Consider the following 115,343-nt stretch of genomic DNA (forward strand, 5'->3'; position numbering starts at 1 on the left):
CGATACTTTACAGGAACTCGAAGATGAACTGCTCAAATATCTTGTTTACTATAATTGGGAAAGACCACATCAGGGCATTAATGGCAAAAAACCTATCGATATGGTCTCCATAAACAACAAATAAAAACACCTAATTCCATTACCAAATTAATAAACCCTTACAGCAATGACGTCTTTTATAGTTACGATAGTAACAACAAAAATAAAATATAAAAAAACTAAACGACCTCTCCCCACTGCAAACCAATTACTACAAACTATCCTACTATCTTTCGCCCCAAATAATTAATTTCGCCGTACTAAAAACGAGAGGGGACAGCATTGGATTATTTAGAGGGATTAAACAAAGAGCAACGTGCGGCAGTTGAACAAATGACCGGACCGGTGATGATTATAGCCGGTGCAGGATCAGGCAAAACACGGGTGATAACGTACCGGGTAGCCCACCTTATACGCCATGGCGTTGATGCGTTTAACATACTTGTTTTAACCTTTACCAATAAAGCGGCCCGCGAGATGCGCGAGCGGATAAACCACCTGGTTGGCCCCGATGCAAAGAATATCTGGATGGGTACATTCCACTCCGTGTTTGCAAAGTTGTTGCGGGTTGAAGCTGACAAGATAGGTTACCCCAATAACTTTACCATTTACGATACCGACGACAGCAAAAGCGTAATCCGTGCCATACTTAAAGAAATGAGCCTGGATGATAAGTTGTACAATGCCAACTTTGTGTACAACCGCATATCAGCAGCTAAAAACAACCTGGTGTCATGGCAGGAATACCAGCAAAACCCACAGATCCAGGCTGATGACTTTAGCAGTGGCCGCGGCCATTTAGGCAAGGTGTATGAGAATTACGTAAACCGTTGTTTCCGTGCCGGAGCCATGGACTTTGACGATTTGTTGTTTAAAACCAACGAGTTGTTAAAAAACAATCCGGACGTATTAAATAAATATCAACACAAGTTTAAATACTTGATGGTTGACGAGTATCAGGACACCAACTTTTCGCAGTACCTGATAGTAAAAAAACTTGCAGCCGTTAACGAAAACATTTGCGTAGTGGGCGACGATGCGCAAAGCATTTATGCTTTCCGCGGGGCCAACATCCAAAACATATTAAATTTTGAAAAGGATTATCCTGAACTTAAAGTATTTAAGCTCGAGCAAAATTACCGCTCTACGCAAAACATCGTCAATGTTGCTAACAGTATTATAGCAAATAATAAGGAACAACTTAAAAAGCACGTGTTCTCTGAAAAAGAAAGCGGCGACAAAATTAAGGTGGTGCGCGCCTTCAGTGATAATGAAGAGGGTAAAATGGTCTCTGAATCTATTATGCAGGAACGCAGCAGCAAAGGCTTGAAGTGGAATGATTTTGCGATACTTTACCGCACCAATGCGCAGTCGCGCTCAATGGAGGAAGGCTTGCGCAAACTGAATATACCCTATAAGATATACGGCGGACTTTCTTTCTATCAGCGCAAAGAGATTAAGGATTTAATAGCTTATTTCCGTCTCACTTTTAATCCGAATGATGAAGAGGCATTAAAACGTGTGATAAACTATCCGAAACGCGGTATTGGCGATACTACGGTTGACCGGATCATACTGGCAGCTGATAAGCATAACCTAACGCCATTTGAAGTGATATTAAATGCCGGGCAATATTTAGAAAAGGCACCCGCGTCTTTACATTCCTTCTCTACCATGATTCAAAGTTTCCAGGTGATTACTAAAAATCAGTCTGCCTATGATGCAGCGCTGCACATTGCCCAACACTCCGGCTTGCTGAAAGACCTGTACGAAGATAAATCAGTTGAAGGGTTAAACCGTTACGAGAATATACAGGAATTGCTGAACGGTATAAAAGAGTTTTCAGAACGCGAAGACATTGAGGAGAAAGGCCTTGACGTGTTTATGCAGGACGTGGCCCTGCTTACTAATGACGACAACGATAAGAATAAGGACGCCGATACGGTATCGTTAATGACTATTCACTCAAGCAAAGGACTTGAATTTCCGCAGGTATACGTTGTCGGGTTGGAGGAAAACCTTTTTCCGTCGCAGATGTCACTTAATTCCCGCAGCGATCTGGAAGAAGAACGCCGGCTTTTTTACGTGGCCATAACGCGTGCCGAATATAAGCTTACGATAAGTTATGCAACCTCAAGGTTTAAATTTGGCACCCTCATAAGCTGCGAGCCCAGCCGGTTTTTGGATGAGATTGACGCAAAATATCTTGAACTCGATTTTACCGCCCGGCCCGCTCCGTCAGGGGGATCATCGTTTAACGATGAACGGAACGCATGGAGCCGGCCGTCCACGGGTGGCGGCGATTCATTTTCGCGCCCTAAACCAGCATCTCCCGTTAAAACCACCTCGGTACTTGCAAAAGCTCATGTGCCCTCGCCTGATTTTAAACCATCAGATACTTCGAATTTGCAGGTGGGTATGGAAGTTGAGCACGAGCGCTTTGGATTTGGCAAGGTCATCAGCCTTGAAGGTAATAAACCAGATATAAAAGCCACTATATTTTTTAAAGAGATAGGACAAAAACAATTGCTTTTAAAATTTGCTAAATTGTACATCTTACACTAAGTGCCCAACTTATTTACCCCTATTGTAGATTTTTTTCCACAACGCATTAAACACTTGTCTATACAAATGCAGTTATTTATGTTTGTAGCCATACAATGCACTATGGCACAAGCTTTGGATAAGCTCATGCATACCCTTTCCCCGTTAAACTGTTGAGTAATAAAATTAAGGACATGAGTGAGAAAAAAAGAACAAATAAATCTATTGGGAAAAACATTAGGATTTTACGCCACCAACGCGGCTGGAGCCAGGAAGACGTAGCTACCCGTTTAGGAATATCTATACCTGCTTTTTCGAAGATAGAAACCGGTGTTACCGATATCAACCTTTCGAGGCTTGAGCAAATTGCCAATATTTTTGAAGTTGCTGTTGTTTACCTGTTGGCATATGATATTGAAGAAGCTGAACCTGAGCCTTCGCATCTGAGCGTGGCACAAAAGAAACTACTTGAAAGGGAGGCCGAAATAGCTAACCTGCAGCGTAAGGTGATTGTGCTGTATGAAGAATTGCGCAACAAAAATTAATAAACTGTTCACTTCAAGCTACACAAATTTGAATTAAATCAGCTGGATTTTTCAGAATATTTATATATAGGTTAATCATTTTTAACTAAAATATAAAAAAAACCAGCTTTTATTGTAATTCATTAGCTATCACTAATTCATGTATGGTTTTGGAGTAACTATTGCAGTACATGGTTAAATAACAAAACCATGTCAAATTACCTGATATCTATTTCAAATAACGAGGCGGTAAAGGATGGTGTAATACATGATCCTAACACCAAGTTAAAGGTGAAGGCTTTTGATTTTTTGAAATCAAAGTTTAAACCAAGCAAGGGGGAAGTCAGATTTTTTGTTACCGCTAACGATGAGGTACTTGCGTTTGAAACTAAAGGATATAAAAAACACCGTGAACTGCTTATATTACAAATGATATCATGGTACTGCAGTTACCTGGGCTTGATGGAGGCAAGGATTTATCCTAACTGGCCTTAGCTATCAGTCCGGGCCGGATTGTGTAACATGTCGCTCATTTCTATAATTTTAGAGTCGATGTCAGTTACGCATTTATCCATCATATTTATGCACTCGTTTTGGTCTACCAATCCCTCCTTTTCAAGGTTCATTAGCCCCTTTAGGGTAGCAATAGGGCCGCGTATCTGGTGTGATAAATATGACGAGTATTCTGACAGCTTTCTGTTCTTAACCTGCAGATCCTTGGTACGTTCGTCTATAATTTCTTCAAGATGATGGTTAATGCGGTCGAGGTTGTCCTTTTGCCGCGAAACCTCAGCATTAAGTTCTGTAAGCTGCGAGTTTGTTTTAGCCTTTCGTTTTACGTTGCCTACCAGCAACACAATAACAACCATTAACAGCCCGGCAACCGTTGTTACGCCAAAAAATTTAACACGGTCAGTTTCCTGCTTAGCTTTCAAAAAAGCGCTGTTACGCTCAAGGGCTGCCTGCTCAAAATTTTTGGCCATTAAGTTAATTTTGGTAGACTCTGTAGTTTTATGGATAATACTATCCTGTCTGTATATCTCCTGCAGCACTTGCAGGGCCTGTTCATAATTTTTACGCTTGTACTCCATCTGGTACGTGGTGTACTGATAATCATATATCAGCTTTTTATCCTTTATAAGACCCGCGTAAGTTTGGCCCTCGGCCACTACGTTCTCCGCTTCTGTAAATTTATTTTGGGCTATATATAACGAAGCCAGCGTCAAGTTAACACTGGCTACGGTTTGATTAAGATCATTGGCTTTAGCAGCCCGGTTAGCCTGCAACAAAAGCTCCTGTGCCTTATCAAACTGTTTTAGGTTAAAATAAATAACGCCCTTGTTTTGCACGCAGGTAATCAGGTTGATAGAATCACCCAAACCGGTAAATATAACATCGCTTTTATTGTAGTAGTCGAGCGCCTCGTTAAAACGCTTCTGCCTGTAGCTTATATTTCCCATATTAAGATACAGCGAGGCTATCAACTGCTTATCATCTAATCTTTGGGCTATTACTAAAGACTTTTTCAGATTTTTTAAGGATTCCTGGTAGTCATTGTCGCGATAGAGGTTGCCAATGTTGTTATAAACTTTAGCAATACTGCGCAAGTCATTTATCTGCTCAAAAAAAGTGAGCGCTGTTAAATAGTTATCAATGGATTTCTCGGGTTCATTGGTATAGTAATAACCTAGCCCCAAAACGCGGTGGGATTCGCCTATGCCTTTTTTATACCCTAACTTGCGGGCGATGGAGAGCGCACGTTCGGCATTGCCAATGGTTTGCTCTGGATCAGTTAAACGGCTGTCATACCCCTGCTTATTTAACTTATTCACCTCGTTTGTGTCCTGAGACACAACCCCATAAGCGTTTTTTGCGTATGAGGATATGCTAAGGCAAATTAAGGCAAGAAAAAGCAGCCATCTTATCATCAAGTACCTATTACGAACAATTGGGGTGAAAGTTATAAAATTTAAATTATTATATAAATATTTACATTTTGTGGGCGTGAAAGTTTTTCACAGAATTGCTTTTAAATTAAAAAAACATAATTATATTTGCTTTGTTAAACAATTGATTTAGAATAAGTTATAAGAGAAATAATATTAAAAAATAATATGGCAAACGATGATCTGATTTAACAAGGTTAAAGAAGGTCCAAGCTAAAGGTTTTGTTCCCTGTTTTTAAAACGCAGAAATCAGGATCCAATAAGTTTGCACATGGTATTAATTAATAATTAAAACATAATTGATATGAAAAATTTAATCTATTTATTGGTAATTATTTTAACCATTGGTACATTTTCAATTAATGCGACGTCCAGTAAAAAAATGATTATTGTCCAGCCACACGTTGAGTTAAAAAAATTCACTGGCTTTAAAAACGACATAAGTTCAGCCGACTAATTATAATATATCATACAAAATAATATATCCATTACAATGAAAAAGTTACTTATAGCAGCAACGTTAATCATCAGCACAGGCCTATTGGCGTCGTGTCAGCAAAAAGCTGAAAGCCGCCCTACTGCACCGCTTAAAATATTTGTGGGCTTTAAGAAAGATATTAGCACCGCTGATGTTAAGTAACTATATATCAATTAAATAATCAATATAAAAATCGCAGATGTAATGAAACGGATACTATTGGCAGCAATTATTGTAAGCACAAGCATATTAACCTCTTGCAAAAAAGAGGACAATGTGAAGCCTGCCGTTCCTTTTCAAACACTCATTGGATTTAAAAAGGATATCAGTACAGCAGATTAAATATTAAATATCCATAACATACTAACAATACAGTAAAATATTAACCAACAATACAATAGTAAAATGAAAAAATTAATAATCGCTACAGCCTTAGTATTCTCAACAATCGCAACATCAATAAGTGCAACAGCAGCTTCTCAAGGCGATAAAAAAGACGTTGGCTCAGCAGATTTCCGCGGCGACAAAAAAGATGTGGGTTCAGCAGACTACAAAGGCGACAAGAAAGACGTGGGTTCGGCAGACGCTAAAGGCGATAAAAAAGACGTAGGCTCAGCAGACTAATTATTACAAAGACATCAATTCCAATCAACATAAATACATAACAACTCCAGATAACAACAACATGAAAAAGTTAATCATAGCATCAGCAATCATATTCTCAACTATAGTTTCAGCTTCTGCAGCAGATTTCAAAGGCGATAAAAAAGATGTCCAATCAACATAAATACATAACAACTCCAGATAACAACAACATGAAAAAGTTAATCATAGCATCAGCAATCATATTCTCAACTATAGTTTCAGCTTCTGCAGCAGATTTCAAAGGCGATAAAAAAGATGTAGGCTCAGCAGATTTCCGCGGCGACAAAAAAGATGTGGGTTCAGCAGACTACAAAGGCGACAAGAAAGACGTGGGTTCGGCAGACGCTAAAGGCGATAAAAAAGACGTAGGCTCAGCAGACTAATTATTACAAAGACATCAATTCCAATCAACATAAATACATAACAACTCCAGATAACAACAACATGAAAAAGTTAATCATAGCATCAGCAATCATATTCTCAACTATAGTTTCAGCTTCTGCAGCAGATTTCAAAGGCGATAAAAAAGACGTTGGCTCAGCAGATTTCCGCGGCGACAAAAAAGATGTGGGTTCAGCAGACTACAAAGGCGACAAGAAAGACGTGGGTTCGGCAGATGCTAAAGGCGATAAAAAAGACGTAGGCTCAGCAGACTAATTACTACAAAGACATCAATTCCAATCAACATAATACATAACAACTCCAGATAACAACAACATGAAAAAGTTAATCATAGCATCAGCAATCATATTCTCAACTATAGTTTCAGCTTCTGCAGCAGATTTCAAAGGCGATAAAAAAGACGTTGGCTCAGCAGATTTCCGCGGCGACAAAAAAGATGTGGGTTCAGCAGACTACAAAGGCGACAAGAAAGACGTGGGTTCGGCAGATGCTAAAGGCGATAAAAAAGACGTAGGCTCAGCAGACTAATTATTACAAAGACATCAATTCCAATCAACATAATACATAACAACTCCAGATAACAACAACATGAAAAAGTTAATCATAGCATCAGCAATCATATTCTCAACTATAGTTTCAGCTTCTGCAGCAGATTTCAAAGGCGATAAAAAAGACGTTGGCTCAGCAGACTTCCGCGGCGACAAAAAAGATGTGGGTTCAGCAGACTATAAAGGCGACAAGAAAGACGTGGGTTCGGCAGATGCTAAAGGCGACAAAAAGGATGTAGGCTCAGCAGACTAATTATTTAAAAGACAATCAACATAAATACATAACAACTACAGATAACATACAACATGAAAAAGTTAATCATAGCATCAGCAATCATATTCTCAACTATAGTTTCAGCTTCAGCAGCAGATTTTAAAGGCGATAAAAAAGACGTAGGCTCGGCAGATTTCCGCGGCGACAAAAAAGATGTGGGTTCAGCAGACTACAAAGGCGACAAGAAAGACGTGGGTTCGGTAGATGCTAAAGGCGACAAAAAGGATGTAGGCTCAGCAGACTAATTACTACTGGATGCTTTCCGGCGATTAATTAATACAACTACACTGTTCATAAAAATACAAATGAAAAAAACCATCGTAGCAGCCGTATTGGTAGTAACGACCGTAATCACAGCCTTATCTGTGAACAAACATGATAATACCAGCACTAAAGAAAACAGCATAAAGCTTGAAAAAGCAAAACTTAACAATACTTATAAAAATTTGCCTAAAACAGACATTTCAAGCATTGACTAATGCCACCTTGCTTGTTAAAAAATTCATGTAATGTGACCAAAGCATGCCGGTTACATTACAGGCTGGTCCGGGTATAGTTGCTCATTTGGTTACAATTAATAAATACGCTGACTTACCCCTTTTATTTTACTATAATACTCTCCTCTCAGTCATAATTCATATTCGAAAGGCTGATTCCACCCTACATTGCTTTATATTTGCTGCAAAATGTTTGAGCCATGCAACAAATAAAAAGCTATATCGAACAAAACAAGCAGCGCATGCTTGACGAACTGTTTGAGTTACTACGCTTTCCGTCGGTAAGTGCCGACCCAAAATATAAATCTGACGTTTTAAAAACTGCTGACTATGTTGCCCAAAAATTACGTGACGCCGGCGCTGATAATGTCGAGGTTTGCGAAACAGCAGGGTACCCCGTAGTGTATGGCGAAAAAATAATTAACCCGGCTAAACCCACAGTTTTGGTTTACGGCCATTACGATGTGCAGCCTGCCGACCCCCTGGAACTTTGGGAAACACCGCCTTTTGAACCCACTATACGCGACAATAGAATATATGCCCGCGGGGCCTGTGACGACAAGGGACAGTTTTATATGCATGTAAAAGCTTTTGAATTAATGATGCAAACCGGCACCCTCGCCTGTAACATTAAGTTTATGATAGAAGGCGAAGAGGAAGTAGGATCAGATAACCTGGGGCCCTTTGTTCAGGTCAATAAAGATAGACTGAAAGCTGACGTTATACTTATTTCAGATACCGCTATGATCAGCATGAAGCATCCGTCGCTGGAGACCGGATTACGCGGCCTTTCCTATCTTGAAGTTGAGGTAACCGGCCCTAACCGCGATCTGCACTCGGGTGTTTATGGCGGCGCGGTGGCCAACCCGGCTACCATACTGGCTAAGATGATAGCCTCATTGCATGATGATAATAACCATATAACCATACCCGGCTTTTATAATGATGTTGCAGAATTAAGTGAAGCTGAACGTATGGCACTGAATAACGCCCCATACAGCGAAGAAGAATATAAAGCCGACCTGGGCATTAACGAACTTTGGGGCGAAAAAGGCTATAGTACATTTGAACGTACCGGCACCCGCCCTACCCTTGAAGTAAACGGTATTTGGGGCGGGTATATCGGCGAAGGCGCAAAAACAGTATTACCGTCAAAGGCTCACGCCAAAATTTCTATGCGGCTGGTGCCTAACCAAATTTCGGCAACCATCACCAAATTCTTTACCGATCATTTTTTAAGGATAGCCCCACCCTACGTTAAGGTGAAAGTAACCCCGCACCACGGCGGCGAACCGGTTGTTACCCCTACCGACAGTGTGGCTTATCGCGCAGCACAAAAAGCCATTGCTGAATCGTTTGGCAAAGAGCCCATACCCACCCGTGGCGGAGGCAGCATCCCTATTGTAGCCTTATTTGAGGCGGAACTGGGTATAAAAACGGTTTTGATGGGTTTTGGACTGGATAGTGATAACCTGCATTCGCCTAACGAGAAGTATGATGTATATAATTATTACAAGGGTATTGAAACCATACCATTGTTTTATAAGTATTTTGATGAATTAAGTGCTTAGGGGTAAATAAAATTACAACTAGAGTTTACCCGGAAAACGCTTAGGTTAAGTTTAAGGTTTCGAGCCATTCGTGTGCCTCCGGTGCGCCTGTAGATGTATGAAATTATTTAACAATCCACTGCTCACAGCCTGCTAGAAACTTTTCATCAGCGTCGGCTCCTATACCAACCGAGTCATCAATATCTAAAAGATACCCTATGTATTTTACACCGCCTATGCATGGATCTGCCAAATGCCCCAGCATACAGGTATCCAGATCATAAAACTTAATGTTAGGGCTGGCGTAGGCAAAATGCAGTTTGGCGCTTAATGCAATGCGGCTTTCCAGCATGCCTCCCATCATGCAGGCAATACCCTTTTCGGCAGCTATATCGTGTATCTGCTTAGCCTCGTGTATCCCGCCCGACTTTGAGAATTTAATATTGATATAATGGCACGAGCCGCTGTTTATTTGCTTGCGCGCATCGTGGTGATTATACACACTTTCGTCGGCCATAATTTTCACCGTCGATAGCTCTATTAGTTCGGGCATGCGGTCGTCGTACCAGGTGCGCATGGGCTGCTCGCAAAACTGTATATTAAAGGGTGCTATATTTTGCAGGGCAAATACGGCGTCGTCATAACTCCAGCCCTGGTTGGCATCTACACGTATCTGCATTCCATCGCCAACAGCTGCCCTGATTAGCTTTATACGCTCCACATCAGTTTCCGGATCCTTACCCAGTTTTACCTTTAATATGGTAGCGCCTGAATTTTTAAAAGCCAAAGCCTTTTCGGCCATCACTTCAGGCGAAGCGATACCTATGGTAATATCCGTTTCAACAATGCGCTTTCGGCCACCTAAATATTTATACAACGGAAGGCCGGCATTTTTAGCGGCTATGTCATACAAGGCCATATCAAAGGCGCTTTTAATGGTGGTGTTACCGGCAGTAAAACTGTGCAGCTGCTGCAGACGGGCGGGTATATCCAGCGCGTTTTGCCCTACCCATAACGCGGCAAACTCCCGTGCCATAGCCAGGCAGGTATCCTGCGTCTCGCCTACTATCATCGGGAAGGCTGAACATTCGCCTACGCCGCAAAGGTCGGCATCGGTATGCACCCGGATGAATACGTTTTGCGCATAATCCATCGTACCCGTAGCGATGCTAAACGGCTGCATAGGTATGCTGAATCGGTAGATGTTGATTTGAGTTATTTTCATTTCCTTGCCTGACCACGACCGTCTCCAAAGAGAGAGAGTTCAACAATGTTTAGTCTTCTCTTAAAGAGGTTTAGTGAAGCCGAACAAAAGAGAGGACTTTTTCCTATAAATCTGAAATAAATGTAAAAAAAGACCCGCTACTTTTGAAATGGGCTGACTGAGGTAAAACTATTTGCACTTTAACACATTTAACTTATATTTGCGTTAGTACTTTCGTACTGATTCATTTCGGCTCTCCGGTTTCTGACTTCTGTTTTGAGGAACTGTCCATGCGCCGGAAATATTCAAAGACAATTTATTAAATTTAAAAACATACATGGCTTTACAAAACACGCCTGCTCCGTTTGATTATAATTCAACGAGGAATAAACTCATATTATCTGAATATGGCCGCAATGTACAAAATATGGTTAAGTACATTGTAGCGCTGCCAAGCAAGGAAGAGCGCAACCGCTATGCACAGGTTGTTATCGACCTGATGGGCTTTTTAAACCCGCACCTGCGCGACGTAGCCGATTTTAAGCATAAGCTTTGGGACCACCTTCACATTATATCTGACTATAAAATAGATGTTGATTCACCGTACCCGCCGCCATCACCAGAATCTATTCATCTTAAACCGAAGCCGCTTACTTACCCGCACCAACGCATCAGGTACAAGCATTACGGCAAAACCATAGAGCTGATGATAGCCAAGGCAAAAAACATTGAAGAACCCGAGCGCAAACGCCACATGGTACAGGCGATAGCCAACTTCATGAAAATGGCGTATGTGCAGTGGAACAAAGACTCGGTAGCCGATGAAATGATATTGGCTGACCTTACTGCGATGTCGGGCGGCGAATTACGGTTAGATGAAAACATTAACCTAAATAAAGTTGAGTACCGCACTGTAGCGCCTTCGCAAAATACCAACCGGGGCCGCAATAACAACCAAAACAACCGCGGCGGCGGCGGGCGCACTAATAATAATCAGCGCAATAACAACAACCAAAACAACCGCAACCGTAACAATGGCGGGGCACGCAAGTACTAACAGCCAATTTTAACGTTTTTATTATTAAGCTGACTTAAAAACAAATCGGAGCAGAAAACTATTACCTTACATTTACTACAATTACCACAATAATTATGAAGAACGCATTTGAGATACAGGGTGGCAAAAAGCTAAAAGGCGAAATTATCCCCCAGGGCGCAAAAAATGAGTCGCTGCAGGTTATCTCGGCTGTATTATTAACCAAAGAAAAAGTAACAATTAGCAACGTTCCTGATATAGTTGACGTTAATAAACTGATAGAGTTATTAGGAGATATGGGGGTGATTGTTGAACGTCTGTCGACTGATACTTATACCTTTGAAGCGAAAGATATCGACCTCGACTTTTTTCAATCAGATGCCTTTAAACAAAAAGGTGGCAGCCTGCGTGGCTCTATCATGATAGTTGGGCCACTACTTGCGCGCTTCGGTCGTGGTTCGATACCTAAACCGGGGGGTGATAAAATTGGCCGCCGCCGTTTGGATACGCATTTCTTGGGGTTTGAAAAATTGGGCGCCAAATTTAATTATAACGCGACAGATGAGTTTTATAATGTAGACGCCTCAAACCTGCAAGGCACTTATATATTGCTCGATGAAGCATCAGTAACAGGCACAGCCAATATTGTTATGGCTGCAGTGCTGGCTAAAGGCACCACCACCCTTTACAACGCCGCCTGCGAACCTTATTTGCAGCAGCTTTGTAAGATGCTGAACCGCATGGGCGCCAATATTAGCGGTATAGGCTCAAACCTTTTAACCATTGAAGGGGTTACCGAGTTGCATGGCACCGAGCACAAGATGCTGCCCGATATGATAGAAATAGGCTCTTTCATCGGTTTGGCCGCGATGACCGGCTCGGAGATAACTATAAAAGATGTACAATACAAAGAGCTGGGCATTATACCGGAAGTATTTAAACGTATGGGCATAAAGCTCGAACTACGTGGTGATGATATTTTTATACCGGCACAGGAATATTATGAGATAGAGACATTTATTGACGGCTCTCTGATGACTATATCTGACGCGCCCTGGCCGGGCTTTACCCCCGACCTGCTGAGTATCTGCCTGGTGGTAGCTGTACAAGCTAAAGGTTCGGTACTGATACATCAAAAAATGTTTGAAAGCCGGCTTTTCTTTGTGGATAAGCTACTTGAAATGGGCGCGAACATCATTCTTTGTGACCCCCACCGCGCCACGGTTATCGGACTTGATAAGCAAGTACAATTACGCGGCATTTCCATGACCTCGCCTGATATACGTGCCGGTGTGTCATTACTTATCGCTGCCTTATCAGCAAAAGGCAAATCCACTATTTATAACATTGAGCAAATTGAACGAGGATACCAACACATTGACAAGCGTTTGCAAGCATTAGGTGCTGATATTGTGCGGGTGTAACTCACCATTTATTACTTGACACAGTGAGTAGTTGTAAGTTCAGCTACTCACTGTTCACTCCGGTACTTTATCCATCCAAACCAAAAAAAAACTATCTTAGCGGCAAACCTATAACTGCAATGATCTACCGGAACAGGCGCGCTGCATATAGTAATTTTATACTCGTTTTTGTGGCCATTAAGATAGCATTGAACCTGCTATCTATTTCAAACTTTGGCTTCCACCGCGACGAATTATTACACCTTACGCTCGGCGACCATTTAGATTGGGGTTACAAAGAAGTACCGCCTTTCATAGCGTTTCTCGCCCGCATGTCTCTTTCAATATTTGGCGATTCGGTTTTTGCATCACGCATTTTAACTACCGTAGCCAGCGGCCTTATTATTTGGCTTACCGGTATGATTACAAGAGAATTGGGAGGTAAAAAGTTCGCCATCGCCTTAGCATGCTTATCACTGATACTTGCTCCCGCTTTTGCCGCCAGCGGGTACCTGTTTCAACCGGTAGTTTTTGATCAGCTTTGGTGGGTATTAACTGTATGGCTGCTTATTAAATATAGTAATACCACCAACATATCTTATTTGTATGCGGTAGGCATTACAGTGGGCGTGGGCATGCTCACCAAATACACTATGGCGTTTTTTGCAATCGCGCTCGTTATTGGCATACTTATCAGCAAGCAAAGAAAGCTGCTTTTTAATAAACATGCTTTAGGAGCGGCTTTACTCTCTTTACTAATATTTGCACCAAACCTGGTATGGCAGTGGCGCAACAACTTTCCGGTTGCCGGCCACATGAATGAATTACGCAGCACGCAGTTAGAGCATATCACCGCGGGCGACTTTATTATTCAGCAATTACTTGTTAATGGCGCGGCCCTCCCGGTTTGGATTACCGGTTTCCTGTTTCTTTTATTTTCTTTTAAACTTAGAAAATTTCAATTTTTAGCGATGGGTTACGTGCTCATATTCCTTTTTTTGCTACAGATGAACGGCAAAAACTATTACCTTTTCGGCGCGTACCCTATGTTGTTTGCTGCCGGAGGTTACGCGTTTGACCGCATACTCAAAACATCGCGGAAGCCACTTAAGGCCGCCGTTATTATTTTATTTACAGTGCCTAACTTGTTGTTGTTACCTTTAGTAATGCCGGTTTTACCTATTAGGCAAACGCTGGCTTTTTTTGAATTTAACAATAAAAACCTGCCGTTTTTAAGTTTTATTACTAAGTGGGAAGATCAACAGCAGCACGCTACCACACAGGATTATGCTGACATGTTTGGATGGCAGGAAATGACTGCACTGGTTGCAAAAGCTTATAACGGCCTGGGTGCGGAGCATAAACCGCATACCGCCATAATTGCTGATAATTACGGACAGGCGGGTGCCATACATATATTAGGAGCACGCTATAACCTGCCACCGGTAATATGCCTTAACAGTAGCTTTGCATTGTGGGCACCTGAACAAATTGCAGCACGATATATTATATACGTAGCTGAGGAATTTGACGATATGAAACACCTGTTGCCCATGGTGGAAAGTTACCACTCTATAGGCGAAGTTCAACATCCGTTCGCACGCGAAAAGGGGACGGGGGTATATCTGTTAGTTAATCCTAAACCCGCTCTTAATGAGCTTTATAAGAAAGACCTCGAAGCAACACGAAAAAAATGAATTTACGCGGTTTGCAAACCATTGTTTTGCTAATTATCTCAAACACCTTTATGACGTTTGCCTGGTACGGGCATTTGAAATTTAAAGAATATTCATGGGGGAAAAGCTTAGGATTGGTCTCCATCATTCTCATCAGTTGGGGCTTGGCTTTTTTTGAATATATATTTATGGTACCGGCTAACCGTGCCGGCTTTAAGGGCGACGGTGGCCCCTTCAACCTTGTGCAGTTAAAAACTATCCAAGAGACGATTACGCTAATCATTTTTATGTTATTCACCACCGTTTTCTTTAAAACAGAAAAGCTGGCTTGGAATCATTTAGTTGGATTTATGCTCATTGTACTGGCAGTGTTTGTGATCTTTAAGAAATGGTGATTTTTAAGCAGCGCGCTTACAACTGGTGGCGGCTATTACAGCCCGCAGTAAGCACTTGCAAATCCTTTTAAACATTGCATAAGGATTGCTTTGCAATATTATCTTCGCCTCCATTATTAACATTATCACAGTATATGAAAAAAATCTTTACTACAATTTTTATTGTATCGTGCATCAGCACACTAGCCTTTTCGCAAGCAAAGGAAAAAGGAACAAACGAATTTGGCGTTAATATTGGTTACAATGCCGCCACGGTTACCAGCGGTGGCAACACTAACAGCGATTACCGTCAGGGATTTAACCTGGGCGTTTCCATTGACCACTATTTTTCGCCTACCTGGAGTATTAAAAGGCAGGTTAATTTATGATCAAAAGGGCTGGGACCAGGGCTTCCTTGAGCTTATGGACGATAACGGCGTAATAACGCACATGGCCACGAATTATAAGCTGGATTATTTGACTATACCCGTGATGGCTAACTGGCATTTTGGACGTACAAAAAATTGGTATTTACATTTCGGCCCTTATGTAGCTTTCTTGTTGAACGTGAAAACATCTATTGCCAACACGGATATTAATCAGTTATGAGCAGTACAGATATAGGCTTTGATATTGGTATAGGTGTAAGGTTCCCTGTGGCTGAAAAAACACGGCTATTTATAGAACTTAACGGCCAGAGTGGCGATAGTGATGTATTGAAGGATAATACAGGCTCTCCTTTACGTAACAGTGTTTCGAGCGTAAATATTGGATTAGCGTTTTAAAAAAACCTGATAAACCAAGCTTTAGGGTTCTAAGGCTTGGTTTTATCAATTTTAAGTGATAACCAACTGTTATAATTGCCTGCCCGATTCCTAAAGTGCTACAGCCGGATTAAACTTTACCGCTTCGATATACAATGCACGCCCCTTTACTATAGCGGTCTCGGCTACTTTAGCGTAAGCTGCCGCTTTAAGAGCAGCTTCGCCTTCCATTTCCTCCCAACTTCCTTCATTACTTAATGAATAAGGTGTTGACTTACCATCAGTGCCCTTTAAAAGACCGGTAAACTGATAGCCATCAACAGCGCCTATAATGCCGGTAAAAACCGTGCCGTCTGTACGGTAATATACAAGGGGACCAATTTCTTTATCTTCCTTGTAAATACGTTCCATTACCCTGCCGCCTTCTTCTATGCGGCTATAGCCTTCACGCAGGCTGCCGGCATTCCACATACCATATTCAACTTTATTGGGTTTAGTATATTTACCCGCCTTAATATCGTTTCCATTGGGTTGAAACTCTCCTTCGAAAATGTCACCATTTCGTACACTTTTTCCGCGATATCTACGTAGGTTACGATACTCGCCTTCGAAGGTATTACCCTTTGTGTCAACATAATAACCTTTAGAAAAATTCCCCTCTTTATCAAAAATACCTTCAAAGGTAGCTTTATTTTCAAATGTCATTTTACCGCGATATGGCGCCGTTGTTGATATAGGCTCGCCTTCATACTCGGTACCATTGGTATATATTTTACGATAAATGCTTTTGTCATCAAAATCGACAGTTTTTACCCGGCCATCGGCAAACTTATAGGTATGTACCCCGGTTTCCTTGCCAGCAGTCCAGCTACCGGTATGTGTAAAAAGTTTACGCTTTTGCGTTACTGTACCGCTATAAATCTTATTGTCTTTAAAAACACCTTCATCCCCCTCGCCATCCGCGTACACTAATTTCCCCTGCCCATTGAGCATATTGTGTTTGTATCCGCCTTCGTAAAAGTCACCGTTCGCCATGGTAATTTTAACATTACCGCTTAAAACCCCCATGTCAAAGTTTCCTTCGTGTTTGTCGCCGTTTTTAAGGCTTAACAACCCTTTTCCGTGCGGCAACCCTTGTTTAGTATTCCCTACGTAAGTACCGGCCCCATCTGCAAGAGTTAGCGTTTCGGTGCAGTCGCCCTCACAAATGGACTTTGTGCTGCCCTGGTAAAAGGCTGTTGTTATACCTTTTTCCCTGCGCCTGTTAGCGTCATACCCCTCAGGGCTGCCCCCGAGTATCCTACTCGCACCATAATAGTCAAAGCCGGCAGCCAGTGCAAATTCTATAAAAGTGTTATAATTCTCGCCTGTGCGCTCAAGTCCGCTATCGTTGATTAATTTCTCAAGTTTATTTTCTTTTTCTTCATAAGCTGCTAAACGGGCAGCATTTTTTGTATCTATCGCAGCATTTCGTTTCATTACGCGATCATCAGCGTATACGTTGGTTTTTGCCGATGGCGTGTAAATGGCTCCCGTGGAAGATCGTTGAGATGATGATGAGGACGCTGTGGCCGTTTGGGTGGCAGGTTTATAACCGTTGGTAGAACCTGATGGTGCCGGTACAGCGAACGCTCTTTCAGTAGCACGCTGCAATTTCTTGTATTCGTTATATTGTGCCTGCGCAGTGGGTTGTGCATAAGCAATGTTCACTGATAAATAAAGTGCCGCCGCTGCGATACCGATTTTTTTTAAACTTGTCATGGTTGGTATTTGACACGCAAGTTGCAAAAAGAGGTATCAGAAACATATACCCTCATAACGGTATATTGTTACGATTGTAGAGTAACTATGTAAGCCGCTTACCATAAGCTGTTATAAAAAAAAGGCTGGCCCGATATCTCAAGCCAGCCTTTTAATAGCGCTACTAAAAAGCTATTTAACGCCTATGGACTCAGAAAATGCAGCAGCATTAGGTTCTCGTCCTAAAAATGCTTTCACCATATCAATCTCGGGCTTGGTCGCCGCCTTCTCCAGTATTTCCTTACGATATTTTAAACCGCTGGCCTTATCCATAACCCCTTTCTTTTTAAATACTGAAAACATGTCTTCAGCATACACCTTACTCCACATATAACCGTAATAGTTGGCCCCATATCCGTTAAGATGTCCGAACGAGCAAATAAAATGTGTATCCGGATGCGAGGGCAACAATGTCATCCGGCTCATGTTCAACGCCACATCATTAAGGCTGGTGTTCCTTATGCTATCATACTTGTCTTCATAAGTAAAATCAAGCATGCCATAATACACCTGCCTGATGTACATGCTGGCTATGCCTACTTTTTCTGCTGCTTTCATTTTATCAAACAGCTGTTTAGGTAAAGCTTTTCCGGTTTTGTAATGCCTGGCAAACATGCTCAATGGTTCATACTCGTAGCACCAGTTCTCTAAAAACTGTGATGGCGCTTCAACAAAATCACCCTTGGTGGCAAACGGCATTTGTGATGCTATAACAGACCGGCCAAGTAATGAGTGAACCAAGTGACCGAACTCATGGAAAAGCGTCACCACATCATGATGCGCAACAAGTGACGGTATTTCGGCGGTGCCTTCACTAAAGTTACATACCAGTGCCGCAACCGGTAATACTTCCTGTCCGTTTGCTTTGCGGTATATATTAATAGGAAAACATGCAAAGTGATTATACTTATTCGGACGCGGATACAGATCAAGATAAAATGATCCTACCTTTTTGCCATCCATAAACATATCGTAACTTTTTACCTTGCTGTCCCAAACCGGTAAACCGGCTACGGGTACTATCTTTAGGTTAAACAACTGCTCATATATGGTAAACATCCCTTTCAGCGTGTTTTCCATTTCAAAATATTCCTTTACCTCGTTAGGGTCAAGCTGATATTTTTTGTTAAGCAGTTTCTTTTTGTAATACTGAAAATCCCAGGGATTTAACGCACCCGATGTTTTTTGGGCGCTAAACTCTGCCAGTTCATTTTTAACAACGGGCGTAAGCTTGGCAACCAGATCATTTTCAAAAGCCCAAACATTAACCGGACGGGCCGCCATTTTATCCGCCAGCGTATATTCGGCATAAGTTTTAAAGCCGAGTTTGCTGGCATACATATTACGGTAATATAATAAACTATCCAGTTGTTGTATGTTTGCCGGATAGGCTATATTCATGTAGCGCATGTATACGCTTTTGCGGGTTTCTTCTTCATCGGCGTTTTCATAAAGTGCTACGGCGTTTGCATTGTTTATCTTAACCACATACCGGTCATTGCCCCGTTTCCATTTTGCCAGGAACTCTGGTGGTACACCTTTCAATTGAGCAGCATTAAACACAAGGCTGTCTTTCCACTCAGCAATATTTTTATCAAACGCCAAACCTATTTTTACAAGTTTCTCATTAAGTGCAAACAGCTCTTTGCGTGCATCTGTACTTAGCTTCATGCCATTCTTCTCAAAAGAAAAGATCGTTTCATTTAAAAATTTTTGCTGATCCGGTCGCAGGTTAACTGCAGTTGAAGCATAGGATTTAATCGCTTTATACAAAGGTTCATTAAGATATAAATTTCCTGCGTAAGTGCCGAGCTTGCCTGCTTCGACAGTGGCTGTGTCCCTTATAGCATCTTCACTATAGGTAGACGCGATCAAGCCGAGCTTTGACTGCAGATCAGTTACATTGTAATTGATCTTATCTACCACCATCATTGTGTTTTCGAAGCTTTTTTTGCCGGACGGCACCGTCGTGAGCTTTTTAATAAGCCCGTCTGACTCAGCAATAATCCTGGCGACTCCATCTTTAATATTGGCAGGGGTGACGTTTTTGAACTGTATAGGGGCATTGCTGTGCACCAACAGTGGGTTAACACTGGCGGGCGACTGTGCCATTACCAGCGACGTACCTGACAGCAGTAAGCTCACCGCTGCCAGCATTGGGTATTTTTTAAACATATAAATGAGGCCGTTACAACACCGGTTTATCCGGGGTCACTGTAAATATAAACAGAAAAAAATATTTGCAATTTAACGCTCACTAATATTCCTGCAAAATGGCTGTGGCCATTGATATTTAAAAGTTAGGATAATTACAAAAAGCGTCCCGCTTTTTAGTAAAACAGGACGCTAACTCTTTTAAGAATACCCTGGATTTATTTGCTAACTATTCGTGATTCAATATCGCGCCAGTCATAATAATGAAAAGTTTTGCCATTTGTCATAGCTACAAATAAGCCTTTAGGAAATCGTTTGTTTAAATTGACATTTGTTACTTCTGAGCCATCACTCTCCAGCGTTGAAAATGGAATGCTGGCTATCACTGTATGCTCATTGTGGTTTTCTGCACTACCTTCACGTTTATATACGTTAAACTTGTTTGCCTGTTGGTCAGAAACAAGGATATACCCCGTACCGGCACCCGTTTTGTAAATTGATATACCTTCAACATCTTCTGCAAAATCCCTGGTGCCGAAAAAGGCGAGTTCATGATTACCCTTAGCGGGATCGGCGTAGTACTTGTGTACACCGGCACCTTCATCAGCGTAATATATATAACCGAGTTCGTTGTCTGCCGCTATCGATTCGATTTCCTTTTTCCCGCTGTACTTACCAAATTTACGTTTAAGTGTGGCTTTTACCTTGCCGCTGCCGTCATCAGTTAATAAATACTGCCAAAGGTATGTGCCATCCGTTGGACCGGTTTTACGTCCTACTATCGCGTATATTTCTTTAGCGGGACTGGTGTAAAGCGCTATACCCATCAGGTCGCGATAGTCAGCTGTCGTCTCACCTTCAAATACGGGTATGCCGCCGTTGTCTACCGCTTTCATGTCCGGCAGGGAAAATATCCTTAACTTGTGTGTTTTTCGTTCTGTAACCACGGCGATGTCTACTGGCTTACCGCCAAGTAAAAGTCCGTAGGCTATGTCTACATTATTGGGACGTTTAAGATTGGCTACCTTGTTTACAACCTTCCCCTCCAAATCAAACACATACAATGCGCCGTTTACATCTTTATCAGTTCCAACAATCAACGATTTTGACGCATCCGCCGGGTTTATCCAAATAGCCGGATCGTCGGTGTCATGTGTTACAGTATCAGTTATAACAACCGGCACCAACTTGCCTACAGAATCAGTGGCCACCGGCTTTTGTGCCGTGGCAGATTGCTGTTTATACCCGCAGCCTGCCAGTGCGCTAAGCAGGGTTAACTGTGCAATATATTTTTTCATTTGTAATTGATTAAGCCGGGTGTAATAACCCGGCTGTAAGAAATTCAGTTCGATTACATATCGAATTTAATACCCACGTTAAAGCGCGGACGGTAAAACTCAATCTGCATGGTTTGATTCTTAGTCCCCTGGTAAAATCTTAACGGCTGATTAGTTAGGTTATTAGCTTCGGCGAATATGCGCCATTTCGGCAATATGCGGTATGATGCGTTTGCATCTAGGAAAAATTGCTTGTCGTAATAACTATCTTCAAAAGCTTCACCGCCTAGCTCGTACACATAAGAGTCGGCGAAGTTAGCAGACAGCCGTGAGGTAAACTTTTTGGTTTCATAAGATAACGAGAAATTGAACAGGTTAGGCGCCGTTCCGGGAAATTTAACATCATTGCGCAGTTCACCATCTGCATTATAAATACCACTGGCCTTTGAGCGGGTGAAGGTATAATTGGCGTATACGCCAAAGTGCTTTAAAAAGCCTGGTAAAAACTCCAGCTGACGTTGAAAAGCAACCTCAAAGCCATATACATTTACCTTATCCCCATTTCGCGGCTGAATAAATGTCCATTGATCGTTGCCCTCAATAGGGTTATCAAGGTCCGGGAAATCGTTACTAAAATCAGCAGCTTTATATGATGCATTACGGTACCTGTAGATAAAATTGTTTATGTTTTTGTAAAATACTCCTGCCGAAAGTAAACCTACCGAGCTAAAATACTTCTCCACCATAAAGTCAAGATTATAGGCATATGCAGCTTTTAAATTCTCGTTGCCTAAAAATAATTCCTGGTCACCTATTCGGTTGTCAAAAAATGGTACCAGGTCATAATAATTCGGGCGCGCAATTGATGTTGTGGCAGCCAAACGGAATACCAGATCCTCATCGGCATTATACTTAAACATTAACGATGGTAGCACGTTAAGGTAACTGTTGCTATTTGTGCGCTGACCGGTAATCTCCTCTTCGTCCTCCACTATGTTACCGGTATAATTAATACTGGTATTTTCAAAACGCACACCCGCTATCATTGATAACTTTTCGCTAAAATCCTGGTCCCAACGCAGGTAGCCCGCGGTAATAGTTTCTTTAGCATTATAGTTAATGGAGGCAAATTCGCTGGGCACACTTTCCGCTTCAAACAGCGAAGTATTAGCCAGATCAAGATTTCCTAAAAATGTTGCCGGAACTAAACTACCCAATTGGTACTGTGCGCCCGGTTGAAAGTTTTTTAAATTAATTGCATGCGTAGGTAGAGTTGTTAAATTTTCAAACAATGATTCATTACTGCCTACGGGGGCATACTCAAAAAAGTTATTATTACGGTTCTTTTTCTTCAACCGCAACCGGCCACCCACACGCAAACGACCCTTTTGTCCGTCCACAACACTGAAAGGAAAGCGCAGGTTAATTCTTGCACCGGTTTCGCTTTCCTTAGTGTAGTTACGATTTTCGGTAATTTCCTTTAAACCATAATCAGCTAAAGGCGTAGTAGCTGACGCTAACGGACGCTGAATATTGCTTAGATTTAAGCTAACCGGCTGCTCCTCAGCCTCAAAACTTATATAACGCTCATTAGGGCGCAATTCGCGCGCATCGCTGTATGATAGACCCCAGTCCAGGTTAATTGCTGATCCAAGCAAATGGTCTCCACGTAATGAAAAGTTTTTTACACGCTGGTCTTCTAAACGGCGGCTTTTGTTGCGGCCATTGTTGATACCGCCCTTGGTTTCACGTTGTATACTACCTACAAACCCGCCCTCGCCGTCGGGCTCGATATCTGTATAACGCAGGCGATAACGATTCTCGCGATCGTCGCGCCAGTTGTATATACTGGTAAACGATAAACTGTTGCGCGCATCAATTTTAAAATCAGATGCCAGCGAAACACTGCGGCGGATGCGTTGAACGTCATATTTGCGTACTTCCTGCTCTTCTACATATACGTTACCATCGTCATCTTTTTTCCAAACAGCCTCCACATCGTCTGATCCGTAATCATTGTTGTTGTATGATGCACTTAACACCACTCCCAACCTATTATCAAAAAAACGGTTACCGGCGATAAGCGAGCCTGTATAAAGGGCTTTTTCTCTTATTGGATTATAACCCGACGATAGTGTGCCCGACAAACGCAGGCCGTTAGGGGCAGCACGAGTAATCAGGTTTACTGATCCGCCAATCGCATCGGCATCCATGTCAGGCGTAAGGGTTTTGTTTACTTCTATGGTTTGTATCATGTCTGATGGTATCAGGTCCATCTGTACACGGCGGTTGTCGCCTTCGGCGCTTGGTATACGATCGCCATTCAACGATACCGAGTTTAGCTCAGGCGCTATACCGCGTATAATGATGTCGCGCGCTTCCCCCTGGTCGTTTTGCATGGTAATACCGGGAATACGTTTCATCGCGTCGCCTATGTTTTGGTCCGGGAACCGGCCTATCTGATCGGACGATACGACGTTGGTGATGTTGGGGTTGGTTTTCTGTTGATTAAGCGCCCTGGCCTGCCCACGTAAACGGTCGCCCATAATAACAACTTCGTTTCCTGCCAGGCCGCCTTCTTCCATCAAAACGATAAGTTCGGCAACTTTGCCCGGAACAACTGTAACCTGGGCCGAATAAAGCTTAAAGCCAATGTAAGTAACCGTAACCGTATAATTGCCTGCGGGAACATTTAAAAACTCATAATTGCCCTGGCTGCCTGATACCGTATAACGGTTACCGGCACTCAATTTTAAGGTAGCGCCGGGTAAAGATAGTTTGGTATTTCCATCTATAACCTTACCGGCAATAAAACCGCTTTGCGCAAAGGCAAAATTGGCAAAAAGGATGCAGCTTAATACCACCGCAAAAAACTTAGATAAAGATTGAAGCATATAGATAATTTTAAGCTGCAATGTTATCCGGCGTGGATTAATAATAGATAAAGTGCTAATTATAGTATTATGTACTATATATGATTTTACCGTTAAGTATTAACGCGGATGTGCGCCTGATTTAAATTTTTGATAGCTACATTTTAACATAAAGTAAACACAACCTTGTTAGCAGTGTTTAATCAATAAAAAGCATGGATTTCAGTATAGAGTTAAGGGATATCATTAGTATTATAACCTCCGTACTATGCGGGGGTGCAATAGGCTTTGAACGCGAGTATAAAAACAAATCAACCGGTTTTCGTACTATAATGCTTATCACTTTAGGGTCAACCATCTTCACCATAGTATCACGTTACGGCGCCGGTACCGACGACCGTATATCGGCAAATATTATTACAGGCATAGGCTTTATTGGTGCCGGCGTAATTTTTAAAGATAAGATGTCTGTTTTAGGCCTTACAACTGCTGCTGTTATTTGGACGGCCGCAGCAATAGGTATGACAGCCGGAATCGGATACCATTCGTTGGCAGTTGTATTTACAGCTATTACGCTTATCATACTGATTTTGGTAAATAAGATTGAGCTCTTGATAGGCAGCCTCAAAAAGAATAAAATACTTAATATAAGCTTTAATAATTATGACCTTAGCCAACTACAGCTGTTGGAACAAAAGATTAAAGAACACCATTTGAAAAGCAAACGCCTTGAAGTCTACAAAACTGACCGCACCCTTAGCGCCGTGCTGGAAATAACAGGCACCAAGAAAAATGCGGATAAGCTTAGCCTGGAAATGGTGGAGATGAAGGAAATAAGAGAATTTCACTAAACACGAATATGAATTTTGACGATGATTTTGAATTAGACAGCGAAGGCCCACCTCAGGAACCTTTCCATATTGAAGTTGACCTTTATGACACCGGCGACTACAGCAACGTACTGGTTGTACCATGCAATGAAACCTATGTAATTGTGGCGAATAACCAGCATCTTTGCACCCTGGTAAAAACTTGTGATGAACCGGAGTGCTGGGAACAACAGGATGGAACGCTGGATGAAGAAATAGTGGAAAAAATAGGTTCGACTATTAGTGGATATACCGGTGGGTTTTAAACCAATTTTGTTTGCAACTATAGTATTGATGAAACAGAGTGTTCGAAAGTATTTATTTTTCCGACACCATTTTGTAGTGTTGTATGCCGGCTTCATCAAATTGCGGCCCGGTTTGTTTAAAGCCGAATTTAGCGTATAGTCGAATTGCCGGTATCTGGGCATTTAGGTAGATATAATCTGCGTCAGCAGGCAAGTCGTTTAGTACAGCCTGCACGAGTGCCTGGGCAACTCCTTTACCCCTGTAACGTTTTAGTACAGCAAAACGCTCCAGCTTATACCCGTTGGCAGTTTTTCGCCAGCGTGCGGCTCCGGCGGGTTCACCTTCTGCCATGGCTAAAAAATGGGTAGATTCATCTTCAAACCCCCACTCCAGCTCAGGCGGGCAATTTTGCTCATCTACAAACACTGTACGCCGTATGCTGAACACGGCTTGTAAATCTTTATCGCTACTTGCTTTGTTTACCTGAATTTTGGGAGCTGCGTGCATTTTTATAGTGCGGCTTTTGTTTGTATTTGTTAACCTTTTGCGCGTGATTATCTACCGCGGCATCAATGGAGTGTGTGCATAAAATATCATCTTCCTCTTCGGCCAGTTCTGATAATTCCTCATAAAATTTATGGAGCTTGTCCAGTTCTACTTCGCTCAAATCCTCTAAATCAACCATCCTGTTGCTTGCACCTTCGTGCGAAGCAATCAATTCGTTCAGCTTAAGATGTATCGCTTTTGAATCCTTATTTTGAGTTTTTTGTATCAAAAAAACCATCAAAAAAGTAATGATAGTGGTGCCAGTATTTATAATAAGTTGCCAGGTATCGCTGTAACCAAATACGGGTCCGGTTATCGCCCATACTACAATTACCGATATTGCTATTATAAAAGCAGCCGAACTGCCGGTAACATTTGTTGCCCAGTTAGCAAAACGTTCAAACATGTTTTGCTTCTTCTTCCGTTTCTTTGCAACCATAATATATAAGTATCCTAAAATATATAGTATGATACAAAAAAAGAGCGCCAATGTTTACCGGCGCTCTTGATGATATCGTTAGTTGCTGTTGTTACAGCTTACTGTTTGCATCTAAACAATTCAAGTCGGCAAATGCGTCGGTTAAGCGTTTAACAAACTGCTCCTCACCCTTACGCAACCAAACACGCGGATCATAGTATTTCTTGTTAGGGGAATCTGCACCTTCAGGGTTTCCAATCTGCTCCTGCAGGTAAGCTTCTTTAGATTGATAGTAATCTTTGATGCCCTCCCAAAACGCCCATTGCATATCGGTATCAATATTCATTTTGATAGCGCCGTATGAAATAGCTTCACGTATTTCTTCCTGGCTTGAGCCTGAACCACCGTGGAATACAAAGTTAATTGGCTTCTCCGCAGTAAGTCCGTGCTTCTTTTTAAGATACTCTTGTGAGTTATGCAGGATAATAGGTTGCAGTTTTACATTACCGGGTTTGTACACACCATGTACGTTACCAAAAGCGGCAGCCACGGTAAAGCGGTGACTCACTTTTGAAAGATGCTCATAAGAATAAGCTACGTCCTCCGGCTGGGTATACAATTTAGAGCTGTCAACGTCGCTGTTGTCCACACCATCTTCCTCACCGCCTGTTACGCCCAACTCAATTTCAACAGTCATACCCATTTTAGCCATACGCTCAAGATATTTAGCTGATATTTCAATATTCTCTTCAATAGGCTCCTCTGATAGATCAAGCATGTGTGAAGAAAACAATGGTTTGCCGGTTTCAGCAAAGAATTTTTCGCCATGTTCCAACAAGCCATCTATCCAGGGTAACAACTTTTTTGCCGCGTGGTCAGTATGCAAAATAACCGCAACACCATAATGTTCAGCCAATAGGTGTACGTGCTTTGCAGCAGAAACAGCACCCAGTATGCAAGCCTGCAGTTTAGAATTATCTAATGATTTGCCTGCGTAAAATTGTGCGCCGCCGTTTGATAGCTGGATAATAACAGGTGAATTAACTGCTTTGGCTGTTTCCATTACGGCGTTAACAGTGTTAGTACCTATAACATTTACTGCCGGTAAAGCAAACTGATGCTTTTTAGCTGCTTCAAATAGTTCCTGCACCTGATCGCCGTGCAAAACACCCTTGTAATCTTTTAAACTCATTAATCAATAACGTTTGGTTTGGATTGCAAAGGTAAGAAAATTTTGGTGCTTTACGCTGTAAACTACCTTTTTGATAGAGAATTTTTATTAACATAGTGTATTTTTTACACCATTAATTGTACACACAGGCCGCGCTGATGGCTGGTAAGATTTTAACCTTACAACATAATTAACCGCAAACAAAAAATAATTTCGTTTCTTTGCATCATATTGCAAGACTTCGATAAAAATATGGCGTGGTTTAAACGGGAAATCAAAGGGATAATTACGACTACTCAGGAAAAGAAAGAAACCCCTGATGGCATATGGAATAAATGCCCGGAATGTAAAAAGCCTCTACACTACTCTGAACAAGTTGAAAATCAATATGTTTGCCACTATTGCGGGTATCACCTTCGTATAGGATCCAAAGAATATTTTTCGATCTTGTTTGACAATAATGAATATACCGAACTGTTTACGGATCTTGTATCAGGCGACCCTTTGCACTTTGAAGACACCCGTAAATATACCGACAGGTTAAAAGAAACTCAAACCAAAACCGGGCTTAAGGACGCTATACGTGCCGGCCACGGGAAAATTGATGGTTTAGACATTGTGATTGCCTGCATGGATTTTAACTTTATAGGTGGTTCAATGGGTTCGGTAGTAGGCGAAAAGATTGCCCGTTCTATCGATCATAGCATAAAAAACAAAATTCCTTTCCTGATGATATCCAAATCGGGCGGCGCACGTATGATGGAAGCAGCGTTCTCGCTGATGCAGATGGCAAAAACATCAGCCAAGTTAGCGTTGTTATCGCAGGCTAAGGTGCCGTATATATCATTGCTTACCGACCCTACTACCGGCGGTGTAACCGCATCATACGCTATGCTGGGCGATATCAATATAGCTGAGCCGGGAGCGCTGATAGGCTTTGCAGGCCCGCGCGTAATTAAAGAGACAATCAAGAAAGATCTTCCCAAAGGTTTCCAGACCGCTGAATTTGTACAGGAACATGGGTTTTTAGACTTTATAGTCGACCGCCGTGAAATGAAAGAAAAACTGGCTTCGTTTATCAGGATGGTAATGCCGGCTGGGGATGTAAAGGAAGAAATTTAGAGCGCGTTGGCTACCGCTTGGCCGTTGCAAAAACAAATAAGATAAATACACATCAAAAATAAGCCGCTTGTATAGTACAAGCGGCTTATTTGCTTTCCATTATCTGTTAGAGTTTACACTGCTCCTTCCGTACCGGGTTCATGCCCTACCATTCGTCCGGTAGTACGTCCATGGCCCTCTGATGAGCGGTAAGCTTCAGCCGGGCTTCCTCCCGGAACTTCCGGCTGGCGAGGCGGTGTAACGTCTGTTTGTTCGCTGTATGAGGTATCATTGCCTTCCTGCGGCTGGCTATACTCACGGCGTGGCTCATAACCTGAACCTTCCTGTTCCGACTCCTGCTTTTCAGGTATTTCATTTGGATCCGGATCTACTGATTCAGGAGCCAGATGAGCTTCAAAATCCTTGTCTTCGTCAAACCCATTACCTTCGCTTTCATCGTAATTGCGATCAAAAGCTATGTCGTCTCCCAGCAGGTTATCATATTCGGGATCAAGGTTTTCGTCATTTAAAAACTCATCGGTTTCGTCATTTTCGTCCTTCTCGAAGTCATCATCCGGATCGCCCGCACGTGTCTCCTCAAATTTGTTCTTATATTCCGGCTGATCGTCCTGATCATTCCATGGAAATTCGTTGTTTGCTGCCATAGGTTTTATTAATTAATCTATTTAATAAACTACCGGGCATTACGTATTGTTTTTATTAAATAAAAACCGGCACAATGGTTTGCGTTGCCGCTATATGCTTATTTAATGAGCAGAACTATGATTACAAGCCGGGCGCGCAAAGCTCACGCATTTTAGCAACAGTATAATCAATCTCTTGCTTAGTATTATATTTTGAAAATGAAAAGCGCACTGATGGCCGCGCCGAGTTGGCACCTATAGCCCCAAGTACATGCGATCCGATATCGGTGCCAGAACTGCAGGCACTGCCCCCTGATGCTGATATACCTGAAATATCAAGATTAAATAACAGCATGTCGGCCATATCCATTTCCGGGAAGGATACATTTAAAACCGTGTACAAACTTTTTTCGGGCTCAATTTCTCCATTAAAGCTCACTCCGGGCACTTCATTTTTAAGCTGCTCTATCATATACAGTTTTAAGCCCTGTATATACTGTTGATGCTCATGCATATCTTTATATGCGAGTTCAAGCGCTTTGGCCAGTCCGGCTATGCCGTATATATTCTCAGTGCCGCCACGCATATTGCGTTCCTGGGACCCGCCGTAAATCATGGGCTTTATTTTTATACGATGGTTTACGTGCAAAAAACCCACACCCTTTGGACCATGAAGTTTATGCGCCGCACATACCAAAAAATGCACTTTAAGCTTGCTTAAATCGTGCGGGTAATGCCCCATCGTTTGCACCGTGTCGCTATGAAAAATTGCGTTATACTGCTCGCAAATATTACCTACCCGCTCAATATCTGTAATAGTACCTATTTCGTTATTGGCATGCATCAGCGATACAAACGTACGCTCATTATCCTGCAACAACCTTTCTAAATGGTTATAATCTACGTTGCCTTTTTCGTCTGTATCAACAAAGCTTAACTTAATAATGCCGGATTTTTCTAATGCCTCCAATGTATGAATAACGGCATGATGCTCGGTACGACTGGTGATAGCGTGTGTTAAATGATGATCAATAATACCGCACCTGATGGCTGTATTGTCGGCCTCGGTGCCACCGCTTGTAAAAAAAATCTCAGCAGGTGATGTGTGAAGTAAGCCCGCGATCGTTTTGCGCGAGCGTTCAACCAGCGTGCGTGCCTCGCGGCCATGCGCGTGTATTGATGATGGATTGCCGTAGTGGCTTTCCATTACCTTATACATTTCTTTTAACACCTCCGGGTCCATCGGTGTAGTGGCTGCATTATCTAAGTAAACTCTCATGTTAGTGATTAGATATCCGTGATTACCGATTAGTTCCCGCGCTCATCATCCATTTGAATATTTCCGGACCTAAATTCCCAATATACCTTTTATATCTGCAATTATTTTTTCTGCCAGTTGATTAGCAGTCTGCTCAGACCTGCTCTCTGAGTAAATACGGATAATAGGCTCGGTGTTTGACTTACGCAGATGAACCCATTCCTTGTCAAATTCAATTTTAAGCCCGTCAATAGTAGAGTATGGTTGATGCTTATATTTTTCTTCTACCTTTAACAGTAAGCCATCTATATCCATGCCCGGCTGTAATTCAATTTTGTTTTTGGATATAAAATAGTCGGGGTACGAGCTTTTAAGCACAGATATCGGCTTTCCGGATTTTGCAAGGTGTGTTAAAAACAACGCTATGCCTGCAAGGGCATCGCGTCCGTAATGCAGTTCAGGGTATATCACACCACCATTGCCTTCTCCACCAATAACAGCTCCGGTTTCTTTCATTCTATTTACCACATTAACCTCTCCTACGGCAGCTGCAGCATAAGTGCCGCCGGCAGCTTCGGTTACATCGCGAAGTGCGCGGGTTGACGACAGGTTTGATACCGTATTGCCTTTGGTATGCTGCAACACATAATCGGCAACGGCTACAAGAGTATATTCTTCACCAAACATACTCCCATCTTCATTAACAAAGCACAGGCGGTCTACATCAGGGTCAACCACGATACCCAAATCGGCTTGTTTAGCCACCACCTCGGCCGATATGGCTGTAAGGTTTTCAGGAAGCGGTTCCGGGTTATGCGGAAAATGCCCGTTAGGTTCGCAATACAGCTCATGTATAGTTTGTACGCCCAAAGCCTTTAACAACTCCGGCACATATATCCCGCCGGTTGAATTTACGCAGTCAATAACTACTTTAAAGTTGGCGTTGGCTATCGCAGCTGTATCAACCAATGGTAAGGCAAGTATCAGGTCTATATGTTTTTGCAGGTAACTTTCGTTCTGCACCACGTTACCCAGGCTATCCACGTCAGCAAAAACTACTTCGCTATTCTCAGCAATAGTTAATACTTCCTTTCCGTCAGCATCGCTGATAAATTCGCCGTTGCCGTTCAGCAATTTCAGCGCGTTCCATTGCTTTGGATTATGGCTTGCCGTTATTATAATACCGCCGGCAGCCTTTTCGAGCGGCACAGCCACCTCCACAGTCGGCGTAGTAGATAATCCCAGGTCAATCACATCTATACCCAGCCCCTGCAAGGTGCCAATTACCAGGTTATTTACCATGGTTCCGGAGATGCGCGCATCGCGGCCCACTACCATTTTTTTTACACCTGCTTTTTTAACTGCCCAACTGCCAAAGGCCGAAGTAAATTTTACTATATCAAGTGGAGTTAAGCCTTCGCCGGCTGCGCCGCCTATAGTACCCCGGATGCCTGAAATTGATTTTATTAAAGTCACAATACAATATTAAGGCGCAAAAGTAAAGATATTTACATGACGCAAGGTAATATTAGTGTTGTTTTAAGCCTCAATTTTATGGCTATATTTGTAACCGCGAAAACGCAGCATGCAATTAACACCACACAATGCCTGACCAACTATTACAATTAGACCGGCATTTATTTTATTTCATCAACAACGAGCTTTCGAACCCGTTTTTCGACTGGCTGATGCCGCTTTTACGCAACGCCAGGTTTTGGATCCCGCTGTATGTTTTTACTGTTGTTTTTTGTATTTACAAATTCAAAAAAACCGGCATTGTCATTATCGCTACGCTTGCCATTACTGCCGGTATAGCTGATTTTACCAGCGCAAGCGTTATAAAGCCTGCTATAAAACGGGTTAGGCCATGCCGGGACGCGGTTACCTCCAGTACCGATATTGAACGCGTTCCCTGTGGTACGGGTTACAGTTTCCCATCTACGCACGCTACAGACCATTTTGCCATAGCATCTTTTTTAAGCCTTGTGTTTACCACCCGCTGGCGCAAAATATGGTGGGTAGCCATGTTATGGGCCGCCAGTATTTGCTTTGCGCAGGTGTACGTGAGTGTACATTATCCTATTGACGTTATTGGCGGGGCTTTATATGGCATGCTTATAGGTTTTGCCATGGCCCTGTTATTTAAAAAATTACAACCCAACTTTTATAAATGAGCACCTGGCAACTCCTTTTACTTTTTTTAAGCGCCTTTTTAGGCGGCTTATCCGTATTTCTGTTTAAGGGTCACAGCCATAAAATGCTGAAGCTTGTTTTGTCCTTCAGCGGCGCTTATTTATTTGGAATAACCATACTGCACTTAATTCCTGATGCCTACCATGGTAACGACGACCTGGTGGGCGTGTTTATTTTGGTTGGCTTTATATTTCAAATTGTATTAGAGCAGTTCTCTGACGGTATTGAGCATGGGCATATACACCGGCATAACCAGGAACATTCTTCCTTCCCGGTGGGTATTATGATAAGTTTATGCCTGCACGCATTTTTAGAAGGCATGCCTATTGCTGAGGGCCACCAGCACGAACTGGTGTTTGGTATAGCGCTGCATCATATACCCGCAGCATTTGCGCTGGGCAGCGTATTACTAGCCCACGGCCAAAGCCGCAACCGCACCGTTGTTTTTATCCTGTTGTTCGCGGTAATGGCTCCTGCAGGCTACTTTTTCAGCACCCAATTAAGTAATGGCGGGATAGGCAACCTGCAGCAGTATTTTAACCGCATTATGGGCGTAGTTATAGGCATATTCCTGCATATATCAACCACTATATTATTTGAGTCGAGCGCTGACCATAAATTTAACCTGCGGAAAATGATAGCCGTATTATGCGGGATAGGCATTGCGCTGGCCGGATTTTTATTATAATCTTAAGGCAAATTAGCGTCAGCGGTGAAGCGAGAATAACTGTAGCGAGTGGGAAGGTGAAATAGCGAATCGAAGTTACCGTTACCCTCTCAACTTATCCAGCAAATCACTTAGTTGTCCTGCTTCTTCTTCTGTAAGATGATTTTTAAGCACCTCTTTGGTCTTGAATTCATCATCCATCCTTGATAATATCTTGAGTCCTTCATCACTGATCACGATATCTACAGCGCGGCGGTCGCGGCTGTTAGTGCAACGGGTAACCAGCCCTTTTTGAACCAGCCGGTCAACTATACGCGACGCATCAGACATTTTGTCTATCATGCGCTCTTTTAACAAGTTTATGGTAGCCGGTTTTGGGTATTGGCCGCGCAGTATACGCAATATGTTAAACTGCTGTGTGGTTAAATTATTTTTTTCAAAATGAGACCTGAAGAAATTACTTATCCAGCCATAAGTGTAGTTTATATTGATAACTACTTTTTGATAGTTATCTTCAAATTTACTGCTCTTAATTTCGTCTTCTATTCGCATAGTGTATTATAACTAACTGGCTTGCAAATATGTTTATTATTTTTTTATTTGTTTAGGTTCCTTTGATTTTCCGTATTGCCACGGGCAATGCAAACACCTGTTTTTGCAGCAGTGCCCGCGTTTAAGATGGTAAGCTTCTGTAAAAACGAAATTCCCGTCAGAATTTATATAATAATCGATATTTTCCTGTAACATCACCCAAGTATCTTAACAAAAATATTGCCCGCAAAATGATCTTTCAGATGCTTACCATCACCGTGCAACGTCCAAATTTGGGTTGGTTGTACGCGCTTTACCGCTTCGAGTATATCGTGCCAATCCGGATGGTCTGATATAAAAAGTGTATCCTGCATGTTCACCTGCAGATTTTTCCAGCCCGAAGCAAATAGCCGTTTAACGCCGGTTGCCCTGTAATAACTATCAAATGTAAACGGGGGCACAATGTATACGTATTCTAACTGATTTTTCATCAGTTTGCGGTTATAGGGCTGATAATTTCCGGGGCTGTAACCCAACTTCTCGTACACCGCGTTAAGCGGTGTAATGCGATGATGCACCAAAACCGTTTTTTGCGGAGCATGTTCGCTTATCAGACGCGAAAGTCGCTGGCTTTTTCCAAGTCCGTAAGCTCCCAGCATTATATTTAACTTAATATCATTTAGTTTCCTGATCTCCGCAACCGGGTCCGGATGCGTAACTGCAGGATCGGCAAAAGTACTTTCGGTTATTAATACGTCGGCATTTACCCATTCTATCGGTTCGCATGTGGCATCAGCCTGCAATTTGTAATCACCTGTATATAAGTAGCTGCTGTTATTATACTGCATTAAAATTTGTGCCGATCCCAGCATATGTCCCGCTGGTATAAATGTCAGCAATACTCCATTCAGGGTAACGCTATCGCTGTAAGGCATTATATTAAAAACACGTCCCGCATTTTTTGCGTAACGCAGTTGCATAAAAGCGGCGGTGGCCGCTGTACAATAAACAACAGCGTTTCCGGCAACAGCATGATCGGCATGGGCATGGGATATTACTGCATTTTGCACCGGCTGCACTGGATCCAGGTAGAAGTTACCGTACTTGCAATACAGCCCACGCTCATCAAAAACCACGAAATCATCAAGTATCATTAGCTGCCCGGGGGTTATAAAAATTGTTGATGCAAGGCCAGTACTTGCGGTATCACCAATTGGTGGCCATCATTTGTTATTGTGTAACTGGCCAGCTTCGCTTTCTCATTTTCGGGATATTGCCTTGCTTCGCGCCTGGCGGCTTCCTCGTACGTTATGCCGTCGCGTTTCATCACCCGGCCCAAGCGCATATCCAGCGGTGCAGAAACCATTATGCTATAGTCGCACATTTTATATGAACCGCTTTCAAATAAAATGGCTGCCTCTTTTACAACGTATGGCACCTTTTTAATTTTGGATGCCCACACGTCAAACGCCCTGAAAACGGCCGGATGTACAAGTGCATTAAGTTTGGTCAATTCATTTTCGTCAGCAAAAACTATATCAGCCAGATATTTTCTATTCAGTTGATTACCGTTCGAATAAGCACTGTTTCCAAACGTTCGCTTAACTTCTTCTATAAGTTCCGCATCGGTAACCATAATTTGTTTGGCCGCATCATCAGCGTAAAACACAGGAATGCCCAGTACTTCAAATACTTTAGCTACGGTAGTTTTACCGCTTCCTATGTTGCCTGTGAGCCCTATCTTAAGCATTATTTCTTTATTATAAAATCGATATTGGCGGGTTCAATCTTCACTATTTTGCAGTAAGGCGGCAGTCTTCTTAATTTCACCGGTAACGTGCGGTAACCATGCAGTTGCCAAAGGTCCAGATCGGCGGTGGCTTCAAAAAAAGCCTCGTCCATATCTGGGTAGTCTGTTAGCGAGGTTACAAAGGTTATCTTCACTTTTTGCGGATATACCTTAACGTTGTAGTAATGGCGGTTATTTATAATTTTAACAGGTATAGCTAGTGTTTTTTCAGTAAACTCATCAACAGGAATATTTACCTGGACCGTTTTGGGATACACACTCATGTTGCCCTCTTTTACCGGCTGAAGTTTTACCTGTGTATTTATAGTTTCGTTAACATTTTCAGCGCGCAGCGTATCGGTTTTCCACGATGTAATTGTATTCAGCATCTCGGCCGGGCCACTCAGGGTTACATAATCCGGCTTAACCGCGATATCTGCCGACTGGGCAAACTGCTGTTTATATTTCAATGATTTAACCAGTTTTACCGGCACCCTTTTTACGCGCCGGTTTGAAAAATCGAAATACAGGGTATCCGGATCAAAGGCTATTATCTGTCGATTTGACTCCTGCTTTAGATTTATGTTGCGCAATTGATTACTGAGCACAACGTAGTTATGCTTATCAAGGCTGCTGAGATTTACACCTATAGTATTGTTTTGATCATTAAGCCGCGCAAATAGCATTTGCCAGCCGCTCCCTTTTACTGTGGCTTTTACCGTATCAGATTGCAGCGGATGAAAGGCACGCTTTTGCGGCGCATTTTTATAAACAATTATTTTGGCTACCGTAAAATTATGCGGATTTGAAAGTACGGCAAACACCCATGCTATTGCAGCAAGTACCAAACAACTTAAAAAAGCTGAAGCCCTTCTTTTTTCGGCCGGGGATAATTTTACTATTGCCATGCTGTAAAATTAAAATGCCGTTCAATTACTTAAATTGAACGGCACTATAAAATTAGCAACTTATTTTAAGATTTAGCAGGCGCTGGTGTATTCAATGCCTTTGAAGCTTCTAACGAGATAGCCGCTTTGTCAAAACGTATTTTAACACCGTTGTCAACTTCTACCAGAATGGTCGTATCCGCTACATCAGCGATTTTACCGTGTATACCTGCTGTGGTAACTACCTTGTCACCTTTTTTCAGCTCGTCCACATATTTCTTTTGATCCTTTTGTTTTTTCATCTGCGGACGTATCATAAAAAAGTAAAATACTACTACGATAAGTATTAGCATGATGAATTGCGGATTGATTCCACCCATGGCTATATAAATTTAAGTAAAAAAATATTATTAATGTTTGTGATCGCCGTGATCTGTTCCGGGTGCCGGGGCTCCGGGCGCTGCGGGGGCGCTTGCATCGCCTGTAACCTCACCTACCAGGTGTACTACAGTTTGCGCCGGGATTGTATTGCCTGTAATGGTTATGAGTTTATCCTGCATACCCGATTTATTTGCGCTATCAAAAGATACTTTTATTTTACCTCCTTCGCCTGGCAAAATTGGCTTTTTAGGCCATGCCGGCACCGTGCAGCCACAGCTTGCCGTAGCGTTTTGTATCACCAGCGGCGATTTACCTGTATTAGTAAATTCGTATTCATACTCTACCTTCTTACCAGCGTCAACCTTACCAAAATTGTATGATTCAACGGCAAATTTAAGCACAGGAGCGTTGGCAGAGTCAACCGGGTTTTCAAGTACTTTGGCTGCTGCTATGCTATCTTCTTTAGCGGTAGCTGCACTATCAGCAGACGAACCACCAGAATTTGACTGACAAGCTGCCAATAATGTGCTGGCGGCTATGAAGGTTAAGAATAATTTTTTCATTTGTTATAGTGTATTTTATAATGGTTTGCGCTAAAGTATAGGTTACCGGTTACTCTATCAATCCCCTGCCGGTTTTTTTAATTTTTCTTTGGGATTTTAGCTCGGTAAGTATTTTATCCAATATGCCGTTTATAAATGAGTTACTTTTAGGCGTACTGAATTCTTTTGATATCTCCAGGTATTCGTTTATCGTAACTTTAACCGGTACCGAGGGGAAATTAATAAATTCTGTAAGCGCCATTTTCATTAGCAGCGTGTCCATCATGGCAATGCGCTCAGGCTCCCAATTTTGTGTTTTAGCAGCGATCATTTCCTGGTAATCGGCATCGTACTTAACACTCTGCACAAATAAATCAACTATAAACTCCCTATCCTCTTCCCAGTTCCCGGTAATCTCAGCCAGTTTATTCAACTGCGGGTCGTCGTTTGAGAAGTTTTTAAACGTCTTAGCTATTAAAGCTTGCAGCACGTCTTTATCTACGGGCCAAACTATAAATTTGTCTTCAAAAACCTGTTCAGCTAATGACGACTTTAGGATTACTTTTTTAAAGATAAATTTAATAATGTCTTTATCGCTGTGTAGTGTATCGTCGGTTTTAGACAGATATTCTTTGTACTCAGGCGAAGCTTTTAAAACATTAAAAAGGGTTTTCGCCAGTTCAGGCTCAAAACTCCAGCTGATTTTATATTTTTTTATTGCTGCAAGATATTCTTTATTCTGGCTGAGGGAGGTAATAAATCTGTTGCCCAATATTTTCAGGTCGGGCTTAAGATCGTCAGCCGTTGGCAAATGCTTGTGAGCACGTTCTTCGGCATCATTAGCAGCAAAATTCACCACTTCTGATATCAAAGACAGCATCCAGATATACATTTCAAAAACCGAATCAATACTTTTTAAAAGATTTTTTTGGTGCAGGGTTATATCACGATTGCTTGACTGATGATAAGCGTATAATGACTGTAGTACTTTAACTCTAAGATGTCTTCTGTTTAACATTGCGTAAGAACGATGTGTGCGTTGGGTTGTTTAAAAAAATAAGTAAATGTAGTACGCAGCAAAAGTATAGGTTTTTTTTATAGTAGCAAAGTGATTTATGGTATAGTTAATGGTTGGCGGTTGAATAGTTCATAGCTAATTTTACTAAGGGGTATGTTGGTGCAAAAAACAATCATGTCTTACGCTAAATTTACGTTATTAACCATCAACCATGAACTATCAACAAATTATTACCTTTGAAAGGAATGAAACATCTGGCCTACCTCAATAAATTCTTTTATAAATACCGCAAAAGGTTTATCCCGGGCATCCTGTTTGTTATCGCATCAAACATTTTTGGCGTTTTGCCTGCACCGGTTATCCGTATAGCCTTTGATTTGGTAGCCGAAAACATTGCCATGTACCGCTTATATGATGGGTTTAATAAACAACAACTCATCTACGATATTTTTGGCTCCTGCCTGCTTTTGTTTGGCGCGTTAGTACTCGCACTGTCGCTTATAAGGGGCATGTTCCTTTTTTTTATGCGGCAAACCATTATACTCATATCGCGCCACATTGAGTATGATCTGAAAAACGAAATATACAATCATTACCAGGTGCTGTCTATGGCGTTTTACAGGCGGCATAACACAGGCGATTTAATGAACCGTGTTACAGAGGATGTAAGCCGGGTGCGCATGTACCTGGGCCCGGGCATTATGTACACCATTAACACGATAGTGTTGTTTATTATGGTAATATACTTTATGCTAACGGTTAATGTGCGGTTGGCATTATACTCGGTATTACCCATGCCTTTACTTGCCGGGTTGATTTATTATGTAAACAACGTGATCAACCACCGCAGCGAACAGATACAGCAGCGCTTGTCATCGCTGTCGGGATTTGTGCAAGAAACGTTTTCAGGTATCAGGGTAATCAAATCATACGTACGCGAAGTGTTTATCCGCCAAAGTTTTGCTACTGAAAGCGAAGATTACAAGCATCATTCAATGGGTTTGGCCAGGGTACAAGCCATGTTTTTCCCGCTGATGCTGTTATTGGTAGGGCTGAGTAACGTTATTGTAATATATGTAGGTGGCACTGAGGTAATGAAAGGCAACATCACGCCGGGCAATATTGCCGAGTTTATTATCTACTTAAGCCAGCTTACGTTTCCGGTTATGGCATTGGGCTGGGTAACATCGCTTATACAACGTGCTGCGGCATCGCAAAAACGGATTAATGAATTTTTGCATGAGCAGCCCGAAATCGTATCAGTAAATGGTATAGTGAAAACAATTGAAGGCCACATAACTTTCGATAATGTATCTTTTGTATACCCTGATACAGGCATTAAGGCGCTTAACAATATATCGTTTACTGTCGAGCCAGGGCACATGCTGGCAATAATTGGCCGCACAGGATCAGGCAAATCAACCATAGCTAACCTACTGATGCGCATGTATGACAGTACCGGCGGCGAAATACGTATTGACAATACGCCGATAAAACAGCTTGACCTGGACAGTTATCGTTCGCAAACTGGTTTTGTGCCGCAGGATGTATTTTTGTTTTCAGACACTATTGCCAGAAACATAGCTTTTAGTGCCGATGTGCTAAACATGCCCGAGGTTGAACAGGCTGCCAAAGACGCTGCCGTTTATAAAAACATCAAGGAACTTGAGAACGGTTTTGATACCCTCATAGGTGAACGCGGCATTACTTTATCCGGCGGGCAAAAACAGCGGGTGTCTATTGCGAGGGCTATTATGCGGCATCCTCAATTACTTATTTTTGACGACTGTCTGTCGGCGGTCGATACCCGCACGGAAGAGGAAATATTAAATAACCTTGGCCGGGTTATGCAAGGCAAAACAAGTATCATTATATCCCACCGCATATCTACCATAAAGAACGCCGAAACTATATTGGTGATAGATAACGGAAGTATTGTAGAACAGGGCAATCACCAAAGCCTGATGGCGCTTAAAGGCAGCTACTTTGACTTGCACGAAAAACAATTGCTTGAAGAGGAAACCGCCTGATTGTAATTTCGGCACAATTAACTAAAGAAAAAGTTTATTAAATTTTGATAATATTATTACTAAAATACTTGCACTATCAAAAATTATTTATATTTATGCCAACTAAAACTCAATTACACATTATTTAACATGGGAGATTTTGATAACAGAGAGCGTGAAGAGGTTTATTCAAAGAAGGTAAGGGCAGGGAAAAGGACTTATTTTTTTGATGTAAAAGCAACCCGGTCAAACGATTATTACGTAACGATAACCGAGAGCAAGAAGCGCCTGGAAGACGGTGTTTTTATCAAACACAAAATATTTTTGTATAAAGAAGATTTTGAAAAATTTGCCGAAGGCTTAAAGGACTCAATCGACTATATTAAGGCTAACCAGGAGGTTGTTGAAAAACGCTATGAATTTAGTGAGGGCGCCCCTGAAACAGCTAAAGCCGACGAAGATTTCTCTTTCTGAGCTTTAATAAACCGAACAACCTGTTAATATATAATTAATAAGAACCTTGCTTATGCGGGGTTTTTGTGTTTATGCCCATAAGTAATTAAGGATGCATTAATCGGAAGCGTTGATGTGCGATAAATTAATAACTACAATATTACGCCCTTCAACAGTATTACCGCTATTGAAAAATAGATCAGCAACCCGGTAACATCAACCAGCGTTGCCACAAAAGGGGCTGATGAAGTGGCAGGGTCAAGCCCCAGTTTTTTTAACAAGATGGGCAGCATGGAACCCGTAAGCGAACCCCACAATACAATACCCGCCAGCGTAATGCCTACCACCAAACCTACAAGTACCGCGTGTGCGCCGTACACGTCAGAGAAAAGCGACCATACATAAATTCGCAGAAAACCTATTGTACCTAACGTAAGCCCCAGCAGCGCACCCGCTACCAGTTCGCGCCGCATTACGCGCCACCAGTCGGCAATTGTAACCTCACCCAGTGCCATAGCCTGAACGATTAACGTTGATGCCTGCGAACCGCTATTGCCCCCGCTGCTCATAATCAGCGGCACAAACAGGGCCAATACTACGGCCCGTTTTATTTCATCCTCAAAATAACCCATGGCGGTAGCGGTAAGCATCTCGCCAAACAATAGTATAACCAGCCATCCTACGCGCTTTTTAAACAGGGTAAACAACGACACATCCAGGTAAGGTTCATTCAGGGCCTCGTTACCGCCGAGTTTTTGAATATCCTCGGTATATTCTTCATTCGCTATCCATAAAATATCGTCGACGGTTACTATGCCCAGCAAAAAATTATCCGCGTCAACTACGGGCAAAGCCGTACGGTTGTTCATCCTGAAGGTGTTAATGGCTTCTTCCTGCGGATCGCTGGCATTCAGCGCTATCAGGCGCCCATCCATCAGGTCTTTTACCTTAGTTTCTGGTGTAACCAATAATATCTCGCGTATACGGATGTCGTCAAGCAAAACGCCTTTTTCGTCGACAACATAAATCACATCAATGGTTTCGGAGTTTTTACCATACCTGCGTATATGCGACAATACGCGGGTAACATCCCATGTTTTTTTTACGGCAATGTAATCCGGCGTCATCAAGCGGCCAACGCTATCCTCCTCATATCCAAGTAACGAGAGAGCTTCCTTACGGTCGGCAGGCGGCAAATGAAGTATAAGGTTAGCTACCGCATCACCGTGCAGTTCGCTAAAAAGTGCAGTACGGTCGTCCGGAGGCAACTCGTTAATCAGCTCGGCAATCTTCTTTCCCGATAACTTTTTTATAATACGTTCCTGGGTAGGGAAATCAAGAATGCGGAATACGTTTACCGCGCGATTAAGTGACAGTATCTCGATAAATTTAGGACCGTGCTCCGGAAACTCATCAATAAGCTCTTCTACGTCTGAAATGTTGAGGCTATTCAAATACTCCTGCAATTGAGATTCATCCTCCTGTTGCAGTAATAATTCTACCTGCTCAACCATTTCTTCCATAAGCGCTTTTTTACATCTTTTATACCTGAGTTACTTGCCGCAAAAGTCGCTTATTTTTTCAAATTACAGGAATTTTTTTATGTTATCTTTGCGGCTTTAGTCCATAGCCCATATACTATAGCCGATGGTCGCTCACACTTATTGGCTATGGACCATGGACTATCGGCTATGAACAATATAATCAACAATAAATGGGTTTACAATGTGGTATAGTGGGTTTGCCTAACGTAGGTAAATCAACACTTTTTAATTGCTTATCAAACGCTAAGGCACAGGCTGCCAACTTTCCGTTTTGTACTATAGAGCCCAACGTGGGCGTAATAACAGTGCCGGATGAGCGGCTTACTAAACTTACTGAATTGGTACAGCCTAAAAATGTGGTACCTAATGTTATTGAAATAGTTGACATTGCCGGCCTGGTAAAAGGCGCCAGTAAAGGCGAAGGACTGGGTAACCAGTTTTTAGCTAACATACGTGCTACCAACGCCATTATACATGTACTGCGCTGCTTTGATAACGATAATGTGATACATGTTGACGGCAGCGTTGACCCGATACGTGATAAAGAAATCATAGATACCGAACTTCAACTAAAAGACCTTGACTCGGTAGAAAAGAAGATACAAAAAATTGAAAAAGCGGCCAAAGTGGGTAATGATAAAGACGCAAAAAAAGCTTTTGAAGTATTAACCATTTATAAAAACCACCTGCTTTCAGGTAAATCAGCCCGTACAGCGCCGGTAGCCGAGGAGGACCAGGAACATATAGCTGACATATGGTTACTTACCGCTAAGCCCGTACTATACGTTTGCAATGTAAGCGAAAACGACGTGAATACCGGTAATGCCTATGTTGAAAAGGTGCGCGAAGCCGTTAAGGAAGAGAACGCAGAGGTATTGATTATATCTGCTAAAATAGAATCGGAAATTGCTGAATTGGAAAGCTACGATGAGCGCCAGATGTTTTTGGAAGACCTTGGTTTGGCCGAATCCGGCGTAAACAAATTGATAAAAGCGGCTTATAAACTGCTCAACCTGGCCACTTATTTTACCGCCGGGGTGCAAGAAGTACGGGCCTGGACCATTACGCAAGGCTTTACCGCGCCGCAGGCAGCAGGCGTTATCCACACTGATTTTGAAAAAGGTTTTATTCGTGCGGAGGTGATAAAATATAAAGATTTTGTGCACTACGGATCAGAAGCCGCGTGTAAAGAAGCCGGCAAACTGGCTGTTGAAGGTAAAACTTATATTGTTGAAGATGGCGACATTATGCATTTTAGGTTTAACGTGTAAATAGACGAGACAGGATTTTATACGCTCAAGTAATTATCAGCTTCGATAACCGTAAAACGTTGTCGAAGCTTTTTTTATTGGAGATGCCGGTACCTGAGAATCGGAAATCTGCTGTATATTAGCGATTGACTTCATATTTGTTTATCATGATTAAAGCATCATCTCTTACGGGGGCGACACTTTTATGTGCGCTCTTGATAGCGCCCTTTGCAGCAAAGCCGCAATCAACTCCCCATAACAAGGACTGGGTAAGTGTATCTGACAAGTATACCGAAATGCTTATCGAACTGGACAAGAAATATTCTCCGGAATATGGCTCGTCCCAGGGCCTGGCCCAGTATGATACCCTGGTATCAAAGCCAACCTTGGCTAACGAACTTGCGCAACGACGCGAAGAGAACGCTCTTGTAGATATCTATAAAGCGGCACTACGCACGGAACCCAACCCACATGTAAAACAAGACCTTGAAATTCTTATAAATAGCCTTCAATTTGGCTTTCGTCAGCAGGATTTTTCGAGGAAACGCAAGGTGCCATTTTACAATATAGCCAGTATTGTTTACGATGGGTTAGAGATATTACTTGATGACCAAACCCCGGCCGAACGTCGTGTGGCAGCTATTACCCGCCTTAAAAAATACACCGGTATCAATAAAGCTCACACGCCCCTTACTACAATACTTAAACAACGCATAACCGAACAAATCGGCGCCGGGCCCAACATGATATATCCATCAAAAGATTATATGGAAAAGGAACTGGGCCGTAACGAAAGTATTATCGCAGGTATAGAGAAACTATTTCAGAAGCACAAATTAACGGGCTGGGAAAACGCATACGCCGCGTTGAAGAAACAGGTTGCTGAATTTAACGAGTGGACCCGCACCAATGTTGTAGCGAAAGGCCGTACGGACTTCAGACTGCAGCCCGAAGATTATGCATTATCCCTTGAAGGATACGGGGTAGATATACCCCCGGCCGAATTGGTCGCTTTGGCACACGCTGCCTTTGCGGACATACAAAATCAAATGAAAGACATTGCTGCACAGATAGCGAAAAAGCGCCAACTGCCCTCAGCTGACTACCGGGATGTTATTCGGGACCTTAAAAAAGCGCAAATAACGGGCGATTCAATAATGCCCTTATACGCACGTACATTAAAAAGCATTGAAGATATTATAGCCCGGGAACAATTACTAACCTTACCATCACGCCCTGCAATTATCCGGCTTGCCACAGCTGCGGAAACCGCACGGTCGCCGGCGCCGCACATGGTGCCTCCCCCCTTTCTGAATAATACCGGCCAGCGCGGTGTTTTTGTACTCCCGTTAAATATGCCGCCTGCCCCGGGCGAAAAAGAAGACCGCTATGACGATTTCACCTTTGAAGCCGCATCATGGACGCTTACCGCACACGAAGCGCGCCCCGGCCATGAGTTGCAGTTTGACAAAATGGTAGAAGAGGGCGTTTCTAAAGCACGTTCACTTTACGCATTCAATTCAACAAATGTTGAGGGATGGGGCTTATATGCAGAGTACATTATTAAACCCCACATGCCGCTTGAAGGGCAACTGGTATCGCTTGATTACAGGTTACTCCGTGCCGCCAGGGCTTTTTTAGATCCTGAACTACAAGCCGGAAAAATTACGCCACAGCAAGCTATGGACATATTAATGAAATACGTGGTACAATCTCATGCTATGGCTGCGCAGGAAGTGGAGCGCTATACCAATCGTTCACCGGGACAAGCAAACAGTTATTTTTACGGCTATACAAAAATGATATCGTTACGCGCCGACGCCGAAAAGGCATTAGGAAAAAAATTCAATGCGCTGCGCTTTCATGACTTTATCCTGGCGCAGGGATTGCTGCCGCCCGCACTAATCAGGAATGCCGTTATGCAGGAATTTATACCATCAGAGCTTAAAAAATAATATCGTATATAAACTTATTATCAAAGTATGGCCCGTAGTACGGGCCATACTTTTTCTGCTATTATACGGTATCCTGCGGCCGATGGGTGGAGGCCGTCTCTTAGGTTTAAATGCCGCTGGCCCGCTACCCCCTCCAAAAAGAAAGGCACAAAGGCCATGTTGTTTGCATCCGCAACCTGTTTAAATATCGAGCGAAACGCAGCGACGTGCTGCCCCGGTATAAATGCCGGCAGCTCCATTCCCATCATCGCCATCTTCGCGTTTGGGTATTTATCTTTAACACGATTGATAATTGCCTGAAGATTTTTTTGAGTTGTGGCAGGAGCAATCCCGCGTAAGGCGTCATTTATACCTAATTCAAGCACAAAAACGTCTACAGGATTATTTAGCCAATAACTTAGCCGCGCCAGGCCACCGCCTGATGTATCACCGCTTAAGCCGGCATTAATCACTTCATATTGCAGTTTTTCGGCAAATATTCTTTGCTGTATAAGCGCAGGAAACGCCTCATTAACATCACTTAAACCATAGCCGGCGGTAAGGCTATCACCAAAAAACAGCACGCGTTTCATACGTTATAAACCCGGTGCATTATTTTTTGTTCGCCGGTTAAATGATATCGGTCAAATCTATATCTTTGCGGCACTGCTCCTGTAGTTCAACGGATAGAATTATGGTTTCCGGTACCATCGATATGAGTTCGAATCTCGTCGGGAGCACAAAGCCTTTCTAAATTAACTTAGAGAGGCTTTTTTTTAGCTTGACGATTTTTTATGACAGACGTTATCAACTACCCTTCTCCTGAGGCTGAACAAGCCACCGTTATTTATGCCATTGGCGACATTCACGGTCAACTGGAACTGTTATTGAAAATGGAAGAACAGGTTAAATCCGACATAGAAGTCACTAAGCCCGCCCACCCGGTTGTTTGTTATTTAGGCGATTATATCGACCGCGGGCCGCATTCGGCCGGAGTGATTGAATACTTGCAAACTGCAACGCACAAAGATGGCATAACGAGAGTTTTTTTGAAAGGCAATCATGAAGACAGGTTGATAGATTTTATGGCTGACCCCGAACCCTACGGCGCATCGATGTTAAAATACGGCGGGCTTGAGCTAATACAAAGCTACGGATTATTTGTTACAGAAGAACGAGATTATAACTGGCACCAGCTTAAAGATGAGTTTGAAAAAGCTATACCGGCAAGCCACCATGCGTTTTTACGCAACCTGCGGCCGGTTTTTAAATGGCGAAATTATTTATTTGTACATGCAGGACTTAACCCCGAAAATCCGCCTGAAGCGCAGCAAACACGGGACCTTATGTGGATACGCGACCCTTTCCTGGAATCAAATAAAAACTGGGGTTTCCGCGTAGTGCATGGTCACGTAATAGTGCCCGAGCCGGAGTTTAAGCCTAACAGGATTGATATAGATACCGGTGCCTTTAAAAATGGCGTGTTAAGTTGCCTAGTGGTAAGCGAAAACGGGCTGCGGGTGTTACAGTCGCGCATGTAAACAGTTACACGTTAGCTGCAGGATCCTGGGCGAATATCAGGCTTAACTGTTTATATAATTCGGGGTGTTTATCCTCAAACCTTTCCGGCTGTTCAAAAAAATATTCGGAAGCTACCGCTAAAAACTCCGCTTCGTTAGTAACGGCGTATGGATTAATGTCTGAGCGCCCGTCTTTAATCCGGTGCATTTCGCGGTGCATCATCTGCAGCCACGGTATTACGTATTGATGTGCTACCAGGTACTCGGGTACACCATCAGTGGCCCCATCTGACTTATCAAGAAGGTGCACGAATTCATGTATGCCAGTGTTCTCTGTACTGCTGTTCTTTGAAAATCCCCGAAGCAACGCCGACCTGCTTAGCAGCATTTGGCCGTTCATGGAGCCGGAACCCACCATGCCCATTATCTCCCTGTCGCTCCCTTCATATTGGTATTCGTGATCGAACGTATCAGGATATAAAACAACGTTGGTAAGATTTTTATACTCCCATCCCGGAAAACCAAAAACAGGTATAACAGCGCTTGCAGCCACCAGTACTTTGTCTAACCGATTAATGATAAACCCTACGCCCTCGATATGTACGTTTTGCAAAAAACCGTCAACGAGTTTTACAAAACGCTTTTTGCCCGCATCGTCAAGTTCTTGGTAAAAATCAACATTCTTGTTTAATAAATCTGCATACCCGGCTAGCTCATTAGTAGTTGCTGGTGCATTTTTATTGCGTTTTGATACCATCCATAAGTAACTTATCAGCGCAAGCAACAGGCAAAGAACGGTTATAGTCATGCTATCAGGTGTGAAGTTCAAATATAGCTGTTGTGCGCACATAAATTGTGTTATCTTCATTCCATGTCATTAAATAATATAACAAAGTGGACGGTACTTCAAGAGGAGGATGCCTCGCCCAGTACCTGGTTCCCCATAGTACGCCAAACCGTACAGTTAGCGCCCGACCATGTTGTTGACGATTACTACCTGGCACCGCTTGGTGATGTAGTGCAGGTATTGGCACTTACCGCCGCGAACGAGGTGGTGCTAACCCGGCAGTACAAGCACGGCTTAGGCGAAATACTTTTGGAATTGCCTGGCGGCATGCAGCAAAAAAACACATCAGTAATACAATCGGCACTTAATGAACTTGAGGAAGAGACAGGTATTAAAGCCAACGCTAACCAACTTAAATCATTGGGTAAAATTGCCATTAATCCAACCAAATTGCGCCAGGTTACCTACGGCTTTATTATGTTTAATGCAGAGTTTAACTCAACGCAAAAAACTGACGCTACCGAACATATACAGGTGGTAACCCTGCCTGCGCCGCAAGTATTACATAAGGTTATGAACGGCGAGATATGGGTTACCGATTCAATGAATTTTATATTAAAAGCAGCCAGGCTATACCCTGAAATTTTCGAGAAAGAGTAATAATTATTTGTCGCGTTTGGGCAATGTATCAACCACAAACTGGTCTGCCCGGGTGGCTGTAACCTGTGGCCTACCTTTGTAATTTACAAATGGGCCTATTATGCAAACGCGTTTACCTTTTATATTGGTGAAATCCATATTCACTTTATCGCCCTTGGCCGCTATATTATATTTTTGATGGGGCGGTTTACCCCCCATGGCCAAAATAGTAAGCGTATCGCTCACTATATTAACTGAAAATACCTTATCACATAGGGTATCAATTTTACCCAGCTTTTCTTTAAATTCGGTAAGAGAAAAGTTATGCTGCGCGTTTGCATTGCCAAGGGCAATTATTAAAAAGGTGAATGTTATTAGCAGCTTTTTCATACGCCCGTTCTGTCAAAAAAAGCCTCTATATATAACACCAACTGTTTAAGTATTGCCGGCGGCAATGCCGCGCCTGAAATCTGCTGCCATGTGCTTCCTTTCTGGATAACGCCTACAGTGTTACCAGCATACTGTATTTCAAACTGCCCCTGGCTTGCAATAATTTCATAATGATACTCTACATTGCCGTCCCGTACTGTCGCTTTCATATAATACTATACAAGTGTAAAGTATATTTGTTTAACCCGGTTAAGCGCGCTCAAAATCAACCACTAACAAAAAATATTTTTATGTTAAAAAATAAATATTTATCAAATATGATATAAATTGCACAGGATTAAACAACCCAAAACTAACCTAATTGATTTTAACCTATGTTATTTGTTCAAAGCACAAAAAAGTGCATGAAATGCAATAACGGCACACTTGATACACGTGTTAAACGAAGCTTCATTGTTAAGCATGTACTTTTCTTTATACCATTAAAACGCTTTAAATGCGGCAGTTGCCAGCATAAAGCTTACGTACTCATTACGGAGAAGCAGGAATACAAAAGACAACCACAAGCCTGATATAGGTGCAGGCTGTGATATAATTTGGTATTGATATCTATTTTTCTTTACTAAGATCTTTAAATAAAGCAGGTATAGTGCCATACGTGGGTAGTTGGCCGTTCCACTTTTCAATAAGGCGCATTTGTACCAGCAATGGGGTAAGGCTCTGCTGGCGTAGCCTGTTAGCTTCAGCTTCGGCACGTGCGCGCACCAACATGGCTGTAGCTTCACCATCAGCCTTGGCTTTCATTACCTCGGCTTCAGCGCGCGCTTGTTTGGCTTCGTTCTCGGCTTTAAGCCGGGCTTGTATCGAAGCGTTTTTTTCATCAATCATCTGGCGTAATGAGGCTGGCGGCGTAATAGCTGAGGTAAGCTGATCATACACAAAGCCGTCCTTGGCCAGGTTTTTTGCCAGCATGGTTTGTATGCGGTTCTCAAACTGCTCGCGATTGCTCATCACGCTGTCAGACGAAAAGCTGTTTGCAACTATTCGGTAAGCATCATAAATGGTGTTACGCATAAACTGCTGCTCAATTTCGCTTAATGGCTTACGATATTGCCTGTAAATTTGCGGCACCATAGCCGGGTTTACATGGTAATTCAATTTAGGATCTACATTAAATTCGGCGGCATCCCGCGTAGTTATAACAAATGGGTCGTAATCTACACTTTGGGTGTAGGTAGGAAACTCCACTATTTTTGTAGTCCAGGTATTGTACCAAACGCGCCCCGTTACTATAGTAATATTATCTACCCCCCTGTCGGTTCCGTACAAGTTAATTTTTATACCTACGTTACCGGCATCAATGTTCTCGTACGTTATAGGTTGTAACCATACAACCACCAAAGTAATAATGGCTATAGCGCCTATCTTTATTAACCGCCTGAAATTAAATGTAGTTGATTGGTATTCTTCTCTCATATGTAATTGTTTAGTTTAAGTTTCTGATTATATATCTTATTATAACAAGCATGGTGATCAGTCCCAATATTATTTCGGCTACTCCAATAAACACAGAGGCATTACTGGGTTGCGAAACACTATCAGCGCCGTAGGTAAGCAGCAATATCCCCAATATCAAGCCAGCTACAATATAAATTATCCTTGTTATCATTAACCGTATATATATAGGCAATTTTACGTAATATATATTTATTTTACATAGACTGTAACCATCATCAAATGTTACAGACCAACATAAGTCATTGCTATAACAAGGCGAACTTATTTATCAGACAGACCGGGGGAATTTTACCAAACACAATTGGCGACTACAAACGTGTGTAACATTAAAAATACAGCTATAAATCTTCCCTTCAGGCACTAATTGTTTACTTTGTATGCTCATACCAACAATTATGCAACTAACAACCAGGCCATTTGCTTTAGCCATCTCTGCCCTCTTAACTCTTTCAATGCTGGCTTTTACCGCGAAAGAGACATTTACCACAACAGACGCCCCTGGTGCAGACAGCTCCTTACTGAAGTTTACCGTTGTAGAGGCACCCGAGTGGAGCGCTTTATTTAACCGAAGTTCGGGGTGGTTTGGCGGAGACGGCATATTTGCAATGCCGCTTAACGGCAAAGACAATGTAAAAGCCAATAACGCTACCGAAACCATGTTTATATTCAGCGACAGCATTGTTGGCGAAATAAAGGATGGGAAGTTGCAATCACCCACACGAGGTTTTGTAATGGTACACAACTCAGTTGCTTATGTAAAAGGCGGCGAAGCCAGCAAGGATAACATCCGCTTTGAATTTGCTAAGGATAAGGATGGCAAACCCGCTCATATGTTTGTACCCGCTACCAAAGGTGATGTACAGCCCGACGATTATTACTGGCTGGGAGATGGTTTTGTAAATACCGAAATGAATAACACCATGTATATTTTTGCATGGCATATGCGCAACAGCGATAAAAATGATGATTGGTCTTTTGGTGATTTGAGTACCAACCTTATAGCTATACCCGCCGGAAGCCGCCCTCCTTTTAAAAATCACAGGCAGATAGTTACCCCGTTGCGTTTAAATAAGGGCGAGGTATTTGGTGCAGGTATTTTTGTGAACACCAAGGCATCAGGCGCACCCAATCCTGATGGTTATGTATACGTATACGGCGTAAGCAAAGCAAGGCTGATGGTATCACGTGTTTTGCCTAAAGATTTTGAAAAGTTTAGCGAATGGCGCTTTTGGGATGGCAGTAGCTGGAATACTGATATAAACAAAGTAGCTTTTATAGCCGACCGCGTATCAAACGAATTAAGCGTTACCGCTTTAGCCGATGGCAGGTATTTACTTGTATACCAACATGACAGCATGGGTAAAAAAATTGCCCTACGAGTAGGGAAAACTCCGTACGGCAACTTCGGGCCCATGCAGGAAGTTTATGAGTGTAAGGAGTCGGAACAAAAAAACATATTTACTTACAATGCAAAAGTGCACCCGAGTTTTTCAACACCGAACGAATTGCTGATAAGCTATAACGTAAATGCTTTTGATTTCAAGAATGAGATACAGGCAAATCCAAACTTATACAGGCCGCGTTTTATCAAATTAAAAATACAACAATAAATATGGATAAGGGCAACCAAGCGCCTAAGTGGTTCTTTTTTAGCTGGCATAATGTATAATGCCTTATCAGTCTCCGTCTTCCAACACAAATAATTCTACGGGCGACATATTAAACACCTTTGCTATTTTAACAGCCAATATATAGGATGGCATAAATTTACCCGACTCGATAGAGTGAATGGTTTGCCGCGATACGTTCACCTTTTCCGCAAGGTCCTGCTGCGAGAGATTGATGCGGGAGCGCTCCATTTTTACAGTATTGGTCATACTAAGTTCTCCAGCAGAAATAAATGGTTTGTACAAATACCATTACACCTATATTTATTAGTGTTACTACCCAAAAAACTTCAGGATTACTAAGCACTTTTGATAATATCATGGCAGTCATCATCGCTGCAAAAAAGTGTATATTAAGATAAATCCTAAATCGCTTTGTTGACCTATCTATATGGTGCCTCCAGGCGTCTTCAGACTTATATACTATTTTTGAATCCCGGTATAGGCATAACCTGAAAAGCAATATATAATATCCCTGTATAATTATGGCGTACACCAGCATATTTAGCTTTGTTGGTAAAAAGAACCCGATAGAAATAGCCCCCATCACCGCCAGCCTGAAGGCATACTTAAATGCATAATTACGCATTCGTTCCACGCGCTCATCTTCTATTTGTAATGGCAATATATTGATGTTGAATAAACTGATATTTGTAATAAGTAAAAGCAACTTGCCAACCGTTATTCCAGGGAATACCTCATGAAGGCACATAAAACCATTAAATATGCAAAAAGGTGGCTGCGGCAAATCATGCCTAAAAAATAAGAGCAGTATCGATAAAGTTATGCCTACATAACATAACCACAGTCGCTTTTTAAATTTGTAAACCGGTTGTTCCATTGTGTAAAGTTTGATTGTCAAATGTAAACAAAACTTTACAACACGCAACGTCTTGAATAATCGCTAAACGTCAGGTCTATGCAAAAAAAGCGAGCAACCTAAGGCTGCCCGCTTTTTAATTAATCACACCAATTTATTTTTTCTCTTTCACCTTCTCCAACAGCATCATCGCCTCGTGATACTGGTGCGGGTTGCTTGACTTGTTTATACGGTCGCTGATTGACTGGATCGTAGCTTTTGATTCAGGTGTATCCATTGCTGCAATACGTTTAATGGTATACGGCAAAAGTCGTGGTATCTGCGTTTTAAACGCCAGGTCGATAACAGCGTTTTCATTAGATGGCACTAAAGGTTCAATGGAGTACCATAGCATCAAAGGCATATTATGGTCGTCTTTATCCTCGGCACGCTGGTATAGGGCGTTAAGCACATCCCAGCGTTTTGTTACATCAGTACGCATCATAGCCGATGCCAGGTACATCCTTACTAAGGGCGAAGCATCAGACTTAGCCATATCCCAAAACTTTTTTAACACCGGGTTCGACGGATTTTCACCTTCGGCCAGTAACTGTATGGCCCAGGCACGCATGTATTCGCTCTCATTATTTAACACCTCAAGCAGGTCTTGCTCTGACAAGCCTTTTGTAACATGCAGCGTCCATAGTGCGCGCAACTTGCGTGTTACGTCAGGGTTTTCATACAATATTTTCTTAAGTGCTTTATGCACCTTTTTGTTCGGTCCGCGCTGTTGTAAAATGGTACGGGCCCACCTTACATACCATTCGTTTGCATTCAGCTGGTAGTTCACCAGTTCCATGTCCGACTTTTTGGAAAGATCAATCTGTACCCATTTATCGGTCTCGTAGCTAATTTTAAATATACGCCCCATGGTTTTGTTATGTACGTCAGGATTAGGGCTGTGGCACTGGTTTTTATCATACCAGTCTATAGCGAAAACAGAGCCGCTGGCATCGTACCGCAAGTTAAGCCACTGCGACCAGGTGTCATTAGCCAGCAAAAAGTCGGGACCGTGCGACGCTGTGTAACCAGACCCATTACGGGTAAGTATATCCATATTGGTACGCGCACCGTGAATATTATTCATAAATATTTTATCATGATACACTTTTGGCCAGCTGTCGCCGCCAAGGTATATCATAGCGCCGGCGTGAGCGTGTCCGCCGCCTTTTGAGGCCGACCGGAAGTTACCTGCATGCGGCCCCCTGTCGCCTACGTAGTGTACGTGGTCGCCGATGGGTTGTATAATATCGTAGGTATACGGGTTAAACGACTCGTGATATTGACGCAGGTAACGGGCACCCTGCACAGCCTGAAACATATGCGGGATAACGCATACCGTCAGGAACGACTGGCCGTAGTCATTAAAATCTACGCCCCACGGGTTACTTGTACCTTCAGAGAATAACTCGAATTTTTGGGTAGTTGGATGGAAACGCCATAATCCGGCATTTATGCGAACACGCTGCTCCTTGGGCGTGCCGGGTTTACCCACGTTTGAATGTGTGAATACCCCGTGGCAGCCGTACAACCAGCCATCAGGCCCCCAACGGAAGTTGTTAAGGGTTTCATGGGTATCTTCCAGGCCAAAGCCGTCAAGCAATATCTGCGTAGGGCCGGCCGGCCTGTCGTTTTTATCATCAATGGGTATGTACATGAGGTATGGCGCGGCGCCAACATACAAACCGCCCATGCCTACCTCGATGCCGCTAACCAGGTTAAGGTTCTCAATAAAAACCGTTCTTTTATCAAGGGTTCCGTCGCCATTAGTGTCTTCAAATATCAAAATACGATCCTTGCCTTCGCCTTCAGGCGCGCGTTTGGGGTAGGTGTGCGCTTCGGCTACCCACAAACGGCCACGCCAATCAATAGTAAATGCTATCGGGCGCACTATCTGCGGCTCAGATGCGGCAAGCGTTACCTTGAAACCTTGTGGCACAGTCATGGCTTTAGCAGCGTCTATGCCAGACAAGCCTGAGTTAATAACAGGATCAAGCGGCGGAAGAATGATGATGTCTTTCGCTTTAAGTTCGTTAGTAAAGTCAGGGCGCGAAGGATAGAAAAGGAAATTATCAAAACTGATATGCGCCCAGATATCATCCCATATGTACGGGATTTGTGACACCCCTGTCTCCTTATCAACAAGGCGCACGTATATATCCTTTCCTATAATCGGCGTTAAATCAACTACAACCGGTTGCAATGTAGCCCGCCCCTGGCCGGTGATATGAAAAAATACGCTGTCGTTATCTGCGCGAACAATTTCAACCCGGGTATCAACCAATGCGCCGCCCGATACCAGGAAAGATGCAAAAGGGTGCGTAACTTTAAACGGCACCGATGTTAGCGTACCGGTTTGCTTGTAATTTTTTGTACCGCCGCTGGTTGCAAAATGCTTGCCCGCGAAGCCCACATGCATTTCTTTGGCGTGTACTGGCGAAGGCTCTTCTGATACAATAGGATTTGTAAAGGCATCACCAGTTGCTGTCCAGTCGTTTAAATTGCCGGCCTCAAAATTCAGGTTTAATGGCTTACCGTTTTTAACGGGCACTACCCCTTTTACCGTAGGCTGATTGGTAATAGGGCCATCCACTACGTCAAAGCGGCCCACCATGCCAGCAGCACGGTGCCCCGGTACAGTACAGTAGTATGTATCGCTGTTGAGCGCGGTGAAAACTATACTGGCTTTTGAGCCCTTTTCAACGAGTACCTTACTCTTAATACCCATCTTCTCAAGGGCGATATCGTGCGTCATCACCTCGCCGTTCACAATAGTTATTTTTACTTTGTCCCCTTTATTGGCACGTAATACAGGGTTACGTGTACCGTCGGTACCCATATAACCCAACATGGTGGCTTCGAGTGTATATTCCCTCGTAATTTTTGACGTGTCGGCAGGCTGGGCGGCAGCCGCGTCAGTGGTGAAATAGCATCCAGACAAGATGACAAGGCTGGTTAATAGTTTAAAAATAGGGCGAAATAAATTCATAGTATCTTTAGTGTTTATATCAGCTGTTAAGGCCATCTAAAATGGATAAAATAATCGACTTTAGAAAACCTTGTTTAAATATATAACCAGTTGATTTTCAATTGAAAATGATTTGATCATATATTATCTTGGTAAAATAATTTGTAAAATAGCAATCGATTGCATTATTACACAAAGAGTAACTTAGTTTTTGGCAGGTAATTGTGTTAAATAAATATCTTTATAATGCACTTCGGCTTTACCATAACCATGTATTTGAAAAGCTATTAATCCGGTTTGCGGTATAGTGCCGTCGGGCTCAGTATAATCTATAGTCTGCACTCCGTTAAGCTTTATGCGTATGCGGCCATTTTCACTCCATACCTCATAATCATTCCACTGTCCGCGTTTCACTATTCGTTCAACCAGGTTCGAGTCGGGTTTAATTAATATTTTGTTACGGCGCGCTTCATCATACAAGCAGCCCCAAAAACCATCTCCAAGATCGGCCTGATAACCCTTCATTTCATACGGCGGGTTAGCTATCCGCTGGCTGTTAAACTGCACACCAGTATTAATAAAACCTTCGTTACCAAGTAATTTCACCTTTACTTTAAGTATAAAATTACCATAATTCTTTGTTGTAGCAATAAATTCATTATGGGGTACCGTTTGCGTTAAAGAGCCGCCTATTATCTCACCATTTTTGATACGCCAGGTATTAATGGTATCTCCCTCCCACCCGCTAAAGTTTTTTCCATTAAATAAACGGATAGGCTTTTTTGATGGCACCGGATTTGTAAAACTGCCCAGTAACACAGCACCCGCTAATAACGCCAAGGTTATTACTTTCATTATCGAATAGTTTAATTGAATATAATTTACGTGCGCGGTTAATTGGTTAACAGGCTGTGGTTGCGCCTTCCGCATAATCAAAAGTATAAAAAAAACGTGTTGTGGGTAATCAACATATTAATTTGTTACATTTATGTTCAAAACCTCGCATAATTGTATGCAGCAACTTTAACCTAACACATGTCATTCATATTAGTAACCTTCTGTCTTAGATCAACCCGAAACGCGCTGTCGCGAACTGATCATATGTCATCAGTCATGGGCGGCGACATTTTCATCGCCTAGTTACTCCCGGCAAAGAAGCCCTTTAAGAGACAGTAGCTTAGCATTTACGTGCATAACACGTGCTTCAAGCAACGTATGTTCGACAAATAAGAGTAGCGAGGCTTGTTTAAGGTAATAAAACTTCAAAAAGCTTAACTTAAATTGATATTTAACCTTACAAACGATGAAAAAATTCCTTTACTTTTTGTTGGTAGCAATTAATATGAATGTATCGGCGCAAACTATAGATACCAACAGCCTGGTGTTACCCACCCCTACGCCGCCCTTAATAACACCGGAGTTCCGGATGAACGGCGCATCTTCAAATCCTTTTCATGAAATCTGGGCTAAAACCGGAGATGTCTGGAATCGCTGGTATACAGCTTCCGAATTGAACGTGCTATTAAAGGTTAACCTGGCGAAGACGGATAGTACGGTGGCGACCGTCAATACTATGGTCAACCTCCAGGATTACACCGGTAAGGCGACATCGGTATTAGTAGAGGAGAAAAATCGGGGTGGACTGTTTACCTATGTCGCGTCGGGCTTAACTATCGATAGCGGGGTGGTAAGGCCGGCAATTGGAAAAGGTTCTGGCTTTTGGGTAAGGCAAATGTCTGATGACTTTGTTAATTTAAGGTGGTTCGGTGCCAGAGGTGACAGCACCATTAATGATGGAGAAGCCCTGATAGCCGCTTACAAATACTGTATAGCCAATGATAAATCATTATACATCAATGCAGGGAAATATATTATAGACAATAACGTGGTTATCTCACAACCCTTTACTATGCTTACAGATGGTCCGGAGAGTGTTATATTTATTTTCCCCGGGGGAATTAATACAGGTACTGGGCCGGGAAGTACAAGGACAAATGGGATAACTATACGTGGAACAAAAAATGTAAACATAGGGGGTTACACATGCAGGCGTTTACGACCAAGAGGGGTTTCTGCTACGCACAGGGCATTAACAATCGATAGCTCAGAAAATGTTACAATAGGCCACATCAAGGTGTATGGCCGGGGAAATATTGGTGTAGCCATCCGTAGCGGCTCAAAGTACATTAAAGGGAGCACTGTTGAAGTATTCGGCAGTGCCGATACGACGAGCAATTCCGGCCAAGGCGTTTTTTTGGAAAATGTATCTTTCGTTTCATTTGACTACATCTACGGCGACAGTACTAAATCCGCACTGGACGTAAATAAGGGATGCAACAATCTTTTTATAACAAGAATTGTGTCCAATCGTGCTAATGACGATGGTGTAGAGTTTGGCTCAATGAGTAATTCATACATTGGCAGCATACTTATTAAAGATATGTTTAAATATCAAGAAGCCGGCTTAACTCAAAATAATAACGCTGTGGATTTTAAGGTAGAGAATATAAACGATCCGCTGTATGTGTTTAAAGGTACCCGGAATAATTATATTGGCTTAATTGCTGTAGAAGGCAACTGCACCAATGCAATAATACTTTCAGTAGGTGATAAATTAGGACCCGGTGATAAGCTGATCCACGACAATTACATTGAGAAAGTTACTGTAGTGGGCACCCCTGTAGGGGTGCCGGGGGTAAGGATTAATGATATTGGTTATAACAATACAATCAACAATATTGACTTAAATGTAAAGTCCACGGGTATTTTATCAACTACAGCCGGTTACAAAGGCTTATCAATTAATAGCGGGAGAATAAGGTCTACTTCACGATGTGTATATACTGAACTTGGTGCAGGATTCGCTATAAAAAATGTAGATATGGCTACAAGCGGCGCAAGTGAGGCAATTTTATGCAATCGGGGTGATAGCCTTATTTTTGTAAACAATGTAATTTCATCTCCATCTAACCACGGCATTTATATACAGGACGGGGCTGGCAATTATCTTCCGAAAACAATAATTATCAAAGGCAACACTTTTAATAACATAGGCAGTAATGCAATTAAGTATGACAGCCGGAATACAGTTTATGACAACATTGTAGGTCTGTCAATCTTAGGAAATGTTATCAATAGCTCCAATGTGTTAGCCAATGTTACCCTTGCTGATCAGTTTGCTGTAAGTGTAACTAATTTTAGGGAAAGCCCTATTGTTGGAATTACTATCAACGGTAATAATTTATATGCGCCCGCGTTGAACTCGTTTAAAGGGATTAGATTAAGCGGAAATTACGCTGCAAACGTAAGTAATAACAATATTTATAACATAACAACTGACTTATTTACAGGCAATGTGGGAGCTGGGGGTTATTACCAACGGGGTGCCGACAATATTTCGTGGGCAAATAATCGTGTTATTACAAGTTTAAACAATAGCTATGTTGAAAGTTCCGTTACCACCACTGAATTAGGATATATTTCAGGGCTTACTTCTCCAGTTCAAAGCCAGCTAAATAATAAAGTAAACTCGAATTCCGATAACACCTTTACACGTGTTAACACTATTACCAATCAAGCATTCGGTATTAGATTTGAACGGCCTGGTTCCGAGCCCGTGGGTTTTTCAATAGGCAGGAGCGGAATACGATATTTCGACTTTTATCTTAATTCGAGTTCAAACTTACAATTACGCTCACTAGATAACGTGGGTGTGATAATAGGCGACGTATGGAACATAAACAGACTTACGAGGGTTGTCAGTTTTGGTGCCAGCCCAACTGCCCCCACGCCAGCACCTGGTACCAACAACACTCAACTAGCTACTACGGAATTTGTAATTAGCCAGACCCCAGCGTCTGCGAAATACATAGCAAGCGGTACAGGTGGAACTACAGTTACCATCCCTCATGGACGAGTCGGGGTTACTTCTAATAGCGTTGTATTAGTGCAGCCAGCTAACCAGGCATCCGCAGGCGTATCGTACGTCACCGCTGATGCTAGCAACATCAATATATTTTATGATGTAGCACCAGCTAGCGGAACAGATAATTTATCTTACAACATATCTATCACCCCGTAAAAGAATGATGGCCATCATCTTTGCCCACCAAAAAAAATGGAGCGCTCAGAAATTTGTAGCGCTCCATTATTAAATCAAATCATCCGCTATTGCAGTATTACCTTAGCTGATTCCTTTAAGCCGCTTCCGCTTATATTCAGTATATAGGTACCCGCGGCAGGGCGCGTGCGTAGCGTATACGTTTCGGTAATATTGACTTTTAAAGTCTCAGTGCCTATTACTTTACCAAACAGGTTAGTTAGCGTAGCCGTGATGTCGCCGCCTGTGTAGCCCTTTAAAGCAAATTGAACATTCCCCTGCGATGGGTTCGGGTAAACATCAAACGTAGTGATACGTGTTGTTTGTAAAGTATTAACTATCTCGGCAGAACGTATAGGATAATATACTTCTTTACCGCTCTTATAGTAAGCCAGTACATAGTAGTTACGGCCTGGTAACGGATTGTTATCATACACTTCGTAGCTTTTGGTGCTTCCGGTTGTACCTGCGCCCTCTACAACAGCCAGTTCTGTCCAGTCGCTTACTTCGGTGCTGTTTACTGCCGACCGGCCTATCCTGAATTTGGGATTTAATATCTCTGATGATGTGGTAAAATTCAACCTTATACGGTTGCCGGTGGCGTTAGCACTAAAGCTAACCGGAACCGCAGTTGGGCTGATGTGGTATTTCATAACCTGGGTAGTGGTCATATTTTTATCGGCATCAAAAATTTTCATGCGGTAGTAAACCGTGCCAGGCGCTGGATTTCTAAACCTCGCTTCGTACTTTTTGCCACTTCCGCCGGCAACATTGGCTACATTGGTCCATGACGCCAGGTCATAACTTTCTTCCAGCTCGAAGTGATCATGACCGGTTTGAGCTGTTGTCCATTTAAGGATGATATTTTTTCCTGCGCTGGTAACCGAATAGCTCTCCAGGCTGTCAGGATCTTTTTTAGGTGTAAAAGGCGACAGTTCAAGCAAGTTTGCCTTAGCGTAGTGAATAGTGTATACACCTTTATCATTGCGTTGCATAGGCACAGGATCGCCATCTATAAACGGATATGATGAATATGTGAAAGTATAAACGCCGTCTTTACCTGATCCCGCGTCTATATGCCCAAAATAAGCCAGTACGTTTTCACGGTTAGGTGTGTTATAAACAACGGTTTTATTTATCCAAGGCCCGGCCGGCGAAGCGGCGAACCATACAGCTATTTCACCACTTAAATTTGGCACAGCATTCATAACATAACTATTTGCGCCAAGTTTCATTACATGCGTGGCAACAGCGCCTGAAATCAGCCTTTTTGCATTTGCTTTTGAAAGGCTCCATGTTCCGTCGTTAGAGTAATATTCCCAGGGGATTTGCGAATGCAGCTGGCCTTTTTTTACGCGTGCAACTTTGGTATAACGTTCAAAATTGCCTATCGATTCGCCGAAGTACATATAATTATATTCACCATCCTGCATAATGGCATTTATATGGTCATATGCTTTTTCCGGCGTGCCTACCTGTTGTAAATCAGGCAGCGATAGGGTACCAATATAAGTACCTTCAGTGCTTAAGCCGTTAACTTGTGATAGCACCACTTTAAGCTGGTTATTATCAACTACAGCACCGTCATTCCACAACACACGACCGTCAATCGGCGCAAATAATGACTGTGCGTTACCGGGCGTGCCCCTGATAACGTACGAAAATTGTTCGTTCTGATCTTCAACCACCACCAGGTTATTGATAATACGGTTATCACTCATAATATTAGTGTGCGGATCAACCGTACCCATAAATGAGTCGCTGAATACCCACGCTACCCTGCCATCGGGCAGTTCAACAGAGGTGTCATTATCACCAGATATCCATCCGGGGTTAGGGTGATTATATTGCCACTTGTATTGTGTTTTAACGTCGATGTTTGGGTGGGTATCGTCAAAAATCTCCACATCATCAAGGTAATAAGTGGTGTTGGTATTAAAGGTGATTTCCAATGTAGCTGCACCGCTTGGCACCTTAAACGCATGCTCGTAAGCCTGCCAGCCATTGCCGGCCGGATCGAACCGCTTGCTTATGCGGTATTGATTTATATTATCACCTGCCGAAGACTTTACGTTTATACGCAACTCTGCGTTATTTTGCTCAGCTATTGCCCAAAAACGCAGCAGGTAAGTGCGTGCGCTATCGGCTGTAAAACCGCTGTGTGTTAATTTTACTGAATTGAGGCTGCTACGGTCAGTTACAGTTATTTTCAAGGCTTTTGAGCCAAAGTGCACCTGGTTGGCCGTAGTATTAACCGCAATAGTTGACACGCTGCCGTTACTATTGCTGGGCGTCCATACTTGCTGGTTTCCTTCAAAACCGCCATTAACAAGTATCACCTTTTCAGGAGTAAATGAGTTGCCGGTAGTAAGCCGCGGATAACGACCACCGGCTCCCTCCGTATTATTAGCCCTGAAGTAATAGATTGTGTTAGGTTTTGCATATTGAGTAGCCCTTATATGCCACTCATACTCGCGGCTGCGGTTAAATTTGATGACGTTATCGGTATTATCGGCGGTGGTAAGCACACTTCCCGGCTCAAAAGCGGGATATTTAGCAGCTTTTAATTGTTTAGTTGTGGCCTGCCCGTTTTTTAAATAAAAACCGTCTCCGGCAAATACAAAAGCATTTAGCGGTGTAGCATCACTAATATTATACCATGGGCCCGAAGTTGATGTAGAGTACTGCAAACCACGGGTAATGGTTTTAGTGCTATCATTCGCATCGTTATAAATTTCAGCACGCAGCCTAAAAGATTTAAGGTCATCTATAACAATCGCGGTATCCTGTCCCGCTTTCCACGTAGCGGTTTGCTCGTTACCATCGTTGTTACGCCAGCGCCAATGGTTTTGAGTAATATTGGCAAACAGGTTACTGTATAAAATTACGAAAAATAAAGATAGTAATAATTTTTTCATATGGCTATGGTTAGGATTATTGGCAATCAAAATTAAACTAATGTTGCAACTTTTATATATTCTGCCGCATTATAACAAAATTGATACATCTAACAATCATGAGCTATCCTGAAACGCTTTATCACTTTAAAGAATGTTGTATTTTTGCTGCGTGTTTTCTGTTTTCAAATAAACACATATTACTAACGAAACCGGGTACCGCCTTACCCGGTTTCTTTTTTATATGTACTTAAACCTTTTTGCGGACATTACAGTCAATTGACTAGTTAACTGCTATATGCAATTGATCAAAGACATGAAAAACCTCTCTCTTATCCTGGCACTGATATTTCTTATATCCTCCTGCAAAAAAGACAGTACACCGGTTAAGCCGCAGCCAGGCACGAAAGACTTTACCAGACTGGATACCATTATGCGTAACAATCTTAACCTGTTAGGAAATAACGCAGGGCTGGTTCTTTTTGATAAAAACGGCAACATACTGTTTAAAAAATATTACGGCACATGGAATGATAATACTTATATACCTATCGCGTCTGCATCCAAATGGCTGTCATCTGCCGTTATTATGAGCCTTGTTGATGAAGGAGTACTAAGCCTTAATACAAAAGCGGCCGCTTATTATCCTGTTGAGTTTGCCGCTGCTGACCGGAGGGATATGACTATTCGCCAATTATTTAGTCATACAAGTGGCTTTGAAGGCTCCAATACCAATTTGTGGGTTGTAAGCAAGAATATAACGTTGCAACAGGCAGTGCAAGGCATAGGGCACGGCGGAAAAATAGGGGCCTTTAATATCCCGCCGGCCAAAGTACTATATGGCAACGGGAAAGCATTTGCCTATGGCGGCATAAGTATGCATGTTGCCGCTGGTATGGCTGAAAAGGCCACCGGAAAAACTTGGGATGTACTGTTCAAGGAAAGGATTGCTGATAAATGCAATATGACACATACCGATTATGCGGGCTTAGGTACAACCACTAATTATATGCCATCGGGAAGCGCAGGTACCCGCCTGCCTGATTACACCAACTTTTTATTGATGATACTTAACAACGGCCGGTTTAAAGACGTGCAGGTGCTAAGCGAAAACGCTGTAGCGGAGATGACAAAGGATCAAACCAACGGCGTTCCTTTTGTAGAGTCGCCTACTGAAGGTGATCCGGTACGTGGAAATGCCAGGTACGGCCTGGGGTGCTGGATAGAGAAAACCGAGAACGGCAACCCGGTAGAGATTGGCAGTCAGGGTGCTTTTGGCTTTAGCCCATGGATAGATAAAAAGCACGGCATTGGTGGCATTTTGTTTGTAAAAACTACGGTATCGTCGGTAAGCACTAAACCTACTTTTGAAACCGCGCCTTACACCTTGATAAGACAAGAAGTTAACCGGGTACTGGAACAATAGTTATTTTTTGTTATATTTCTTATTATTTAGTTCAAACTAGCCCTTTGGAGGCGGCAATCAAGGGTATTTAACGTATATTGGCGATGTAATAAATATATAACACCCATGACGTACTGTTTAGGCATAAAGGTGAAAGAGGGCCTTGTAGCCATAGCGGATACCCGCATTACATCCGGAACTGAAACCACTACAAAAAAAAAGATAACCCTGGAACAAAAAGACGGCTTTTGCCTTTTTATCATGACCAGCGGATTACGGTCTGTAAGGGACAAGGCAATGGTTTATTTTACCGAATTGCTTGACTCTAATGAATATAACAAATTATATAAAGCAGTAAATGCCTTTGGCGAACAAGTTAAACGGGCAGCCGATGAAGACCGCGCCTCGCTTGAACAAGCCGGTTTTAAGTTTGATCTGAATACAATTATTGGCGGCCAGCTTAAAGACGATACTGAGCATAAATTATTTATGCTTTATCCTGAAGGAAATTGGGTTGAACTGGGTTTAGGGGCACCTTACGTAGTTATAGGCAACTCGGGCCACGGCAAAGCTATATTAAACAGAGTACTTAATGAAGATACAGACATGCGACTGTCGCTTAAAACGGGTTTCCTGTCTTTTGATTCAACCCGTGTAAGTTCAAATAACGTTGATTATCCGATAGATGTAGTGCTGTACAAGAAAGATAGCTACCAGCTAATTGAGCAACGCTACGAAGCAAGAGACCTTGCTGCCATATCAGAGGAATGGGATGAAGAATTGAAAAAAGCTCTGGCAAATATTTCTGAAGATTGGATGGACAAGGCATTTAACAAATTGCCAATTACAGAAAAAGAAGAGGGAAACAAATGAGATTTGACGTATTTGCCGATCTGGAATATACCGCACAGACTGCGGGGACACTTATTTTGAACATACATGCCTTACGCACACCAACGCAAAACGTAATTAGCGAAGCATTTACTATTGAACCTTACCTGAAAGCCGAAGAACTAGTTGGCTTACATGGCGAAAACCGGCTGGTACGTTTTGAAATACCCGAACCCGGACCGATAAAAATTAGCTACAAGGCTACGGTTGATAATGCCTGCAAACTAGTTGACCTGGCTAACGTAGAAGAGACACCCGTACATCAATTGCCGGTAGAAGTTTTGCAATACCTTAACCCAAGCCGGTATTGCCAATCGGATAAATTGTTCAGACTGGCCAATAACATGTTTGGATACATACAAAACCCTTTTGAAAAGGTAAACTACCTGGTAGACTGGATATTTTATAACGTGCAATACCTCAGCGGCTCAACCAACTCGCAAACTTCGGCTTATGATACCGTAACACAGCAACAAGGAGTTTGCCGCGATTTTGCACACTTAGGCATCGCGTTGTGCCGAGCGCTTACTATCCCGGCCCGCTATTTTACCGGGTATGCCTACAAACTTTATCCCGCAGATTTTCACGCATGCTTTGAAGCGTACCTTGGTGGCGAATGGATATTGTTTGATGCAACGCGGCTGGCCCCGCTAAATAGTATGATAAAAATTGCTACCGGCCGCGACGCTGCCGATTCGGCAATAGCCAATATTTTTGGAGACATTTATTTTGACAGGATGGCCGTAAACTGCAAACTGGCCGACGAGGGATTTAGTCCTTTCTATTACCAGCCAAAAGCCACACAGGGCATATCTTACATTTAAAAAGCGTTCAATTGTTGCCGGCACGGCGTTTCAGGTACACCCAGTTTATTAGTACAACAATCCAGCATATAAGCAATCCAAAAAACTCCCTGGCTTCTTCAATCCAGGGCTTTTCGGCCTTCATGGTTTGTACCAGGCTCTCCTCGTCGTGCAATGTAATCCAGTCAATAACTCCATTAGCATCAAATATTTTGTAAATGGCATAAGCCAGGTAGCCAATTAAAGCAGTATAAAAGGCCAGCGGATAATATTTGTGTGTTATTGTTAAGAAGCAAAGGCTGCATATAAATATAGGGGGATCCACAGGTACGGTCGGGATCGTTATACTGCAACCCTGCTGATATAATAAACAGTATAATAAAAACAATATTAAATATTTTCATGGTTCATTAATATAGCGTTGTAAACCAACGGTAACTCCGATACATCCTATTATTCCCGCCTATAACAAACTACGCTTTGTCCGGCACAAAGTTTATAGGCGCATCTTTATCAAACGCTACATAAACCCGACGCCACGGATCATCATCAATCATGCGCCATTTGTGGGCGGTACCGGTAGTATCCAGCGCTATCAGCACTTCGCCGGGGTTCAGTATAAATTTTTCGCCTGTACGGGTCTCAAATTCAAGTGTTCCCGTAAGGGATATTACATATTGCTCGGTAGGTGCATTATGCCAATCATAAAACGAATGCGGCGGCGATTCCTGAAAACGTACTGTTGCCGCCTCGTGCAACAAACCCTCGGCAACTGTACCGGTAATAAAATGGGAGTGATTATCTTCCCCGGTATATAATTTAATAGCTTTGATCATCCAGTAAGTTAGCTTGATATAAAGGCTGCAAAAGTAAACATTACCCTTAAACTTATTGTGTTAATACAATAGTTATAATAACTTTACCCTTATGAGCAACACACAATCTACACAAAAAACAGAATGGCTTCCGCTGATTATTTGCATTGCTATCCCCGTGGCGATAGGCATCACCGCCTCTTATTTCACTGATTCCGATTCGGCATGGTACCTGGCATTAAAAAAACCATCTTTTAATCCGCCAGGCTGGTTGTTTGCGCCTGTATGGACGTCGTTATACATCATGATGGGTGTTGCATCATACCTGGTATGGCAAAACAGGGAAAACAGGGAGCCATATTTTAAGGCACGCTCGCTTTATGTTATGCAATTGATATTAAACTTTAGTTGGTCGTTTATATTTTTCCAGGCGCACAACGTGCTTGGTGCCCTGGTAATTATCGTTTTGTTATGGGTACTTATAGTAGCTTGTATCTTCTCATTTAAAAAGCTTAGCACAGCGGCTGCCTGGCTTATGGTGCCTTACATATTATGGGTAAGCTTCGCCACCGTGCTTAATTACAGTATATTAAGACTTAATGAATAAAAACACTATTTTTATGCAGACATCACCCGCTTAAAATGAAAAGATTTTTTTTGCTGCTTTGCCTGTTCGTTTGCACTATGCCGGCTTTTGCCGATACTGTATCTATTGATCATTTTACCATCGTCGAAAATCCTTTTGCGCAGGGTGAGGTAGCTGTACAGGCCGTTGATTCGGCAAAACATGTTCGGGAAAATGTAAATGGTGTTTTCACTTTCACCATGAATGGTTTCCAGGAAACTTTACAGTTTGAAAAGGGAACCGCATTTTATCGTAAGAAAATAGAAAGATCGACCTTTTTGTATGCTAAGCACGTTAACGACAGCGGTACACACTCAATTTTATATTATATTTATAAAAACGGCGATAAATTAAAACCTTGGCACATTAGCTGGGTGCTGCTGTTGGCAATACCTGCAGGGCTTGTACTGCTGGCCTACATGTTTAAACGGTTTATTGTTATTGCCCTAATAATCTTTATTATCTTCTTTTATTTTAACCATCACAACGGCTTGAGTATCGGCAGGTTTTTTGAAAGCATTGTTGACGGACTTAAAGGATTGTTTTAATCGGTAAATAGTGATACAGCTTGTCGATTAAACAAGACCGCCGGCCTATTGATGACATTAAAACGGCAATCCTACCCCAAAGTTAAGCTGCATAAAGTTATAGCGATCGCCAATGGTGCGGCCTTTATCATCCACACCTGTTTTATTGGCCTCCAGATAGGCTTGCTTGAACGGGCCTGTCTTGAATAATTCGTCAGCATGTTTAAATAGCACCCATTGGTCTGATCCGTTAAATTGCGGATCTTTTAACTTAAAGGCCATATCAAACCTGAAAACAAAAAACGTTAAATCAAACCTGAAACCGGTACCAATACCAATAGCGGTTGACTCCCACAATTTGTTGAATCGAAAATTACGCTTGTACGCAGGGTCATCTTCTACTAACTGCCAAACGTTGCCGAAATCAACAAAAACCGCTCCTTTAAGCTTTGAGCCAAAGAAATTATCTGCCAGTTTATACCTGTACTCAACGTTACCTGTAAGCTTTAGCTGGCCATACTGATCGATATACCTGAGCAGCGAACGCAATGTATCAGCCTCACCGCCTGTGCCGTAAACCGCACGGTTAAATTGCCCCGGCCCGAGTGTGCGTGGCAACCACGCGCGTATGTCATTGGCACCTCCGGCATAAAAGTTCTTTTCAAATATCAGTTCGCCGCCCCGGTCAAACGGTACGCCAATACCAGGATTAAACCGGAAAACAAACTGCCGCTCCTTGCGGCCGGTACGATACATCCTCAGGTCTACATCGGCCCTGACATAGTTGGAATAATTCTGATCAAAAAAACCAGGCGTAGGATCAGCCCTGCCCACATTAAATATATTACTAAACGGCGCCACTTCAAGTGTCCCCCTAAAGAAAACGAAGTTGCTTAACAAATTCAGTTTGTTTGCATTAAGCTGGTAGGTATACTGGCTGCCCATAGTTAAATTGGTACGGTCAACCAAAAAGATGTATGAAAAACGATTTTGATCAAGCAATACATTGTACGCGGTCGTATCAACTGATCCGCTTGTATACTGAAAAAATATGGGCGTGAGTGTATGCCGCTTATCGGGCGTCTCAAAAAAGTCATACGTAACGGAGTTTAAAAAACTCTCGCGTTTAACCAAGCCTTTTTGATAAAACAACTGGTAGTTGCTTGAAAAAGTAGTATGCGGTACACCGTACTTGCCTAACACAGGTATTTTAAACGGCGCTAGTATACGCGGATAAGTTAAAGTTACACCCGCTTTAAAATCCTGATTTTCAATAGCTCCCCGCACGGTTCTGCCATCGTTTCCGGTATCAAACAGTATACTCCAATTTATTTTAACCTGCAATATAGCCGATCGTTTAAACATGGTGCGGTTGGTAAAAGTGTTACCAATGTTATACCCGAGGCGCCCGTTCGCAAACAAAAATTCCCCCTCTATACGGTCGCTCATGCGCTTCATCGGGACTATATCAATCTTGGTATCAAGGCGGTGGGTGCTGTCGCCTAACTTGGTGTAAGTAGGGTTTGGCACGTTACGAAAAACGTTGAGTTCTGATAGCCGCGTTGTTGTTAGCGTTTGCTTGTCGATATCATAGAGTTCGCCTTTTTTTTGAAAAATGTAATCAGTAACCGAGCGCGGGGTAAACCTTTTTGAATAATCGACAAAACGAAACTGCGAATCTACCCGTATCGTGTCGGCGTCGCCCGTGGTACGGCCGTAAACATTACGGGCTATTGTTACAATTGTATTGTTAATTGTGTAAATAGGGTGGGCAGTTTTTCCTTCAGGATTATCGATAAGTATCTTTACATCAACTACACTGTTATTAAAGGTTGAATCATAATGGTAGTTAATATATTGCCTGTAAAAATCAAAATAGCCGTTGCGCTTCATTACCAGGTAAAGCTGGTCGCGGTCGTAAGCAAGGCTATCGGTATCAAAACGGCTACCCGGTTTTACATGGGCAAGTTTGGCATGGTATCCATCATAAAATGACTTCACGCGTTTATCCTGAATGCTATCTGTAAAATTCCGCACCCGGAACATAGGGCCCTGGTCAGCCGTAAAGATCAGCTCGGCCTTCTGCTTTTTTATACTGATGCTATCAGCAACCTTAGCTTTAAGGTATCCTTTATTTCGCAAAAATTTTTCCATTTGAAAACGCGAAATCTCAACCAGGTTACTATCAAGAATTGAAGGCGGCTCACCAATGTTCTTTTTGCCATTTTGGCTAAACATATAGTAGAATTGCAAGTTAAGCCAGTTATTTGGTCGCTGCTCTTTATCAATATAGTTTAATGCCAGGTCTTTAAACTCGTCATCAACACCCTTTATTGTGATCTTTCGCACCAGCGACTGACTGTCATCCAGTTTACGGGTAATGCTGCAGCCAGAAGCTATAATGATGAAAAGAATACTTAATATTGTAAGGCGGTAACCAGCAGGGTTGATATATGCTTTCAAAATCTCAGATCAATTTATTTAAATCCTTACAACATAAAAAGTTTCGTACCGAACATGGTTTGTTCCTGGTTGAAGGCCGTAAATCCATTAACGAATTTATTAACTCGGCTTACCAGGTTGACACCGTTTATCAAACGTATACAACTGACCCAAAATTGCTGAATTTATCGCATAAAATAAACTCTCAGCAAATTTCGTTGAACGATCTGGAAAAAATCAGCGGCCTTAAAACCCCCCAGGATGCGGTGGCGTTGGTAAAAATACCAGTGTGGCCTGCGTTAAGTACAGATATATTAAAAAAAAGTTTTTCTATTTTGCTTGATGCGGTGCAGGATCCCGGAAACCTTGGCACCATAATACGCACCGCCGACTGGTTTGGCATTGGTAACATTATATGCTCAGAAGATACGGTTGACGTTTACAACCCTAAGGTTGTGCAAGCTACAATGGGGTCGCTGGCGCGTGTAAAAGTGCATTATGTAAATATCGAGGCCTTTTTGCGTAACAATACATTGCCTGTATACGGCGCTTTGTTAAACGGCCAAAGTATTTATAATACAAATTTTGGCACCGAGGGCCTTATTGTTATGGGTAACGAAGGCAACGGTGTACGGCCGGCGGTTGAGAAACTTATAACCAAAGCTATTACAATTCCGCGTGCCGGACAGGCCGAATCATTGAATGTAGGTATAGCTACCGCGATATTTTGCTCAGAAATAAAGCGAAATACATTTAAATAAAGTTGGCAGTCCAAAAAAATAATTACTACTTTTGCAGTCCTTAAAAGGGTCGGGTGGCCGAGTGGCTAGGCAGAGGTCTGCAAAACCTTTTACAGCGGTTCGAATCCGCTCCCGACCTCAGGATTTTTACAATATTAAAAAATAAGCATCATGGGCGTTACTCGTTTAAAAAGAAAAGATAGAAGAAACAAAACCTTCTCACGTTTAGAAGTACAATTTTTGAAACTGGCGACAAATATTGAATTAGGCAGCCGCTCAACTGAGAAAAAAGGCAACCAGATAGCTAAAAACAACGAAGTTTTAGCCGGTCTTTCAAAATAATTGTTGAAGAAATTTTCGTAAAAATCCTGCCTGTTAAATACGGGCGGGATTTTTTTATTATTTACCTGCCAGTATCCGCTTGTTTATCCGGCTTATTAAGCCCGGCCCTTCGTAAATAAAGCCTGTATAAAGCTGTATAAGCGATGCGCCCGCATTTAGTTTCTCTATCGCGTCGTCAGGCGAATGTATACCACCCACACCTATTATCGGGAAAGTGCCGTTTGAGCGCTTATGCAAATAGCTGATGACCTCGGTTGAGCGTTTGGTTAAGGGACGGCCGCTTAAACCGCCTGTCTCTGTTTTGTGTGCTGAGTTTAACCCATCCCGGCTGATGGTAGTATTGGTAGCGATAATGCCAGCTATTTTCGTTGCGGCAACAATCTCCACTATATCGTCAAGTTGTTCGTTGGTAAGGTCGGGGGCGATCTTTAGCAAAATAGGCCTGCTTACGCCATCCCTGCCGTTACGTTGCTGCAACGTGTTAAGTATGTTCATCAGAGGCTCTTTTTCCTGTAAAGCGCGCAGGCCGGGTGTATTGGGTGAACTTACGTTTACCACAAAATAATCTACCACATCAAAAAGACGGTCAAAGCATTTTATATAATCATTGACCGCGTTTTCATTGGATGTATCCTTATTCTTGCCAATATTGCCACCTATAATCACCCCTTCCTGTCCTGCCGGCCGTTTTATACGGTAGGCGGCCAGCCGCGCAGCAAGCACATCAACACCCAGGTTGTTAAAGCCCATACGGTTAATAAGCGCCTCATCTGCCGGTAGCCTGAACATGCGCGGCTTAGGGTTACCGGGCTGCGGTAAGGGTGTAACCGTTCCAACCTCGATAAAACCAAAACCAAGGTTGGCCATTTCACTTATCACCTCGCCATTTTTATCAAAACCTGCTGCTAAACCAACCGGATTAATGAATTTTAAACCAAAAACTTCGCGCTCTAAGCGCGCATCCTTTAGGTTCCACACCCCGCGTATAAGCGTTCGCCCCGGCCACAATCTGTTTACTCTTATCAGGTTACGCGTAACAAAGTAGTGCACCTTTTCAGGATCAAACTGAAACAACAGGGGTTTAAGCAAACTATACATGCAGCAAAGTTATCTTTTTTGAGTTGAAAAGGCGAAAGCTCAGAAGCGAAACACCAGAGCCAACGGCACAAATTACAGCGAACTTTTAAAGCAGGCCCTTTACCAATGACCACCATACACATTTGCATTATTTGAAAATGTTTGTACTTTGGTGGCTTAATCTAAAAAAGCATGGTTAATGGTTTCAGACGCAACGTCGCAAAGCCGTAAACCAGGCATCGCCCAGCAAGTAACCAAAATAATATGACCACACGACGTAACTTTATAAAAAAGGCCGCAATAGGGTCCGCAGCGGCTATCAGTATTCCAGCTATTGTAAACGCTGTTTTCGCAAGCGAAAAAAGCAAGAAAGTAGCGCTTAAAAAAGATGATATAATACTTTTTCATGGCGACTCGATTACGGACAGCGGGCGCGACTGGGGCAAACATGAGTTTAACACTATCCCGGGCCTGGGCAACGGATATGTTTTACTATCGGCTGCTAAGTTGTTAAATAAACATGCCGATAAAAAATTGACCATTTATAACAAGGGTATATCCGGCTTTAAAACCAACCAGCTTCTTACTAAATGGAATGATGATTTTTTGGCTATCAAGCCCACCGTTATAAGTATTATGATAGGCGTAAATGACTATTGGCATACCAAAATAACATCTATAAATTATAAAGGCACGCTCGACGATTACCGCAACAACTACCGGAAATTGTTAACAGACATAAAAAAAGACTTACCGGCCGCTCGCCTGATACTGGCAGAGCCTTTCGGCTTAAAAGGTGTAAAACATGTTGATGATACCTGGTACCCGGCGTTAGATAATTTCAGGAATGTATCAAAAGAACTTGCTACCGAGTTTGGCGCAGTGTTTATACCCTACCAGGCAGTTTTTAACGAGGCGCTAAAGGTTGCCCCCGGTGACTATTGGACTACAGATGGAGTTCACCCGACTATAGCAGGCACCAGTTTAATGAGCGAGGCCTGGCTAAAAGCTATAGAATAATGTAAAAAGGCAATGCCTATACAAGCAGGCATTGCTCTTTTAAGTTGTTTAACTATTTTAAACATCATAAATAAATAACGGCGGATCATAACCTGCCTTAAGCAATATCGGCTTAGCCACGTTAAAAACCTTTACGTCATCGGCAAGCCTGCCCTCTAATGTACCTGCGTGCGCGTGGCCATGAAAGGTTGCTACAACGTGCCTGCGTATCAGCGGTTCGGCCAATCGTGACGAACCCAGGAAAGGGAATATCTCCAAAGGTTCTCCCTGTATGGTTTCCATCATTGGCGAATAATGTAATACCGCTATTTTTTTAAGGTGATCATTTTCCTGGTCAAGCCGTGCAAGGGCGCGGTCGAGGTTTAAAGCCTGGTCAACTGCTTCCTGCACAAATGCTTTCATCTCATGCTCGCCAAACATTGATAACATATGGTTGCCAAAGCCGCCACCAAACCCTTTAACCCCGGCAAAACCAATTCCTTTTATAACAACGCTTTCACCATCAAGTATATTAACCCCAGTTTGCTGCATAATTTGCCGGATTAGTTTGTGCCGCCCTTTTTCATGATCGTGATTGCCTAACACGGCTACTACGGGTATAGCACAGCTACGTAGTTCATCAGCCAAAAGCTCAGCTTCCTGCTCGTCGCCTGTGTCGGTAAGGTCGCCGCAAAGTAACAATACATCAGCTTTCAGCGAGGCCTCTTTAAAAAGGTTGACCCACTTCCCCTTGTCGCCCGTGCGAACATGAATATCTCCAACGGCTGCTATGCGTATATTTGCTTGTTGTTCGTCCATAGTGTCAGGTAGTTTTTATGGTTGATACTTTATAGTTCCACTCTTTAATATCCACACTATACTGTGTTTGGTCAATAACCGGGCCACGGCATACCCGTTCTACGGCCGCCGGAAGCTCGTACTGCTCGTTTGCCCTTGCCATTAATTCATCAAACAACCACTTCGGAATAATTTCATGATAGTCTGTAGGATATACAAACTGAAACATAATGATTTGTGCCAGCAGTAAATGCCAATGAGGCTCCATGCGGTAAAGAATATGCTTCCAGTTTAGCTGCTTACCGTACCTAAGCATTATGTGATTTACGTCTGCCCCGTCAAATCGTTCGCGGTTTTGAACGTATAGCTTACACCATATTAATTCTTCAGGAGGTATAAATTTAGCGGCAACACCGGCAAACTCATCCTCGGTAGCACGTTCATACCAGCTGTCGTCAACAGTACATATATTGTTTACGGTATCAAAAATAATGTCAATAAAATACTCGCCTTTAAAAACTTTGGCCAACCAGCGTACATCTGTCAACTCAATACGGTACCCACACGCAGCAAAGTGCTTTAATATTTTAGGATACTCACTGGGTTTACAAAAAATATCCAAATCCTTGGTATCCCGATATATGCCGGTATATTTAAACATGGCAAATGCGCCGCCAAGCATAAAATTTGTTCCGGTATTTCCAAGTATATCCAGCGCCTCCTTGTAAAAAGCATATGCTTCTCTTCTCTCCTCTTTTATATCGGTTGTCATGTTATCTATTTACTTACATTAACTAATTGTTAATTGTAATGTTTGGAAAGTGTCCGCGGTTACTAAAACTGATTATTAGCTATTGGCTTTAAACGCAATATCCGTTAAAATAAACCGGTGAGCTTAAACATCCGACTAAGGGGTTTGTTGATACGTTAAGGTGTAAGACATGATAAACTGGGTAGACGTTATCTTAATACTAATATTGCTATTGTGTGCGGTAACCAGTGTGCGGCGTGGATTCATTTTGTCTACGCTGGATTTACTATCATGGGCGGGCAGTTTGATGGCAAGCATTTTATTGAACAAGCCGCTGAGCAACTTACTTGATAAAAATTTTACCGCTATGGGGCCGTGGTCTGCACCGGTGGCATTCATCATAGTTTTGGTTGCTGCACGGATTACGTTAGACACGCTGGCAGACCGTGTACTAAATAAAATTCCTGAAAAGACGCACCGTACTACGGTTAACAGGTTATTAGGAATAGCGCCCGGAATTATAAACGGCTTTTTATGGATTGCGATAGCTGCCAGTTTGTTTCGTATACTACCTATCATGTCGCCGGTTGCCGAAAGTGGAAGATCAAGTAAAGTAAGCAACTGGGTTATAGGCGATACATCGTGGTTTCAGGAAAAGGCCTCGCCAGTGTTTACAGCATTGTTTAACAGGATTGTGCCAAAAACGGATGCAGCGGTAGGCAAAGAAAAATTTATAACCCTTCCGTTTAAAGTTAACAATCCCCAAAGACGTACAGACCTTGAAGCCAGTATGCTCACAATGGTTAATAGGGAACGCAGAAAACATGGCCTGACACCACTTAAGGCTGATCCTGCCATAGCGGTGGCGGCCTTAAAACACTCAAAGGATATGTTTGCAAGAGGCTACTTTTCGCACCTTACTCCTGAAGGTAAGAACCCTTTTGAAAGGATAAGAGACGAAAAGGTTATGTTTATTGCCGCAGGAGAGAACCTGGCAATTGCTCCAACACTGGCAAAGGCTCACGAGGGTCTGATGAATTCGCCGGGGCATCGTGCAAACATCCTTCACGCTGCTTTCGGGCGGTTAGGCATTGGCATATTGGATGGAGGCATCTACGGATTGATGATCACGCAAAATTTTAGAAATTAATGTTTGACAAGTTACAGTAGATGAATAAGAGCCATAGTAATCAACGTTTAAAAAGAAAAACATCACCAATTAGCTATTTTATGACTACAGTTACTCTTTTTATTACCGCCGCGTTACTTTTAGGTAACGGCAAGGACAAAAATGTTCCTAAAGAATTTACAGGTGCATCTGTCACAATACCTGTGAAGAACCAAAGCCCCGATCGTCATGCTTACTCAAATACCGATACTTTGCAGTTTATCCACTTTGATGGCAATTTTGATTATTGGTACGCTGTGTTCATTAATCAGCGGAAGGATACGGTAAAACTTGTGACCGATACCGCGATAGCCTATAATTTAAAAAACAGGCTATTTGAGGTGAAGTGGTTTATTGACACTCTTTATGAAGCCGGCGACAACGACAGTAAGTATACGGCAAAGCGCATGTCGCACTTCCGGCTGATTAACGGGAAACCTTTTGTGGCTCCGATAACGGAAAAGAAGGTATTACAAGACGTTAAGAACATCCCTGAGGTACAAAGCGGCGCCGACCAGGTGCTAATTGCTGAAAGGCCCTCAGAAGAAAAAGATTTCTACCTTGTTGAGACCGGAAGCCGCGAAACAGACAATTTTTCAAGATTCCTGATGCTTAGGGTTTATACCTACCCTCAATATATGATAAAAATTTACGATGCGGGGACGGACACAGAATTGAGCCTGGATGAATGGAGATCGAAATCACGCAAATAATAGCAACAAAGTATTACCACATGGCAATGAGCACCACCACTAAGTTTATTTTAAATTTATCCTTCCTGGTTATACCATTTGCAGTACTATGTGTTGTGCTGCATGAAGATGACATCAATGGAAGTATTGGCGGAGGAAGTTATGATTTATCAGGGCTTGTGTACGGTTTACTGCTATTCGCGTTCATTATAATCTGGCTGATATGGATACTAATATGTTATTTTAACAGTAAAAGCGCTGTCAACCGAAAATTATACGGCGCGCTGCTTGTTATTGGCTTACTAACCCTCATAGCCGCCTGGTTTGTTACACCCGATATGTTTTAAATCATCACATGACATGTTAATTTACGCTATACGTGACTTTTATGGTTAAAATACCTCCTTCTTAACCAGAATGCAACGTTAACCAATGCAATCAGGGCAGGCACTTCAACCAAAGGCCCGATAACGCCGGCGAATGCCTGCCCGCTGTTAATACCAAACACCCCGATAGCAACAGCAATTGCCAATTCAAAGTTGTTACCCGTGGCAGTGAAAGCAATAGCTGCACTTTTTGAGTAGTCAGCGCCGAAATATCTTCCAATAAAAAAACTGATAATAAACATCACAGTAAAATAAATAACCAGCGGTATAGCAATCCTTACCACATCCATCGGAATCTGTATAATCAACTCTCCTTTAAGGCTGAACATAATAATGATGGTGAATAATAAAGCGATGAGTGTGATGGGAGATATAAAAGGCACATACCTTTGCTGAAACCAATCTTTACCCTTTATCTTTATCAGTACATATCTGCTAATAACTCCCAGGGCAAATGGAATACCCAGGTAAACCCCCACGCTCCCGGCAATCTGGTTAATGCTTATATCAACTTTAAAACCATCAAACCCAAAGTATGGAGGCAGTACTGTGATAAAAATGTAAGCGTACAAACTGTATAAGAATACCTGGAAAATACTATTTAGCGCAATAAGGCCGGCAGCATATTCACGGTTGCCGTCGGCAAGGTCGTTCCAAACTACTACCATTGCAATGCATCGTGCCAACCCAATTAAAATTACCCCTATCATGTATTCCGGATAACCCCTAAGAAACAGCAATGCCAGGGCGAACATTAAAATCGGACCAACAATCCAATTCAGAAACAATGACGCCCCGAGTACTTTGATGTTTGAGAGTACTTCGCCCATTTTGGCATAGTCAACCTTAGCCAATGGCGGGTACATCATTAAAATTAAGCCTATTGCAAGGGGGATATTGGTAGTACCGCTTGAAAAGGAGTTAACAAATGCACTGCTTGATGGAACAAAATACCCCACTGCAACACCAAAAGCCATTGCCAGGAAAATCCACAAGGTTAGGTAGCGATCTAAAAAACTCAATTTTTTACGCGCCACCACCGGCGCACAATTATTTGCCGACATACTTAATTTTGTATTTGTGAGAATATATAAAACATTTCATTGGCAATCTGTACACTTCTTTCATGATATTTTCCTGCCTGTTGTGACGTATTATCAAATGCTTTCGGATCTTCAAAAGGTATTGGAAAACGCTTTTCTGCACCTGAAATGTATGGGCATCCAGCATCGGCCTGCGAGCATGTCATAACTGCCGCAAATTCACTTCCCGGATTAAAATCGTTATTATATATTTTCGAAAAACCAATAATAGGATGTCCGTTTTCACTAAATTTAATTGCATAAACAGGGTTACTGCCTTTCGTTAAAGTTTGCACTTTAAAGCCTGATTGGCGCAAAGTTTCAGCTACCATGGGGAACAAGGAAGTTGCTTCCGTACCACCTGAATAACAAAAGACATTTTTAATTCCGTAATGGGCTGCAGCTGCTTGCGCCCAAACCTGGCATAAGTGGCTTCGTCTGGAATTATGGGTGCAGATCATATTCAGCCTGATATCCTTTTGCGCAACAGACTTGCTTTGGATAAAGTCAATGAGGGGTTGCAATACAGATTTACGCTCCAACGAAATGGTTTTAAAATCCAGCGTCTGAGCAACGTCGCGTATTTCCTGGTAAAGAATTGTGTTCAAAGACATAAGTGTATTTACTAATAAGCAACCTAGGCTAAGTTGCAACCAATGTTGTTATAATCGCAATATTACGATTAATATTTTAATAATGTATTTATCCGGGTTAAGTTAGTGATACTTGAAGCAGGGGCAACAAACTATTAATTGAAATAAGAACACATTTGGGTGAAAGAAGGATTGAAATGGCAGTGGTAACCGCGCGCATTGGTCAGGCGTCCTTTTTAAAAACTACTTACGAGTTTGGAATCTAAAGCTAATCAAGAGTACTTAGCATTTGAGTCTCACATAACTGATGGTCAAACCTACCTTTAGCCATGATAGATTTAAAACAAAGGAGAGCCTTCTAACACCATAGCTGGAAGGCTCCCTTTTATCAGGTGATCCCGTTTGGATTCGAACCAAAGACCTACTGCTTAGAAGGCAGTTGCTCTATCCAGCTGAGCTACGGGACCATGCTAAAGGACGTATAATCCTTTTGCGGGTGCAAATATGCTAAAATTGTGTCAAGATGGCAACTTTGATAACGAGCGAAGTAATTAAATTAAACCTATCTGCCGGTCATTCCGTAAAAGTTGATACCATTAAGTTAAACTTATTAGTTATAAATGAATTGTCTGACGCGTATTTGCTGTATTTTTTCAATTAATTTATCTAAAGCATCTATACTCATAATTTTATTACTTTTCTACAACCGCGATACGTACGCTCAAACAGTTATTAAAGGTACAGTTGAGAACGAAAGCGGCATCAGGCTTCCGGGAGTTAGCATTTCTGTAAAAGACGGCGATGCTGCAACTTCCACAGATAACAGTGGTAATTTCGTATTGCAACTCAAACAGCTTTTTCCCCTTCGGCTCATGGTTTCATTTACAGGCTATCAAACTAAGGAAGTCGTGGTTCCAAACGATGAAACAGCTTTAAAAATAGTTTTGACGCCTCAATCGCAGAATCTGGAAGAGGTGGTTATATCTGCATCACGCCGGCCCGAAAAAATACAGGAGGCACCTGTTGCCATAAGCGTCATCGGGTCGAAAAAGATATTAAATGATGTTGTAGGCAACCCGTTTCTTTCGCTACGAAATTTAACAGGTGTTGATGTAGGGCAAGCCGGTGTAAACAGCGGAATGATCACTTTAAGGGGAAGTTCCACCGTGTTTCAGACAGAAACATTTGTAATGCTTGACTATCGTAACTTGGTACTGCCCGGCCTGGGTACGCTTGGGTACAGTCAGCAGCCAATAGATGCTATAGACCTTTCCCGGGTTGAAGTGATCAAAGGTCCTGGCTCGGCATTATATGGCCCGGGAGTTGAAGCAGGTATCGTCCATTTCATCTCGAAGAGCCCTATAGACTATCCGGGTACTACCGTAAGCATTGCCGGGGGCTCGCGCAGTGCTTTTGAAACAGCTGTCCGGGTAGCAAATACCAACCGGGCAAAAAACCTGGGATATAAAATTTTAGGCTATTACCGCACAGCGCAGGACTGGCCGCTGCGACCGGATAACCCGGTTGACGCCGCACATTTAGCCCTTTATAAAAAAGCCGTGATAAGCAGCTTAACCGGAGATACTATTTTTAAAAAGATACCCGATTACCGCACAGAATCTTACGGCATTACCGGAACGTTAGAGTATAAACCTGGGCTGAACACCACCATAACAGGCGTGGGTGGCTACTCCACCGCGAAGTATATTTACCGCACAGCGCAGGGCGAAGGCTATGCAAAGGCACCACGCACATTCACGCAGTTAAGGCTACAATCGGGCGGCCTTTTTGCACAGGCCTTTTGGTCGTATTACGACGGAAGTGATGGGAATACCGGTTTATACACCACAGGTTTCTCTACCATAACCAAATCACACCAGCTTGAAGGGCAGGTACAATACAGCTTTTCGGCATTGAATAATAGGATGAAACTTACCGCAGGATCAGACTACCGGTCGAACACGGTTGACACAAAGGGTACTGTAAGCGGCAGGTATGAAAATGACGACAAGGTGCTTATAGCAGGCGCTTACCTGCAAACAGACACGCGTATTGTTGATAAGCTAAACTTTGTAGCAGCAGGCAGGATTGACAGGTTTACCGCACTTAGCGCAACTTCTTTTTCGCCAAGGCTTGGCCTGGTGTATAAAGCGGCGCCTGAGCATTCCTTTAGGGCCACTTTTAACCACGCAGTAAGCTGCCCAACATCTATTAGTTTATTCAGCGATCTGGCTTTACTCAATGCCAATGCCTATTCGGTACATTTGTTGGCCGGGGCACAGCCGGTCACATTTAACAACCCAAAAACTACCAGCTTTTTACCCGGCAATACTGTATATGATGGCGTAGGCCAGGCACTTGCACCTGTATACGCGGTTTTAACGGCCGGTATATCAAGTTCAGGCAATCTGCCCAAACCTTTAACGGATTATCTTGCCTCGCTTACTCCGGTTATCCCCGGAGCGTCGGCTGGTGTTCAATCTATGCCGGTATTACCACGTGATAAATTAAGGTTGTCGTCGTCTAATATGTATGAGGCCGGTTATAAAGGGAGTTTCGCCAATAAGTTGAATATTACGTTAGACCTTTACTACAATGTGCGTAAAAATATGCTCTCGGCACCTGTTACGGCAACACCGCTTGTGGTACAAACAACTTTAGGGGCAGATATGGCTACCGCTGTGGCGGCCACGGTTAGCGCGGATGAGCTTGCAAAATACGGCCTTACGCCAGGTCAACTCGCTTCAATTTACCAGGATGCTGCTACCTCACTTGCAATTAATGCCAACGGCGGCTACGTTCCGCTAGGTGTCATCCGGTCAGATCAGGCACCGCTCACCAATCGGCCTACTGTCGACCTCTCCTATTATAATTTAAGGCAGATAAGGTACGCAGGTATAGACGCTGGTGCTGAATACCTGTTTAATAATTATATATCGGTGTATGGCTCGGTAAGCTGGCTGAGTAAAACGTTGTTTAAAAACGTACCTGTTGGCGAGCAGGCCAATGCCCCCGTAACAAATTTTTCCCTTAATGTCCCCTCTACTAAAATTAAGGGCGGCATCGGTTATCAGCCAAGCTCCGGCTTTACCGGTTCAGTGGCTGTTCGGTATCAAAACAAATGGGAGGCGATAAACGGAGCATTATTTACCGGCCCTGTTGATGCTTGCACTATGGCCGATTTAAGCATAGGCTATGGTTTTAAAAATGGATTAAAAATTAATGCTACGTGTACAAACTTATTTAACGAAGACTATCGTTTTATTTACGGCGCGCCGATAATAGGCCACCAATTAATGGTGAGAACGGTTTATAATTTTGGCACCGGCAATTAGTGGCTGAATAAGATTATTGAAGATGGGGAATACTGAATTGATTTATAAGGCTCTTGCCGAGCGCAACACCGAACTTTTAACGCTGCTGGATAAAGACGGGAAATTTATAATGGCCGGTACGGCCAGCTTTAATCTGTTACAATATCAGCCAGAAGAAATCATCGGGCGGAATATTTCCTGCTTTGTGCACCCGGTTGAAAGAATTGAGTTTGATGAATTGTTAAACAACTTAAAACCCGGCGAAGCCAAAACAATTGAACACCGCTTTATAAAAGCGAACGGCGACTGGCTATGGATGGAAACCCTGGCCGTTAATTATCTTGACCGTGCGGATATCAATGGTATAGCGCTGACATCAAAAGATATATCTGAGCGCAAGGCTAAATACTTTGAACTTGAGCATGCCATGCTTAAGTATAAAGCCATTTTTGACAACAACCCTGACATGGTTTATTACCAGGATACGGAGGGTTACGTAAGGGACGTGAATGATGTTTCGGCTCAGCTATATGGTTTGCCAAAAGACCAGGTAGTTGGACAGCATTATTCTTATTTTATTCCCACACAAAATAAAGACATTTCTGATAGGCATTTAAAGATTGCGCTGCAGGGCATCCCGGCTAAATTCGAGCAAACCTTATTTATGCCAAGTATCGGACTAACTTACTATATAGATGTTTCTAAAATCCCCGTAATATTAAACGACAAGGTAGTAGGCGTACATACCATCTCAAAAGACATTACTGCAGCAAAAAATGCACAGGAAATCATCAAGCGGCAATCAGAGGAATTGCATACGCTTAACGAAGAACTACAGGCCCAGGCCGAGGAACTGCAAACCGTAAACGAAGAATTGCAGTCGCAATCAGACGAGTTAATGGCGCAGGCTGATTATTTGAGAGAACTGAACATACAATTACTAAAGGAACGAGAAAAAGCCGACCAGGCGAACCAGGCGAAAAGCACCTTTTTGGCTATCATGAGCCATGAAATACGCACACCTATGAACGGTGTACTGGGAATGACGGCTCTGCTTTGTGAGACACAACTTGATGCAGAGCAGCGCGAATATGCAGAAACTATCAGGAACAGTGGTGAAGCCTTGCTGAATGTGATTAACGATATTCTTGATTTTTCAAAAATCGAATCAGGAAATATGGAGATAGACCCGCATGTATTCAGTTTGCGGCAATGTGTTGAAGAGGTGCTGGACGTATTTTCGGTAAAAGCGGCACAGCAAAAAATAGAGCTGATACACCAGATAGGCCCGGGCATACCCGCCTACCTTTACGCGGACGGTTTGAGGTTGCGCCAGGTGCTTATAAACCTGGTGGGTAACGCGCTAAAATTTACGCAAAAGGGTGAGGTATTCATCGGCATTAGCCTGGCCAGACGGGCTGGAGAGGAATTGGAGCTCAGCTTTGATGTGCGTGATACCGGCATCGGGATACCTGAAGACAAACTTTCCACATTGTTTAAAGCTTTTTCGCAGGTCGACTCATCTACAACCCGCAAGTACGGGGGCACCGGTTTAGGGCTAATTATCAGCGAGCGCCTGGTTGAATTAATGCATGGCAGTATAAAGGTTAAAAGTAAAATGGGTGAGGGAACTGTTTTTTCATTCAGCATTAAATGCACCGAGGCAGTAAATCCCGAACAGACTTTTGAATCGGGGATTAGCGGCTTCGACGATAAAAAAGTGCTGGTGATAGATGACAACCACACCAACCTTAAAATCTTGAAGATTCAATTGGAGCAATGGAAGCTGAAGCCTGTTTTAGCGTCATCGGGCAGGGAAGCGCTTGAAATAATTAATCGCGAAAAGGATTTTGACCTGGTAATATCAGATATGCAAATGCCCGAAATGGATGGCGTACAGGTATGTACCCGTATAAAAGAGTTAAATAATGCCATCCCTATTCTCCTCTTGAGTTCCATTGGCGATGAAACCAAGAAGAAATATGGCCATTTATTTACCTCTATATTGACTAAACCCATTAAACAGCAGCTGTTATACAAAAAGATTCAGATTGCCTTTAACCAGGACATAAGCGTTACCGCTGATAAGGAGACTTATAAATCAGATAAATTATCGCCTGACTTTGCCCGGTTATACCCCGTAAAAATATTGGTTGCCGAAGATAACATGATAAACCAGAAGCTGATATTAAGAATACTGAGCTTATTAGGATACATCCCTGCTTTGGTTGAAAATGGGAAGGACGTTATAAGAGCGCTCAATCAGGATTATTTTGACCTGGTACTGATGGACGTGCAAATGCCTGAGATGGATGGCATTGAGGCTACACGTGTAATAAGGCAGAGTTTTGAAAAGCAACCTGTTATAGTGGCCATGACAGCGAACGCTATGAGCGAAGATAAAGAAGACTGCCTTGCTGCAGGAATGGATGACTATCTATCGAAACCTATAAACCTTGGCGAATTAAAAAACTTATTGGAAAAATACGCTTAGATAGCGTTACTGTATAGCGGCACGGGACAATCATGCCCGACTAATAAATTATAAACACCTGCCGTAAGAGCTCTTTCACGAATAACATAAACAGCTAAAAAATAAAAGTCCCCGCACACTCGCTGCTTGGGGACTTTCAACCTAAACCTTATCACATTAGTAAGAAGAATCTTACAGGGGCAAATGTATAATTTTAAGTGTAAATAATACACTATCTGAGCTCAAAATATCTTTAAATAACAATATTTTTACACTTTGATGTTTAAACACATATTACAACCTTAAGGAATAAGCGAGTGCTGTGTTTTAGAATTTTTCTTACGGGCTTATTATAAACTTTTGAGCTACAATAGTTAAATGTCAGAATAAAAAATATTCTGGGTTGATAAAAGGTGTAGTGAGAGGATTGAATTTAAAAAAATCAGGGCTTTCACGAGGCGCCAGAGATACGGGCTGCTACCTTACCAGAAAACTAAGCGCGCCGGCATGTACTTTTATATCGGTTTGCACCGGATGGTCTATCTCTATTAACTCATCATCGGCATGCATAAGTCTCCCATCCCATTTAAATTTTATCTCCTGCCCCGTTAAGGTTTGGTACGGATACGGCGGACAATCAACAGCGTTACAAAGATGGAGTAAATGATCAGCAAACTTGTGGCGCTGGTTTTCAGGCAATAATATAATTTCAAACAGACCGTCGCCCGGGTCAGCATTAGGGGCCAGTACCAGGTTTGGCCCAAGCGAGCGGATATTCATTACTTCGGCGAGTATAAAATTACCGCTATGATTAACACCGTCTATCACCAGATGGCAATATTTCGCCTCGTAGTTAAGCACAATGTCACGCAGCATCTTTAGCGCCATCATAATCTCTTTCTCAGGCGTATCCATCAACTTTTGTTTATCTATCTTTTTTATGTCATGCATCAGTTTCGGAAATATGCCGAAACCAAAACCTTCAATAAAAAAATTCGCATCAGGCAAACCGCTTATAACCCCTACGTCCATAGCCTGAACTTTCTTTTGGTGCCACGACTGTACTGTGGGCTCCATTGCCTTATCAATTTGCAGGGTTTTAGCAATATTGTTGGCAGTGCCCGCAGGCAACAGGCCGATATCTAACCGCCAGCCAACGGTTGTTAATAAAACTTTTGCTACTTTACGTATGGTGCCGTCACCGCCCACTATTACCACCAAATCTGCGTCCTCGGGTATTTCTTCCCACCCCTCCTCTTTTAAAGACGCGTAATTACATTCAAAACCACCCTGTTCAATTACCGCAATTAGTTTTTCTTCTGAGTGATCTTTGTCTCCTGCTTTCGGATTGTGTAGTAACGCGGCTATCGGCATATATAATCTTTACAAATACAATCAATTAAAACATACTTTTTGTTTTGGGGTTGAAATAATAGTATACATAATATTATCAGCTATGAGGATATTGATCACAAATGACGACGGCATATATAGCCCGGGCATAGCCGCACTGGCACGTATCGCATCACGTTTTGGCGAAGTAAGAGTGGTTGCGCCTGATGTAGAACAATCATCTATGGGCCATGCGGTTACGCATTCGAGACCGCTAAGCTATAAAAAATCGCCTATTGAATTTCAGGGTATTGACGCTTACCGTGTCAACGGCACTCCTGCCGACTGTGTAGCGTTAGGCACACATTTATGGGCTAAAACAGATGTAGTACTCTCGGGGATTAATATGGGACCAAACCTGGGCAACTCAATGTGGCACTCGGGTACACTCGCGGCTGCTAAACAAGCCGTATTGTTTGGTATAAAAGGCATAGCATTAAGTACGCCGGTTGGAAAAACAGAGCCCGACTTTAATGCCTTAGAACCTTACATTGAAAAAACACTTGCGTTACTATTAAAAGACACTTCTTTATCACTTTATAATGTCAATTTCCCACCGACTCCGCAAGATATTATGTGGACAAGGCAGTCGGTAAGGCTTTATGACGGGACAATTGTACCCGGCACAGATCCATTGGGACGAAAGCACTACTGGTTTACAGTAACACCATTGGAACCTGCTGAAGAAGGCACTGACCGTTGGGCAGTTGAAAACAACTATGTATCTGTTACGCCGCTACGGCTCGACCTGACAAATGAAGATGAACTGCGGAAAGTAAAAGAAGCGACGCCTACTCCGGCTGCGGTTTAATTTTAAAACCCGCCGAAACGGTATTACCACGTAATACAATATTGGGATCGGGGTATGGTGTACATGGCAAGCCGTGGTCAAAACACTGATCGCCGGGCAAAGGCTCGTATAACCGTATCCCATTTATCTTGTGTTCTAAAAAATAACTTCCAACCGGGTTGGGCAAAATAGCTGGTTTAACAACTACAGAATTTAAATGATACACCGAGTTTTTGATATATGACCTTGCCCTGCCCGTTTCGGCACAAAACAACAAGGCTATAAGTATATTTAAAATTAACACAGGCTTAAACGTTGCGGGTATACGCCATTTTACAGCTAACAATAGCACTGATATGCCTGCTACAATAAAAGCTAAACCGAACCTCAACACCGGCGCGGTTAAAACCCAAAATAAACTACCGGATAATGCTGTAATAACAATACAGGTGACGATGTAATTGGCTTTTAGACGATTAATAACCTGAAAAACCAGCGATATTAACGGCAGCACTAAACCAGTGGTTATAAATGCCTGCTCATATACTTTCAACTGCATCCACCACAACGGAAACCAATCTGTTATGGCCATGTGCGCCGATGCCGCATAAGCCGGGCCAGGGTTACGCGCCCAGCCGGTTACAGATTCGTGCTCGCCTGCCGCTTTGTCAAGAGGAACTTTCCAGTCGAAACCAAAAAGGTCAAGTGACGGGAATGGATATATCAGCCAGCCCGATAAGATAACATTACGTGTAAGCCAGGGCAGCATGATCACTACGGGGATGAATAACAAGATACACCACTGCCTGGCACTGATTTTTACCCGGTACAACAGTAACAAAGGTAATAGCAACAACGGCAATACTGAAAGCTTAACCGTAACCACGTAGGCGGAAAGTATTAAAACCGGCAAATAGTTACCAAATGTAAAAGGACGGCCAGCCGTTGTTAAGCCTGCTGTATAAGCAAAAACAAATATGGTGAACACCAATGATATAAAATCAGGACTTGGGGAGGTTAAATTACCGGTTAAAAGCAGTACCGTTAATAGCAGCATTACCATAAAAAACACTATGCCTGTAAGGCCTTGCTTAAAAAATATGCCGTAGATAGTATTTATGAACCATGGCACAACTATAACAAATACCGTAAAATTAATGCTGTAAATATGCTGGCTGAAAACGGATGATAAAGAGGTTAAGGCAAACAGGCTGAAAACGTTGGGGTTAAAGCCAAAGCGGCCGTGCAGATTAGCAAGACCGGGTATAGCCGGATACTCCTCTATCCATTTGATAGCCTGCGTATGATAAAGTCCGGTATCATAATTATCGGGCGCATTTATGGCGATGAGTATAGCGGGGAAGATAAAAAGTAATGACAAGACAAGCTGAGTTGGCTTGTAAATCATGTTGTTTACCGCAGCCACCACATCTTTAATAACAAAACGGGCTATAACCGCCAATAATGCCAGCATAAAAAGCAATAGCAAGCCGTTAACCGGAAATAGCAGCGATGTAACTGACGTAAAGGTGTTAACGATAACCAGCCCTATCAGCATTCGCACGGCAAATGATGTATTGATTTTCAGCAACCTGGTAACCAGGAAACCCAATCCGCAAAACAGTAACAGGGAAAGTAAACTTGATAAAAGCAGTGCAAGCATATTTTTCCGGGTAAATTACTGTGAAAGTTTATTTTTACAGGTGTCGGGTTGAAAACTAATTGATGTTAAAGTGCGCTGACAACGACGCGCTAAATATTCAAATAATAGATACTATATCCAATTTTTTAAAAAAAAATTGCCATTTAGGGCATAAAGTGTTCTTTTTACAACAAGTTAATCATACTTTTACCTCCAAATTAAAAAATAACCGAGTTCTATGATAATTATTGCCGATGGTGGCTCTACCAAAACTAACTGGTGCCTTGTGAATGAGGAAGGCAAAAAAGTATACTTTAATACCGAAGGCTACAATCCCTTTTTTGTTAGCAGGGAATATGTTATACAATCATTGCGCGAACACTTGCCTACCGATTTACCGGTAGATAAAATAACTGAAGTAAATTACTACGGTGCCGGGTGCTCCACCGAAGAAAAACGCAACCAGCTTAAAGGATCGATGGAAGCAGTATTTACTACCGCTAAAATTAACATAGGACATGATTTGCTTGCCGCGGCAAGGGCACTACTAGGTCATACCGAAGGCTTTGCGGCTATTTTAGGTACAGGAATGAACACTTGTACTTATGACGGCAAAAACATACTTCAAAACATTGATTCAGGCGCCTATATTCTTGGCGACGAAGGCAGTGGCTGCCACATAGGCAAAAAACTGCTTACCGACTATATACGCGGTTACATGCCTGAAGCTGTACGTAAAAACTTTTGGGATACCTTTAAGCTTACGCCTGACGATGTAAACGAAGAAGTATACACAAAGCCCCTGGCCAACCGTTTTTGCGCCAGTTTTAGCAAGTTTGTGTACGATAACAACGTACACCTGGAGTATTCACGTAACCTGGTGCGTACATCATTTGAAGATTTTTTTAATAATGTAGTAACTCACTACCCTGAGTACAAAAAATATACTTTTAACTGCATCGGCTCAGTTGGATACAACTTTCGTAACGTACTCGAAGAAGTTGTTACCGAAAACGGCATGACTGTAGGAAAAATCATCCGCTCGCCTATAGATGACCTGGTGAAGTTTCACCTTGAGCTTGCGCCAAGCCAGCTGTAAGTTGACTTATTATTATGCCCTACACAGTTGTGTAGGGCTTTTTTTTGCCCATAATTTTTTGCTGAATGTTCTGGATAATTTAGTTTTTTAGTTCTATAATCTCCATTTATAATTTAATTTCTCCCTTTATTAGTGCACCTTTGCATTAGTAAATGCGGAGGCTAAGGGCACATAACAAATTATCTTATATTGCAGTATTCGTACTGCTTATATTTAGTTGCACGCTGTTTGCCGATGTTTTACACCATCACGAAACCGCATCAACGGCGAACGTTTGCGATCATAACTACAAGCATAAACATGTTTCGATTAGTAAAGCAAAGGCAGCCTGTGACATTTGTACGCACTTAAATAACCGGCAAATACAGCATCACTCAGATGCGTATGTATTAAACTTTGCACTGCATGCTACTAATCGGGCAACAGTTTTTACTTATGATTTTGCCGCAATATACTCAACCAGCTTTTACTGCTATCTGACACGGGGCCCGCCTGTTTTGCTTTTCTCTTAAATTTTATTTTATCCTGTTTATTGCTATTGCATAATTGTATATATACAATTATTTGCACGGCAGTATTTTCATGTATTTTTTTGCTTTAAATTATGCTGCAACGACTGTTGCTGTTTATTGCCATTTTAAATTTGGCAAATACAGCTATGGCGTTACCATTAGATAGCTGTAACCTTATTTTTAAAGGGACGGTTATTGATGGTAATACTAACACTTTACTTAAAGGTGCTACTATCATCATAAACGGGCAAATAAAGGCATCATCGCCTGAGTTTGCCGAATTTACGTTTAATGATATATGCCCCGGGTTACTTATTATAAAAGTGACCACCCCCGGCTACGCCGACACCGATACGGTTATTAATATCACATCTGCCCGGCAGGTGATCATAAAGCTGTATGCTTCGTCCAAAAATTTAAGCGAGGTACAAATTTCAGCTTCAAGGCCACATGTGCATAATACGGCTATATCATCGCAGGTAAGCAATACCGATTTGCAACAGGCTAGAGGAAGCCTGCTTGCCGAAGCACTGGCTAATATACCCGGTGTAAATATGCTGCGTACAGGCACCGGTATTGCAAAACCTGTTATACAAGGCTTGCATAGCAACCACCTGCTTACGTTGAATAATGGGATAAGGCAGGAGGGCCAGCAATGGGGTGCCGAACATGGCCCCGAAATAGATCCGTTTATAGCAGGCAGGTTAACTGTTTTAAAAGGTGCCGAAGCAATACGCTTTGGTCCGGAAGCTGTAGGCGGAGTTATACTTGTAGAACCTGCGGAGCTGCCGCAAAAAAAAGGTATACAGGGCGGTGTAAACCTGGTGGGCGGCACAAATGGCCGGTATGGTGTTGCATCGTTAATGCTTGAAGGCGCACCGGGAAAACTTAAGGGGTTTGCATGGCGGGTAATTGCTACAAAAAAACGATCGGGCAATATACAAACGGCCGATTATTACATGAATAACACAGGTACCGACGAGTTAAGCTTTGCAGCTACGTTAGGGCATAAAACAAAGCGCCTGGAAACTGAACTTTACTACAGTCGTTTCAATACGTCCATAGGGATTTTTAACGGAGCACACATAGGCAATGTTACGGATTTAACAGATCGTATAGCCAATGGAAGACCATTTGAAAACGGCACATTCAGTTATGCTATTGGCGTACCCCGGCAAAATATCGTACACAACCTGTTTAAATTTAAAGCCGGATACCAACTAAACCCTGTATCACGGCTCAATGTTATCTACGGCCTGCAACGTAATAACAGGCAGGAGTATGATCTGCGGCGCAAGATAAGCGAAACCCCTTCATTAGACCTTGTATTAACAACGCAAACGCTTGACATTAATTTTGAAACCTTTAGCACCAATGGCTGGAAAACTACAGCGGGGCTGAGCGGGTTATTACAGGTTAACAATAGTGTACCCGGCACGCTGGCCACCCCATTGGTTCCAAACTTTGACAGTTATGGCGCGGGTGGCTACCTGGTTGCAAGGCTAATACGGAACAGCTACGAACTCGAAGGTGGTATACGATTTGATCATAAAGGGCTCTCTGCGGCCGGATACCGTAACGAAATTATTGACGGCACTACAAACCAGGTCTTTTATACCGGGAACCGCAAATTTAATAACATAACGGCTTCGGTAGGCGGAGTGCTGCATATAAACGATCATCTTGATATCCGTACCAACGTGGGTTCGGCCTGGCGCCCCCCTGTAGTCAGTGAGCTTTACAGCGATGGCTTACACCATGGTACGGCAGCTTACGAAAGGGGAAACAGCATGCTAACGGCCGAAAAATCGTACAAATGGATAACCAGCGTTGACTTCAATAAGCAGAAAGTACAGATACAGGCAAGCGCTTATGTAAACCTGATATATGATTATATCTACCTGCAGCCATCTAACCAGCTCTATGAAAGTTTGCGCGGTGTGTTCCCAACGTTTGATTACAAACAAACCGACGCTACGTTTGCGGGAGCGGACTTTTTAATGACTTATAACTTTTTGCCTGCATTCGGTTATGAGTTAAAAGGCTCCGCAGTTAGGGCGCGCGATATAAAAAACCAGTTGTATTTACCCTGGATACCTGCCGACAGGGTTGAAAACAGCATAAGTTGGAATATCGGGGGTAAGCCGGAAAATTTTATAAAGCTGGGTTATCAGTTTGTTGCAAAGCAAACACAGTATAACGCCGGCAGCGATTACGCTGCTCCGCCCCCGGCCTACCACTTATTGAATGTTAACGCTGGTACAAAAATCAGGTTACCCAACCGCTACCTAAACCTAAATTGTACCATTAATAACCTTACTAATAAATTGTATAAGGATTATATGAACCGCTTTAGATATTACGCCCATGAAATGGGTATCAACTTTATACTACGGGCCTCCTATAATTTTTAAAGCATCATTAACAAATTAAAAAAAACATTAAAACATTAATATTATGAAAACTCTTTCGCGTAACATACTAGCCGCCATCATTATAGGATCAACATTATTTTTGAATGCCTGTAAAAAAGACAACCCTGTGCCGGAAGTTAACCAGGAGGAATTTGACGGGGCCGTGTTTAATTTTATTGAACTAGAAGGCCATGATGATCATTTCCATGAAACAACTGATACAACCAAGGTAATATTAAAGGCCGATGGCTCGGCCTCCCCCAGCCACATGCATTTAACCGAAGGGCACACCTATAAACTCCTGATCAATATTTTTAAAAATAACAGGATAATTAACCAGGAATTTATTGACGAGGGGGATATACATCAATTCTTCTTTATCCCAAGTAAGCCTGACTATATTAAATACACCTACCTGGACAGAGACAAAAATGACCGTCCGATAGGGTTTGTTGGTAATGTGGAAGTGTTAAAAGCTGATAACGGCGCCTTTGATTTTAAGGTTGTTTTAAGGCATGGTTTAAATAAAGCGCATTCCGCCGCGCAAGCATGGGATAATGCAAATTATAGCCAGGCAGGCGGAGCGACAGATATGGAAGCCGAATTTGAGATTCACCCGTCAGAGCACGACGGGCACGATCATGAAGATCATTAATGGCTGTTGACTTAGAAAGAAAACGGATAGGAATACCCTGTCCGTTTTCTTTTTTTAAGCCGGCTATTCGGTAGTTTGAATATTTAGCTCGTTCTGGAATATCTTATTATACTTCCTCCTGTCAAACTTATAGAGTTTAGCTGCACGGTATGAAACGCCCTTTTGCTTCTCACTTAGTTCTTTCAGGAAGCCATAGCTCAGCATCTTTTTACGGAAGTTACGCTTATCAAGTTTTTTGTCCTGAATAACTTCATATAAGGATTGCAGCTGCGTTAGTGTAAACTTCTCAGGTAACAGGTCAAATGCTATCGGCTGATAATTAAGCCTGCGGCGAATACGCCTAAAAGCAGTCTCAAAAATTGTGGTATGGTCAAAAGCCAATTTCGGCAGGTCTTTTACAGGGTGCCAAAATGCCTTTTTCGCATATTGGGTTATGGGGGTCAGGTCTTTTTGCCCGCTTATACGTATTAGCGCGAAGTACGCTATTGTAACCACCCTGCCCTGCGGATGGCGGTTAACGTCGCCAAATGTATGCAACTGCTTTATAGGCATGTTACGCAGCCCGGTAAGCTCATATAAAATACGTTTTGCACCATCGTCAATACTTTCGTCTTGCTCAACAATATAACCCGGCAGTGCAAACCAATCTTTAAAAGGCTCTTCGTTGCGTTCTATCAAAAGTATCTTCAACTCGCCGGCCTCAAAACCAAAAATCACACAGTCTATTGAAAATACGGAATCAAATTTAGGTAAAGCTGTTTCCAAATTATTAATTTATTTACAGTTAAATATATGTCTTAATTACATACAAAAAAATAAAAATAAATTTAATGGTGTAAATCTCACACCTTATCTTCGTACTTTATTTCTGAATAGCTGAAAAAGATGCAAAAACTCTCAAAAATAGCTGTTCTTACTTCCGGAGGCGATGCCCCGGGCATGAATCCCTGCATAAGGGCAGTGGTAAGAACAGCAATATATAATGGCCTGCAGGTTACCGGTGTAAGGCAGGGCTATCAAGGCCTTATAGATAATAACATGTACGAAATGAATAACCGCTCAGTTAGTAATATACTTAACCTGGGCGGTACTATTTTAAAGACAGCCCGCTGTTTACCTTTTCGTACTGACGAGGGCATGGAAATAGCCTATAATAACCTGCGTGCCCGCGGTATAGACGGGCTGGTAGTTATAGGCGGCGACGGTACCTTTACCGGTGCTTTACGTTTCTCTAAAAAGTATCCGGATATAGCAGTTATGGGTGTACCCGGCACTATTGACAACGACCTCTATGGGTCAACCTACACGCTGGGCTTTGATACAGCTACCAATACGGTAATTGAAGCGATAGACAAAATACGTGACACTGCGGACGCACATGACCGTTTATTTTTTATTGAGGTAATGGGTCGCGACTCCGGTGCGATAGCGTTGCGCGCAGGAATATCATGTGGTGCCGAAGCCATACTATTGCCTGAAAAAGAAACCGCTATTGAAGAACTTATAGTAAGCCTCAAGGCCGGCCAGTACAATAAAAAATCGTCAAGTATAGTTATAGTGGCTGAGGGTGACAAACACGGCGGCGTGTATGACATTGCCAAGGCGGTTGAAAAAGAAGTTAAAAACTACGATATCAAAGTAACCATCCTGGGCCACCTGCAACGTGGCGGCAGCCCAAGCAGTTTTGACCGCATACTGGGCAGCAGGCTGGGATACGCAGCCGTAAACGCGCTTATAGCCGGCAAAACACAGCAGATGGTTGGCTTACAAGCAAATAATATTGTTTCAACCGACCTGGAAGAAGCTCTAAATCAACATGAATTTAAACTGGAAGATGATTTGATGCAGATGATGGAAATATTGTCGATATAAAACTGATGATAGCGGTAATATACAGCGGATCACACTATGCACACTGGCGCCTGGCAGATAAGGGCAGAACTGTGGCATCTTTCAGAACCACTGGTATAAACCCGTACTTCAACGACGAAAAACAGATAGTTCAGCTGTTTAATAAAAACATCAACCTGATACATCATGCCGAAGGCATTAAGCGTATCTATTTTTTCGGCCCCGGCCTTTATTCGGCTGAGCTTAAAGAAATTATACGTAGTGCTTTTTCAGTTTTTTTTAAGTTTGCCAAGATTACTATTGGTAATGATATAGATGCCGTGGCGCGTGCTGCGTGCAAAAACGAGGAGGGTATTGTTTGCATTTGCGGCAGCGGCACAAACGCTGCATGGTATGATGGCAAAAAAATTAAACCGAATAACTACGGTCTTGGCTATGTTTTAGCTGACGAAGGCTCCGGAAACTGGTTAGGCAGACAACTGCTGAAAGCATTTATTAACGAAACTCTGCCAGAGGGCTTGCGTAAAAAATTTACAAAAAAGTACAATTTTGACCGCAACACGATTTTAGAAAAGGTTTACAAGCAAAAGCATCCGGCATTATTTTTAAGTTCGTTTAATGATTTTTTTATTGATAACCGCGAGGATAAGTATATAAAAGAATTGCTTAAAAAAGGCTTTAATAAAATTATGACAGTTTATTTACTGCCTTTATACAAACAATATCCCGGCACAAGCGTACATTTTTCGGGGTCAGTTGCCTCGCATTTTCAGGATGACTTGCAACAGGTGGCCGCAGGAGCCGGTATTAATATAAGTAGCATTGCACGTTCGCCTATTAATAATTTATTAACGTATTACACACACACAAATTAAATAATATGAAAATTGGAATTAACGGTTTCGGCCGTATTGGCCGCCTTGCTTTCAGGGTAGCAATTGAAAGACCAGATATCGAAGTAGTTGGTATAAACGATCTTATTGAGCCTGATTATATGGCTTATATGTTAAAATATGATTCAACCCATGGTAAATTTGATGGTACCGTTGAGGTTCAGGGTGGTAACCTTGTAGTTAATGGTAAAACTATCCGTGTAACAGCCGAGAAAGATCCGGCCAACCTTAAATGGGGTGATGTGGGTGCCGAGGTAATCATCGAATCTACCGGTTTATTCCTTACCCAGGACACTGCTCAGAAACACATTGACGCCGGCGCGAAAAAAGTAGTTCTTTCTGCACCCGCTAAGGATGACACCCCTACTTTTGTAATGGGTGTGAACCACAAAGAACTTAAAGCTGACCAAAACATCGTATCGAACGCATCATGTACTACCAACTGCTTAGCGCCATTGGCTAAGGTTTTAGATGATAAATTCGGTATTGAAGAAGGTTTAATGAGCACTATACACGCGGTTACCGCAACCCAAAAAACAGTTGACGGCCCATCGGCTAAAGACTGGAGAGGTGGCCGTGGCGCTTATCAAAACATTATCCCTTCATCAACCGGTGCTGCTAAAGCCGTTGGTTTAGTACTGCCGCAGTTAAAAGGTAAGTTAACCGGTATGTCATTCCGCGTTCCGGTTGCCGACGTATCAGTTGTTGATTTAACTGCCCGCCTTAAAACGCCAGCTTCATACGATCAGATTAAAGCTGCTATGAAGGAAGCGTCTGAAGGTGAGCTTAAAGGCATATTAGGCTACACTGAAGATGAAGTTGTTTCTGAAGACTTCAAAGGTGATGCACGTACATCGATATTCGATGCTAAAGCCGGTATTGCATTGAGCGACAACTTTGTTAAAGTTGTATCATGGTATGATAACGAGTGGGGTTACTCAAATAAACTGATAGACCTTGTACAACAAATTGGCAAACTGTAACATTGTCTTTTGAAAAGCAAAAAAGCCTCCCGGAGTCGGGAGGCTTTTTTGCTTCTTGCGGATAGCAATAGTTTTATTCATACTTATTCTGCTCATTAATAATTCCCTGTACCTAAAAAGGGAAAATGGCGTTTACATCAAGTCTCTGTCGTTATGTTCACGCCAAACTTTATGCGCCAGATAAAACAAAACAATGGCAGGCACTAAACCCGCAAATATACCCGCAGTCTCCGTTTTGGGATAAGTGGTTATGGTTTCATAAATCAGCAATCCCAGCGATATGAATCCCCCGATAAGAAACAGGTAAAAGAATTTGTAACTCATAGCTTCTCTTTAACCTATACGTTTAAATACAATCGCGGCCAACGGCGGCAGCGTTATGCTGATGGACGCATCTTTGCCATGCCAGTCCAGATCTTCACTGCTAACAGTTTCATAATTACCCGTACCGCTACCCCAAAACTCCTTAGCGTCTGAGTTAAATATTTGCTTCCACTGTCCCGCTGCTGGTACCCCAATCCGGTAACCATGCCGGGTTACTGGTGTCATATTCAGTACCACTACAAGATCATTCTGCGCGGTATGCCCTTTTCGGTTGTAAACGAGTATGGAATCTTCGGCGTTGCCTCCATCCACCCATTCAAAGCCCTGCGAATCGAAACCCTTTTCATACAATGCCGGTTCTGAGCGATAGAGGTGGTTAAGGGCTGTAACAGTTTCTTTTACACCCCGGTGGTTTGGATATTCCAACACGTGCCAGTCCAGCGAATATTGATAGTTCCATTCATGGCCCTGGGCAAATTCTGCACCCATAAACAGCAGTTTGGTACCCGGATGGGTAAACATATAGCTGTATAATAACCGCAGGTTAGCAAATTTCTGCCACTCATCACCGGGCATTTTATTAATCATGGATTGTTTGCCGTATACCACTTCATCGTGCGAGAACGGCAGCATAAAATTCTCCGTAAAGGCATATATGGTACTAAATGTTATTTGTCCATGATGATATTTACGGTAAACCGGATCGTTTGAAAAATATTGCAGGGTATCATGCATCCAGCCCATCATCCATTTCATACCAAAGCCCAGGCCACCCGCAAAGGTAGGCCGGCTAACACCCGGAAACGCCGTAGATTCTTCGGCTATAGTTTGTGTATCGGGGAAGTGCGCATAAACGGCTTCGTTAAACTCTTTTAAAAAAGATATCGCCTCCAAATTTTCATTACCGCCATATATATTAGCCTCCCATTCACCATGGTTACGTGAGTAGTCTAGGTAAAGCATAGAGGCGACTGCATCAACCCGTAAGCCATCAACATGATACCGGTCGAGCCAAAACAAAGCGTTGCTAATCAGAAATGCCCGAATCTCGTTACGGCCATAGTTAAAGATGTATGATTTCCAGTCGGGGTGATAACCTTTGCGGGGGTCAGCATGTTCATATAAATGCGTCCCGTCAAACCTGTATAGCGCGTGCATGTCTCCGGGGAAGTGTGACGGCACCCAATCCATTATTACGCCTATGCCTGCATTATGCAGGCGCTCAACCAATTCCATTAACTGTTGCGGCGTGCCATAGCGCGATGAAGCGGCAAAATAACCGCTTACCTGGTAACCCCAGCTTGGATAATAAGGATGCTCAGCAATAGGCATAAATTCCACATGGGTAAAACCCATCTCCCTTAAGTAAGGCACCAGTTTATCGGCTACTTGTGTATAGCTTAAAAACTCGTCAGGACTTTCGGGACTACGTGCCCATGAACCTACGTGCATTTCATAAACCGAATACGGTTTGTCAAGTGCATTATGATTGTACCGGTTAGCCATCCATTGCTGATCATTCCACTCATAGTAAGTATCTGCCACGATAGAGGCCGTAGATGGCGGCAACTCCCAACGCAGCGCAAACGGGTCGGCTTTTTCCAGTTCCTCGCCGGATGAAGCTTTGATGAAGTACTTATATGTTTCGCCAACGCCAACATGCGGAATAAAACCTTCCCATATGCCGGAACTATCCCAGCGCACAAGCAAAGGGTGTGAACCGCGGTTCCAGCCATTGAAATTCCCGATGACTGATATATACTGGGCATTAGGAGCCCAAACGGCAAAATAGGTACCAACTACTCCCTTATATTCAACTACATGTGAACCAAATTTTTCATAAAGCTTGTAGTGCTTGCCCGAGCGAAATAATGAGATATCAAAATCCGAAAATCGGCTATAAGGTTCAACAGCGCTTAAATTCAAAACAACATCAGCAGCCTGTGGTGAGATGGGCTTGCCTTTACTTTTTTTTTCAACCTTGGGCGCGCCATCGGTAATTTTTGTTTTTGTTGCTCTTTTAGCTTTTTCTGGTTTTAACGCAGTTACTTCGGGTTCTGTTACTTTGGTTTGCTTTGCCATGTTTGGGTAGCCATTAAAGGCGTAAGTCCGCTGTATTGCGGGTATATTAGTAAATCAAATATATCAAATTCAACATACTAATTAGCCGCTTTGTTTTATGCATCAATTTATCCGGGTAAATGAAAAAGAGGTTGCCTTTTTAAGGGCAACCTCTTGTAATATATGGGTCAGTATAGTAGCTTGTTATTGAGGCGAATCACCTGTTTGAGGGGCCGGGGTAGCTGATGGTGCAGCAGCCGGACTTGCTTTCTGCTCATCGGTGGCTTTGCCAATCAAATCCATAAATTGGTCGAGCTTAGGCAGTATAATGATTTGCGTGCGCCTGTTTTTAGCTTTACCTGCAGGTGTGCTGTTATCGGCTATCGGGTTGTATTCACCGCGGCCGCCGGCAGTCATCCGTTTACCATCAACACCGTAGGTGTTTTGCAGACTTTGCACAACCGAAGATGCGCGCAGCGCGCTTAAATCCCAGTTATTGCGTATGTTAGTTTGCTTGATAGGCACATTGTCGGTATTACCTTCAATCAGCACATCATAGTCCTTATGGTCTTTAATAATTTTTGCAATTTTGCTGAGCGTTTCGCCGGCTTTGTCAGATATCTCATAGCTGCCTGACTTATATAACATATTGTCTGCAAGGGAAATATAAACCACCCCTTTTAACACCTTTACGTCGACGTCCCGCATTTCAGACTGACTGAGCGAACGGGTAAGGTTATTGGTTAACACCATATTAAGCGAATCGCTTTTGCTTTTGGCATTTACCAGTTGCTGTATGTATTTGTTTGATGCATTTATTTCATCAACAAGCTTAGAGATATTGAGGTTACCTTGCCCGCTGGTTGTTAAACATTTATCTAACGCTGCCTGTAACTGACGGGCATTGCGTTGTTCTGATTTCAGCCTGTCTTCCAGGTTTTTTACATTGTTGGTTAATACCGCTACGTTGCGCTCACTGGTGAGGTATTTATTATTAAGATTACGGGTATTACTATCCAACTGGTTGTAGCTGTACTGCAGCTCTTTATATTTTTTGCTGCTCACACAACCCGTTGCTATCATGGCCACCGCGGCCACTGATGCTATAGTTATAGGGAACTTCATATACTTATAGTTTTGATAATAAATTGATTAACATTTTACTAAACCAACTAAAAGCTATAAAGTTTTTGTGTGGTGGCGGAATTTTACCTCATTAATGAAAATGGCCGCGTTTACAAGCGGCCACTTCATTCAGTTAGATTTACTTCTTTATTTCGATATGCTTAAATGTTTTGGTGTGTTTAAACTCAAGCACCTTTTCGCTATTTATAGCGTAGTCAGTAATCTCTTTGCCGTCAACACTGATATGCGCAGGTATAAAAGGCAAGCCAATTATATTAAAGCAATAAGCATCATACCTGGGTGTGTACAACCCTTCCATACTTTGCTGTATTTCCAGCGAGCTTTCGGTGCCGTTAACAATAAACTTTTTCTCTGAATAAATATCCTGTTCATAAGCAAACGACTCTCCATGATCCTCAAAAAAGAATGAATTCACTTCGTAATCGCTGTAGTAAACATTCATTTTTACTTCTTCTATTGGCTTCTCGCCCACATACTGCATTACAGGATATTCCGGAATAACCGAACCCGCTTTAATAAAGATAGGTATTGTTTCCAGCGGCGTTGGCGTCTCCACCTCGTCGCCCCCAACTGTCACCTCGTTGGTCCAGTAGTTATACCAATCACCCTTTGGCAGGTATACCTTACGGCTTTTTTGACCGGGCTCCATTACAGGACATACAAGTATTTTATCACCATATGTGAATTCATCCTGCCGGAAATGGTTTTTCAGCACTTCCTGCTCCTGCATTACAACCGGCCTTAATATAGGAAACCCGTAACGATGATGTTCCCAAAACGCCGAGTACATATAGGGCAATAAACGGTAGCGCAACTCAATAAACTTACGATTTATGGCTGTAAACGGCTCACCAAAGCTCCAGGGCTCGCGCTCTTTAGTATCTCCGGCAGAATGGGCCCGCATGAACGGGGAAAATGTGCCCATTTGTATCCAGCGGGTAAATAGCTCACCGTCAGGTTCGCCGCTAAAACCACCTATATCCGTGCCGCAAAAAGGTATGCCCGACATTGACAGGCGCTGACACTGAATGTTCCCCAGTTTTAAATGCTCCCAAGTGGCCACGTTATCACCTGTCCACACAGAGGCGTAACGCTGCAAACCTGAGTAGCCCGCACGGGTAATGGTGAAAGGGCGCTTGTTTTTAAATATCTTACGCATGCCTTCATAGGTAGCGCGCACCATTTGCATGCCGTAAACGTTGTGCGCCTTCCGGTGCGAACCACGATAGCCATCGTATTGGTGCCTTACATCATCGGGAAAAGTACCTGCGCCAAATACGGCAGGTTCATTCATATCGTTCCATACACCGGCCACGCCCATTTCTATGAGTTCATCAAACAAGCCTCCCCACCATTCGCGCACTTCGGGATTGGTAAAATCAGGAAACTGGCAACGCCCTGGCCAAACATGGCCTTCCATAAAATAGTCATCACTACGGCGGCAAAAATATTTTTTCTCTTTACCCTCTTTAAACACGGGGTAGTTATCGTCTACCCGTATACCGGGATCAATGATCACCACGGTTTTAAACCCGTCGGCGGCCAAATCTTTGATCATTTTTTTTGGATCAGGAAAGTATTTGCGGTTCCAGGTAAAACAGCGGTAGCCGTCCATATAGTCAATATCAAGGTAAATACCGTCGCATGGTATTTGATTTTGCCTGAAACCTTTTGCTACCACGCGTACTTTTGATTCGGGGTAATAACTCCAACGACACTGGTGGTAACCAAGGGCCCAAAGCGGCGGCATAGGATGCGTACCGGTAAGTAAGTGGTAGCTTTTTACCACATCCATCATATGTGGGCCGTGGATATAGTAGTATTGTAATTCGCCGCCATCAGCCCAAAAACTGGTTTTGGTTTTGTCTTCGGCACCAAAATCAAAATGCGCCTTAAAAGTATTATCGAAAAAAATTCCGTGCGCTATACCCTCATTAACGCTGATGTAAAACGGTATACTGCGATACAACGGATCCTGGTTCCAGCCAAACGAGTATGCGTCGGTATTCCAGTTAGTTAGTCTTTTGCCGCGCAGGTTAAGCTCGGTTGGCTTATCACCCATGCCAAAAAAATTCTCGTCGGGGTTACACGTTTTGGTACAAAACACATAATAGCCGCCAAACTTTGTATTTTCTTCCCAGTGCATCGGCGCCGCATCGGCGCTGGTAACCACATGGTTGCTATCTGAAAAAGATATAAAGAAATCTGACTTGCGGATATGGCAATTAACTTTCGCCGTTGATACTTTAAACTCCTTTTCGTCATTATACAAACTAACGGCGACAGGTTTGTTGCTTAGCTCCGGTACAGCGTATGAGAAATCTTCAAGGAATACGCCATGCGGCGCAACACGCACACGCATAATCTCTTCATTTACAACCACCAATTCTACTTTTGCGTCGCCGTCGGTAAAATAAAATTTGTTGCCTGCCTGCGAAACATGTGTGGGTATGCCAAGATATTTTTTTGTTATCGGCTTTATGCCGTCAGCCGGGTTATTTAAGTGTCTAAAACCTTCTTCTTCCTCAACCAGTTCATTAAATACTTCTTTCGGATTTAATATATGCTCTTCCATTCAAATCAATTAGTAAGTGCCACAAATGTGCCTAGTACACAACGTACATGCAATATAATATTTTAAGCCTTATCACCTCCCATTATTATGCCATTTGCCAATAATTTAAGTGTATTGTTAAAATTTATACAACTTTTAGGATTTCGTTGTAAATACGCATAGCGATTGAATTATAATAATGCACAACTTTTCGTGGCAATTAATTCACATTGGGCATATATTTCCAACACCACACCCCGGTAACTAAAATTCCAATAAAAGTCCACTCATTGATGATATGTTGAGGTGTACTCCCCGATAAATATCATTGGTTATGAATTGGCTGCCGGTAAGCAGATCGGCAAATACTTGTTTGCCATGCAGGTTAAACTTATTTAGCAGGTCTGCCGGCAGTTTCACGGTAATCTCCCTGTCTTCGCGGTTAAAGTTTGCTACGATCAATATACGCTGAGTATCGGTATAGCGCAGGTAGATGTATAAGCGGGCATTAAATCCCCACTGGTGTTCGTTCGCCATCATCAGTTCGTAAAAGTCGCCCGCCCGCAAGGCATCATTGTTACGTACCGCTTTTAACAGTTTGTTATAAAACGCTCTTAATTCCTTTTGTTCGTGTGATAGCTGCCCTCCATCCCACGCGCCATTGTTAACCCATTTTTGATGTTCAGGCACGCCCCAGTAATCAAAAATAGTGGTGCGACCATCGTTGCCACTGAATCCTTCACTACAGGTAGCTGCCTCCCCTACTTCCTGTCCAAAATAAATCATAACCGGCCCGATTGAAAGGGTTGCCGTTACAATCATACCGGGAACTGCTTTCCAGGGATCTCCGGCAAACGGGGCAGAAGCAATTCGTTCTTCGTCATGGTTTTCCATAAACCGCAGCATCCTCTCGTTAAAGCCTTGTGTATGATGGTTCCAAACAGCATTAATATCCCAGGCAGATGCGTGCCCTTCGTTACGTGTTAAACGTTTAATGGCATCGTATAATCCTACCTTATCATACAAATAGTCAAAACCGCCCTTAAACAAATAATTTGCATACTCACCGGGGTTATACGCTTCGCCTATAAATTGCAGGTACGGATATTTTTGTTTGAGGCGGGGTATAAGCCAACCCCAAAATTCAAACGGTACATACTCTACCATATCACACCGAAAAGCGTCAACACCCATATTAGCCCAATATGTAAGAATATCAAACATTTTATGCCACAACGGAGGTATCGGGTTAAAATGGGTAGTGTAACCGTTTGCATAATCCACGCCGTAATTAAGCTTTATGGTTTCAAACCAGTTGTTGATAGTTGGATAGGCGTTAAATACATTATCGCCCGTGGCCTTTGCCGGATATTCGTAAAACTTGCCATCCTTCAACGGGCTTTTTAATTCGTTGCCACCTGGATTATAGCCCGACGGTATAGTAAGCGCCTGCGATGGAATGTAATAAAAATCATTAGCCGCCGAAAATGGTACGCTAACGTCATCATCTTCGCCAAAATCACGCACACCGGCCGGCTTAGCATCTGATTTATATGTACGTGCCACATGATTTGGCACAAAATCCATAATTACTTTAAGCCCCGCCTGGTGGGTACGCTGAACCAGGGCTTTAAATTCGTTAATGCGATTTGGAATGTCAACGGCCAGATCGGGGTCAATATCATAATAGTCCTTTATAGCATAGGGTGATCCGGCACGGCCTTTCACCACATCCGGATCATCCGGCAGGATACCATAGGCCGAATAATCGGTCATGGTTGCATGTTCTATAACACCTGTGTACCAAACGTGTGTAAACCCCATATCACTAATCGCGTGCAAGGCTGTGTCATTGATATCATTTAACTTACCGCAGCCGTTTTCTTCTATTGAGCCGTAGAATTTGTTGGTAGAATTTACATTGCTGAACAGTCGTGGTAAAAGTTGGTAAATCGTTAGTTTATGATCATTAAGTGTTGTGTCCATGTATGCCGCTAAGATATTGTTTTATGATTTTCAACTGTCAAAAATGTATTACATTTTACAACAAGCCCAGCCTCGGTAAAAAATGTCCTTATATTCGCAGCAACCATTAAATCAAACCCTTTACCAATACACATTCCTAGATGAAAATATCCTTTTACACTATTTGTATTGTATTCTTATCAACTTTTAATTCCGCGTACGCCCAAACACTAAAGCTCGCCAATATATTGCAAAGCAACATGGTAGTGCAGCAGGCTAAACCTTTTAAACTTTGGGGTACAGCGGCGGCCGGCGAAACTATACAGATCAGGGCCGACTGGATGCAAACTTCGGTAACCGCTACTACAGCGGCAAATGGAAAATGGGAAGGCATGATACAGGTACCGGCAGCCAAGACCGGCGATTTTACTGCGCATACCATTACTATACAGAGCAATACCACCACTTTAACACTCAAGAATATTTTGATTGGCGAAGTTTGGTTATGTGCGGGTCAATCTAATATGGATATGCCGGTGGATAACCAATCCTTTTTGGGCTATCCGGGTGTAACCAACTATCAGCAGGAAATTGCTGCCGCCAACTTTCCTTCTTTACGATACTATGAGTCTACTGCGTCTTTCAGAACCACGCCTGCTGACAATACATCAGGCACATGGAGTATCTGCACCCCCGCAAATGTAAAAAACTATAGCGCAGTGGCTTACTTTTTTGGCCGCGCGCTTCATTTAAAACTAAACATACCGATCGGCCTGGTAGTATCAGCGGCGCCGGGCGCTTCCTGCCAGGCATTTATGAGTAAGTCGGTGCTGGACGCCGTCCCCGTATTTCGCACTAAATTTGTTGATCAGTACAGAACGTACATAAGTTCGCAGGAGGAGGTGGATAAGGAAACCTTTTTTAGTAATGTAACCAAACCGACGTTGTTATATAACGGTGTGATACACCCTCTTCTCAATCTCTCCATAAAAGGCTTTAACTGGTACCAGGGAGAATCAAATGTGGGTGACGGAAGCTTATATACCCGGCTTTGCACCGAGATGATAAAAAGCTGGCGAAGGGACTTTAAGCAAGGTAACCTGCCCTTCAATTTTGTTCAGATAGCCTCAAACGGCAGTGCCACACAAACCAGGATAGCGCGTTTCCGCGAAGCTCAGGAAGATCTTTTAAAGCTTGATGGTACAGGCATGGCGGTAGCTATGGATGTTGGGGAAGTTGACAACATCCACCCAAGCAATAAACGCCCCGTAGGTGAAAGGCTTGCCTTTAACGCTCTTTTTAGTACTTACGGAAAAAACGAGGTGGCGTACCAGGGGCCAACTTACTTAAGTCATACAATAAGTGATGATACCGTTAAGGTAACATTTACGCCCGAAAGTATGGGCACCGGACTGATGACAAATGACGGCCAGCCGCCAAAACACTTTTTAATAGCCGGTGCGGATATGATATTTCAACCCGCAAGGGCGCAAATTGTAGGCAGGCAAATATGGGCGCTATCAGACAAGGTAAAAAAACCGGTTGCCATCAGATACGCGTTTAATGACGGGACCATAACTAACCTGTTTAACAAAGCAGGCTTACCGGCAGCGCCGTTTCGTACAGACAGGTTTAATTATACTGCCTGCAGTTTTGCTTATGCGCAGTTCACCGCCTATAGTGGTAATTGCGCTAACTGCAGTATTAAAGGCGCCATAAGCTCTACCGATAACGATACTTTGTCGGCATCAATTTTTAAAGTACACAATGTAGCCGGCGCTTATGCGGAGCAACACCTCTATTTTCAGCATCCGGGTGTTAAAGATGACGCCATAAGGGTTGGTATAAGAACTTCTACGCCATTGAACACGCCTGAGCTTTTAAATAAAATAGAATTATTTATTTTTAGCGGGGCTACTCTTACGCAACAACTTTCATTGAATGACCCGCGGGTTAAGCTGATTGCCCTGGCTGACAACCGTTACGCTGCGATTTTGACATCTGCCGGGAAATACGACAGGATAGCAGTAAGACTAAACTCTGGCAGCACTGAAATAACCACCATGGAGTTGAGTTATGCTGTACAACAGTTTGCAATACCGGAATTTATAACAACGACTGCATGTATAAACACCACAGCAAAAATAACTATTACACAGGCTGGCGAATATAACTGGTACGAACAACCTACAGGCGGCTTACCAATATTTACCGGCCGTATTTTTACTACTCCTAAACTCACAGCAAGTAAAACATATTACGTGCAGGACGTACGCAACAGTTGCGAAACAGGCCAACGTACAGCCATAACTGTAAATACTGAGCAGCCGCCGGCAAAGCCTGTGTCAATAGTAAACAACGGCGACAAAGTAACAGCAGGCAATAAAGCCCGTGTACGCATTAACAACCCGCAGCCGGGGTATACTTATAAATGGTATTACACACAGCTATCAGCTACCCCATTTTTTACCGGAGAACAATTTGATACCCCGGCTTTAACCGCTGATACAGCCGTTTATGTTGAAGCTATATCCGGAAATTGTATTTCTGAGCGTGCACGAATAGTAATTGACGTTAAGGAACCTGCGGATGATGTGAAACTATCGATATACCCTAACCCTACCCAGGGGGAGATAAATTTTTTGTTCAAAAGCAATTATAGCAAACCGTTTAAGGCCACCGTAATCAGTATGCAGGGCAAAACGCTCTATACGGCAACTGCTACAGCAAATAACCATTTAAATGCATATAAGTTGTGGATAGGACAACTGCCTGATGGCATTTATATTTTAAATGTAAAAGGCGAGGATTTTACCCGCGCCTTAAAAATTGTTATCAGTCGTTAGCAACGGTCACTGCTTTTCAAATCTTGCGGCAATGCCACCACCGGCTTTTAGCGTGCCGGTTAACACGCCCGAACCTGTAAAGTCAGTGTTTACTATAATGGTTTTTGCATTTGCGTTATCATCGTCGCGGTATAGCAAGCTTTTATAATTACCATTGCCTAAAAACGAAAGACTGATATTCACGGATTTGGCAACAGGGCCGTTAATTGCTGCAAGGTACCATGTTGTGCCTTTACGCCGGGCCATAATAGCTAACCCACCAATTTCGCTTTGCGGCAATATGCGTGTTTCGTCCCAGGTTGTAGGCAAGCCTTTTATCATGTGCCTTACAGGGCTAACAGCAAGCGAGTCTGGATTAACACCCAGGCACATAAATGGCGAGGTAAACGCAATAACTGTGGCAAGCTGATGAGTGAGCGTAGTGCCCGGTACAATTTGTGTGCGCAAGCTCAAAGGCGTATAATCGCCTGCTCCTGCCAAAAAGCGGGTAAAGGGCAGCGCAGTATTATGTTCGGGCCACTTACTACCCGGGTTACCATGCTCAAGCCCGCGTATGGCTTCCCGTGTCATTTCGTTAGGCCAGGTAGTGCTGTGCCCGCTGGGTTTTGGCGCACCATGAAAATTTATCATCAGTTTTTCCCGGGCGGCATCTTTAAGTGCTGCCTGCATCCAGCTTTGCACTTCCTGCGTTTCGCCCGTAAAAAAATCAAGCTTAAGGCCCGCCACGCCAACCTCTCTGCACTTGGCGAAGAATTCCCGGCGCGCGGTAGAATCTTTCAGTCCCGGGTCGCCAAAAAAATCAAGATTGTTGTATGACCGCCACACCCATATTTTAACGTTATGCGCTCTTGAGCTATCTACCAATTCTTTAAGTACATCCCATTTAGTCTTATTCCCGGTTGCCCAATAATACTCCCAGCCGTGATCAACCAAATTATATTCGATGCCCATCTGGCCGGCAAGTTTCGAATAGCGCAGCATGTTTTTATATGTCACCTCAAACAATGGCGTCCCGGTAGTAGCCAGCCATGACCAGGTTGATTTGCCCGGCTTTAACCAGCGTGTATTAACGCCCTGGGGAAATAGTTCCGGGTCTGGCGCGGGCGATACATTACCTACAATATCAGAGTTCACCAAAGCATTTAAATCGGCTGATATCTGCACAATGTGCCAAGGCGTTTTCAACTCGCCATTTATAATGGTTTTACCTTGCAGCCTGCCTTTATATTGCCTGTTACCGTTAAAGGTAAGTGACATGCCTGCAAAATTATCATTGCCGCCTTCCAGTATCACACCGTAACCCCCATTATCAGGCAAGATAAAAGTTAACGGCGGACCAACACGGTCTCCTTTTTTTACTGATTCAATTGCCTTTTTAATATAAACACCTTCATAATTGCTTACATCTGCCTGACTCCAAACTATGTTGCCTGCAGGTATTGTGAACTCTGTATCGTCAGCTGTAACCGTCTTGGTAAAATTGCCCGGTAATATATATCTGAATGCGGCACCATCGTTAAAAACCTTTATCTCTAACATCATACCCAGGTTTAACGGCTCGTTCACCTTTACCAATATCTGCTCGCAATTATTAACCGCCTCACTGTGCCCGCCCATTACGGCATAGGTTTGATTTATCGTTTTTCTTTCGGCCACAGTAAATGACTTAATACCCGACGGCATCTTATCATTAACTGTCAAACTTAATAGCGATGGCTCAATAACCGATTTGTTATTACGGTTAAGCTGATAATACATCCTGCCGTCTTTTACAAATAAATTAAACCCTGTTTTAGTATCGGGGCTAATTGCACTAACAGTATCCCTGTCAACTTCAGCAAAAGGTTTATCACTGTACTGGTCTATTTTTAATTCGGGCTCACTGCCGCCCAGCAAGGCTGGGTCATATTCAATAGTTATATTCTTTTCCTCACCCTTAAAAACGGTAAAGTAATTGTCGCTAATAAGTACCGGCAAAACCCTTTCTTTAGTAGACGGGTTGGTAAGTTGTACATGCAGGCCGAAAGCTACTCCGCCGGAGTTTGCCGGGTTAGCAATCTTAACTTTCATCAACTGCTTATCACCTACTCGTTCTGTTGAACTAGTTACGCTCAATTTTACCTGGGGAATGTTGTTAAGTGTAGTGTAGTCACCGCCGCTTCGCCAGTACAAATTTTCTGATACCAGCTTACCAGTATTATCAGTTAATTCAAGCTTCAGAAAGTCAACCGCAGGCAGCTTGCTATATACACCGAACTCAAACAGTGATACGCCAAAAAATCCATTGCGCTGAACGCATTGCATACGCACATACCGTGCGGTAACCTCATTAAAGGTTATAGCGTCAGTACCACCATCGCCCGTAGTAGTTGAGTAAACATCAGTCCAATTGGTTGCATTGTTTGAAACCTGTATTTTGTATGAACTGGCAAAGCTCTCCCAAACGAGTTGAACCGCCTGTATTTTAGTTAATGCTCCCAGGTCAACATATATCCAACTGTTATTGCTTGTTTCACCTGCCGCCCAACGCGTACTGCTGTTTCCGTCAAAGGCGTCGGCCTTCCGGTGGTTGCTTTCTTCATTTGATGAAAATGCGGGCTTATTAAGCGCAAAATTCAAACCGGCAATGTTACCAGCTTTCATGGCGTAAGTAATGGTATCTTTGAGCGCATTAATAACCACCGATTTGCTGTAACCGGGCACAATGTTACCCGCGATATCATACACGGTTGATTTAGCAGTAAGATTGGTTAATGTAGTATGCGTATTATTAACCACCTTAACCCCTTCGTCGGCTATGCTCCATTGTATATGCACCGGTTCGTTGGCTTTTTTAACCCCGTAATACGCACCTGTGCAATCATAATAATAATCATAGGTTTGCCATATCATTGTAGGGAATGCCGACTGACTCATCCACATCAAAATACCTGATGCGTCTTTCCAAATATTATCCTGCCAGCCCTCAAACATAGCGCGGTGTGTTTCGTAGTTTAGCAACTGGGCTTTTTTGCAAAAGTCATCAATTCCTGTAGCAGTACCGTAAAAGCGGTTTATCCGGTTCATGTAGTCAGATGGCCCAGCGCCGCCACCGTAGGCCCAGTCGTTACTAAAATAATGAGCGCGGTCCCACATCTCGTTGCGTGGCCAAAGTTTATCTGCGGGAATAAATTTTTTGAAACTTTCGACATTAGGAAATGCCGTAGCACCAATTTCACTGCGGAAGCCAAATTTTCCGACGAACCTTGGCTCGCTATGCCCGCTAACGCCGGAACCTGTAAAATATGATCTAATATCTTTTGTGTCCCATGGGCCGCTCCCCGACAGACCGCCCTGGTTGGGCATGCCAAATTGAATTTTTTGATCCTTACTGCTAATGTTTTTACTGTTTGAACTTGACTGGTACAACCTGTCGCCGCCATCGTATTTCAACGTGCTATCCTGCAACTGCCGGTCCTGAAAAGGAACATTTTCATTACTGCCGCACCACACCGCAATACTGGCGTGGTTACGGAAACGTTTTAACTTTTCAGGTACGTTAGCCAAAAATGCTTTCTCGTCAAACAGAAATGTAAATGCATTATTTAACCAAAAGTCATCCCATACCATGATCCCGTATTTATCGCACATATCATAAAAAGCCTCGTCGGTGGTGGAGCCCGTCCAGTTCCTTATCATATTCATATTCATGTCGACATGAAAACGGATACGTGTTTCATATTCGCGGCCTAGATCTCCGAGCATAAAGTCAGGTATGCCCCAATTGCCGCCTTTACAGTAAACCCGCTTACCGTTAATGCTTAACTGAAGTACCCCGTTATTATCATTCCGGTAACCGTATTTACGTACGCCAAATTTAAAGCTCGTACTGTCAGACACGGCACCGTTAATTTCAAAAACAAGTTTGCAGGTATATAAATGAGGATCTCCGTAACCATTTGGCCACCATAGTTTTGGATTGCTCATAACAAAATCAGCCGGCGAATAGGTTTTCAACTCGTTAGGATTAAACTTTATGGTTTGGCTCAACCTGATATTGCCCGGATTGATAATGGCGGTTAAAACACCGGTCTGGGCAGTATTTGTATGATTTTTTAGTTGCGTATTAAAACGCATTTTAGCCGATGTGTTTTGGCCCTGTAATTCCATGGTACGCATCCAGGGATCTGCCAGCGTAACCGGGCCCGATGCACTTAAATAAACCTTATTGGTAATTCCCCTGTTTACGCCCGGCACGCTTGGCATCCAGTCCCAACCGGCGCTGGGCTTATACGTGGGCGATTCCCAGTTGTTCAGCGAGTCGGACATGCGGCGTACCAGTACTGCTAACACATTAGTGCCATTCGGGTTAATCTTATCAGTTATATTATATCTACCGCGTATCATAAAACCCTTTACACCGCCTAATTTTTTGTTATTGATGTAAATTTCGCCGGTTTTATTAACGCCGTTAAAATTAAGCCACACCAGTTTACCGGCGTATTTGCCGGGAATGGTAAACTCGGTACGGTACCAGTGGTTAGCCCGGTACTTTTCGTAGTCCATTTTGTAAATGTTGTCGCCATAGCTGGGGTCGGGTTCTATGCCTGCCTTTACGTAAGCGCCAAATATGGTACCCGGTACCTGCGCTTTTAGCCAGCTGCCTGCGTTATAACCAGGGCTGCGCATAGCCACACTGTCGGCGCCCACTTCTTTTTGCGACCGCACTTTCCATCCCCCGTAGGCCAGGCGATATTGCTCCCAGATAGAGGCGGGCTGCATGTTGGTCCAGTTACCTGATCCGGCCGAACGTACATCGCCGGGAGTTTGTGAAAAAGCTGGAACAGTTAAAAATAAAAGGCTGGCAAAAACCAGGCAACGCTGTAAAAAAACGCTCATAATAATTCTAGTTGATATTACTGCTTAATAAATTTAACCGATGACTTTTTGCCGCCCCCTTCAATTATTAAAAAATAAACGCCGGGCAACCAGGTAGACACGTTATAAGTACGGGCCGTAGCTCCTTTTTCGAGTTCTTCTGTAAAAACTCTTTTGCCATCGCTGGTAGTTATTTTTAACGTGCCCGACACTGTTGTTGCCGGAAACGTTAGGTTCATACTTTCAATTACCGGGTTTGGGTATACCGACAACGCAGAACCCGGCGGGGGCAGTTCGGTATTGTGTACTGCAAATAAACCGAAGGTTGTGAATCCGGCCGCCATTGCCGTGTAAGGGTCTGCCAATGAGCCTGTACCTTTTATGGTAGCGCTTGTTTGTAACCACGCTCCATCATGGTATTGCAGCACTGCAACCGGCAATGCGGGGGAAAATCCTCCGGCCTGGTCGCCTGTAAGCCACGCCGGGGTAACCGTTACATTGCTATTTGTATTGCTGTCGGGTATAATGGTCCACTGCCTGTTTACCATTTTGTTAGAATTTGGTACACTTACAGTAAAATCCTTGCTCACCAGTACGCTGAAATTATCTGCCACGCCGGCATTATTTAATATTACTGCACTCGGGGTTGTTGTGCCACCCGCAGCTACCGGAAACAGCACATCATTACTACCCACCTTGCGTTTTAATACGCCGGTTCCATGGGTAATAAAAAAGTTGGCGCCCGGTATCAATATATTGGTCAGCGTTGCATCTGCCACACCTCCGTTCAGTATATTTAAAGTAAGTTTTCCGCCTGATTCAGTAGCCGGGGCGATGTTAAGTTTATCGCCAAATTTTAGCACACCCGCTATGTTAAAGATTGTTGTAGAGGCCGGACTTGCAACAGCAGGGACTATATTTTGCACAACGGTGGTTGCAGATGCATCCACCGTACCGTTTATATTATAGGTATATGTACCACCCGCTTGTGTAAGGCCGTGAATTTGCCCCGAAGGGTTTGTTAATGTTACTGTTTTACCCGCCGCTATATTTACATCTATTTTGTCTTCTGTCGAACCTTCCTTATCAAGGGGAATTGCGGAGATGGCTATGCCATTGTGGTTCAGGCTAACATCCTGGTTAATATTAATTGAAAGTTCGGCACTTTTGCTTTGCGGCCTTATATAAGCTATGCTTGTGGTGCCGGGGCCCGTAAGCGTAAAGTTGCGGCACGCCGGAGGTATTTCGATCGCAATTCCATTATGGTTGCCTGTGGCCGCGCCTAAAACACCCTGATTTAACAATGTTGCAGCGCCAGTAGTTGCAAAAGCACCCGGACGCAACTTGAACGGCTGCCCTTGGGACGTGCTGCCCGCCGCGTTTACCACAGCGCCTGCTTCTATCTGCATATTTTTAACGTAGGCATCTGTGTCCATAGTTACGGTGTCGCCGGTACGTATCAGCACATTAACACTGTCAGGCCGCTCGCCTACATTAAGGGGTACCCACCCCGAAGGCATCTCAGCATGCAGGTACTCCACATCAACCTGCTGAGCTGTTGCAGAAATGTAAAACACACAATTAAATATGGTAATAAAAAGCAGCGGGATATATCGGATTAAAACGGCCATAAGGTTATGGTTTATTGGTTATTATTGGTTTCAGAAGCCTGACGGCCATTAAAAGTATACATTAAAAACGATTTAGCAAAATACCGCTAAATAATATTCCTAATAGGTTTGATCCATTAGAATCCATACAGAAGACGCGGGATTTTTGTAAGGGTTGTAAGTGATGCGTACATTAGCTGAATCAACGTTATTACCATCGTGAAACAAATCAAACTGCTGCTCCTGCTCATCATTATCTTCATAACGGGGTGTAATCCCATGGCTGACGATACTTACAAAGTGGTGAAAATTAAGGATGGCGACACCATGGAAATACTAAGTAATGATTTTGAGAACATTACCGTACGGTTGGCCGGAATTGATTGTCCGGAAAAAACACAGCCATATGGTAAGGCTGCCAAACAATACTTAGCGTTGCTCTGCTTTGGTAAAAATGTTAAACTGGATGGCAGCAAACATGACAGGTATGGCCGTACGGTAGCCACAGTTTTACTCACAGACGGCCGTAATATCAACTATGAAATGGTTAAAAACGGGCTGGCATGGCAATATAAGCAATACTCAACAGACCCTAAACTTGCGCTACTGGAAGAATACGCCCGCGAAAACCGTTTAGGCCTTTGGCAGCAAGATAACCCGGTTGAACCATGGAACTTTCGCAAGAAAAAGACAAAGAAAAAGTCCCGGCGAAAGAAAAGGCAGTACGAGGAAGCAGTATCTTTAGTTAATCATTATTAAATACCTGTGATGAATTTTTTTAAAGCCTTTTTATCCATGGCTGTTACAGCAGCATTTATCTGGGCACTGCAAACCAAGTTTGGCGACATCCCGCCACTGGGTAAGTTTTTAAATCCGGTAACAGGGTTTTGGCAAAACGCCGAAACAAAGGATTTTAAAAACGAGGAGCTAAAATTGCCGGGACTATCAGGTAAGGTTACCGTACATTTTGACAACCGCCGTATACCGCACATTTTTGCAGCCAATGATTACGATTTGTATTAT

General features: G+C 42.8%; 104 protein-coding genes, 3 tRNA genes and 1 pseudogene (1 of these 108 running past the window's edge). 58 read left to right on the forward strand and 50 right to left on the reverse strand.

Features of this window, described 5'->3' with window-relative positions; all coding sequences use genetic code 11:
• The first annotated feature begins 321 nt into the window (after window positions 1-321).
• From DJ568_RS13985 to DJ568_RS13995, 3 genes are all read left to right on the forward strand, one after another.
• Complete coding sequence (locus DJ568_RS13985) at window positions 322-2,604, forward strand: ATP-dependent helicase (protein ID WP_114005922.1); 2,283 nt, start codon at window positions 322-324, stop codon at window positions 2,602-2,604.
• A gap of 173 nt (window positions 2,605-2,777) precedes the next feature.
• Window positions 2,778-3,128: a helix-turn-helix domain-containing protein gene (locus DJ568_RS13990; RefSeq protein WP_114006086.1), complete on the forward strand. Its 351-nt coding sequence runs from the start codon at window positions 2,778-2,780 to the stop codon at window positions 3,126-3,128.
• A 189-nt stretch (window positions 3,129-3,317) separates the two neighbouring features.
• Window positions 3,318-3,602 (forward strand): hypothetical protein, encoded by a 285-nt coding sequence (locus tag DJ568_RS13995; RefSeq protein ID WP_114005923.1) that lies wholly within the window; start codon window positions 3,318-3,320, stop codon window positions 3,600-3,602.
• Here DJ568_RS13995 and DJ568_RS14000 read toward each other — a convergent pair.
• On the reverse strand, window positions 3,599-5,035 hold the full coding sequence (locus DJ568_RS14000; protein ID WP_114005924.1) for a tetratricopeptide repeat protein: 1,437 nt from the start codon (window positions 5,033-5,035) through the stop codon (window positions 3,599-3,601). The genes DJ568_RS13995 and DJ568_RS14000 overlap by 4 nt on opposite strands.
• A gap of 511 nt (window positions 5,036-5,546) precedes the next feature.
• On the opposite strand from DJ568_RS14000, the gene DJ568_RS17235 reads away from it, so the two are divergent.
• From DJ568_RS17235 to DJ568_RS14035, 10 genes are all read left to right on the forward strand, one after another.
• Window positions 5,547-5,693: a hypothetical protein gene (locus DJ568_RS17235; protein ID WP_158534935.1), complete on the forward strand. Its 147-nt coding sequence runs from the start codon at window positions 5,547-5,549 to the stop codon at window positions 5,691-5,693.
• A gap of 42 nt (window positions 5,694-5,735) precedes the next feature.
• Entirely contained in the window at window positions 5,736-5,873 is a 138-nt protein-coding gene (locus tag DJ568_RS17240; protein ID WP_158534936.1) for a hypothetical protein, read from the forward strand.
• Between the two features lie 63 nt (window positions 5,874-5,936).
• The gene (locus DJ568_RS14005) at window positions 5,937-6,155 is read left to right on the forward strand and encodes a hypothetical protein (RefSeq protein ID WP_114005925.1); all 219 of its coding nucleotides are present in this window, start codon (window positions 5,937-5,939) and stop codon (window positions 6,153-6,155) included.
• A 191-nt stretch (window positions 6,156-6,346) separates the two neighbouring features.
• On the forward strand, window positions 6,347-6,559 hold the full coding sequence (locus DJ568_RS14010; RefSeq protein ID WP_114005926.1) for a hypothetical protein: 213 nt from the start codon (window positions 6,347-6,349) through the stop codon (window positions 6,557-6,559).
• Window positions 6,560-6,620: 61 nt separating this feature from the next.
• A complete protein-coding gene (locus tag DJ568_RS14015) occupies window positions 6,621-6,833 on the forward strand; it encodes a hypothetical protein (RefSeq protein ID WP_114005926.1) in 213 nt (70 codons plus the stop codon).
• Between the two features lie 60 nt (window positions 6,834-6,893).
• Entirely contained in the window at window positions 6,894-7,106 is a 213-nt protein-coding gene (locus tag DJ568_RS14020; protein ID WP_114005926.1) for a hypothetical protein, read from the forward strand.
• A gap of 60 nt (window positions 7,107-7,166) precedes the next feature.
• Complete coding sequence (locus DJ568_RS14025; protein WP_114005926.1) at window positions 7,167-7,379, forward strand: hypothetical protein; 213 nt, start codon at window positions 7,167-7,169, stop codon at window positions 7,377-7,379.
• A gap of 53 nt (window positions 7,380-7,432) precedes the next feature.
• Entirely contained in the window at window positions 7,433-7,645 is a 213-nt protein-coding gene (locus tag DJ568_RS14030; protein WP_114005927.1) for a hypothetical protein, read from the forward strand.
• Window positions 7,646-7,705: 60 nt separating this feature from the next.
• A complete protein-coding gene (locus DJ568_RS17245) occupies window positions 7,706-7,879 on the forward strand; it encodes a hypothetical protein (protein ID WP_158534937.1) in 174 nt (57 codons plus the stop codon).
• A 218-nt stretch (window positions 7,880-8,097) separates the two neighbouring features.
• Entirely contained in the window at window positions 8,098-9,468 is a 1,371-nt protein-coding gene (locus DJ568_RS14035) for a dipeptidase (RefSeq protein WP_114005928.1), read from the forward strand.
• 103 nt (window positions 9,469-9,571) lie between these two features.
• Here the strand turns inward: DJ568_RS14035 and DJ568_RS14040 are convergent, their stop codons facing one another.
• Window positions 9,572-10,672 (reverse strand): mandelate racemase/muconate lactonizing enzyme family protein, encoded by a 1,101-nt coding sequence (locus DJ568_RS14040; RefSeq protein WP_114005929.1) that lies wholly within the window; start codon window positions 10,670-10,672, stop codon window positions 9,572-9,574.
• A gap of 316 nt (window positions 10,673-10,988) precedes the next feature.
• On the opposite strand from DJ568_RS14040, the gene DJ568_RS14045 reads away from it, so the two are divergent.
• The 7 genes from DJ568_RS14045 to DJ568_RS14070 all read left to right on the forward strand — a co-directional run bounded on the left by DJ568_RS14045 (window position 10,989) and on the right by DJ568_RS14070 (window position 15,925).
• The gene (locus DJ568_RS14045; RefSeq protein WP_114005930.1) at window positions 10,989-11,708 is read left to right on the forward strand and encodes a DUF4290 domain-containing protein; all 720 of its coding nucleotides are present in this window, start codon (window positions 10,989-10,991) and stop codon (window positions 11,706-11,708) included.
• A gap of 95 nt (window positions 11,709-11,803) precedes the next feature.
• Window positions 11,804-13,111, forward strand: coding sequence for a UDP-N-acetylglucosamine 1-carboxyvinyltransferase (murA, locus tag DJ568_RS14050; protein ID WP_114005931.1), 1,308 nt, complete (start codon window positions 11,804-11,806; stop codon window positions 13,109-13,111).
• 23 nt (window positions 13,112-13,134) lie between these two features.
• A complete protein-coding gene (locus DJ568_RS14055; RefSeq protein WP_147238764.1) occupies window positions 13,135-14,787 on the forward strand; it encodes a glycosyltransferase family 39 protein in 1,653 nt (550 codons plus the stop codon).
• Complete coding sequence (locus DJ568_RS14060) at window positions 14,784-15,161, forward strand: DMT family protein (protein WP_114005933.1); 378 nt, start codon at window positions 14,784-14,786, stop codon at window positions 15,159-15,161. Before DJ568_RS14055 ends, DJ568_RS14060 begins: the two co-directional genes overlap by 4 nt.
• A 134-nt stretch (window positions 15,162-15,295) precedes the next feature.
• Window positions 15,296-15,529 carry a porin family protein gene (locus DJ568_RS17250; RefSeq protein WP_158534938.1) on the forward strand — a complete coding sequence of 78 codons (234 nt, stop codon included), beginning with the start codon at window positions 15,296-15,298 and terminating at the stop codon, window positions 15,527-15,529.
• A 34-nt stretch (window positions 15,530-15,563) separates the two neighbouring features.
• The gene (locus DJ568_RS14065) at window positions 15,564-15,749 is read left to right on the forward strand and encodes an outer membrane beta-barrel protein (RefSeq protein ID WP_233496696.1); all 186 of its coding nucleotides are present in this window, start codon (window positions 15,564-15,566) and stop codon (window positions 15,747-15,749) included.
• Window positions 15,746-15,925, forward strand: coding sequence for a hypothetical protein (locus DJ568_RS14070; protein WP_114005935.1), 180 nt, complete (start codon window positions 15,746-15,748; stop codon window positions 15,923-15,925). The genes DJ568_RS14065 and DJ568_RS14070 overlap by 4 nt, the downstream gene beginning before the upstream one ends.
• A gap of 90 nt (window positions 15,926-16,015) precedes the next feature.
• Here DJ568_RS14070 and DJ568_RS14075 read toward each other — a convergent pair whose 3' ends face one another.
• From DJ568_RS14075 to DJ568_RS14090, 4 genes are all read right to left on the reverse strand, one after another.
• On the reverse strand, window positions 16,016-17,665 hold the full coding sequence (locus DJ568_RS14075) for an MORN repeat-containing protein (protein ID WP_114005936.1): 1,650 nt from the start codon (window positions 17,663-17,665) through the stop codon (window positions 16,016-16,018).
• Between the two features lie 171 nt (window positions 17,666-17,836).
• Window positions 17,837-19,879 carry a M3 family metallopeptidase gene (locus tag DJ568_RS14080; protein ID WP_114005937.1) on the reverse strand — a complete coding sequence of 681 codons (2,043 nt, stop codon included), beginning with the start codon at window positions 19,877-19,879 and terminating at the stop codon, window positions 17,837-17,839.
• A 197-nt stretch (window positions 19,880-20,076) separates the two neighbouring features.
• On the reverse strand, window positions 20,077-21,156 hold the full coding sequence (locus DJ568_RS14085; RefSeq protein WP_114005938.1) for a phytase: 1,080 nt from the start codon (window positions 21,154-21,156) through the stop codon (window positions 20,077-20,079).
• A gap of 53 nt (window positions 21,157-21,209) precedes the next feature.
• A complete protein-coding gene (locus DJ568_RS14090) occupies window positions 21,210-24,029 on the reverse strand; it encodes a TonB-dependent receptor (protein ID WP_114005939.1) in 2,820 nt (939 codons plus the stop codon).
• A 194-nt stretch (window positions 24,030-24,223) separates the two neighbouring features.
• On the opposite strand from DJ568_RS14090, the gene DJ568_RS17490 reads away from it, so the two are divergent.
• Both DJ568_RS17490 and DJ568_RS14100 read left to right on the forward strand, forming a co-directional pair.
• Window positions 24,224-24,859 carry an MgtC/SapB family protein gene (locus tag DJ568_RS17490; RefSeq protein WP_114005940.1) on the forward strand — a complete coding sequence of 212 codons (636 nt, stop codon included), beginning with the start codon at window positions 24,224-24,226 and terminating at the stop codon, window positions 24,857-24,859.
• An 8-nt stretch (window positions 24,860-24,867) separates the two neighbouring features.
• Window positions 24,868-25,143 carry a hypothetical protein gene (locus tag DJ568_RS14100; RefSeq protein ID WP_114005941.1) on the forward strand — a complete coding sequence of 92 codons (276 nt, stop codon included), beginning with the start codon at window positions 24,868-24,870 and terminating at the stop codon, window positions 25,141-25,143.
• A 52-nt stretch (window positions 25,144-25,195) separates the two neighbouring features.
• Here DJ568_RS14100 and DJ568_RS14105 read toward each other — a convergent pair whose 3' ends face one another.
• From DJ568_RS14105 to fbaA, 3 genes are all read right to left on the reverse strand, one after another.
• Window positions 25,196-25,630 carry a GNAT family N-acetyltransferase gene (locus DJ568_RS14105; protein WP_114005942.1) on the reverse strand — a complete coding sequence of 145 codons (435 nt, stop codon included), beginning with the start codon at window positions 25,628-25,630 and terminating at the stop codon, window positions 25,196-25,198.
• Window positions 25,590-26,108, reverse strand: coding sequence for a low affinity iron permease family protein (locus DJ568_RS14110; RefSeq protein WP_114005943.1), 519 nt, complete (start codon window positions 26,106-26,108; stop codon window positions 25,590-25,592). Before DJ568_RS14110 ends, DJ568_RS14105 begins: the two co-directional genes overlap by 41 nt.
• 91 nt (window positions 26,109-26,199) lie before the next feature.
• Complete coding sequence (gene fbaA, locus DJ568_RS14115; RefSeq protein WP_114005944.1) at window positions 26,200-27,279, reverse strand: class II fructose-bisphosphate aldolase; 1,080 nt, start codon at window positions 27,277-27,279, stop codon at window positions 26,200-26,202.
• 231 nt (window positions 27,280-27,510) lie between these two features.
• Here fbaA and accD point away from each other — a divergent pair, with 231 nt between their 5' ends.
• Window positions 27,511-28,380, forward strand: a complete 870-nt coding sequence (accD, locus tag DJ568_RS14120) for an acetyl-CoA carboxylase, carboxyltransferase subunit beta (protein ID WP_114005945.1) — start codon at window positions 27,511-27,513, stop codon at window positions 28,378-28,380.
• Window positions 28,381-28,493: 113 nt separating this feature from the next.
• On the opposite strand, the gene DJ568_RS14125 is transcribed toward accD, so the two are convergent.
• From DJ568_RS14125 to glmM, 3 genes are all read right to left on the reverse strand, one after another.
• On the reverse strand, window positions 28,494-29,024 hold the full coding sequence (locus DJ568_RS14125; protein ID WP_114005946.1) for a hypothetical protein: 531 nt from the start codon (window positions 29,022-29,024) through the stop codon (window positions 28,494-28,496).
• Window positions 29,025-29,145: 121 nt separating this feature from the next.
• Window positions 29,146-30,282, reverse strand: a complete 1,137-nt coding sequence (locus DJ568_RS14130; RefSeq protein WP_114005947.1) for a cysteine desulfurase family protein — start codon at window positions 30,280-30,282, stop codon at window positions 29,146-29,148.
• A 69-nt stretch (window positions 30,283-30,351) separates the two neighbouring features.
• Window positions 30,352-31,737 (reverse strand): phosphoglucosamine mutase, encoded by a 1,386-nt coding sequence (gene glmM / locus DJ568_RS14135; protein WP_114005948.1) that lies wholly within the window; start codon window positions 31,735-31,737, stop codon window positions 30,352-30,354.
• A gap of 128 nt (window positions 31,738-31,865) precedes the next feature.
• On the opposite strand from glmM, the gene DJ568_RS14140 reads away from it, so the two are divergent.
• Together DJ568_RS14140 and DJ568_RS14145 are read left to right on the forward strand one after the other, a co-directional pair.
• Window positions 31,866-32,435 (forward strand): phosphatase PAP2 family protein, encoded by a 570-nt coding sequence (locus tag DJ568_RS14140; protein WP_114005949.1) that lies wholly within the window; start codon window positions 31,866-31,868, stop codon window positions 32,433-32,435.
• A complete protein-coding gene (locus DJ568_RS14145) occupies window positions 32,432-33,142 on the forward strand; it encodes a ZIP family metal transporter (RefSeq protein WP_114005950.1) in 711 nt (236 codons plus the stop codon). Before DJ568_RS14140 ends, DJ568_RS14145 begins: the two co-directional genes overlap by 4 nt.
• An 81-nt stretch (window positions 33,143-33,223) precedes the next feature.
• Here DJ568_RS14145 and DJ568_RS14150 read toward each other — a convergent pair whose 3' ends face one another.
• The 8 genes from DJ568_RS14150 to nusB form a co-directional block, all read right to left on the reverse strand.
• Window positions 33,224-33,673 carry a MarR family winged helix-turn-helix transcriptional regulator gene (locus DJ568_RS14150; protein WP_114005951.1) on the reverse strand — a complete coding sequence of 150 codons (450 nt, stop codon included), beginning with the start codon at window positions 33,671-33,673 and terminating at the stop codon, window positions 33,224-33,226.
• Window positions 33,674-33,709: 36 nt separating this feature from the next.
• The gene (locus tag DJ568_RS17255; protein ID WP_158534940.1) at window positions 33,710-33,868 is read right to left on the reverse strand and encodes a DUF5522 domain-containing protein; all 159 of its coding nucleotides are present in this window, start codon (window positions 33,866-33,868) and stop codon (window positions 33,710-33,712) included.
• Window positions 33,868-34,806: an MBL fold metallo-hydrolase gene (locus tag DJ568_RS14155; protein WP_114005952.1), complete on the reverse strand. Its 939-nt coding sequence runs from the start codon at window positions 34,804-34,806 to the stop codon at window positions 33,868-33,870. Before DJ568_RS14155 ends, DJ568_RS17255 begins: the two co-directional genes overlap by 1 nt.
• Window positions 34,807-34,820: 14 nt before the next feature.
• A complete protein-coding gene (gene coaE / locus DJ568_RS14160; protein ID WP_114005953.1) occupies window positions 34,821-35,402 on the reverse strand; it encodes a dephospho-CoA kinase in 582 nt (193 codons plus the stop codon).
• Window positions 35,402-36,349, reverse strand: a complete 948-nt coding sequence (locus DJ568_RS14165) for a CdaR family protein (RefSeq protein WP_114005954.1) — start codon at window positions 36,347-36,349, stop codon at window positions 35,402-35,404. The genes coaE and DJ568_RS14165 overlap by 1 nt, the downstream gene beginning before the upstream one ends.
• Window positions 36,350-36,414: 65 nt before the next feature.
• Window positions 36,415-36,708, reverse strand: coding sequence for a preprotein translocase subunit YajC (yajC, locus tag DJ568_RS14170; RefSeq protein WP_114005955.1), 294 nt, complete (start codon window positions 36,706-36,708; stop codon window positions 36,415-36,417).
• Between the two features lie 30 nt (window positions 36,709-36,738).
• Window positions 36,739-37,272, reverse strand: coding sequence for a DUF1573 domain-containing protein (locus tag DJ568_RS14175; protein ID WP_114005956.1), 534 nt, complete (start codon window positions 37,270-37,272; stop codon window positions 36,739-36,741).
• 49 nt (window positions 37,273-37,321) lie between these two features.
• A complete protein-coding gene (gene nusB / locus DJ568_RS14180) occupies window positions 37,322-38,269 on the reverse strand; it encodes a transcription antitermination factor NusB (protein WP_114005957.1) in 948 nt (315 codons plus the stop codon).
• A gap of 245 nt (window positions 38,270-38,514) precedes the next feature.
• On the opposite strand from nusB, the gene DJ568_RS14185 reads away from it, so the two are divergent.
• Complete coding sequence (locus DJ568_RS14185; protein ID WP_114005958.1) at window positions 38,515-40,299, forward strand: ABC transporter ATP-binding protein; 1,785 nt, start codon at window positions 38,515-38,517, stop codon at window positions 40,297-40,299.
• 129 nt (window positions 40,300-40,428) lie between these two features.
• Window positions 40,429-40,752, forward strand: coding sequence for a DUF3276 family protein (locus DJ568_RS14190; RefSeq protein ID WP_114005959.1), 324 nt, complete (start codon window positions 40,429-40,431; stop codon window positions 40,750-40,752).
• Between the two features lie 131 nt (window positions 40,753-40,883).
• On the opposite strand, the gene mgtE is transcribed toward DJ568_RS14190, so the two are convergent.
• Window positions 40,884-42,254, reverse strand: a complete 1,371-nt coding sequence (gene mgtE / locus DJ568_RS14195) for a magnesium transporter (RefSeq protein ID WP_114005960.1) — start codon at window positions 42,252-42,254, stop codon at window positions 40,884-40,886.
• Window positions 42,255-42,445: 191 nt separating this feature from the next.
• On the opposite strand from mgtE, the gene ychF reads away from it, so the two are divergent.
• Window positions 42,446-43,546, forward strand: a complete 1,101-nt coding sequence (gene ychF, locus DJ568_RS14200) for a redox-regulated ATPase YchF (protein WP_114005961.1) — start codon at window positions 42,446-42,448, stop codon at window positions 43,544-43,546.
• 146 nt (window positions 43,547-43,692) lie between these two features.
• The gene (locus tag DJ568_RS14205; protein WP_114005962.1) at window positions 43,693-45,480 is read left to right on the forward strand and encodes a DUF885 domain-containing protein; all 1,788 of its coding nucleotides are present in this window, start codon (window positions 43,693-43,695) and stop codon (window positions 45,478-45,480) included.
• Window positions 45,481-45,500: 20 nt separating this feature from the next.
• On the opposite strand, the gene DJ568_RS14210 is transcribed toward DJ568_RS14205, so the two are convergent.
• Entirely contained in the window at window positions 45,501-46,052 is a 552-nt protein-coding gene (locus DJ568_RS14210) for an arylesterase (RefSeq protein WP_114005963.1), read from the reverse strand.
• 75 nt (window positions 46,053-46,127) lie between these two features.
• Between DJ568_RS14210 and DJ568_RS14215 the strand changes: the two genes are divergently transcribed.
• A tRNA-Arg gene (locus DJ568_RS14215) sits at window positions 46,128-46,199 on the forward strand.
• A 54-nt stretch (window positions 46,200-46,253) separates the two neighbouring features.
• Window positions 46,254-47,000 (forward strand): metallophosphoesterase family protein, encoded by a 747-nt coding sequence (locus DJ568_RS14220; RefSeq protein WP_114005964.1) that lies wholly within the window; start codon window positions 46,254-46,256, stop codon window positions 46,998-47,000.
• A gap of 4 nt (window positions 47,001-47,004) precedes the next feature.
• On the opposite strand, the gene DJ568_RS14225 is transcribed toward DJ568_RS14220, so the two are convergent.
• Entirely contained in the window at window positions 47,005-47,847 is an 843-nt protein-coding gene (locus DJ568_RS14225; protein ID WP_233496697.1) for a M90 family metallopeptidase, read from the reverse strand.
• 3 nt (window positions 47,848-47,850) lie between these two features.
• Here DJ568_RS14225 and DJ568_RS14230 point away from each other — a divergent pair, with 3 nt between their 5' ends.
• Window positions 47,851-48,426 carry an NUDIX hydrolase gene (locus tag DJ568_RS14230; protein WP_114005966.1) on the forward strand — a complete coding sequence of 192 codons (576 nt, stop codon included), beginning with the start codon at window positions 47,851-47,853 and terminating at the stop codon, window positions 48,424-48,426.
• 3 nt (window positions 48,427-48,429) lie between these two features.
• Here the strand turns inward: DJ568_RS14230 and DJ568_RS14235 are convergent, their stop codons facing one another.
• The 3 genes from DJ568_RS14235 to DJ568_RS14245 form a co-directional block, all read right to left on the reverse strand.
• Window positions 48,430-48,795 (reverse strand): hypothetical protein, encoded by a 366-nt coding sequence (locus tag DJ568_RS14235; protein ID WP_114005967.1) that lies wholly within the window; start codon window positions 48,793-48,795, stop codon window positions 48,430-48,432.
• Window positions 48,792-49,004: a hypothetical protein gene (locus tag DJ568_RS14240; protein ID WP_114005968.1), complete on the reverse strand. Its 213-nt coding sequence runs from the start codon at window positions 49,002-49,004 to the stop codon at window positions 48,792-48,794. The genes DJ568_RS14235 and DJ568_RS14240 overlap by 4 nt, the downstream gene beginning before the upstream one ends.
• 400 nt (window positions 49,005-49,404) lie before the next feature.
• Complete coding sequence (locus DJ568_RS14245; RefSeq protein ID WP_114005969.1) at window positions 49,405-50,271, reverse strand: SPFH domain-containing protein; 867 nt, start codon at window positions 50,269-50,271, stop codon at window positions 49,405-49,407.
• A gap of 419 nt (window positions 50,272-50,690) precedes the next feature.
• On the opposite strand from DJ568_RS14245, the gene DJ568_RS14255 reads away from it, so the two are divergent.
• Window positions 50,691-51,923: a DUF4185 domain-containing protein gene (locus tag DJ568_RS14255; RefSeq protein WP_114005971.1), complete on the forward strand. Its 1,233-nt coding sequence runs from the start codon at window positions 50,691-50,693 to the stop codon at window positions 51,921-51,923.
• Between the two features lie 66 nt (window positions 51,924-51,989).
• Here the strand turns inward: DJ568_RS14255 and DJ568_RS14260 are convergent, their stop codons facing one another.
• From DJ568_RS14260 to DJ568_RS14275, 4 genes are all read right to left on the reverse strand, one after another.
• On the reverse strand, window positions 51,990-52,190 hold the full coding sequence (locus DJ568_RS14260) for a helix-turn-helix transcriptional regulator (protein ID WP_114005972.1): 201 nt from the start codon (window positions 52,188-52,190) through the stop codon (window positions 51,990-51,992).
• 1 nt (window position 52,191) lies between these two features.
• Complete coding sequence (locus tag DJ568_RS14265; RefSeq protein ID WP_147238765.1) at window positions 52,192-52,605, reverse strand: hypothetical protein; 414 nt, start codon at window positions 52,603-52,605, stop codon at window positions 52,192-52,194.
• A gap of 349 nt (window positions 52,606-52,954) precedes the next feature.
• On the reverse strand, window positions 52,955-55,828 hold the full coding sequence (locus DJ568_RS14270; protein ID WP_114006088.1) for a PVC-type heme-binding CxxCH protein: 2,874 nt from the start codon (window positions 55,826-55,828) through the stop codon (window positions 52,955-52,957).
• 183 nt (window positions 55,829-56,011) lie between these two features.
• Window positions 56,012-56,662, reverse strand: a complete 651-nt coding sequence (locus tag DJ568_RS14275; protein WP_114006089.1) for a 3-keto-disaccharide hydrolase — start codon at window positions 56,660-56,662, stop codon at window positions 56,012-56,014.
• Window positions 56,663-57,110: 448 nt separating this feature from the next.
• Here DJ568_RS14275 and DJ568_RS14280 point away from each other — a divergent pair, with 448 nt between their 5' ends.
• The gene (locus DJ568_RS14280) at window positions 57,111-59,888 is read left to right on the forward strand and encodes a right-handed parallel beta-helix repeat-containing protein (RefSeq protein WP_114005974.1); all 2,778 of its coding nucleotides are present in this window, start codon (window positions 57,111-57,113) and stop codon (window positions 59,886-59,888) included.
• Window positions 59,889-59,974: 86 nt separating this feature from the next.
• Here DJ568_RS14280 and DJ568_RS14285 read toward each other — a convergent pair whose 3' ends face one another.
• Complete coding sequence (locus tag DJ568_RS14285; RefSeq protein WP_114005975.1) at window positions 59,975-62,824, reverse strand: carbohydrate binding domain-containing protein; 2,850 nt, start codon at window positions 62,822-62,824, stop codon at window positions 59,975-59,977.
• A 295-nt stretch (window positions 62,825-63,119) separates the two neighbouring features.
• On the opposite strand from DJ568_RS14285, the gene DJ568_RS14290 reads away from it, so the two are divergent.
• The 3 genes from DJ568_RS14290 (at window position 63,120) to DJ568_RS14300 (ending at window position 65,923) form a co-directional block, all read left to right on the forward strand.
• Entirely contained in the window at window positions 63,120-64,229 is a 1,110-nt protein-coding gene (locus DJ568_RS14290) for a serine hydrolase domain-containing protein (RefSeq protein ID WP_158534941.1), read from the forward strand.
• Between the two features lie 105 nt (window positions 64,230-64,334).
• Window positions 64,335-65,081 (forward strand): peptidase, encoded by a 747-nt coding sequence (locus tag DJ568_RS14295; protein ID WP_114005977.1) that lies wholly within the window; start codon window positions 64,335-64,337, stop codon window positions 65,079-65,081.
• A complete protein-coding gene (locus DJ568_RS14300) occupies window positions 65,078-65,923 on the forward strand; it encodes a transglutaminase-like domain-containing protein (protein WP_114005978.1) in 846 nt (281 codons plus the stop codon). The genes DJ568_RS14295 and DJ568_RS14300 overlap by 4 nt, the downstream gene beginning before the upstream one ends.
• 7 nt (window positions 65,924-65,930) lie before the next feature.
• On the opposite strand, the gene DJ568_RS14305 is transcribed toward DJ568_RS14300, so the two are convergent.
• Both DJ568_RS14305 and DJ568_RS14310 read right to left on the reverse strand, forming a co-directional pair.
• On the reverse strand, window positions 65,931-66,227 hold the full coding sequence (locus DJ568_RS14305; protein ID WP_158534942.1) for a transmembrane 220 family protein: 297 nt from the start codon (window positions 66,225-66,227) through the stop codon (window positions 65,931-65,933).
• Between the two features lie 148 nt (window positions 66,228-66,375).
• Window positions 66,376-66,738, reverse strand: coding sequence for a cupin domain-containing protein (locus DJ568_RS14310; protein WP_114005980.1), 363 nt, complete (start codon window positions 66,736-66,738; stop codon window positions 66,376-66,378).
• 91 nt (window positions 66,739-66,829) lie between these two features.
• Between DJ568_RS14310 and DJ568_RS14315 the strand changes: the two genes are divergently transcribed.
• Complete coding sequence (locus tag DJ568_RS14315) at window positions 66,830-67,324, forward strand: TspO/MBR family protein (RefSeq protein ID WP_114005981.1); 495 nt, start codon at window positions 66,830-66,832, stop codon at window positions 67,322-67,324.
• A gap of 35 nt (window positions 67,325-67,359) precedes the next feature.
• Window positions 67,360-67,890: a hypothetical protein gene (locus DJ568_RS14320; RefSeq protein ID WP_147238766.1), complete on the forward strand. Its 531-nt coding sequence runs from the start codon at window positions 67,360-67,362 to the stop codon at window positions 67,888-67,890.
• Window positions 67,891-67,947: 57 nt separating this feature from the next.
• Here the strand turns inward: DJ568_RS14320 and tamL are convergent, their stop codons facing one another.
• Complete coding sequence (tamL, locus tag DJ568_RS14325; RefSeq protein WP_114005983.1) at window positions 67,948-70,332, reverse strand: translocation and assembly module lipoprotein TamL; 2,385 nt, start codon at window positions 70,330-70,332, stop codon at window positions 67,948-67,950.
• Between tamL and DJ568_RS14330 the strand changes: the two genes are divergently transcribed.
• The 3 genes from DJ568_RS14330 to DJ568_RS14340 all read left to right on the forward strand — a co-directional run bounded on the left by DJ568_RS14330 (window position 70,323) and on the right by DJ568_RS14340 (window position 71,393).
• Entirely contained in the window at window positions 70,323-71,072 is a 750-nt protein-coding gene (locus tag DJ568_RS14330; protein WP_114005984.1) for a TrmH family RNA methyltransferase, read from the forward strand. The genes tamL and DJ568_RS14330 overlap by 10 nt on opposite strands.
• Before the next feature lie 47 nt (window positions 71,073-71,119).
• Window positions 71,120-71,190: transfer RNA gene (locus DJ568_RS14335), tRNA-Cys, on the forward strand.
• A gap of 32 nt (window positions 71,191-71,222) precedes the next feature.
• Window positions 71,223-71,393 carry a spore protein gene (locus DJ568_RS14340; protein ID WP_114005985.1) on the forward strand — a complete coding sequence of 57 codons (171 nt, stop codon included), beginning with the start codon at window positions 71,223-71,225 and terminating at the stop codon, window positions 71,391-71,393.
• A gap of 57 nt (window positions 71,394-71,450) precedes the next feature.
• Here DJ568_RS14340 and DJ568_RS14345 read toward each other — a convergent pair whose 3' ends face one another.
• Window positions 71,451-72,491 carry a quinone-dependent dihydroorotate dehydrogenase gene (locus DJ568_RS14345; RefSeq protein WP_114005986.1) on the reverse strand — a complete coding sequence of 347 codons (1,041 nt, stop codon included), beginning with the start codon at window positions 72,489-72,491 and terminating at the stop codon, window positions 71,451-71,453.
• A 243-nt stretch (window positions 72,492-72,734) separates the two neighbouring features.
• Here DJ568_RS14345 and DJ568_RS14350 point away from each other — a divergent pair, with 243 nt between their 5' ends.
• A complete protein-coding gene (locus DJ568_RS14350) occupies window positions 72,735-73,490 on the forward strand; it encodes an SGNH/GDSL hydrolase family protein (protein ID WP_114005987.1) in 756 nt (251 codons plus the stop codon).
• A 57-nt stretch (window positions 73,491-73,547) separates the two neighbouring features.
• Here the strand turns inward: DJ568_RS14350 and DJ568_RS14355 are convergent, their stop codons facing one another.
• Window positions 73,548-74,288, reverse strand: a complete 741-nt coding sequence (locus DJ568_RS14355; protein ID WP_114005988.1) for a metallophosphoesterase family protein — start codon at window positions 74,286-74,288, stop codon at window positions 73,548-73,550.
• Between the two features lie 4 nt (window positions 74,289-74,292).
• On the reverse strand, window positions 74,293-75,039 hold the full coding sequence (locus tag DJ568_RS14360) for a nucleotidyltransferase (protein ID WP_114005989.1): 747 nt from the start codon (window positions 75,037-75,039) through the stop codon (window positions 74,293-74,295).
• Between the two features lie 169 nt (window positions 75,040-75,208).
• Between DJ568_RS14360 and DJ568_RS14365 the strand changes: the two genes are divergently transcribed.
• From DJ568_RS14365 to DJ568_RS14375, 3 genes are all read left to right on the forward strand, one after another.
• Window positions 75,209-76,168: a CvpA family protein gene (locus DJ568_RS14365; RefSeq protein ID WP_114005990.1), complete on the forward strand. Its 960-nt coding sequence runs from the start codon at window positions 75,209-75,211 to the stop codon at window positions 76,166-76,168.
• A gap of 80 nt (window positions 76,169-76,248) precedes the next feature.
• A complete protein-coding gene (locus tag DJ568_RS14370) occupies window positions 76,249-76,899 on the forward strand; it encodes a hypothetical protein (RefSeq protein WP_114005991.1) in 651 nt (216 codons plus the stop codon).
• Window positions 76,875-77,225 (forward strand): hypothetical protein, encoded by a 351-nt coding sequence (locus DJ568_RS14375; protein ID WP_114005992.1) that lies wholly within the window; start codon window positions 76,875-76,877, stop codon window positions 77,223-77,225. The genes DJ568_RS14370 and DJ568_RS14375 overlap by 25 nt, the downstream gene beginning before the upstream one ends.
• Before the next feature lie 26 nt (window positions 77,226-77,251).
• Here DJ568_RS14375 and arsB read toward each other — a convergent pair whose 3' ends face one another.
• From arsB to DJ568_RS14390, 3 genes are all read right to left on the reverse strand, one after another.
• The gene (arsB, locus tag DJ568_RS14380; protein WP_114005993.1) at window positions 77,252-78,328 is read right to left on the reverse strand and encodes an ACR3 family arsenite efflux transporter; all 1,077 of its coding nucleotides are present in this window, start codon (window positions 78,326-78,328) and stop codon (window positions 77,252-77,254) included.
• 2 nt (window positions 78,329-78,330) lie between these two features.
• Window positions 78,331-78,960: an arsenate-mycothiol transferase ArsC gene (locus tag DJ568_RS14385; RefSeq protein ID WP_199560991.1), complete on the reverse strand. Its 630-nt coding sequence runs from the start codon at window positions 78,958-78,960 to the stop codon at window positions 78,331-78,333.
• A 372-nt stretch (window positions 78,961-79,332) separates the two neighbouring features.
• Window positions 79,333-79,406: transfer RNA gene (locus tag DJ568_RS14390), tRNA-Arg, on the reverse strand.
• 153 nt (window positions 79,407-79,559) lie between these two features.
• On the opposite strand from DJ568_RS14390, the gene DJ568_RS14395 reads away from it, so the two are divergent.
• Both DJ568_RS14395 and DJ568_RS14400 read left to right on the forward strand, forming a co-directional pair.
• Window positions 79,560-82,274 carry a TonB-dependent receptor gene (locus tag DJ568_RS14395; protein ID WP_114005994.1) on the forward strand — a complete coding sequence of 905 codons (2,715 nt, stop codon included), beginning with the start codon at window positions 79,560-79,562 and terminating at the stop codon, window positions 82,272-82,274.
• A 22-nt stretch (window positions 82,275-82,296) separates the two neighbouring features.
• On the forward strand, window positions 82,297-84,747 hold the full coding sequence (locus DJ568_RS14400; RefSeq protein WP_114005995.1) for a PAS domain-containing hybrid sensor histidine kinase/response regulator: 2,451 nt from the start codon (window positions 82,297-82,299) through the stop codon (window positions 84,745-84,747).
• A 456-nt stretch (window positions 84,748-85,203) separates the two neighbouring features.
• Here the strand turns inward: DJ568_RS14400 and DJ568_RS14405 are convergent, their stop codons facing one another.
• A complete protein-coding gene (locus DJ568_RS14405; protein ID WP_114005996.1) occupies window positions 85,204-86,100 on the reverse strand; it encodes a diacylglycerol/lipid kinase family protein in 897 nt (298 codons plus the stop codon).
• An 82-nt stretch (window positions 86,101-86,182) separates the two neighbouring features.
• On the opposite strand from DJ568_RS14405, the gene surE reads away from it, so the two are divergent.
• Complete coding sequence (gene surE / locus DJ568_RS14410) at window positions 86,183-86,929, forward strand: 5'/3'-nucleotidase SurE (RefSeq protein ID WP_114005997.1); 747 nt, start codon at window positions 86,183-86,185, stop codon at window positions 86,927-86,929.
• Here the strand turns inward: surE and DJ568_RS14415 are convergent.
• Complete coding sequence (locus tag DJ568_RS14415) at window positions 86,910-88,571, reverse strand: LIC_10190 family membrane protein (RefSeq protein ID WP_147238768.1); 1,662 nt, start codon at window positions 88,569-88,571, stop codon at window positions 86,910-86,912. The two genes, surE and DJ568_RS14415, sit on opposite strands and share 20 nt — an antisense overlap.
• A 217-nt stretch (window positions 88,572-88,788) precedes the next feature.
• Here DJ568_RS14415 and DJ568_RS14425 point away from each other — a divergent pair, with 217 nt between their 5' ends.
• The 3 genes from DJ568_RS14425 (at window position 88,789) to DJ568_RS14440 (ending at window position 93,230) form a co-directional block, all read left to right on the forward strand.
• Window positions 88,789-89,649: an N-acetylglucosamine kinase gene (locus DJ568_RS14425; protein WP_114006000.1), complete on the forward strand. Its 861-nt coding sequence runs from the start codon at window positions 88,789-88,791 to the stop codon at window positions 89,647-89,649.
• Window positions 89,650-90,253: 604 nt separating this feature from the next.
• Window positions 90,254-92,575 (forward strand): TonB-dependent receptor, encoded by a 2,322-nt coding sequence (locus tag DJ568_RS14435; protein ID WP_114006002.1) that lies wholly within the window; start codon window positions 90,254-90,256, stop codon window positions 92,573-92,575.
• A gap of 43 nt (window positions 92,576-92,618) precedes the next feature.
• Window positions 92,619-93,230 (forward strand): hypothetical protein, encoded by a 612-nt coding sequence (locus DJ568_RS14440; RefSeq protein ID WP_114006003.1) that lies wholly within the window; start codon window positions 92,619-92,621, stop codon window positions 93,228-93,230.
• Between the two features lie 63 nt (window positions 93,231-93,293).
• Here the strand turns inward: DJ568_RS14440 and DJ568_RS14445 are convergent, their stop codons facing one another.
• Window positions 93,294-93,995, reverse strand: coding sequence for an NUDIX hydrolase (locus tag DJ568_RS14445; RefSeq protein WP_114006004.1), 702 nt, complete (start codon window positions 93,993-93,995; stop codon window positions 93,294-93,296).
• A 120-nt stretch (window positions 93,996-94,115) separates the two neighbouring features.
• Between DJ568_RS14445 and pfkA the strand changes: the two genes are divergently transcribed.
• The 3 genes from pfkA to gap are packed head-to-tail and all read left to right on the forward strand — an operon-like array spanning window position 94,116 to window position 96,957.
• Window positions 94,116-95,102, forward strand: a complete 987-nt coding sequence (gene pfkA / locus DJ568_RS14450; protein WP_114006005.1) for a 6-phosphofructokinase — start codon at window positions 94,116-94,118, stop codon at window positions 95,100-95,102.
• A 5-nt stretch (window positions 95,103-95,107) separates the two neighbouring features.
• Entirely contained in the window at window positions 95,108-95,956 is an 849-nt protein-coding gene (locus DJ568_RS14455) for a hypothetical protein (protein WP_114006006.1), read from the forward strand.
• Between the two features lie 5 nt (window positions 95,957-95,961).
• Window positions 95,962-96,957 (forward strand): type I glyceraldehyde-3-phosphate dehydrogenase, encoded by a 996-nt coding sequence (gap, locus tag DJ568_RS14460; protein ID WP_114006007.1) that lies wholly within the window; start codon window positions 95,962-95,964, stop codon window positions 96,955-96,957.
• Window positions 96,958-97,089: 132 nt separating this feature from the next.
• Here the strand turns inward: gap and DJ568_RS14465 are convergent, their stop codons facing one another.
• The 5 genes from DJ568_RS14465 to DJ568_RS14485 form a co-directional block, all read right to left on the reverse strand.
• A complete protein-coding gene (locus DJ568_RS14465) occupies window positions 97,090-97,281 on the reverse strand; it encodes a hypothetical protein (RefSeq protein ID WP_114006008.1) in 192 nt (63 codons plus the stop codon).
• Window positions 97,282-97,290: 9 nt separating this feature from the next.
• On the reverse strand, window positions 97,291-99,363 hold the full coding sequence (gene glgB, locus DJ568_RS14470) for a 1,4-alpha-glucan branching protein GlgB (RefSeq protein ID WP_114006009.1): 2,073 nt from the start codon (window positions 99,361-99,363) through the stop codon (window positions 97,291-97,293).
• A 183-nt stretch (window positions 99,364-99,546) separates the two neighbouring features.
• Complete coding sequence (locus DJ568_RS14475; protein ID WP_114006010.1) at window positions 99,547-100,467, reverse strand: OmpA/MotB family protein; 921 nt, start codon at window positions 100,465-100,467, stop codon at window positions 99,547-99,549.
• Between the two features lie 139 nt (window positions 100,468-100,606).
• Window positions 100,607-103,063, reverse strand: coding sequence for a glycoside hydrolase family 31 protein (locus DJ568_RS14480; protein WP_114006011.1), 2,457 nt, complete (start codon window positions 103,061-103,063; stop codon window positions 100,607-100,609).
• Window positions 103,064-103,306: 243 nt separating this feature from the next.
• Window positions 103,307-105,028 (reverse strand): alpha-amylase family glycosyl hydrolase, encoded by a 1,722-nt coding sequence (locus DJ568_RS14485; RefSeq protein WP_114006012.1) that lies wholly within the window; start codon window positions 105,026-105,028, stop codon window positions 103,307-103,309.
• A 140-nt stretch (window positions 105,029-105,168) separates the two neighbouring features.
• Between DJ568_RS14485 and DJ568_RS14490 the strand changes: the two genes are divergently transcribed.
• Window positions 105,169-107,853, forward strand: a complete 2,685-nt coding sequence (locus tag DJ568_RS14490) for a T9SS type A sorting domain-containing protein (protein ID WP_114006013.1) — start codon at window positions 105,169-105,171, stop codon at window positions 107,851-107,853.
• 6 nt (window positions 107,854-107,859) lie between these two features.
• Here the strand turns inward: DJ568_RS14490 and DJ568_RS14495 are convergent, their stop codons facing one another.
• Both DJ568_RS14495 and DJ568_RS14500 read right to left on the reverse strand, forming a co-directional pair.
• Complete coding sequence (locus tag DJ568_RS14495; RefSeq protein WP_114006014.1) at window positions 107,860-112,731, reverse strand: glycoside hydrolase family 97 catalytic domain-containing protein; 4,872 nt, start codon at window positions 112,729-112,731, stop codon at window positions 107,860-107,862.
• Between the two features lie 17 nt (window positions 112,732-112,748).
• Window positions 112,749-114,341, reverse strand: a complete 1,593-nt coding sequence (locus tag DJ568_RS14500) for a T9SS type A sorting domain-containing protein (protein ID WP_114006015.1) — start codon at window positions 114,339-114,341, stop codon at window positions 112,749-112,751.
• Between the two features lie 198 nt (window positions 114,342-114,539).
• On the opposite strand from DJ568_RS14500, the gene DJ568_RS14505 reads away from it, so the two are divergent.
• Window positions 114,540-115,079: a thermonuclease family protein gene (locus DJ568_RS14505; RefSeq protein WP_199560993.1), complete on the forward strand. Its 540-nt coding sequence runs from the start codon at window positions 114,540-114,542 to the stop codon at window positions 115,077-115,079.
• Between the two features lie 36 nt (window positions 115,080-115,115).
• Window positions 115,116-115,343: pseudogene (locus DJ568_RS14510) on the forward strand (penicillin acylase family protein); it runs 2,295 nt beyond the window's last position.

Source organism: Mucilaginibacter hurinus, assembly GCF_003324525.1.
Classification (GTDB): Bacteria; Bacteroidota; Bacteroidia; order Sphingobacteriales; family Sphingobacteriaceae; genus Mucilaginibacter; species Mucilaginibacter hurinus.

Coding starts and splice junctions, on each gene's coding strand:
- DJ568_RS13990 (WP_114006086.1), top strand. CDS start 2,778: ATGAGTGAGAAAAAAAGAACAAATAAATCTATTGGGAAAAACATTAGG.
- DJ568_RS13995 (WP_114005923.1), top strand. CDS start 3,318: ATGTCAAATTACCTGATATCTATTTCAAATAACGAGGCGGTAAAGGAT.
- DJ568_RS14000 (WP_114005924.1), bottom strand. CDS start 5,035: ATGATAAGATGGCTGCTTTTTCTTGCCTTAATTTGCCTTAGCATATCC.
- DJ568_RS17235 (WP_158534935.1), top strand. CDS start 5,547: ATGAAAAAGTTACTTATAGCAGCAACGTTAATCATCAGCACAGGCCTA.
- DJ568_RS17240 (WP_158534936.1), top strand. CDS start 5,736: ATGAAACGGATACTATTGGCAGCAATTATTGTAAGCACAAGCATATTA.
- DJ568_RS14005 (WP_114005925.1), top strand. CDS start 5,937: ATGAAAAAATTAATAATCGCTACAGCCTTAGTATTCTCAACAATCGCA.
- DJ568_RS14010 (WP_114005926.1), top strand. CDS start 6,347: ATGAAAAAGTTAATCATAGCATCAGCAATCATATTCTCAACTATAGTT.
- DJ568_RS14015 (WP_114005926.1), top strand. CDS start 6,621: ATGAAAAAGTTAATCATAGCATCAGCAATCATATTCTCAACTATAGTT.
- DJ568_RS14020 (WP_114005926.1), top strand. CDS start 6,894: ATGAAAAAGTTAATCATAGCATCAGCAATCATATTCTCAACTATAGTT.
- DJ568_RS14025 (WP_114005926.1), top strand. CDS start 7,167: ATGAAAAAGTTAATCATAGCATCAGCAATCATATTCTCAACTATAGTT.
- DJ568_RS14030 (WP_114005927.1), top strand. CDS start 7,433: ATGAAAAAGTTAATCATAGCATCAGCAATCATATTCTCAACTATAGTT.
- DJ568_RS17245 (WP_158534937.1), top strand. CDS start 7,706: ATGAAAAAAACCATCGTAGCAGCCGTATTGGTAGTAACGACCGTAATC.
- DJ568_RS14035 (WP_114005928.1), top strand. CDS start 8,098: ATGCAACAAATAAAAAGCTATATCGAACAAAACAAGCAGCGCATGCTT.
- DJ568_RS14040 (WP_114005929.1), bottom strand. CDS start 10,672: ATGAAAATAACTCAAATCAACATCTACCGATTCAGCATACCTATGCAG.
- DJ568_RS14045 (WP_114005930.1), top strand. CDS start 10,989: ATGGCTTTACAAAACACGCCTGCTCCGTTTGATTATAATTCAACGAGG.
- murA (WP_114005931.1), top strand. CDS start 11,804: ATGAAGAACGCATTTGAGATACAGGGTGGCAAAAAGCTAAAAGGCGAA.
- DJ568_RS14060 (WP_114005933.1), top strand. CDS start 14,784: ATGAATTTACGCGGTTTGCAAACCATTGTTTTGCTAATTATCTCAAAC.
- DJ568_RS17250 (WP_158534938.1), top strand. CDS start 15,296: ATGAAAAAAATCTTTACTACAATTTTTATTGTATCGTGCATCAGCACA.
- DJ568_RS14065 (WP_233496696.1), top strand. CDS start 15,564: ATGGACGATAACGGCGTAATAACGCACATGGCCACGAATTATAAGCTG.
- DJ568_RS14070 (WP_114005935.1), top strand. CDS start 15,746: ATGAGCAGTACAGATATAGGCTTTGATATTGGTATAGGTGTAAGGTTC.
- DJ568_RS14075 (WP_114005936.1), bottom strand. CDS start 17,665: ATGACAAGTTTAAAAAAAATCGGTATCGCAGCGGCGGCACTTTATTTA.
- DJ568_RS14080 (WP_114005937.1), bottom strand. CDS start 19,879: ATGTTTAAAAAATACCCAATGCTGGCAGCGGTGAGCTTACTGCTGTCA.
- DJ568_RS14085 (WP_114005938.1), bottom strand. CDS start 21,156: ATGAAAAAATATATTGCACAGTTAACCCTGCTTAGCGCACTGGCAGGC.
- DJ568_RS14090 (WP_114005939.1), bottom strand. CDS start 24,029: ATGCTTCAATCTTTATCTAAGTTTTTTGCGGTGGTATTAAGCTGCATC.
- DJ568_RS17490 (WP_114005940.1), top strand. CDS start 24,224: ATGGATTTCAGTATAGAGTTAAGGGATATCATTAGTATTATAACCTCC.
- DJ568_RS14100 (WP_114005941.1), top strand. CDS start 24,868: ATGAATTTTGACGATGATTTTGAATTAGACAGCGAAGGCCCACCTCAG.
- DJ568_RS14105 (WP_114005942.1), bottom strand. CDS start 25,630: ATGCACGCAGCTCCCAAAATTCAGGTAAACAAAGCAAGTAGCGATAAA.
- DJ568_RS14110 (WP_114005943.1), bottom strand. CDS start 26,108: ATGGTTGCAAAGAAACGGAAGAAGAAGCAAAACATGTTTGAACGTTTT.
- fbaA (WP_114005944.1), bottom strand. CDS start 27,279: ATGAGTTTAAAAGATTACAAGGGTGTTTTGCACGGCGATCAGGTGCAG.
- accD (WP_114005945.1), top strand. CDS start 27,511: ATGGCGTGGTTTAAACGGGAAATCAAAGGGATAATTACGACTACTCAG.
- DJ568_RS14125 (WP_114005946.1), bottom strand. CDS start 29,024: ATGGCAGCAAACAACGAATTTCCATGGAATGATCAGGACGATCAGCCG.
- DJ568_RS14130 (WP_114005947.1), bottom strand. CDS start 30,282: ATGAGAGTTTACTTAGATAATGCAGCCACTACACCGATGGACCCGGAG.
- DJ568_RS14140 (WP_114005949.1), top strand. CDS start 31,866: ATGCCTGACCAACTATTACAATTAGACCGGCATTTATTTTATTTCATC.
- DJ568_RS14145 (WP_114005950.1), top strand. CDS start 32,432: ATGAGCACCTGGCAACTCCTTTTACTTTTTTTAAGCGCCTTTTTAGGC.
- DJ568_RS14150 (WP_114005951.1), bottom strand. CDS start 33,673: ATGCGAATAGAAGACGAAATTAAGAGCAGTAAATTTGAAGATAACTAT.
- DJ568_RS17255 (WP_158534940.1), bottom strand. CDS start 33,868: ATGTTACAGGAAAATATCGATTATTATATAAATTCTGACGGGAATTTC.
- DJ568_RS14155 (WP_114005952.1), bottom strand. CDS start 34,806: ATGATACTTGATGATTTCGTGGTTTTTGATGAGCGTGGGCTGTATTGC.
- coaE (WP_114005953.1), bottom strand. CDS start 35,402: ATGCTTAAGATAGGGCTCACAGGCAACATAGGAAGCGGTAAAACTACC.
- DJ568_RS14165 (WP_114005954.1), bottom strand. CDS start 36,349: ATGGCAATAGTAAAATTATCCCCGGCCGAAAAAAGAAGGGCTTCAGCT.
- yajC (WP_114005955.1), bottom strand. CDS start 36,708: ATGGGTGGAATCAATCCGCAATTCATCATGCTAATACTTATCGTAGTA.
- DJ568_RS14175 (WP_114005956.1), bottom strand. CDS start 37,272: ATGAAAAAATTATTCTTAACCTTCATAGCCGCCAGCACATTATTGGCA.
- nusB (WP_114005957.1), bottom strand. CDS start 38,269: ATGTTAAACAGAAGACATCTTAGAGTTAAAGTACTACAGTCATTATAC.
- DJ568_RS14185 (WP_114005958.1), top strand. CDS start 38,515: ATGAAACATCTGGCCTACCTCAATAAATTCTTTTATAAATACCGCAAA.
- DJ568_RS14190 (WP_114005959.1), top strand. CDS start 40,429: ATGGGAGATTTTGATAACAGAGAGCGTGAAGAGGTTTATTCAAAGAAG.
- mgtE (WP_114005960.1), bottom strand. CDS start 42,254: ATGGAAGAAATGGTTGAGCAGGTAGAATTATTACTGCAACAGGAGGAT.
- ychF (WP_114005961.1), top strand. CDS start 42,446: ATGGGTTTACAATGTGGTATAGTGGGTTTGCCTAACGTAGGTAAATCA.
- DJ568_RS14205 (WP_114005962.1), top strand. CDS start 43,693: ATGATTAAAGCATCATCTCTTACGGGGGCGACACTTTTATGTGCGCTC.
- DJ568_RS14210 (WP_114005963.1), bottom strand. CDS start 46,052: ATGAAACGCGTGCTGTTTTTTGGTGATAGCCTTACCGCCGGCTATGGT.
- DJ568_RS14220 (WP_114005964.1), top strand. CDS start 46,254: ATGACAGACGTTATCAACTACCCTTCTCCTGAGGCTGAACAAGCCACC.
- DJ568_RS14225 (WP_233496697.1), bottom strand. CDS start 47,847: ATGAAGATAACACAATTTATGTGCGCACAACAGCTATATTTGAACTTC.
- DJ568_RS14230 (WP_114005966.1), top strand. CDS start 47,851: ATGTCATTAAATAATATAACAAAGTGGACGGTACTTCAAGAGGAGGAT.
- DJ568_RS14235 (WP_114005967.1), bottom strand. CDS start 48,795: ATGAAAAAGCTGCTAATAACATTCACCTTTTTAATAATTGCCCTTGGC.
- DJ568_RS14240 (WP_114005968.1), bottom strand. CDS start 49,004: ATGAAAGCGACAGTACGGGACGGCAATGTAGAGTATCATTATGAAATT.
- DJ568_RS14245 (WP_114005969.1), bottom strand. CDS start 50,271: ATGAGAGAAGAATACCAATCAACTACATTTAATTTCAGGCGGTTAATA.
- DJ568_RS14255 (WP_114005971.1), top strand. CDS start 50,691: ATGCTCATACCAACAATTATGCAACTAACAACCAGGCCATTTGCTTTA.
- DJ568_RS14260 (WP_114005972.1), bottom strand. CDS start 52,190: ATGACCAATACTGTAAAAATGGAGCGCTCCCGCATCAATCTCTCGCAG.
- DJ568_RS14270 (WP_114006088.1), bottom strand. CDS start 55,828: ATGAATTTATTTCGCCCTATTTTTAAACTATTAACCAGCCTTGTCATC.
- DJ568_RS14275 (WP_114006089.1), bottom strand. CDS start 56,662: ATGAAAGTAATAACCTTGGCGTTATTAGCGGGTGCTGTGTTACTGGGC.
- DJ568_RS14280 (WP_114005974.1), top strand. CDS start 57,111: ATGAAAAAATTCCTTTACTTTTTGTTGGTAGCAATTAATATGAATGTA.
- DJ568_RS14285 (WP_114005975.1), bottom strand. CDS start 62,824: ATGAAAAAATTATTACTATCTTTATTTTTCGTAATTTTATACAGTAAC.
- DJ568_RS14290 (WP_158534941.1), top strand. CDS start 63,120: ATGAAAAACCTCTCTCTTATCCTGGCACTGATATTTCTTATATCCTCC.
- DJ568_RS14295 (WP_114005977.1), top strand. CDS start 64,335: ATGACGTACTGTTTAGGCATAAAGGTGAAAGAGGGCCTTGTAGCCATA.
- DJ568_RS14300 (WP_114005978.1), top strand. CDS start 65,078: ATGAGATTTGACGTATTTGCCGATCTGGAATATACCGCACAGACTGCG.
- DJ568_RS14310 (WP_114005980.1), bottom strand. CDS start 66,738: ATGATCAAAGCTATTAAATTATATACCGGGGAAGATAATCACTCCCAT.
- DJ568_RS14315 (WP_114005981.1), top strand. CDS start 66,830: ATGAGCAACACACAATCTACACAAAAAACAGAATGGCTTCCGCTGATT.
- DJ568_RS14320 (WP_147238766.1), top strand. CDS start 67,360: ATGAAAAGATTTTTTTTGCTGCTTTGCCTGTTCGTTTGCACTATGCCG.
- DJ568_RS14330 (WP_114005984.1), top strand. CDS start 70,323: ATGCTTTCAAAATCTCAGATCAATTTATTTAAATCCTTACAACATAAA.
- DJ568_RS14340 (WP_114005985.1), top strand. CDS start 71,223: ATGGGCGTTACTCGTTTAAAAAGAAAAGATAGAAGAAACAAAACCTTC.
- DJ568_RS14345 (WP_114005986.1), bottom strand. CDS start 72,491: ATGTATAGTTTGCTTAAACCCCTGTTGTTTCAGTTTGATCCTGAAAAG.
- DJ568_RS14350 (WP_114005987.1), top strand. CDS start 72,735: ATGACCACACGACGTAACTTTATAAAAAAGGCCGCAATAGGGTCCGCA.
- DJ568_RS14355 (WP_114005988.1), bottom strand. CDS start 74,288: ATGGACGAACAACAAGCAAATATACGCATAGCAGCCGTTGGAGATATT.
- DJ568_RS14360 (WP_114005989.1), bottom strand. CDS start 75,039: ATGACAACCGATATAAAAGAGGAGAGAAGAGAAGCATATGCTTTTTAC.
- DJ568_RS14365 (WP_114005990.1), top strand. CDS start 75,209: ATGATAAACTGGGTAGACGTTATCTTAATACTAATATTGCTATTGTGT.
- DJ568_RS14370 (WP_114005991.1), top strand. CDS start 76,249: ATGACTACAGTTACTCTTTTTATTACCGCCGCGTTACTTTTAGGTAAC.
- DJ568_RS14375 (WP_114005992.1), top strand. CDS start 76,875: ATGGAGATCGAAATCACGCAAATAATAGCAACAAAGTATTACCACATG.
- arsB (WP_114005993.1), bottom strand. CDS start 78,328: ATGTCGGCAAATAATTGTGCGCCGGTGGTGGCGCGTAAAAAATTGAGT.
- DJ568_RS14385 (WP_199560991.1), bottom strand. CDS start 78,960: ATGTCTTTGAACACAATTCTTTACCAGGAAATACGCGACGTTGCTCAG.
- DJ568_RS14395 (WP_114005994.1), top strand. CDS start 79,560: ATGAATTGTCTGACGCGTATTTGCTGTATTTTTTCAATTAATTTATCT.
- DJ568_RS14400 (WP_114005995.1), top strand. CDS start 82,297: ATGGGGAATACTGAATTGATTTATAAGGCTCTTGCCGAGCGCAACACC.
- DJ568_RS14405 (WP_114005996.1), bottom strand. CDS start 86,100: ATGCCGATAGCCGCGTTACTACACAATCCGAAAGCAGGAGACAAAGAT.
- surE (WP_114005997.1), top strand. CDS start 86,183: ATGAGGATATTGATCACAAATGACGACGGCATATATAGCCCGGGCATA.
- DJ568_RS14415 (WP_147238768.1), bottom strand. CDS start 88,571: ATGCTTGCACTGCTTTTATCAAGTTTACTTTCCCTGTTACTGTTTTGC.
- DJ568_RS14425 (WP_114006000.1), top strand. CDS start 88,789: ATGATAATTATTGCCGATGGTGGCTCTACCAAAACTAACTGGTGCCTT.
- DJ568_RS14435 (WP_114006002.1), top strand. CDS start 90,254: ATGCTGCAACGACTGTTGCTGTTTATTGCCATTTTAAATTTGGCAAAT.
- DJ568_RS14440 (WP_114006003.1), top strand. CDS start 92,619: ATGAAAACTCTTTCGCGTAACATACTAGCCGCCATCATTATAGGATCA.
- pfkA (WP_114006005.1), top strand. CDS start 94,116: ATGCAAAAACTCTCAAAAATAGCTGTTCTTACTTCCGGAGGCGATGCC.
- DJ568_RS14455 (WP_114006006.1), top strand. CDS start 95,108: ATGATAGCGGTAATATACAGCGGATCACACTATGCACACTGGCGCCTG.
- gap (WP_114006007.1), top strand. CDS start 95,962: ATGAAAATTGGAATTAACGGTTTCGGCCGTATTGGCCGCCTTGCTTTC.
- DJ568_RS14465 (WP_114006008.1), bottom strand. CDS start 97,281: ATGAGTTACAAATTCTTTTACCTGTTTCTTATCGGGGGATTCATATCG.
- glgB (WP_114006009.1), bottom strand. CDS start 99,363: ATGGCAAAGCAAACCAAAGTAACAGAACCCGAAGTAACTGCGTTAAAA.
- DJ568_RS14475 (WP_114006010.1), bottom strand. CDS start 100,467: ATGAAGTTCCCTATAACTATAGCATCAGTGGCCGCGGTGGCCATGATA.
- DJ568_RS14480 (WP_114006011.1), bottom strand. CDS start 103,063: ATGGAAGAGCATATATTAAATCCGAAAGAAGTATTTAATGAACTGGTT.
- DJ568_RS14485 (WP_114006012.1), bottom strand. CDS start 105,028: ATGGACACAACACTTAATGATCATAAACTAACGATTTACCAACTTTTA.
- DJ568_RS14490 (WP_114006013.1), top strand. CDS start 105,169: ATGAAAATATCCTTTTACACTATTTGTATTGTATTCTTATCAACTTTT.
- DJ568_RS14495 (WP_114006014.1), bottom strand. CDS start 112,731: ATGAGCGTTTTTTTACAGCGTTGCCTGGTTTTTGCCAGCCTTTTATTT.
- DJ568_RS14500 (WP_114006015.1), bottom strand. CDS start 114,341: ATGGCCGTTTTAATCCGATATATCCCGCTGCTTTTTATTACCATATTT.